The 115,343-nt window shown below is 44.6% G+C and carries 86 protein-coding genes and 3 tRNA genes (1 of these 89 only partly in view); 23 read left to right on the top strand and 66 right to left on the bottom strand.

The window, feature by feature from the left end; translation table 11 throughout:
• Window positions 1-290: 290 nt before the first annotated feature.
• Window positions 291-1,523 (bottom strand): lipocalin family protein, encoded by a 1,233-nt coding sequence (locus IP485_RS02765; protein ID WP_198325879.1) that lies wholly within the window; start codon window positions 1,521-1,523, stop codon window positions 291-293.
• Window positions 1,524-2,072: 549 nt separating this feature from the next.
• Window positions 2,073-3,224, bottom strand: a complete 1,152-nt coding sequence (locus IP485_RS02770; RefSeq protein ID WP_198325880.1) for an NUDIX domain-containing protein — start codon at window positions 3,222-3,224, stop codon at window positions 2,073-2,075.
• A 362-nt stretch (window positions 3,225-3,586) separates the two neighbouring features.
• On the opposite strand from IP485_RS02770, the gene hemP reads away from it, so the two are divergent.
• A complete protein-coding gene (gene hemP, locus IP485_RS02775) occupies window positions 3,587-3,745 on the top strand; it encodes a hemin uptake protein HemP (protein WP_227672156.1) in 159 nt (52 codons plus the stop codon).
• 238 nt (window positions 3,746-3,983) lie between these two features.
• Here hemP and IP485_RS02780 read toward each other — a convergent pair whose 3' ends face one another.
• Window positions 3,984-8,978: a translocation/assembly module TamB domain-containing protein gene (locus IP485_RS02780; RefSeq protein WP_198325881.1), complete on the bottom strand. Its 4,995-nt coding sequence runs from the start codon at window positions 8,976-8,978 to the stop codon at window positions 3,984-3,986.
• A gap of 216 nt (window positions 8,979-9,194) precedes the next feature.
• Window positions 9,195-12,794: an autotransporter assembly complex protein TamA gene (locus IP485_RS02785; protein ID WP_198325882.1), complete on the bottom strand. Its 3,600-nt coding sequence runs from the start codon at window positions 12,792-12,794 to the stop codon at window positions 9,195-9,197.
• A 469-nt stretch (window positions 12,795-13,263) separates the two neighbouring features.
• Here IP485_RS02785 and IP485_RS02790 point away from each other — a divergent pair, with 469 nt between their 5' ends.
• From IP485_RS02790 to cydB, 6 genes are all read left to right on the top strand, one after another.
• On the top strand, window positions 13,264-14,595 hold the full coding sequence (locus tag IP485_RS02790; protein ID WP_198325883.1) for an MFS transporter: 1,332 nt from the start codon (window positions 13,264-13,266) through the stop codon (window positions 14,593-14,595).
• Window positions 14,596-14,773: 178 nt separating this feature from the next.
• Window positions 14,774-15,412: a 2-polyprenyl-3-methyl-6-methoxy-1,4-benzoquinone monooxygenase gene (gene coq7 / locus IP485_RS02795; RefSeq protein WP_198326003.1), complete on the top strand. Its 639-nt coding sequence runs from the start codon at window positions 14,774-14,776 to the stop codon at window positions 15,410-15,412.
• A 209-nt stretch (window positions 15,413-15,621) separates the two neighbouring features.
• Window positions 15,622-16,725, top strand: coding sequence for a tetratricopeptide repeat protein (locus IP485_RS02800; protein WP_198325884.1), 1,104 nt, complete (start codon window positions 15,622-15,624; stop codon window positions 16,723-16,725).
• Window positions 16,726-17,076: 351 nt separating this feature from the next.
• The gene (locus IP485_RS02805; protein ID WP_227686374.1) at window positions 17,077-19,578 is read left to right on the top strand and encodes an esterase/lipase family protein; all 2,502 of its coding nucleotides are present in this window, start codon (window positions 17,077-17,079) and stop codon (window positions 19,576-19,578) included.
• Between the two features lie 451 nt (window positions 19,579-20,029).
• Window positions 20,030-21,526 carry a cytochrome ubiquinol oxidase subunit I gene (locus IP485_RS02810; protein WP_227686375.1) on the top strand — a complete coding sequence of 499 codons (1,497 nt, stop codon included), beginning with the start codon at window positions 20,030-20,032 and terminating at the stop codon, window positions 21,524-21,526.
• On the top strand, window positions 21,526-22,542 hold the full coding sequence (cydB, locus tag IP485_RS02815) for a cytochrome d ubiquinol oxidase subunit II (RefSeq protein ID WP_198325885.1): 1,017 nt from the start codon (window positions 21,526-21,528) through the stop codon (window positions 22,540-22,542). The genes IP485_RS02810 and cydB overlap by 1 nt, the downstream gene beginning before the upstream one ends.
• A 346-nt stretch (window positions 22,543-22,888) precedes the next feature.
• Here the strand turns inward: cydB and murU are convergent, their stop codons facing one another.
• Together murU and IP485_RS02830 are read right to left on the bottom strand one after the other, a co-directional pair.
• The gene (gene murU / locus IP485_RS02825; RefSeq protein WP_227686376.1) at window positions 22,889-23,641 is read right to left on the bottom strand and encodes an N-acetylmuramate alpha-1-phosphate uridylyltransferase MurU; all 753 of its coding nucleotides are present in this window, start codon (window positions 23,639-23,641) and stop codon (window positions 22,889-22,891) included.
• Between the two features lie 48 nt (window positions 23,642-23,689).
• Window positions 23,690-24,799: an aminoglycoside phosphotransferase family protein gene (locus tag IP485_RS02830; protein WP_198325886.1), complete on the bottom strand. Its 1,110-nt coding sequence runs from the start codon at window positions 24,797-24,799 to the stop codon at window positions 23,690-23,692.
• Window positions 24,800-25,258: 459 nt separating this feature from the next.
• Between IP485_RS02830 and IP485_RS02835 the strand changes: the two genes are divergently transcribed.
• Window positions 25,259-28,309 (top strand): LPS assembly protein LptD, encoded by a 3,051-nt coding sequence (locus tag IP485_RS02835; RefSeq protein WP_198325887.1) that lies wholly within the window; start codon window positions 25,259-25,261, stop codon window positions 28,307-28,309.
• 164 nt (window positions 28,310-28,473) lie between these two features.
• Window positions 28,474-29,868, top strand: a complete 1,395-nt coding sequence (locus tag IP485_RS02840; protein WP_198325888.1) for a peptidylprolyl isomerase — start codon at window positions 28,474-28,476, stop codon at window positions 29,866-29,868.
• 438 nt (window positions 29,869-30,306) lie between these two features.
• Here IP485_RS02840 and IP485_RS02845 read toward each other — a convergent pair whose 3' ends face one another.
• Complete coding sequence (locus IP485_RS02845; RefSeq protein ID WP_198325889.1) at window positions 30,307-31,437, bottom strand: endonuclease/exonuclease/phosphatase family protein; 1,131 nt, start codon at window positions 31,435-31,437, stop codon at window positions 30,307-30,309.
• 413 nt (window positions 31,438-31,850) lie between these two features.
• Here IP485_RS02845 and asd point away from each other — a divergent pair, with 413 nt between their 5' ends.
• Window positions 31,851-32,984, top strand: a complete 1,134-nt coding sequence (gene asd, locus IP485_RS02850) for an aspartate-semialdehyde dehydrogenase (RefSeq protein WP_198325890.1) — start codon at window positions 31,851-31,853, stop codon at window positions 32,982-32,984.
• 139 nt (window positions 32,985-33,123) lie between these two features.
• Here asd and IP485_RS02855 read toward each other — a convergent pair whose 3' ends face one another.
• Window positions 33,124-33,783 carry an SOUL family heme-binding protein gene (locus IP485_RS02855; protein WP_198325891.1) on the bottom strand — a complete coding sequence of 220 codons (660 nt, stop codon included), beginning with the start codon at window positions 33,781-33,783 and terminating at the stop codon, window positions 33,124-33,126.
• Between the two features lie 371 nt (window positions 33,784-34,154).
• Here IP485_RS02855 and tgt point away from each other — a divergent pair, with 371 nt between their 5' ends.
• Window positions 34,155-35,306 carry a tRNA guanosine(34) transglycosylase Tgt gene (gene tgt, locus IP485_RS02860; protein ID WP_198325892.1) on the top strand — a complete coding sequence of 384 codons (1,152 nt, stop codon included), beginning with the start codon at window positions 34,155-34,157 and terminating at the stop codon, window positions 35,304-35,306.
• A gap of 101 nt (window positions 35,307-35,407) precedes the next feature.
• Here the strand turns inward: tgt and IP485_RS02865 are convergent, their stop codons facing one another.
• The 13 genes from IP485_RS02865 to rimO form a co-directional block, all read right to left on the bottom strand.
• Entirely contained in the window at window positions 35,408-35,542 is a 135-nt protein-coding gene (locus IP485_RS02865; protein WP_194362890.1) for a methionine/alanine import family NSS transporter small subunit, read from the bottom strand.
• A 29-nt stretch (window positions 35,543-35,571) separates the two neighbouring features.
• The gene (locus IP485_RS02870; RefSeq protein ID WP_194362889.1) at window positions 35,572-37,089 is read right to left on the bottom strand and encodes a sodium-dependent transporter; all 1,518 of its coding nucleotides are present in this window, start codon (window positions 37,087-37,089) and stop codon (window positions 35,572-35,574) included.
• Window positions 37,090-37,391: 302 nt separating this feature from the next.
• The gene (gene lpxA / locus IP485_RS02875; RefSeq protein WP_197175334.1) at window positions 37,392-38,171 is read right to left on the bottom strand and encodes an acyl-ACP--UDP-N-acetylglucosamine O-acyltransferase; all 780 of its coding nucleotides are present in this window, start codon (window positions 38,169-38,171) and stop codon (window positions 37,392-37,394) included.
• Between the two features lie 167 nt (window positions 38,172-38,338).
• Window positions 38,339-38,875 carry a 3-hydroxyacyl-ACP dehydratase FabZ gene (gene fabZ / locus IP485_RS02880; RefSeq protein WP_194362887.1) on the bottom strand — a complete coding sequence of 179 codons (537 nt, stop codon included), beginning with the start codon at window positions 38,873-38,875 and terminating at the stop codon, window positions 38,339-38,341.
• A 51-nt stretch (window positions 38,876-38,926) separates the two neighbouring features.
• Window positions 38,927-39,943: a UDP-3-O-(3-hydroxymyristoyl)glucosamine N-acyltransferase gene (gene lpxD / locus IP485_RS02885; RefSeq protein WP_198325893.1), complete on the bottom strand. Its 1,017-nt coding sequence runs from the start codon at window positions 39,941-39,943 to the stop codon at window positions 38,927-38,929.
• A 140-nt stretch (window positions 39,944-40,083) separates the two neighbouring features.
• Window positions 40,084-42,483 (bottom strand): outer membrane protein assembly factor BamA, encoded by a 2,400-nt coding sequence (bamA, locus tag IP485_RS02890; RefSeq protein ID WP_198325894.1) that lies wholly within the window; start codon window positions 42,481-42,483, stop codon window positions 40,084-40,086.
• 261 nt (window positions 42,484-42,744) lie between these two features.
• On the bottom strand, window positions 42,745-44,121 hold the full coding sequence (gene rseP / locus IP485_RS02895) for an RIP metalloprotease RseP (RefSeq protein ID WP_198325895.1): 1,377 nt from the start codon (window positions 44,119-44,121) through the stop codon (window positions 42,745-42,747).
• A 222-nt stretch (window positions 44,122-44,343) separates the two neighbouring features.
• A complete protein-coding gene (gene ispC / locus IP485_RS02900; RefSeq protein WP_198325896.1) occupies window positions 44,344-45,549 on the bottom strand; it encodes a 1-deoxy-D-xylulose-5-phosphate reductoisomerase in 1,206 nt (401 codons plus the stop codon).
• Window positions 45,550-45,678: 129 nt separating this feature from the next.
• Entirely contained in the window at window positions 45,679-46,488 is an 810-nt protein-coding gene (locus IP485_RS02905; protein WP_198325897.1) for a phosphatidate cytidylyltransferase, read from the bottom strand.
• 177 nt (window positions 46,489-46,665) lie between these two features.
• Window positions 46,666-47,421, bottom strand: a complete 756-nt coding sequence (gene uppS, locus IP485_RS02910; RefSeq protein ID WP_198325898.1) for a polyprenyl diphosphate synthase — start codon at window positions 47,419-47,421, stop codon at window positions 46,666-46,668.
• Between the two features lie 234 nt (window positions 47,422-47,655).
• Window positions 47,656-48,210, bottom strand: coding sequence for a ribosome recycling factor (gene frr, locus IP485_RS02915; RefSeq protein WP_197175324.1), 555 nt, complete (start codon window positions 48,208-48,210; stop codon window positions 47,656-47,658).
• A gap of 120 nt (window positions 48,211-48,330) precedes the next feature.
• Entirely contained in the window at window positions 48,331-49,056 is a 726-nt protein-coding gene (pyrH, locus tag IP485_RS02920) for a UMP kinase (RefSeq protein ID WP_194362879.1), read from the bottom strand.
• Window positions 49,057-49,227: 171 nt separating this feature from the next.
• Window positions 49,228-50,811: a 30S ribosomal protein S12 methylthiotransferase RimO gene (gene rimO, locus IP485_RS02925; protein WP_198325899.1), complete on the bottom strand. Its 1,584-nt coding sequence runs from the start codon at window positions 50,809-50,811 to the stop codon at window positions 49,228-49,230.
• Between the two features lie 136 nt (window positions 50,812-50,947).
• On the opposite strand from rimO, the gene IP485_RS02930 reads away from it, so the two are divergent.
• The 3 genes from IP485_RS02930 (at window position 50,948) to IP485_RS02940 (ending at window position 54,610) form a co-directional block, all read left to right on the top strand.
• Window positions 50,948-52,399 (top strand): two-component system sensor histidine kinase NtrB, encoded by a 1,452-nt coding sequence (locus tag IP485_RS02930; RefSeq protein ID WP_198325900.1) that lies wholly within the window; start codon window positions 50,948-50,950, stop codon window positions 52,397-52,399.
• 83 nt (window positions 52,400-52,482) lie between these two features.
• Window positions 52,483-54,315, top strand: coding sequence for a sigma 54-interacting transcriptional regulator (locus tag IP485_RS02935; protein ID WP_198325901.1), 1,833 nt, complete (start codon window positions 52,483-52,485; stop codon window positions 54,313-54,315).
• 210 nt (window positions 54,316-54,525) lie between these two features.
• A tRNA-Leu gene (locus tag IP485_RS02940) sits at window positions 54,526-54,610 on the top strand.
• 202 nt (window positions 54,611-54,812) lie between these two features.
• On the opposite strand, the gene IP485_RS02945 is transcribed toward IP485_RS02940, so the two are convergent.
• From IP485_RS02945 to IP485_RS02955, 3 genes are all read right to left on the bottom strand, one after another.
• Window positions 54,813-55,211, bottom strand: a complete 399-nt coding sequence (locus IP485_RS02945; protein ID WP_198325902.1) for a ribbon-helix-helix domain-containing protein — start codon at window positions 55,209-55,211, stop codon at window positions 54,813-54,815.
• Window positions 55,212-55,241: 30 nt separating this feature from the next.
• A complete protein-coding gene (locus IP485_RS02950) occupies window positions 55,242-55,802 on the bottom strand; it encodes a DJ-1/PfpI family protein (protein WP_320159110.1) in 561 nt (186 codons plus the stop codon).
• A gap of 168 nt (window positions 55,803-55,970) precedes the next feature.
• On the bottom strand, window positions 55,971-57,020 hold the full coding sequence (locus IP485_RS02955) for a protein kinase domain-containing protein (RefSeq protein WP_198325904.1): 1,050 nt from the start codon (window positions 57,018-57,020) through the stop codon (window positions 55,971-55,973).
• A gap of 334 nt (window positions 57,021-57,354) precedes the next feature.
• On the opposite strand from IP485_RS02955, the gene IP485_RS02960 reads away from it, so the two are divergent.
• Window positions 57,355-58,326 carry an ATP-binding protein gene (locus IP485_RS02960; protein WP_198325905.1) on the top strand — a complete coding sequence of 324 codons (972 nt, stop codon included), beginning with the start codon at window positions 57,355-57,357 and terminating at the stop codon, window positions 58,324-58,326.
• A gap of 41 nt (window positions 58,327-58,367) precedes the next feature.
• Here IP485_RS02960 and IP485_RS02965 read toward each other — a convergent pair whose 3' ends face one another.
• From IP485_RS02965 to IP485_RS02995, 7 genes are all read right to left on the bottom strand, one after another.
• The gene (locus tag IP485_RS02965; protein WP_198325906.1) at window positions 58,368-59,510 is read right to left on the bottom strand and encodes a ribonuclease Z; all 1,143 of its coding nucleotides are present in this window, start codon (window positions 59,508-59,510) and stop codon (window positions 58,368-58,370) included.
• Between the two features lie 32 nt (window positions 59,511-59,542).
• Window positions 59,543-59,815 carry a hypothetical protein gene (locus IP485_RS02970; RefSeq protein WP_198325907.1) on the bottom strand — a complete coding sequence of 91 codons (273 nt, stop codon included), beginning with the start codon at window positions 59,813-59,815 and terminating at the stop codon, window positions 59,543-59,545.
• A 94-nt stretch (window positions 59,816-59,909) separates the two neighbouring features.
• A complete protein-coding gene (locus IP485_RS02975) occupies window positions 59,910-60,578 on the bottom strand; it encodes a glutathione S-transferase (protein WP_194362869.1) in 669 nt (222 codons plus the stop codon).
• A 216-nt stretch (window positions 60,579-60,794) separates the two neighbouring features.
• Entirely contained in the window at window positions 60,795-61,865 is a 1,071-nt protein-coding gene (gene rarD, locus IP485_RS02980; RefSeq protein WP_198325908.1) for an EamA family transporter RarD, read from the bottom strand.
• Between the two features lie 240 nt (window positions 61,866-62,105).
• A complete protein-coding gene (gene rarD / locus IP485_RS02985; protein WP_198325909.1) occupies window positions 62,106-63,176 on the bottom strand; it encodes an EamA family transporter RarD in 1,071 nt (356 codons plus the stop codon).
• A 208-nt stretch (window positions 63,177-63,384) separates the two neighbouring features.
• The gene (gyrA, locus tag IP485_RS02990; protein ID WP_198325910.1) at window positions 63,385-66,186 is read right to left on the bottom strand and encodes a DNA gyrase subunit A; all 2,802 of its coding nucleotides are present in this window, start codon (window positions 66,184-66,186) and stop codon (window positions 63,385-63,387) included.
• Window positions 66,187-66,464: 278 nt separating this feature from the next.
• On the bottom strand, window positions 66,465-66,644 hold the full coding sequence (locus IP485_RS02995; protein WP_198325911.1) for a hypothetical protein: 180 nt from the start codon (window positions 66,642-66,644) through the stop codon (window positions 66,465-66,467).
• A gap of 231 nt (window positions 66,645-66,875) precedes the next feature.
• On the opposite strand from IP485_RS02995, the gene IP485_RS03000 reads away from it, so the two are divergent.
• Window positions 66,876-67,157 (top strand): hypothetical protein, encoded by a 282-nt coding sequence (locus tag IP485_RS03000; RefSeq protein ID WP_198325912.1) that lies wholly within the window; start codon window positions 66,876-66,878, stop codon window positions 67,155-67,157.
• A 301-nt stretch (window positions 67,158-67,458) separates the two neighbouring features.
• Window positions 67,459-68,349, top strand: a complete 891-nt coding sequence (locus tag IP485_RS03005; RefSeq protein WP_198325913.1) for a methyltransferase domain-containing protein — start codon at window positions 67,459-67,461, stop codon at window positions 68,347-68,349.
• Window positions 68,350-68,393: 44 nt separating this feature from the next.
• On the opposite strand, the gene IP485_RS03010 is transcribed toward IP485_RS03005, so the two are convergent.
• The 7 genes from IP485_RS03010 to IP485_RS03040 all read right to left on the bottom strand — a co-directional run bounded on the left by IP485_RS03010 (window position 68,394) and on the right by IP485_RS03040 (window position 78,939).
• Complete coding sequence (locus tag IP485_RS03010) at window positions 68,394-69,746, bottom strand: ABC transporter ATP-binding protein (RefSeq protein ID WP_198325914.1); 1,353 nt, start codon at window positions 69,744-69,746, stop codon at window positions 68,394-68,396.
• 121 nt (window positions 69,747-69,867) lie between these two features.
• Window positions 69,868-71,559, bottom strand: coding sequence for an ABC transporter permease (locus tag IP485_RS03015; protein WP_198325915.1), 1,692 nt, complete (start codon window positions 71,557-71,559; stop codon window positions 69,868-69,870).
• Window positions 71,560-71,750: 191 nt separating this feature from the next.
• Entirely contained in the window at window positions 71,751-72,875 is a 1,125-nt protein-coding gene (locus IP485_RS03020) for an extracellular solute-binding protein (protein WP_198325916.1), read from the bottom strand.
• 245 nt (window positions 72,876-73,120) lie between these two features.
• On the bottom strand, window positions 73,121-73,843 hold the full coding sequence (locus tag IP485_RS03025) for a 16S rRNA (uracil(1498)-N(3))-methyltransferase (RefSeq protein ID WP_198325917.1): 723 nt from the start codon (window positions 73,841-73,843) through the stop codon (window positions 73,121-73,123).
• Complete coding sequence (locus IP485_RS03030) at window positions 73,840-75,414, bottom strand: 3-deoxy-D-manno-octulosonic acid transferase (protein ID WP_198325918.1); 1,575 nt, start codon at window positions 75,412-75,414, stop codon at window positions 73,840-73,842. Before IP485_RS03030 ends, IP485_RS03025 begins: the two co-directional genes overlap by 4 nt.
• Before the next feature lie 262 nt (window positions 75,415-75,676).
• The gene (locus IP485_RS03035; RefSeq protein ID WP_198325919.1) at window positions 75,677-77,197 is read right to left on the bottom strand and encodes a tetratricopeptide repeat protein; all 1,521 of its coding nucleotides are present in this window, start codon (window positions 77,195-77,197) and stop codon (window positions 75,677-75,679) included.
• A gap of 104 nt (window positions 77,198-77,301) precedes the next feature.
• Window positions 77,302-78,939: a cardiolipin synthase gene (locus tag IP485_RS03040; RefSeq protein WP_198325920.1), complete on the bottom strand. Its 1,638-nt coding sequence runs from the start codon at window positions 78,937-78,939 to the stop codon at window positions 77,302-77,304.
• A 313-nt stretch (window positions 78,940-79,252) separates the two neighbouring features.
• On the opposite strand from IP485_RS03040, the gene IP485_RS03045 reads away from it, so the two are divergent.
• Both IP485_RS03045 and IP485_RS03050 read left to right on the top strand, forming a co-directional pair.
• Window positions 79,253-79,328, top strand: a tRNA-Val gene (locus IP485_RS03045).
• 50 nt (window positions 79,329-79,378) lie between these two features.
• Window positions 79,379-79,455 (top strand) — tRNA-Asp (locus IP485_RS03050).
• Between the two features lie 156 nt (window positions 79,456-79,611).
• On the opposite strand, the gene modB is transcribed toward IP485_RS03050, so the two are convergent.
• The 12 genes from modB to surE form a co-directional block, all read right to left on the bottom strand.
• A complete protein-coding gene (gene modB, locus IP485_RS03055) occupies window positions 79,612-80,313 on the bottom strand; it encodes a molybdate ABC transporter permease subunit (RefSeq protein WP_198325921.1) in 702 nt (233 codons plus the stop codon).
• Between the two features lie 46 nt (window positions 80,314-80,359).
• Window positions 80,360-81,193 (bottom strand): molybdate ABC transporter substrate-binding protein, encoded by an 834-nt coding sequence (gene modA, locus IP485_RS03060; RefSeq protein WP_198325922.1) that lies wholly within the window; start codon window positions 81,191-81,193, stop codon window positions 80,360-80,362.
• Window positions 81,186-81,677 carry a molybdenum cofactor biosynthesis protein MoaE gene (locus tag IP485_RS03065; protein WP_198325923.1) on the bottom strand — a complete coding sequence of 164 codons (492 nt, stop codon included), beginning with the start codon at window positions 81,675-81,677 and terminating at the stop codon, window positions 81,186-81,188. Before IP485_RS03065 ends, modA begins: the two co-directional genes overlap by 8 nt.
• 50 nt (window positions 81,678-81,727) lie before the next feature.
• Window positions 81,728-82,027: a MoaD/ThiS family protein gene (locus IP485_RS03070; RefSeq protein ID WP_227686377.1), complete on the bottom strand. Its 300-nt coding sequence runs from the start codon at window positions 82,025-82,027 to the stop codon at window positions 81,728-81,730.
• A 76-nt stretch (window positions 82,028-82,103) separates the two neighbouring features.
• Complete coding sequence (gene moaC, locus IP485_RS03075) at window positions 82,104-82,610, bottom strand: cyclic pyranopterin monophosphate synthase MoaC (protein WP_198325924.1); 507 nt, start codon at window positions 82,608-82,610, stop codon at window positions 82,104-82,106.
• Window positions 82,611-82,633: 23 nt separating this feature from the next.
• Complete coding sequence (locus tag IP485_RS03080) at window positions 82,634-83,356, bottom strand: molybdenum cofactor guanylyltransferase (protein WP_198325925.1); 723 nt, start codon at window positions 83,354-83,356, stop codon at window positions 82,634-82,636.
• Between the two features lie 8 nt (window positions 83,357-83,364).
• A complete protein-coding gene (gene moaB / locus IP485_RS03085) occupies window positions 83,365-83,895 on the bottom strand; it encodes a molybdenum cofactor biosynthesis protein B (RefSeq protein ID WP_198325926.1) in 531 nt (176 codons plus the stop codon).
• A 98-nt stretch (window positions 83,896-83,993) separates the two neighbouring features.
• Window positions 83,994-85,028 (bottom strand): GTP 3',8-cyclase MoaA, encoded by a 1,035-nt coding sequence (gene moaA, locus IP485_RS03090; RefSeq protein ID WP_198325927.1) that lies wholly within the window; start codon window positions 85,026-85,028, stop codon window positions 83,994-83,996.
• Between the two features lie 127 nt (window positions 85,029-85,155).
• Window positions 85,156-86,451 carry a gephyrin-like molybdotransferase Glp gene (gene glp / locus IP485_RS03095; RefSeq protein WP_198325928.1) on the bottom strand — a complete coding sequence of 432 codons (1,296 nt, stop codon included), beginning with the start codon at window positions 86,449-86,451 and terminating at the stop codon, window positions 85,156-85,158.
• 661 nt (window positions 86,452-87,112) lie between these two features.
• Entirely contained in the window at window positions 87,113-88,411 is a 1,299-nt protein-coding gene (locus IP485_RS03100; protein ID WP_198325929.1) for a lytic murein transglycosylase, read from the bottom strand.
• Between the two features lie 69 nt (window positions 88,412-88,480).
• Window positions 88,481-89,269, bottom strand: coding sequence for a M23 family metallopeptidase (locus IP485_RS03105; protein ID WP_198325930.1), 789 nt, complete (start codon window positions 89,267-89,269; stop codon window positions 88,481-88,483).
• 217 nt (window positions 89,270-89,486) lie between these two features.
• Window positions 89,487-90,356, bottom strand: coding sequence for a 5'/3'-nucleotidase SurE (surE, locus tag IP485_RS03110; protein ID WP_198325931.1), 870 nt, complete (start codon window positions 90,354-90,356; stop codon window positions 89,487-89,489).
• Between the two features lie 357 nt (window positions 90,357-90,713).
• On the opposite strand from surE, the gene IP485_RS03115 reads away from it, so the two are divergent.
• Both IP485_RS03115 and IP485_RS03120 read left to right on the top strand, forming a co-directional pair.
• Window positions 90,714-91,058, top strand: a complete 345-nt coding sequence (locus tag IP485_RS03115) for an MCR_0457 family protein (protein ID WP_227680515.1) — start codon at window positions 90,714-90,716, stop codon at window positions 91,056-91,058.
• A gap of 663 nt (window positions 91,059-91,721) precedes the next feature.
• Entirely contained in the window at window positions 91,722-92,888 is a 1,167-nt protein-coding gene (locus IP485_RS03120) for a D-alanyl-D-alanine carboxypeptidase family protein (RefSeq protein ID WP_194362844.1), read from the top strand.
• A gap of 180 nt (window positions 92,889-93,068) precedes the next feature.
• On the opposite strand, the gene IP485_RS03125 is transcribed toward IP485_RS03120, so the two are convergent.
• The 12 genes from IP485_RS03125 to IP485_RS03180 all read right to left on the bottom strand — a co-directional run bounded on the left by IP485_RS03125 (window position 93,069) and on the right by IP485_RS03180 (window position 108,950).
• Window positions 93,069-95,024 (bottom strand): sensor histidine kinase, encoded by a 1,956-nt coding sequence (locus tag IP485_RS03125; RefSeq protein WP_198325932.1) that lies wholly within the window; start codon window positions 95,022-95,024, stop codon window positions 93,069-93,071.
• 203 nt (window positions 95,025-95,227) lie between these two features.
• Window positions 95,228-96,649 carry a ribosome biogenesis GTPase Der gene (gene der, locus IP485_RS03130; RefSeq protein ID WP_194362842.1) on the bottom strand — a complete coding sequence of 474 codons (1,422 nt, stop codon included), beginning with the start codon at window positions 96,647-96,649 and terminating at the stop codon, window positions 95,228-95,230.
• 369 nt (window positions 96,650-97,018) lie between these two features.
• Window positions 97,019-98,227 carry an outer membrane protein assembly factor BamB gene (gene bamB / locus IP485_RS03135; protein ID WP_198325933.1) on the bottom strand — a complete coding sequence of 403 codons (1,209 nt, stop codon included), beginning with the start codon at window positions 98,225-98,227 and terminating at the stop codon, window positions 97,019-97,021.
• Window positions 98,228-98,351: 124 nt separating this feature from the next.
• Window positions 98,352-99,146: a YfgM family protein gene (locus IP485_RS03140; protein WP_198325934.1), complete on the bottom strand. Its 795-nt coding sequence runs from the start codon at window positions 99,144-99,146 to the stop codon at window positions 98,352-98,354.
• A 54-nt stretch (window positions 99,147-99,200) separates the two neighbouring features.
• Window positions 99,201-100,502: a histidine--tRNA ligase gene (gene hisS / locus IP485_RS03145; RefSeq protein WP_198325935.1), complete on the bottom strand. Its 1,302-nt coding sequence runs from the start codon at window positions 100,500-100,502 to the stop codon at window positions 99,201-99,203.
• Window positions 100,503-100,573: 71 nt separating this feature from the next.
• Window positions 100,574-101,689 carry a flavodoxin-dependent (E)-4-hydroxy-3-methylbut-2-enyl-diphosphate synthase gene (gene ispG / locus IP485_RS03150; protein WP_198325936.1) on the bottom strand — a complete coding sequence of 372 codons (1,116 nt, stop codon included), beginning with the start codon at window positions 101,687-101,689 and terminating at the stop codon, window positions 100,574-100,576.
• A 152-nt stretch (window positions 101,690-101,841) separates the two neighbouring features.
• Window positions 101,842-102,663 (bottom strand): helix-turn-helix domain-containing protein, encoded by an 822-nt coding sequence (locus IP485_RS03155; protein WP_227686378.1) that lies wholly within the window; start codon window positions 102,661-102,663, stop codon window positions 101,842-101,844.
• Entirely contained in the window at window positions 102,654-103,589 is a 936-nt protein-coding gene (gene pilW, locus IP485_RS03160; RefSeq protein ID WP_227686379.1) for a type IV pilus biogenesis/stability protein PilW, read from the bottom strand. The genes IP485_RS03155 and pilW overlap by 10 nt, the downstream gene beginning before the upstream one ends.
• Window positions 103,590-103,802: 213 nt before the next feature.
• Window positions 103,803-105,032, bottom strand: coding sequence for a 23S rRNA (adenine(2503)-C(2))-methyltransferase RlmN (rlmN, locus tag IP485_RS03165; protein ID WP_194362837.1), 1,230 nt, complete (start codon window positions 105,030-105,032; stop codon window positions 103,803-103,805).
• A 385-nt stretch (window positions 105,033-105,417) separates the two neighbouring features.
• Window positions 105,418-105,849 (bottom strand): nucleoside-diphosphate kinase, encoded by a 432-nt coding sequence (gene ndk, locus IP485_RS03170; protein ID WP_194362836.1) that lies wholly within the window; start codon window positions 105,847-105,849, stop codon window positions 105,418-105,420.
• A 342-nt stretch (window positions 105,850-106,191) separates the two neighbouring features.
• The gene (locus IP485_RS03175; protein WP_110922316.1) at window positions 106,192-107,481 is read right to left on the bottom strand and encodes an adenylosuccinate synthase; all 1,290 of its coding nucleotides are present in this window, start codon (window positions 107,479-107,481) and stop codon (window positions 106,192-106,194) included.
• Window positions 107,482-107,651: 170 nt separating this feature from the next.
• Complete coding sequence (locus IP485_RS03180) at window positions 107,652-108,950, bottom strand: ATP phosphoribosyltransferase regulatory subunit (protein ID WP_198325937.1); 1,299 nt, start codon at window positions 108,948-108,950, stop codon at window positions 107,652-107,654.
• A 488-nt stretch (window positions 108,951-109,438) separates the two neighbouring features.
• On the opposite strand from IP485_RS03180, the gene IP485_RS03185 reads away from it, so the two are divergent.
• Window positions 109,439-109,828 carry a DUF2237 family protein gene (locus tag IP485_RS03185; RefSeq protein ID WP_194362833.1) on the top strand — a complete coding sequence of 130 codons (390 nt, stop codon included), beginning with the start codon at window positions 109,439-109,441 and terminating at the stop codon, window positions 109,826-109,828.
• A gap of 153 nt (window positions 109,829-109,981) precedes the next feature.
• Window positions 109,982-111,136 (top strand): magnesium/cobalt transporter CorA, encoded by a 1,155-nt coding sequence (gene corA, locus IP485_RS03190; protein WP_413786984.1) that lies wholly within the window; start codon window positions 109,982-109,984, stop codon window positions 111,134-111,136.
• Between the two features lie 59 nt (window positions 111,137-111,195).
• Here corA and IP485_RS03195 read toward each other — a convergent pair whose 3' ends face one another.
• From IP485_RS03195 to IP485_RS03210, 4 genes are all read right to left on the bottom strand, one after another.
• A complete protein-coding gene (locus IP485_RS03195) occupies window positions 111,196-111,714 on the bottom strand; it encodes a phosphate-starvation-inducible protein PsiE (protein WP_198325938.1) in 519 nt (172 codons plus the stop codon).
• A 108-nt stretch (window positions 111,715-111,822) separates the two neighbouring features.
• Window positions 111,823-112,710 carry a bifunctional methylenetetrahydrofolate dehydrogenase/methenyltetrahydrofolate cyclohydrolase FolD gene (gene folD, locus IP485_RS03200; RefSeq protein ID WP_198325939.1) on the bottom strand — a complete coding sequence of 296 codons (888 nt, stop codon included), beginning with the start codon at window positions 112,708-112,710 and terminating at the stop codon, window positions 111,823-111,825.
• 296 nt (window positions 112,711-113,006) lie between these two features.
• On the bottom strand, window positions 113,007-114,476 hold the full coding sequence (locus tag IP485_RS03205) for a capsule assembly Wzi family protein (protein ID WP_198325940.1): 1,470 nt from the start codon (window positions 114,474-114,476) through the stop codon (window positions 113,007-113,009).
• 102 nt (window positions 114,477-114,578) lie between these two features.
• Window positions 114,579-115,343, bottom strand: partial view of a DegT/DnrJ/EryC1/StrS family aminotransferase gene (locus tag IP485_RS03210; RefSeq protein ID WP_198325941.1) — the 3' portion only. It continues 447 nt past the right edge of the window; only the last 765 of its 1,212 coding nucleotides appear in the window; its start codon lies beyond the right edge, outside the window — the gene reads right to left on this strand; it ends in the stop codon at window positions 114,579-114,581.

A 115,343-nucleotide genomic window follows, 5' to 3' on the forward strand; every position in this document is an offset into this window, starting at 1 on the left:
GGTTATTAACACTAGAGTATTTGAATCGCATAGATTTTAGCCTAAAATGCCGCATTTTGCCAGTAGTAACCGATTAGCTAGTATGCATAATAGGTTTCATTCTCATATACAGACTCATATTATAGACAGAGATAAAAATAAAGGCAGCCATATATGCTGCCTTATTAGGTTTTTTGAGTAAGAGTTGCTATGAAATTTTATTCATTGAAATAACCTGATAATAACCAGCGCTCAATCAGATATACAAACTCATTCTGCAATTAGAATTTAACGTTTTATATTTACATCAACTATGGCGTTAAGTTTACCGTCTGATTGGTTTGCGGCGTTAGTTTAAATTCTTTTAGATCATAGCCTTGCTGTTGTGCAATCTGACGATATTTAGAATAGGTCTCCTGACTGACATTAGGCGAGCGTGCTAGCAGCCACAGATAATCTTTGTCAGGTGTGCCGACCAATGCCGTCTTATAATCAGCATCACGTGCTAGCACCCAATAGTCGGCTCGTCCGACTGGTAACCAACGAATCCATGAGGGCAAGAAAGTTATTTTTAGCTTGCTGCCAGTATCATCTGCTGGCTTAGCAAGACCTTCGGCAACAATCTCCGAGCCATCTTCGGCCATACACTTGTTAGTGACAGTTATACCTTTTCCATCAGCTTTTTGAGCATAATTGGCCGTAACATCACCTGCGCATTTACGTTGGAAATACATCGGTAAACGCCCTATCTCGTACCAAGTGCCTGCATACTGCTTTAAATCAACACTATCTACAGTGGTTGGTGTATTTGCAGATTTGTGAATAATAGCACTTGATTCTATAGACAATGTCTCTGTCGTGGTTTTATCCATCGTTGCATTATTAGCCATAGACGCTGCATTGACTGGTGGCGTAGCAGCATAAGCTGAGAACGCCGCCAATGGTATAATAATCGCTAAGGCAATACCCGTATGCTTAATCAGTCCATTCATAAATACGCGCTCTGTTATGTCTTTGTTTGATACGTTTTTGCTGTCCAACTGACCCAACAGGGTATCGCTATTATTGAGCTTATCTGTCTTAACTTGATTGCTCTTAGCTTTATTTTTTCCCTTAACACTGTTGCTTGTGTCATTACTAATATTGTTCTTTTTGTCGTCAAAACATGCTGCCATCATTGGCTCATCTTGATTTAGCCTTGGTGACTCTTCATGACTATTGGCTTTATGAGTATCAATCATGCTGGAATTTTTTTGATCACAACTCTTTTTACTACTACTGCTCTTGTCACTTTTATATCCAAGATAGCAGTCTTGCTTTGCAGTTTGTTTTGCTAAATGCTGAAGGCTATCATGACTCAAGTGATCGCGATGGTAGCTGGCATCATTACTAGCATGACTGACATGGTCATGTTGTTGCATGCCAACACTGTGCTCGTCATAGCCACGTTCGTTGTAGCTCGACGACTGCTTTAGCTGCTGAGACTGAGAACCAGATGCCTGTGAACCAGACCAAGCTGATTTAGGTAACTTATCGGCTTTCATAGGAGTACCACTATTTATGATGACTGTTTAGGTGCTATCTATCTCGCTGATCTACTTTTATGTTTTGACAGTGTCTCTTTTGTGAGAGACCCTTGATATAAACCGCTTTTACAAAAATTTGTTTTTTTATTGTTTTAACAGACCTTTGATTGAGGGTATGGTTGTCAAAGTAGTTGTCAAAGTAGTTGTCAAATAAAAATAGAATCAATGCGCTATAGATATGCAATACATACTAAAGCCAACGGTGTCATTAAAATAGGAGTCCAATGTAGGGAAACGCAACGGTTTGTAAGTAACCATATGATTGTGAGGTGTTTATGCTGTGCTATGAACACATCGTAATCAGATGGTTACTTACTGGATAAACATCTTAAAATTCCGTTGCATCTACTTACGAATTTTTATCAATACGCACACTCATATGAGCGACATTAGCATCCATATAAATGCGCCCAATATAGGGTTCAGATTTCGCGGCTAATATTTTACTGTTGGTTGGTGGCGCTATCTGACGGCTATAATGGATCACTAACGTACAAAAATGGATCACTAACGTACAAATTCACGAATACCTGCAACACTGACGCCGCCATTTTCTAAAGCTTTATCCAGCATCAATGGTGTCACACCGCCCAAACCAATGACTGGCATATCAGCCAGCTGTGCCAACGTAGACCATGACTCCCAGCCAAGTGGCGTTGTATCAGGATGAGTTTGGGTGGCAAGGACAGGAGATAAAAAAGCCCCTATCACTGGAGGCAGTCGCTGCTGTAATCTAGCATCAGCGAGCTTATTAGCAGCTGTAATGCTAGCAATATCATGACAGCTAACAATCAATGGATAAGCGCTTGGCAAATAATCATTTGATAAATAGCCATCTAACACCTTCTCAGTATCCGATGAGGTCTCAAACCCTAATCCACCAAGAATGTTACTAACCCATATCAACAGCTCCGTATGTGTCAAGTGTATAGCACAGACTTGATGTTCTGTGTCTATGTCATGGGCGACTGGCTCGATATGTTTGGTCAGAGACTCTTTATCGTCACAATGCGATAATATCACTTGAATGTCTGGTCGTGCTGCCATGAGCTGCTTGGCCATATGTGCTGAGCCAGATTGCTTCAAACGGATATAAACCCAAGCCGCCATTGGCAGTTTTTGCTGATGATATTGCAGCCACGCTGTCGCTGAATCTTCGCATTCGCTAAAATGTCCTAACGGATAAGTAATCGTTATCTGAGTTGGCAGTTTCAACCACTCTAGAATCGTTTTATTTGCAGCTGGCAAGTGATACTCCCCTGCTAATAGCCCAGCCTTGTCTACCCATGTCAGAGCTTGTCCTTCTAGGCCGTATTGACGATGTTTGTGTTGCTCATACTGCTGTATGGTCAGCTCAACCTTGTATACCTGCAAACTGACTTTTTTATCGCCATAATCGTGATGCAGGCGGCCGAGCTTAACAATGACATTGTCACCAATAGCAATGCCAGCTTCTTCAGCCACCTCTCGAATCAACGCCTGTGTGGCTGACTCACCGGTCTCTATCTTGCCACCGACAAACTCATAGCGATTGCCTTGGTGCTGAGTGGCGTCCCGAAATCCGAGTAAGTACTGATTTTTATAGTGAATAACACCGACTGCGACATTAACGATGGTTTTTGTAGTGTCTGGTGTTGGGTTATTTTTTTGATGTGGCATAGCAGTATTCTCTATTTTTATAGACAGGTCGAAACAGTTAAGTTGAAATGGCTGAATTAGAATAGTTAAGTTAAAACGATATCGATGTATGACACCGCATGGTACAGAGCGGTATTTGCATACATAAAACGCAAGTAACTTTATAGATGACACCTGTTCACAAATACGTTTATTAAGACAGATAAAGCATGAGATTGACGCTTTATGACAGCAGGCTTAGATAAGTTTACACAATAACTGCATTTTATTTTATCAATTAGCTTGCAAATTATACGAATCTAAATGATAATTATTATCGTTAAAGCCAAATACTCTATGGCCAGTATGAGCCACTATTTTATCAAAAGGAATTTACCATGAGCATGGTCATCTCTCGTTATTTGAATTGCCGCGAAAACCGTCTCCCTACATTACAGTCACAGCATCTGTTTGCTTTGACCAAAGAAGTGCGTATCGAACATGAAGGTGAAGAATATCGTCTGCGCTTAACTCGTAATAACCGTCTAATTCTAACCAAATAGAATGAACATCACTCGATGTCTACTGATAAAAAAACGCCTTAGATACTAAGGCGTTTTTTATTGGCTAAAAATTACTATGATCATCATTAGTTGAGATAGCTGTTAGCTATCGACAGTCATTTAGAGTCAAAGAAGTCTAAAATTGCCACAAGGCAGTCGACTGCAGATGGTACAAGTAGTACATTTAGGGAGACCAACATCGTAGCAGTTTAGTCGTTCTCTGACTATAGCATGACGTTTAGAACTGCCAACTATAAACCACATCAACTGCGTTTTCTGCTGCTGAACTGGCTTCAACGTAAATGCGTCGTGTGAGCTGATAACGAACTGAAAGACTGTTCTGAGCATTAAAAACACCCACGCCATAGCGGATATATAAGTCAGGCGTCACGTAACCGGTGACATTGACATTGGTGTCCTCGCTACTGCCTGAGGCATCAACCGTAAGACTCTGCAACCCAAACGCTTGACCAATTTGATTAGTCAAAGTGCGTGTGCCGCTAAGGCCAAAACTCAATCCAGCGGCGGCTAAGTTATTGGTCACCTGCGACTTGAACCCTTGCTCACTGATCTGGGTGGCGCTCTTATTATCGATACGACCGGTGACCAACGCATTCATCGCTTGCTGCTGAGTCAATCCGGCATTATTAAAGACAACGATATTGGGGCTTTCAGTAGAGCCTTTGACTCTTAAGCCAACGGTTTTACCACTGATGGTTTTGGCAGCTTCAATACTGAGGCTAGGCTTCATCACATCGCCATTGAAACGCACTTGCCCGTAGTTCAGCTCTAAGCTCTGGCCAAAGGCATTGATATTGGTACGACGTGAGACTTGAACGACCCCCTTGGCTCGCATAATACCTGTGCCATTTTGGGTGATGTTAATGGCACCTGCTAAAGGAATAACGGCACCAAAGCCTCGAAAATTAATATCATCACCCAAGTCGACACCAATATCCGCATTGATCGACCAAGGCTTGGAGATAGCCAATACTTCATCGATATTACCAATCAAACGACGATCTAGCACCACCGCATCTTCAGTCTGCGTGATGATATCTTCACTAGCTTCTGGCGGACGAATCGTCGCCGTTGGGACACTAATGGCACCTTTGATATCTACATAGCGGTCGCCTGGGCGTACGATGATGTCGATATCAGGGTCAATCTCAGCCACCAGTAGCGGTGGCTGCGTAATCAACAAGCGCTCACCAACGATACTCAGCTTGGCCTGCAGCTTCTGCTGCCAATTGACCGTACCGTCTAGAGTGCCCTTTCCTTCACCACTGTTAAAGGTACCAGCGATGGTCGCCTGTGTGCCACGAATTTTGGCTTCTGTATTCACATTGGTCAGATTCACGGGCAGATCCAGCATCGCGATACGACCATTAGAAAGTTTGACATCACCATAGAACTGCGGTTTTTTTAGTGTGCCGCCTAGTCCGCCTGCCATTGTCACGTTACCTTTTAGGACACGCATACCAGGGAAGAACGGCTTAAATATCGCCAGATCAAGCTCATTGAGCACCAGCGCGCCAGAAATGGGCTTGGGTGTGCTATAAGGGTCCACGATAGCCTCGGCATAGCCTCGAGCACCGCGACCGGTATTGATATCCGTACGCAGTTTGATGCCTTCAGGTACTGACAAGGCAATGAGTGAGACACGCTTATAAGACAACGTCACGGGAGTACTATCGCCATCTTGCAGCAGACCGATTTTGCCATTGTCTGAATATAGCGTGGTGTTGATGGTTGGTGGACGACCACGTTTCCAACCGACAATCGCTTTACCATTGATTTTGGCATTCCAGTCGATATCTTTTGGTAAGAAGACCGAAAATAATGACGTATCTAGGTTCTGTAGCGCAATATTAACCTCTCCGCTGTCTGGCGAGGCCACCAAATTTTCACGCAAACATAACTTACCTGTTTGGTCAGTCGCTTGCCAACAATGGGCGGCAAGCTGTACTTTTAGATCACTGTTTTTACCATTTTGGTCATTCGGTAGGTTCACAATCAATTGTGCTGGCTGTAACTGATTTAAGGTCGCATACTTTGATTTGATACGGCCTTTGCCGATTACCCCTGACCAGCTCAGTTTGTCTCGATCAAAGCCGCCTTTGATTCTCGCACCCACATCCAATCGCTTGTTGGCAACATTCAGATCAATGACATGAGATTTTTCGGTGCCATTGAGCGACAGTTTGATGTTATCAAAACTTTGCCCAGCAGCATCTAAGCCTTCAGCTGTAATGATAAGCTGACTTGGACTGTTGGCTAAATTGACCAGCTTGCCGCGCACACGACCTTGACGCAGTACAAAACCTGGCAAGGCAAGGCGTTCTCCGACCAAATCAATATAAATGGTGGGTAACGCCTGACCTGCTGGCTGTGATAACGTCGCACCGCCAGTGACTTTACCCGCCAGCTGACTTGATAGCTGGTCTAAGCTAGTGATGTTTATTTTGGTTTGTAGTTGCTTGGCATTGCCATTAGCAGTGACGTAATTGTCACCCCAACGCAGCACCAAGTTATTGGCATTTAAGCTATCTATTAAGGCGTTGACTTGCTTGTACTGTGCTTGGGCATCTTGTGTTTGTAGTCGTTTAAGATAGCTTGCCAAATCTTTTGGTAAACGCATCTTCGCTGATAGGCTGCCTTTCGCACTGAGCGGTTGACCTTTTAGCATACCACTTAGGTTTACTTGCTTAATATTGATAATTTGCTGCGTGTCACCCCAACTACCATCAGTATCGATTGTGCCAGTAATTCGGCTTGGCGTATCCTTTAGAAAATACCCAATGTTAAAGCGATCCATCACCGCGTTGACATCCCAAGCAATACCTTTTCGGACATCGACAGTACCACTAGCATTGATACTGCCCGCAGCGCCCACGTGACGGAAGCGCTTGATTCGAATCAACTGGCTATCGCCACTGGCCTCGATGGATAGCTTGCCTGCGGGCAATTGCTCAGCATCCAATACACCATCAAAATTAATCGCGAAACGTTGTAACTTTCCGGCCGTATTTGCGCTATTTTTGGGCGCATTTTGCCACTCACCACTGGTTTTTAGATCCCCTGTAATGATGGCTGGATTGTTAGGCAAAAAGTAACCCACATTGAACTGATCAAAGCGGCCATCAATCGTCCAACCAATGTTTTTACGTAAATCTATGACACCATTGGCTTTGACTGCACCCGCTTCACCATTGTAATTGAGTTTTCGAACACGAATCAGTTTTGGTGTGCCCGCAGCATCGATAGAGAGACGGCCCGCTGGTACGTCTGCCGTATCGACCTGACCATCAAAACGTACATCGAAGACAGACAGCTCACCGCCGACGATATCGACGCTCGCATCACCACTACCTTTGATACCGATGGTACGACTGTTTTGCGTGGCATCAAGCTGTGCCTGCATATCGGTATTGTTTAGCGTAATGACATGGCGCTGACCACTGACACCACTTTTTGTGATATTCAGCAATCGACCACGCGCACTGATACGTCCTGTTAGACGCTCAAGCGGCAAGTCGCTGCGGTATTTTTTGGGTAGTAACCCTTTAGTACTGGCATCGATTTGCCAGGTCAGTGGACGCTTCCTATTGGCCAGTTGAATCTGCCCAGTCCCTGATAGGTCGCCGACAATACCATTATAGTTGAGACGATTGATATCAATGATGTCTCCTGCTTTACGTAAGCGCACATCATAGTTACCCTTGGGCGCGGCATTGAGCTCATTGATGACCGCATTGGCATCGACTGAGAGTCGTGAACCGCGAAGAATGACGTCTGCTTGACCGCTAGGACTGTCAATATTACCAATATTAGGCACATCACGGCGTATGAGGTTTTCCCATTTCGCATCGATATACAAAGGAGCTACTTGTGTAGACTTGACTGATGTTTTACCGAAGATCATATTGGCATTGATATGCTCACCATCACGCTGACGCAAGTCAGCATCAATCTGTGTGTTGCCCGTGCTGTTTTTCTGTAGATAACGTACGGACACTCTGCCATCAAGGGTTTTTGGGGCGTAGGCTTTAAAGTCCGCATATTCATCAGGAATGGCACGGCGAATATCAAAATTGCGACCAGACGCACGTATGGTCGCCTCAAAACCCTCTTTCCAGTCCAAGATACCCTGCAACGCCAAACGACCCGCTGGCACGTCCGCTTCTAGGCGATCAATACGTAGCTGACTGTTGGCAATAACCGCACGGCCTTGATAGTGGCCAGAGGGAATGTCTTTGGCCGTCAGGTCAGTATTGATACGAAGTCGTATGTCAGATATGACACCCGATGCTGTCGCGATACCGCTCTTGAGACGGATGTCTTGACCCTCTGCATAAGGGATAAGAATATCGTCCCATTGGAGTTTTGCATCAAACGGCGATCCTGCATCCAATCCTTGCACCACGAAATCACCGCGAACGTCGTTATCGTTATAACGGCTGCGCACTTTACCTACAGTACGTTTTAGCGTCCCTGTTGCCGTGATATTCAATGGGTCGATATAGGCTTTTTCGAGGGCGCTGACTTCTGCAATCGCACTCAGATCTAATGGATAGTCGCCTTGCAGGTCAATTTCACCTTGTAAGGCACTGACTTTGACAATATCAGCATACTGTAAATCACCGCGACCGACCGTGACGGTGCTACCCACCCATGTCAGATCACGCGCTTTGATGTTATTGATGATGATGGGATCTTTGGTGACTTGTTTATAAATGACTTTTTTGATAGTGGCTTGATCAAAACGCAGATTGACTGGCAGTTTTAGAGTCTTATAATCAAACGGCTCACCCGTAGGAGGCTTCTTATTGATGATTTCAATGGTTTGTATCGTAGCGTCACTCAGATGCACCTCTTTTGCAAATACGGCGCGCCAGCCTATCTTGACATAAGCTTTGTCTACCAATATCTCAAGGTCTTCTGTGGCCTCGATATCGATATCTGTCACCCAGATACCATCACGCAAGTTGCCTTGTCCATACTGAAAGTCGATACCTGTTTCGGCACTGACTTTTTCTAAAATAAACTTTGTACCTGCATCGGTGCCTGCGGCATAGAAAAATATCGCAAACATGATCGCAAGGATAACGAGCATCAGCCCCAGTAGTTTGAGCAAAAACGAGAGCGGATAAAACCGCCTGACCGCACGCGCATCACGCTGTGCTGGATCTTCATCTGGTGCAGGATTAGGCGGGGTATTTTTTGTCAGCATGACACTCAACTACGTTAAAGAATGATGACCAGCAATCGGTACGATGGATAATATATAAAGCGGTTTAATGGCTAGACTATAGTCATTCCACTATAAAATTATTACTGCGTTAACCTCGCTTGAAGTATTTAATATACATCTACACTCGGTTGCCTTGTACTATTTTTAAATTGAATCGACTATATAATACTATGACAAAACTAGGCCGCTATACCATTATAAAGGGGAACCAATAAAGAAGTGTAGTCGCACAGGAATACTCTCCTCTGTCACACCAGCGGCCACATCAACACGTACCATACCTACTGGAGATGCCCAGCGGATACCGACACCGACACCGACTTTTGTCTCTGTTTCAAAGTCTTTGTCATACGCATTACCAACATCGGTAAAGAACGCGCCGCGAAATCCGGGTTTAAATTCGTAATTGTACTCAGCACTACCGACCGCCAGTATTTGACCACCTGTCAAATAACCTTTGTCCAATGGTGATAAGCTCTCATAGTCATAACCACGGATACTTTGATCACCGCCCGCAAAAAAGCGCAGTTTATAAGGCACATCATAAAAATCATCGGCCCAGATATAGCCTGTATTAACACTACCCAGCACTTGGTGCTTTTTGTCTTCACCAAAGCTATAGATACCGCTGACACCAGCTCGTACAATCGCCAAATCTGTATCGCTCAACGCGGCGTCGCTGCCTGCTTCAATCGAATAATACTGACGGATACCTTGCGTTGGATTGGTCGCGTTATCGACTTCGGTTTTATTCATGCCATAACCAAACAACAGCGCTCTTTGTTTCGGACTTGATGAGGTGAAGCGGATTGGCAAGTCATCAAGTGCCGCTCCATCAACGCCCGTTTCAAGCTCATCTAAACGATAGCGCACAGAGTAGCTTCGGTTCCAGCCATTATCACGGCGAATATTGCGTGCCAAGGCAGCTTTGAGCGTTTTGGTCGATAGATCAAAGTTGCCTTCACCTTGATCAATGACTTCTTCTTCATAGGTGAGGCGCGCATCTAGCTTGTCATTCAGCGGATGGTTCCATGGCCTGCTCGCATAGACTGCGACGTTTTTGCTAATTCTTGATACCTCAGTCTCCGCGCCTGCTTGATAGCCCTGACGGTTAAGGAGGTTATAGTCTATTTTTGCTGTCGCTCGAACGCCTGTATCGGTACCATAACCCAGTCCAACTTGCGCATCGCGCGGTTTGTTGGCAGCGACAAACACATAGAGCGGTATTTTTTTACTCTCTGCTACTTCTTGCGGGGTTTTGCGCCCTGCTAAGGTTGGCGGTACAAAGTTCTCATCAGCGAGTATACTGACTTCATCAGGGAATATTTTTTGTGCGACATTGGTGATTGAATCACTGATTTTACCCAATATACTATCTGTTTCTTGTTGCTTCTCATCAAGTACGCGGTCATTTGGCAAACGGCTGAGACGATCTGCTTTTTGTTGAATGGCTTTTAGCTTATCGAGGGTGGCTTCATCCGCTTCAAACTCGATAGCCGCTATGTCCGCAGGATTGACCGTCTCGCCGCTACTGCTACCTGATATACTGTTACCCGCTGCACCAATGTCACTATTGTCATTACTGGTGTTTTCTGCACTGGCCTGACCGTTTTTAAATGCTGTTAGCACCTCGTTATCGCTATTATTAATAGCTTCTGAACCATCACCGCTATCCACATCATCATCTAACGTGTTGCTGCTATTATTTGGCGCGTTATCGAACGCCAAAGTACTGGTTCTACTGCTATCATCTGGTGGCAATATCGATTCGACATTGACGGTATTAAAATAGCGCGTCGCCGATAAATCATTACTAAACTTGGTCACATCAGGACGATAAAAAGGCTGTCCTGGCGTAAAGCCATATAACTGCTGCAATAATGACAACTCAACTGGCAACTTGTCAGGATCTTGTGTCAGGGTATTGGTTTTTGCGTCATAAGTAAAAAACACAACGTCATCAAATTCATAGCGATCCCCAGTGTTATAGACCAAAGACACATCGGCTTTGTTATCTGGCAAGATGATATCAACTGATTTGTTTAACCAGTATTGATCAAAATACCCATAGGTGTTGCTCAGCGCTTCGAGCGCAGCCTTGCTGCTTTTATAGACACGGTGATTAAAGACATCACCTTCTTGCGGCGGCAAGTCTTCTTGGAGCGCGATAAACTCTTCTTGTTCACTACCTTCACCGCGAATCTCGACAATGCGGCTATCCACGAGTACCGGCTCACCTAAATCTTCGATGATAACCTCGATCGTATCTCGATTGGGCTGACGCAGCCGTAAGTTAACCTCGTAGTAACCAACTGCTTTAGCAGCATCCATCGCAGTCTGGCGCAAGCGTGGCAGAGCCGCTGTAAAATCAACAAGTGATTGTACGGTCGTTTCATCGAGTGCTGCTTTGATGTTTTTCATTGGCTGCACATCAGTATCCGCTTCAATGAGCTTTACCTTATCACTCGTAGCGTCAAGATTGGTTGAGCGAGTACCCATTAAACCACTGTCGGCACTGTTTTTAATGTCATCGTCTTTAATGTCACTATTTTTATCGGCTGCTTGCTGTAGATAAATAGTGGTTTCTACATTTGGCAGCGCTATGACGCCATCACCGAAGAAACGATTATAGAGACGTTTTACGATATTGCCTCTGTTACGCGCGCGTGGCTTTTTCTGTTCAGTGGCATTAATACTTTGATCGACTACTTGAGTGTCGGTTTGATAATCCGGTAAGTAGTCATCAGGATTGATAATATCAGCTGTGGTCCCCGATTCACTGCCTGTATTGTCACTAGCCGCTACATCATCACTAACAGTCATGGCTTCATCGTTAGTGATAGCGTTTTCTACAGTGATATTGTCTGTGTTACTGGTACCGTTCTCTTGATTGGCACGCCCATTACTTACAGAGTCAGTCACCGTGGTTGGGCGCGACAGCGTGGTAGCAGCCGCCTGTTCTATATTTGAATCACTCTGACCCAAGGTCTCAAGATTACTCGGCGTGGGTACACTGGTCGCATCCAGATCGATATCTAGTCCAATCGGCGGTGACGTATCAGCAAGCATTGCAACGGGTACATCAAAGTCACTGTCGTTGTTACTGCTATTGTTTTGATTGTTTATGCCGTTAATGTCTTGTGCATTTTCTAGATCCAGCGCAGCCATCTCACGATCAATCTGTTCAGGCGTCATCATCTGATAGCCCTGTTGCTGTAAGACAGCCGCCTGCAGTGCTGCGTCTTCATCGAACACGTCTTCATCTTGAGCACTACTGCTATTTTGAGTGCTGCTACTTTTTAAACTGTTAGGTTGGGTGCTACTATTTTGAGAAGAGACACTATTCGCGTTAGACTTTTTGATACCGAGGGTTTGTTCTCTATAATCGTCTAATACCGATTGCTCGATGATACCTTGCTCGACCGCTTTTTTTAGGCGCAGTGCATCTAGAGCAGCATCGAGTTGGCTATCACTTTCTGTATCATCTGCTGGTTGATTGTTTTCTGGTAGATTGTCATCTGCTGACAGCGTGGTTGCTTCATCGTCAGCTACTTGATTGGTCGTGGGCTGATTGGCATCATTACTGTAGTTGCTATAATTTGTGGTATCTGCCAATGCCGCAGGGGCAATGCCTATCAGACTGGTAGCAAGCGCTGTAAAAAGCGCTGAACGCGAAAAATGCACACGCGGCGCAGTATTGCGAGCACAGTGAACGCCGCTATCATTTTGAATAATAACGGTATGATGCGGTGTCAGTGTTGCATAAGGTGCTCGACTTAAAGGCTGCTGGGTCATATTTACGTCCTATCATCTCACGCGGCACAGCTGTGTCAGCGATAAACCATCGCTCAGTCTGACCGGTGAATAAACTTATAGCAGTTGGCTGCAATTAATGGTTTACTACCTTGCTCTTAATTTTGACCGCTCAGATTGCCATCTTGTGCTGTGCGCTATCACCGTACGATGGGTCATGATACAAATGATTTTAGCGACCTTAGCAAATAGCAATGCACAGAGGTATGGGCACCACACCTTATAAAGCAATCATGCAAAATTTACAAATCATAACTTAGATAATTATGAAATCATAGCGCCCGTCACATGTATTTTTTATGAAGCCTTGCTATTATACGGCTTAATATCGATAAAACCTACGCTATATTTCGATAAGTTTTTGATAATATTAACGATTATGACTATATAAATAACCAGAGTTAGCACTGCTCTTTACTCTATCAGCCGCGATTTATCTGTAGGAATATCCATGTCCAGTCAGTTCCAGTTATTTAAGCACCGCCGTTTTAGTGCCATGTTTTTTACCCAATTTTTGGGGGCATTTAACGACAATATTTTTAAGCAAGCTCTCATTCTGGTACTGACTTATACCGCAGCTAGCCAGCTGGGAATGGAAGTCAGTATTTTAAACAATCTAGCAGCGATGTTATTCATACTGCCCTATTTCCTATTCTCGGCGTTGGCAGGGCAAATTGCTGATAAGTACGAAAAATCAAAGCTTACCCAGTTTATTAAACTGCTTGAACTGGTCATTATGGCCATTGCTGCGATTGGTTTTGTGTTTGAGTGGTATGCGTTATTGTTTGTGGCGTTGTTTTTGATGGGTACGCATTCGACCTTTTTTGGCCCGATTAAATACGCGTATCTACCGCAAGCCATGAATAAAGACGAATTGGTCGGTGCTAATGGTCTGTTTCAGATGGGCACCTCACTGGCTATTCTCGTTGGTATGATTGTCGCAGGTGTCCTCACCCAACTGTCTCAATCACTGTATTGGATCAGTGCCACAGTCTTGGTCGTCGCAGTCTTTGGTTATCTGGCTGCACGTTACATTCCTAACATGCCAGCGATGCAGCCGACGCTGAAGATTAACTGGAATATCATTACCACCAGTTTGTCTACGGTACGCTACTTATACTCACTACCTTTTTTGTTTTTTGTCGTGCTGGGTAATAGCTGGTTTTGGTTTTATGGGGCAACTTTTTTGACCCAAGTGCCAGAATTTAGTAAGGTGATTTTGAACGGTGATGAGTCAGTGGTCATTTTCCTATTGACCTTGTTTTCTGTCGGCGTCTCAATCGGCTCGCTGCTGTGCAAGTCCTTTACCAAAAACCAAGTCAGTTTACGTTTACTGCCTTTCGGTATTGCTGGTTTGAGTATCTTTGCTGTTGATTTGTACTTTTCGCTTTCCGCACTCGATATAAATGTGAATAATGGAACTTTATTGGGTGTCAGTGATTTGTTTGGTATCAGTGGCAGCTTGCGCGTCTTTATTGATTTATTCTTTTTAGGATTCAGCGGTGGTTTGTATATCGTCCCTTTATATGCGTCGATGCAAGCATATGCACCCAAGAGTCACCGTGCACGTGTGGTTGGTGCCAACAATATCTTTAATGCGATATTTATGGTCACCTCAGCGATTTTTGCGATTGTGATCTTAAATACCTTAGGCCTGAGCCTACCACAGCTATTTATGGTGACAGGACTACTCAATATTGCCTTTGGTGCTTTTTTATATATTAAGCTCAATAAGCACATTAAACACGCGGTGATTCAGACCGAAGATGAGCACGCTGTATAGTTAAACATTGCCCCACTAGAATTTGTATTATTAAAAAGTTAAATGTATAGCTACCAGAGCCATTTAACCCAGAACAGTTCTGCTAGAAACGCGCTTTGGTTGCTAATATTGAAAACTGTAGCACTATATATCTAACGTTATCGATAATGCTCAACGCCATCAGGAGTGAACCATGGCCCTGCGCCCTTTATCTAAAATCGACCAATTATTACTTGGCGTCGACAAGGCCTTACGAGCTGTCGTGCCGCATTCAAACCCCAGTACTCGTCCACTACCTGTTAGTAGTGATGAGATTCCTGAGCTGACCATCACAGAGGCAAGACATGTCTCAGGCCTCATGCGTATCAACCATACTGGCGAAGTATGCGCGCAAGGTCTGTACCATGGGCAAGCATTCGCTGCCAAAGATAGCGGCGTCAAACAGGCCATGCAACACTCTGCTGAAGAAGAAGTCGATCACCTCGTGTGGTGTGAGACTCGCTTGAGTGAGCTTGGTAGCCATGCCAGTATTTTTACCCCGCTTTGGTACGGCATGTCATTCGGGCTAGGTGCTGTCGCAGGCGCAATCTCTAATGAGTTTAGCTTAGGGTTTGTCGCAGAAACAGAGGCACAGGTCAGCGAACATCTGCAAGAGCATATCGGACAACTGCCCGCGCATGATACACGTTCAAAAGAAATACTGGCACAGATGGATATCGAAGAGTTGCATCATCGTGAGCTGGCATTGGCCAGTGGCGGCGCAGCATTATCACCACCGATACGCCATACCATGCGCTGGATGGCCAATCGTATGAAAGCCACTGCATATCATTTGTAATAGTGGATATGGTATCTTTCATCAATAGCGTGACTAATGTCATTAGATATGATGCACATTGATGATTAACAGTCCTACCACAGATAGCCTGACGCTCAATTTGCTAGGGTATTTGTAATGGTCTTATTTTAGCGTACAGACATATCCAAAGAATCTACCAATCAATGCATAAATAACCGTCAAATAAATCAAATAAGGTAACATTTTTTATGAAAGCGACTCTCTCTAACAGCCAGTCACCAAAGATTGCCACACTCACTGCATTGGCCGCTGCCTGCGCGATGATGCTATCTGCGCCAGTCAATGCAGCAACTGATACCGCAGCGACGTCTATGGCCGTACCAAGTGCGATGGACTCAAGCAAACGTGTGATCCGATTGGCTCGTCCTAACGCGACCACTATCCCAGCTCAGCCAAGCACAGCATCACTACCTGCGAGTAATGCCCCATCAACAGCCAACATGCAGTTCAATAATGCACCGCAAAACAATGCGGCTGTCAGTGTTGCACAGCCACAGATGACTCCACCAGCATCGCAAATGATGATGCCAAATGATGCGCCTGTGATGAGCGGCACCACTCGTGTTTATGAGCCAGGTCCAATGACAGCCCCAGGTATCGACTTACGTAGTGGTCAGCTGCCTAATATACCAACGCCGCAAGTACAACTCTCAGACATGAGCTTTGTTACCACCGTATTGGTTCCTCAGCAAAAAGGCCTTGGCACAAACAAGCTTGATGTCAGCTTGCTCGATGATTTCATCGCAGATGTATCGCCTAATGCTCGTCATTATCCGCCAAACTTCCCTAACCGTACGCAGCGTCATTACACGCGTGAAAAAATCAAAGTATTGGCTGATTGGATTGAGCCGTATGCCAAGTCACCAGAAGCCTCTTATGAGGTGTTGCTACGCGCAGCTAAGCTCAATGGGATGGGACGTAATCTTGACTTAGGGTCAGACTATACTGTGCGCGGGGGTCAATATGTTGACCGCGCTATCAAGCTGCAACCGAGTAGCGCCGAAGCGAACTTTTTGTATGGCATGATGCTGTCAGAGGGTGGCGGATTCAAAGAAGGTCAGAAATATCTAGATCGTGCTGTGTCTTTGGGCTACACCGAAGCGGAGCAAAGCTTGGCACAGTCAGATCTATTGAGTGATCGTAGAGCCAATGCATTAGAGCGTCTACGTCGCCTTGAAGGGCAAAATCCTGATAACAAAGTCATTCCTGAGCAGATTAAGATGATTGAAGACGGCAAATTCTATATTTGGGATATTGCAGCACCTAACATCAACGTAAAACCAGGTGCCTAATCCATTTTTTGAACACTAATGGTTTATAAGTAATGTCGTTGTCAGATACCAAGCGCGTTTGTTTTATGGACAAAGCAAACGCGCTTTTTTGTGCCTACCGATATAGTCAGAGAACTATAGGGTGTTCGCAAAGATATTTAGTCTTAGTTATTCTTCCCAAATACAAATGCGCTTTAAAATCTAAGTATGCTTAGCATCAATAACACTAATTTGACCACATTATCCGATACATAGATCTTCGTTATAGCACCTGAAATAAAATCCTCTAATAGCAAAAGTTGCGCTACACTCATTCATATCGCTATTACGCTCATTGTTCGCACTCATGACCACGGTTTATTGGACTGACCTATGATTTTTGCTAGCCTTGGCAAACAGGTAGTAACACACGCTACCAAACCCCCTTTGCCCATCACCGCAGTTCTCTTATTAGTAGCGACAACGCTACTACCTGCTTGTAGCGTCGTCTCAGTGGAAAAACAAGCCACCGCCAAAACCATCACTGCACAGCGCGGCAATATCGTCACTGACGACAAACTGAGTAGCGATACCGCATCCGCCCTACTATCAGCAGGTCTTAATGAGCAAGCCTGTCTGCAGCAGTTTGACTTATGTTTGACTCAGCTGACCGACAGTATTTTAAACAAACATTATCGTCCGGCATTAGCGATTTTTGCAGAGTTACACTATGCAAAAGCCCGTCAATTGGCTGACTCACAGAGCTGCCGCAGTGCCCTAGATCGCCCACCACTTGACCCTTACTATGCCAATGCGCCTTTAAGCGATGAAGACGCCAAAGCGAAGCAAGAAGACACCAATCTGTGTCTAACCGCTTATCAAGAGCGGTTGTTTGATGCCGTCAAATCGAGTTATACCTACTTATTTTATGACAGCTTAAATCATGATTTTGAGGGGGCAGAACAGAGTGATAGCCGCACACCTAGTCAGACTCGTATTCCAACTGATAGCGATATCCAAACCCAAGACATCTATAATGCCGCCAGTAATGATGTGATTACGCAGCTCTATCGATCGACTGAGAATTCAGATAATTTGCTTGGCAATACAAAAATAGAGCATCTGCCCATCGCATCTACTGACCGTGATAGCAATCATCAAGCCTCTATTGCCAATCGTGCACCGCTAAAAGGTAAAGCGATTGATCAAGTCAAAGTCATGAAGGTACACATAGATGACTATAACCTTGATATCTATCTGCCTAATGAAAATAACTATCTACAAAACGCCAATAAACAATCTTCGGCACTCGCAGATTTGGTCTCAACTTACGAGTTGCGCCTCTCTGGACTGAACTCCATTAGCAAGCGTCCAGGCTTAGGTATCAGCTTGGTTGCCTCATTAGATGATCGTTATACCACCACTATTCGTCAGCTGTTGGTTTCTACGCTGTCAGACAGATTGGCAAGTGAAGATGAGCGCACCAATAGCAATGCTGAGGGCAGCGATAATGACAGCGAGACCAGCTCGCGCATTTACCCTACTGGGCATCTATTGCTGACTGGGCTAATAAAACCAAGTGGTGACAGCGTGCTAGACGTGCTGAACAGTCGTCAATTGGACATTCATTTGTACAATCCCTACCAGACCGAAACCGTCAATATTCTCAATGATGACTACCCACTGGCGGCCAATTTTTCTGCCGGTTATGGTTTATGGCTAGCAGAGAACCAGTTAGATAGCGTGGGTTATCTCAATCTCATCACGCGCCAGCCAGAAGAGCGGCTCCCCAAGCTATTTATGCTCGAGCCTTATGACCCTGACAAGCGCGTCTTAATTATGTTGCATGGTCTGGCATCTAGTCCTGCCACTTGGGTCAATCTGACCAACGATATTTTGAATGATGACAAACTGCGGGACAACTATCAGGTGTGGCAGATATTTTATCCAACCAACTTGCCTATCTTAGAAAACCGCTATCAAATTCAACGCCTAATCAATAGCACGTATGACAAGACAGACCCAGAGGGGCAAAATCGTGCAAGTCGCAATAGCGTCATCGTCAGTCACAGTATGGGCGCTATCATCGCTCGTATGATGCTATCTGATGACAATTTGGTCAACGACCTAGATAAGCTCAATGATCAAGACACACTTTCTAATAATGAAAAACAGAAAATCCGTGATGCGCTAAAAGCGTCCTTTGGCGAAGAAGAGCTAAAGAAACGGTTTGAGCTACAAACCTTACCGCAAGTAGACACGGCAGTGTTTTTGTCAGCACCTTTTCGCGGCACTGATTACGCAGATCGCTGGTTCACCCGTGCGCTGCGCCGGATTGTTTATTTGCCAGTGGGATTGGTAAAAACATTTACGGATAATTTGGCGACCATCGCCACACAAGGCGATTTGGCGGAAAATCCATTGGGTGCGCTTTATCTACAGAACGGTGCCAGCCAGCTTAGTGACAAATCCTCTTTTATCGCGTTAACCAAAGACATTGCCATTAATGATCGTATTACTTATCACTCCATTATTGCCAATAATGATGCTGACATTACCAAAGGACTGGCACAAGCACAGCCAGAGGGCGCCAAGATTGACCTATCACAAGCGGCCACAGAAAAAGAGAGCATCGACGACAGTACTGCTATTACTGATACTTCAAGCGATGAACCAAAGCTGCCGCCTGAACCCTTAGTCGCTGCTGTCACCGTCGACGAGGATATCAGTCAAGCACTGACCGAGCGTCTGTCAGATGGTATTGTTCCTTATACCAGTGCACATTTAGATGGCGCCGCTTCTGAGACGATTATCAATGGTGGACACAGTATTCAAACCAACCCGCAAACTATTTTGACGTTGCGAAGAATCCTGCATAAGCAGCTACAAGAATGATGTAGATTTTTGTTATTGATGAGGGTTTTTGAGGTACGAATAGCCCTCTTTAAACACAGAGTTTTATTTTTAAATAACGCAGCCCTTGCTACATAATGCTTTGTTTTTAATAAAATTAATTTTATTTTTCAACATTGATGGTGCTTTTTTTCGATGACTGCTAGGTATGCAACTGACCTTTTAGGTTGCTTGCGTGTATATCTAGGTAAGCGCATAATATATCTATAGCACATGACTGTAATATATGAATTTATAGGGACATAAATTATTCAATTCAGCTAAACAGTGAACCACAAGCCTAGCCGCAATTTATGTCGAATGTCGCTAAGCCCACGTCACTGAGCCATTGCCCGTAATGCTTGCCCCTTTGATCGATGGACAGTTACGGACAGTTACTTGAGCGTTGTACGGATGGCAGCGCTATTCAGCTAACAGATGAGAGTAACCGTTTATGTTCGCTACATTTATGATTGACCAGCTCGATGCGCTGACACTCGCTCGCATCCAATTCGCTTTTGTTATCTCGTTTCATATTGTCTTTCCTGCATTCTCTATCGGTCTTGCCAGCTGGCTTGCTGTACTCGAGTTTCGTTGGTTAAGAACTGGCAAACCTATCTACGCTGAGGTCTATAAGCACTGGGTAAAAATATTTGCCGTGGTCTTTGGTCTAGGTGTAGTATCAGGTGTGGTAATGTCTTACCAGTTCGGTACCAACTGGGCTGTCTTCTCTGACAAAGCCGGTAACGTTTTAGGCCCACTACTTGCCTATGAAGTATTGACCGCATTTTTCTTAGAAGCCTCCTTTTTAGGTATTATGCTATTTGGCTGGGGCCGTGTCAGCAAACGCATGCATTTTGCCGCCACTGCCATTGTTGCTATCGGTACACTGATTTCAGGCTTTTGGATCTTGGCTGCTAACAGCTTTATGCAAACCCCTCAAGGTTTTATGATGGGTGCAGACGGCCTGCTTTATCCGACCAATTGGCTTGAAATTATCTTCAACCCCTCATTCCCTTATCGTTACGCACATATGATGACGGCGGCCTTTTTAACCACTGCCTTTGTCATTGGTGGTATCGGTGCCTACTATATCCAATCTAAGAAACACGTTGAGCACCGTGAACATGGTCGTGTGATGCTAGGTATGGCAATGATTATGGCCATCTTTGTGGCACCAGCACAGGTGTTGATTGGTGATGAGCATGGTCTGAATACGCTTGAGCATCAGCCAGCCAAAGTGGCTGCGATGGAAGGTATTTGGGAGGATGAGCGCGGTGCCGCATTGCGTCTCTTTGCGATTCCTGACCAAGAAAATCAAACCAATAAATACGAAGTAAAAATCCCTTATGTCACAGGTTTGATTCTCACCCATTCATTAGATGGTGAAGTGAAGGGTCTCAAAAACTGGGCTCCAGAAGACCAACCACATGTCATTATTGTATTCTGGGCATTTCGTATCATGGTTGGTATTGGCATGTTGATGGTGCTGGTCGGTTTATTTAGCGTCTATAAATACTTCAAAAAACAACAATTCAATCCCGAAAGTGTTTGGTTCCACCGTGCGTGGATGATGATGACACCGCTTGGGTTTATTGCATTGTTGGCAGGGTGGTTTGTGACCGAAACGGGTCGTCAGCCATGGACGGTCTATGGCGTTATACGTACCGCTGAGAGTATGTCACCAGTCGCTGCACAGCAAGTCGCTACGACATTAATTGGATTCATCGTGCTGTACATCTTTGTCTTTGGTGCAGGTAGCTTTTATATCCTACGCTTGATTGCTCAGGGGCCAAAACCTTACACAGATCCTGCTGAAGATAATTTCTATGAGCACTCAGTAACAGAGAGTCAAGGTCGTGCGTTAAGTGGTGATATCAACCATGAAAAAAGTACAAAAGAGGGCCTAGATGCTCCAGCAAATGATGTCGAAGATGGAGGATTACGCTAATGTTTAACTTCGGTGATGTATTAGATTTACCTCTTATCTGGGGCGGATTGATTGCTTTGGCGGTCTTTGTCTATGTACTGCTTGACGGGTTTGACTTGGGCTGCGGGATTTTATTTCCGTTTGCCGGCTCAGACAAAAACCGTAGCCGTATCATGAATTCTATCGCCCCTTTTTGGGATGGTAATGAGACGTGGCTCGTATTAGGCGGCGGCGGGCTGTTTGCAGCGTTTCCTGTTGCTTATGGCATCATAATGACCGGTCTCTATTTGCCTGTGACGGCGATGCTATTTGGTCTTATTCTACGCGGCGTGGCATTTGAGTTTCGGTTTAAATCCTCGACACGTCGCCATGTTTGGGACACTTGCTTTTTTGTCGGCTCAGTGGTCGCGACCTTCTCTCAAGGTATTATGCTTGGGGCGCTGGTGCAAGGATTAGAGGCAAGCAATCGCTTGTACACGGGCGGGCCATTTGACTGGTTAACGCCTTTCTCTATCGTTTGCGGCTTTGCCATGATTATCGGCTACGCATTACTGGGCTCGACGTGGCTTATCATAAAAACAGAGCACACCCTACAAGTATGGGCACGCCGCGTATCTGGTTGGATGCTGACTGCCTTGGTCATTGCGATGATTGTGGTGACGACATTCATGTATTTTTCTGATATCGATGCGCTTGAAGGATGGTTTGGTTTTCCAGAGCTACTCTACCTTGCCCCTATGCCTATCATCGTCATGCTGTTGTTCTTTATCATGCGTAAAGATTTAAAGACTGAGCGTGAATATCGTCCATTTTTATTGACAGTGATGTTATTTTTGATGGGATATATTGGTGTTTGTTTTGCCATGTTCCCTTATATTGTCCCGTATCAAATGACGATTTATGAGGCCGCTGCAGCGGATACGTCTTTATCCTTTATGTTGATTGGCGCTGTTATTATGCTGCCGATTATCTTAAGTTATACCGCCTTTGCCTACTATACGTTTAAAGGTAAATCTGATCATAATCCGATGTACTAATACAAACGGCGGTACCTCGCAGATCAGCTAGAAACTGTGGTTGTCATTATTCACTTGTGGTGACCACATCTCAGAAGCTAATCAGGAGATCTATATGAAAAAACTCAGTAAAAAACAGTCCCAATGGGCGTGGTTTTTTGGCTTGTATTTAACTGGATTTTTGGTGGTATTTACGATTGCACAGTTAATCAAACTGGCCATGGGTGTTTAAGTGTTGGTCTAATACTCAAAAACAATGTTTAATAGTGACACTTGATAACAATAAAAAAGCAGCGCCGATTGATTGGCGCTGCTTTTTTATGACTGGGGTTCTATGACTGCAGTTTTACGAAGGGTTCTGTGCGTGTTAGCGTGGTCGACCTTGATGATTATCAATATTGTTTTGTTCAATAAATTCATTTACTTGGGCTAAGCGCTCAAGGGTACCCACATCTATCCAATTGTCGGTAATGACTTCAGCGGTAACCTGAAACTTAAGCATGGCTTGTTTGAGCAGTGGTGCCAACGCGGCAGGCTGACCTGATACTAGCCCTTCTACCAATTTCGGCGACATGACGCTGATACCCGCAAAGGTATGCTTGTCTGCATCACCAACAGGCTGCTCACTAGCAAGACCGTTATTGATAGCAAAATCACCGCCATCATTGTGTTCTGGGTTGTCAATCAGTAGTAAATGTGCGCGCTGATCAGCACCTAATTCGTAGTCTCGCAACTGAGCAAGATCATAGGTCGTCCAAACATCAGAGTTGACAAGAATAAATGGCTCGTCTCGTAACTTACCTGATTGTAATGCCTGAAAAATACCGCCCGCTGTTTCAAGCGGTTCATCATCTTCCACGGACCAATGCAGTGTGACCCCATATTGAGAGCCATCACCCAGCGTGTCCATGAGCTTGTCTGCAAGCCATGATACATTGATGGTAATATCGGTAATACCTGCCGCTTGTAGCGCTTTGATGTGCCAAACAATGAGTGCCTGTCCGCCAACTTCAACCAACGGCTTAGGGGTCTCAAGTGTCAGTGGACGCAGGCGGGTACCCTTACCAGCAGCCAAAATCATGGCTTGCGTAATGTTAGGCGTAGACATAGCATTCGACATATGCGCTCCTTGTTGTATTGTCTTAATGTTCAGTTTTTCTGATACAGCTTATAGCGAGGCAATCTCAAATTTATTTTGATACGCAGGTAGAACAGTATCTTGCAACCATTGATTAAACGGTAGCACTGCCTGTTTTATCTCATCGCTACCCTGCTCGGCCAGCCAGTTTAACTCGGTAATCAAATCACGCATCACTTTAGGGATGTCAGCCAAATAGCGGTCTTTGCCATCTCGCTCAGATAGTCGAATAAATATGCCTAGCACCTTAAGGTGACGCTGTACGCCCATCACATTCATATCGTTTTCGAGCTGGGCTACTGTGTCAGTGGTGGCGATGGCTCTTTGCTGTTGCAACTGCCAAAAATCATCAACCCATCCAGATATTTGACTCTCTGACCAGTCAACATACGCGTCGCGTACTAATGAGACCAAATCATACGTATAAGACCCGATCACAGCGTCCTGAAAGTCAATCACACCCAATCGTGAAGTATCTGCTTGGTCTTGCATCAAGTTGCGACTGTGATAATCGCGATGAACAATGACCTGTGGCTGTTGTAAAATGTCCGTCATTAACACTGACTTCAGGTTGCCCCACACTGCTGTCTCTGGCTCTACGCCAACATAAGGCATGAACCACTCACTAAATAGGTTCATTTCGCGATCCAATAACTCAGCATCATAATCTGGTAGCTGGTACTGAGATTTTGCGGTCTCAACTGGCACCGTTTGTAGGTCAGCCAATGTCTGCATGGCCAATTGATAATGTTCATTAATCTGAGCAGGTGCCGCACCGGTGAGCAAATGAGCAAACTCTACTGTGCCAAAATCCTGTAGCACCAAAAACCCTTTATCCAAGTCTTGGGCGACAAAGCTCGGCACATTGATGGCAGGTGACATCAGCTCTGCAACATTAATAAACTGGCGCATGGCATCCTGCTCATCAGCAGAATCCATCACAATATAACGCACATCTGCTGTTTCCTGATTGTCTGAAAACTGAATGCGATGATATCGACGTGCACTTGCATCACCAGGTAGACTGTCTAAGACAAAAGGTTTGTCTGCAAATACTTGCTGCAGCCAATATTTTAATTGCTGATTACGCTCATGATTGTTATCAGTCATGTCAGTTTCTAAAGAGATTTTATCAGTCATAATGGGCATCGCCAGTTAAATATAAGTCATAAATAATTAAAGTAGTGATAAGTCAGGCAAATACTTGCTAAAATAGTGACATCTTACGCTGTCATAGCAACGGTGACAGTCATGTTAAGAGGTGATTCAAGCGCTAGCGCTAAGCCAAAACTTTATACTCAGAAAAAAACAGTTCAGCTATATTACAAATTTTGGTAAATAGTGTAGCTGATTTGGTTTTTTTTGACTATGATTAGTCGTCATTATATGTAAAACGCCCATATTCTTGAGATAGCATGCTCAGTGAGCAATGGTTGCTTTCTCATTCTCAGCGATACACGGTCAGACACTCTTTATCGGTATTGTTATTATTAGACAATACAGCGACTCATTTATTAACGTAATCTGCAGTAACACAGTTTGTCGTAATACAATGCTCAGTAACGCAATCCAATAGGCTCTGCAATCATAGGTGTGCCCTTGTTATATTCTCCGCTTTACCAAAGCATTCGCTTGATTTTATTCGGTGCACTAGGCTTATCCAGTCTAGCTGTGAGTGCTGCCATCAGCGATGCTGACACGCAAAATACCGAGCCATTGATTACTGATAGTACCAACAGCTATTCTGATGTCTCAGCTGACACCAGTATCAGTCAAGATAGCTTTTTAACAGACGATACTGCCTCAGATGACAATCTAGGCAATGACGATACATTAGAGATAACTCGTATAAATAATGATGCAGATGCGCTAGCTGCTACTGATATGGTAGAGCCTGCTGCACAGCTCAACGATCAAACGCAAGGCAATCGAATAACCAGTACTCAAGCAAACAATGATATCCGTATGGATGACGTTGTCATACCTACTGCTGTAGAGACCACTAAGCGTACGCGCAAAAATGGTAAGCTTGACTTTAATGATGAGAGTATTCAAGCCAGCCTGATGCGCTTGGCAGAATTTTATGAGTTGACGCCAGACACCGATGCCTCAACATTAAATAACATCGACAACACTGCGGTGTCTGACAGAGATCGTAATTCAAATACGTCAGTATCTCATTCATTGACCCCTACTGCACAGACCACGCCAAAGGTAGGTCGGGACTTGCAGCTATTGCCGCACTCAGTCGACAGTGCACAGCGCTGTGAAGGTCAATGGGTCTACCCAACCAGCAACCCTAACTATCAGCGGGCAGTGAACGAAACAGGTGGCGCAAACGGACAGCCTGTGCCTAATGTCAGCGATGTCCCTAACAATCAAGCGCCTTTATTTGCAGAGTCAGATTATAGTTACTACAACAATATTAACTATGCTGAGCTGTCGGGCAATGTCATTGTCAATCAGGGCAAACAGCATATCGAAGCAGAAAAAGTCATGCTCGATTTGAGCAATGGCATTGCGGCGGCACAAGGCAATGTCATGTTTACTGACAAAGCCATCGGAAAAACCGCGCAGCGTAGTAACGCTCAAAACCAGCGTAATGCTAAAGGCAATGCGTCAAGAAGCCTGAACGATAAAGCCTCACAAGGTGGCTTAATTGGGGTTGCAGACAGCCTAAATTACAATACTGAAACGGGGCAATCCACCGCAAACGATGTGGCTTTTGCTAGCGTTGATTTGCAAGCACACGGCTATGCCAAACACTTGAACAAGCCTAGCGACAGTGAGTATGAGCTGGATCAAGTCATGTTTAGTACGTGTCCACCAACCAACCGTAAATGGCAGTTTGAAGCTAAGAGTATCGATTTAAATACAGATACCGGTCGCGGCGAAGCCTATAACACGACTTTTCGAGTGGCTGACATACCCGTTTTTTATCTTCCCTACTTTAACTTTCCGATAGACAGTCGTCGCAGTAGCGGATTTTTATTGCCGAGTGCCAGTGTCAGTAGCGAAAGCGGTCTTGAGTTAGATGTTCCTTACTACTTCAATCTAGCGCCCAACTATGATGCGACGCTCAACACGCATATTTATACTGATCGTAACCCTATGGTCTCAGGTGAATTCCGCTATCTGACAGAGAACTACGGTGAAGGTATTTTTAACGGCTCGTATCTGCCAAATGACAAAGAATATAACGACGAAGACCGTAAGAGCCTTTTTTATGATCATTCTTGGTCATCAAAAAGCATTCCTCGGTTAAGCGGTGATGCCGAATACAACTATGTATCAGATGCCGACTATGTGAATGACTTTGACACTCTAGGTCTATCTGACAGCACCATAAACTTGCCACGCCGTGCTCGAGTTAATTATTACAATGACTATGTCGATGGCGAACTAAAGGTAGAAACATTTCAGACGCTAGACGCCTTTACTGATAATGGTGAAGCACTAGAAGACAAAGACAAACCGTACTCACGACTGCCGCAGCTCAAACTTGATTACCGACTACCGTGGGCAAAGAATTTTGATATTACGGGTGTACATGACTCTGCCTATTTCAAAAAATCTATCGACGATGGCTCTGAAAACGAAAAAAGTGGCGTGCGCATTTATAATAAGCTAAGTGCCGTCTATCCGATGCAGACCTCTTGGGGTTATGTTAAGCCCAAATTAAGCTTGCAGCATCTTTACACCTCTTATGATGAGGATAGCTTAGCAGACAATGATCTGAGTGAAGAAGATGGTAACCAGTCTGTATTTGTCCCGCAAGCCAGTATCGATGCCGGTCTGAACTTCTATCAAGCAGGGTCGCCTTTTGGGGTATTTGACGATACCATGGGTGGGTATCGCCTGCTGAGTCCACGAGTAAAATATACCTATTCACCTTATAAAAACCAAAACGACATCCCTAACTTTAATACTCGTATTGCTTCTATCAACTACGAACAGCTGTTTTCAGACAGTTGGTTCTTAGGCCATGATCGTTTGCAGGATTTGCACTCTATCACGCCTGGTGTCAACTATCGTTACATCGATGCAACGGGTGTGACACGTTTTGATGGTAGCATTGCTGAGCAGTTCTATATGGATGATGGACGTGTAACACTAGATGATGATCAGCCTGTCTTTACCTCTTCTTCTGGAATGGTATGGGATACTAGCACTCAACCTTATAATAATTTTTGGATTGATGTCAGTGGCGCGCTGACCAACAGCTATGATTTGAATTATGTGACAACTGAACTGCGCTATCAGCCATCAGACAACAGCTTGTTCAATGTGGGCTTTGTCAAACGCCAGCGCGATGAAAACACAGATCAGTTGCCGCTATCGGCATTTACTGCATCCGCTGTTTTCCCCATCAATAACAGCTGGCGGATATTGGCTCAAGGTCAATACGATTACAATCGTAATAAGATGCTTGATTCACTGTTCGGTGTTGATTATGAAGACTGCTGCTTTGGTTTTGCCGTGTATGGTCGCCGTTACTACAATGACCTAAATGTCAAAGACGAGCCCACACAAGCCATCATGGCAGAAATCAGATTGAATGGTCTGGGTAGCGGTAGTAGTCGCTTGACAAGACTACTTTCTGACAAGATTTTAGGGTTTGAACCCGTACAAACAGCTTGGAAAGACTAAGCTTGAAAAGACTAAGACAGCATTACTTATAACGGTATTTGTAAGACATTATTTCTATCCCTATTATGTATGATGGGCAACGCTGCCAAATATTTTACTATTTAAGCGTATTGGATCGAGTTGATTGACTACTATCCGATACAATGATATTGATGAGGAACTTCATGAGATTTTTTTCTTTAGGTCAGATCAGCCAAGCAGTATTGTTATCTATGAGTGCCAGTCTTGCACTGACACTAAGCGCTCACGCGGCCACGGTAAAGCCTGCTGTCGCTAAAGCATCGGCCACTACTGAACAAAGCTCTGTCAACCGTTTGACACCTGCCAACAGTACCGATGGTATCATTGCTTTGGTCAATGAAAACGCTATCTTAAAGAGCGAATTGATCGATGCAGTGGCACAAACCCAAGCTCGCGCCCAAGCCGCAGGAGAGCCGATTGCAAACTCAGCACAACTGCAAACTGAGGTGCTAAATGCCCTTATTTTGCGTGAACTACAGCTGTCGCTGGTCAAACGTAACGGCTTATCACCTGACGATGCTGACATCAATCAGCGACTTAGTCAGATTGCTAAAGCTGAAGGCCTAAATAGCATCTCAGAATTGCAGCAACGTCTAGATGCCACTCAGCCTGGCAGTTATGCTGGTCTACGTGCCAAGCTAATTGAAGATACTGCTATTCAGGAATTACAACAGCGTCAAATCACACGTCGAGTACGTATCAGTGAACAAGACATCGATGCCTTTTTGGCCTCGCCTGAAGCAAAACGCTTAAACCAAAGCGAATATCAAACTGTGCATGTGCGCGTTCCTTATATGGACGACTATAGCCGCCTATCAGAAGCTCAGCGTGAAGAAGCACTCAAAGTCGCACAAGCATTGCGTACTCGCCTGCTTGAACCCAATGTCGATGTCGCCGCAGCCGTTACAGCGAGCCAAGGCAGCTATCCTATCCCGCTACAAGGCGGCGATATGGGCTTTCACAAAGCCGCTTCTTTACCAACAGAGCTATCAACTCAAATCACCAAACTGGATGTGGGCACGGTCAGCGAACCCATATTGACCCCAGAAGGTATCGACATCATCAAGCTTGCAGACAAAAAAGCCAGCGATAAAATGCTGATACCGCAGTGGCATACTCGTCATATCTTGGTCAAAGTAGATGAGCTACAGACGGATGCACTGGCTGAGCAAAAAATCAATGATTTGTATGAGCAACTGCGTAATGGTGCTGAATTTTCTGCTCTAGCATCGACCTATTCAGATGATCCAGGGTCAGCGGGTCGCGGTGGGGATCTTGATTGGGTAAGCCAAGAAGATATGGTCGGCCCATTTGAAACCGTGATGAAAAACACAACGGTTGGCGACTACTCTGCACCCTTCAAAACCCAGTTTGGCTGGCATATTTTGAAAGTAGACGAGACACGTCAACAAGATGTTAGCGAGCAGTACCGTCGCAATATGGCCCGTCAAGCGTTGTATCAACGTCTAGCGCCGCAAGCCAAAGAAGACTGGCTACAAGAGTTACGTGCCGGTGCATACGTACAAGTAGTTGGCTAAGAAACAATGAATCGCTGAAATAATGAAAGGGTATATGCAAATGCATGTATCCTTTTTTGCAAAGTATATAACGCGATAAACACACATAACACCAGCATGCATAAACCAGCCATTTATAAGTTAAAACTTACGCACAAAGAAAAGCTCCGAACCTAGGGCGATTGGTTCGGAGCTTTTACACTTCACGTTATTATTATTATCTTTCTTCCTTGTCGACTCATCCTAAGTCGCGAACAGTAATATAAGACAGTGGGCTGACCTGCGCTTTATTAGTACCATCTCAACACTGTATCCTTACGTATCCTTGTGTTGATGGTTGCTATTATAGGTCAATCAATTTGGTAGGAATAGAAGCTAAAGACCTTATTTAGCGTAAGCATATGCTTACGTGACAGTGGTAAGTTTTATGTTTTTTCAACGTACGAGCCATAGCCTATTTTAAACAAAACGGCGCTGCTCTTGCCGATGCTCTTCTGAAACCTTTTTACCTTCTTTTTTACCCTCGTGTATTTTGTGATCTGTCTCTTTTATATCATTGGCTTCTGCAGTAGGGGCATTCCCCTCTTGCTGGCTGGCCTCTTCTGGCTCGTACTGCAAAGTTGTCATCACAGGAAAATGATCGGAACCTATCGACGGCATACGCTTGATATCTACCACCGTAAAACAAGCACTATGGAAAATATGATCCAATGCCCAGCGCAAAAACGGGTATTTGACATGAAAGGTATTGATAAAGTGTCGACCAATACGAGGATCTAGCAATCCAGAAATGCGCTGAAAACGGCGAGTGGTTTTTGACCATGCCACATCGTTTAAATCACCTGCCAATATCGCCGTTTGATCGTTTTCTTTTATATGCTTACCAACCATCAGTAGCTCAGCATCACGCGTGGTTGATTTGTCCGCTTCTGTTGGACTCGGCGGCATAGGATGCAAGCAATACAACCAAATCACTCGACCACTTTGCAGACGCATTTGCGTATGAATGGAGGGTATGTCATCAATGATCAAATACTTAATGTCAGGATCTATCAGCTCAAGCTTAGAATAGAGGTGCATGCCGTACAGATTATCAAGCGGCACTTTTACCGTATAAGGATAGTCAGACTCGATTTGATGTAAAGCTGCCTCCCACTTTTTATCAGTTTCTAAAGTAATCAAAATATCAGGCTGTTTTTGCTCAACCAACGCCACCAGTTTTTGTGTGTCATCATTAGGGGTAAGGACGTTTGATACCATGATTTTTATATGATGTGCTTGCTTGTCCGATTTGTCCTTTGCTTTTTGAACCTCTTTTTTCCATAATTTGGTATAAGGCAGTATCATTCTCAATTGAAACGCCAAAGTAATACTAAGCACAATAAACAGCGCCCACTGCCCGGTCTGCCACTCTGACCAAAACCCTAGCATACCAATCCACGCAACGATGCCAAGCACCATGATCTGAATACGTGGAAACTCAACGCCACGTACCCACCAGTTATCAAGTGGTATCCAGCCCCAAATCGTGACAAATGCGATGAATCCTGCCAACCACTGTATACCGTAATAGAAGAGTGAGAGATCCATAGTAGTTACTAACCGTTTGTTAAAGTGATAATAATGCCAATAACGACAGACATCATGAGCTAAAAGATAAACAACAGCGGAGCAAAGCATGTCAAAAAATGAGACTCAGTCTCGTGCTGTCATCTATATATTTTGTCTAAGATTGGCTATTGATTGTAGATAGTGAAGGTTACTGTAGCATTTCATAGAATTTTCGCCTACTGGTGAATAACGATACTATGGCAATGACAATAAATAATTACAATGCTAGTGCTATCTCAATTGACAGTAATAACTTAAAGTTATAGTGAACATAGTTAATTGTGCATGAAAAACGACCAAATAATGGCCAAAACGTCTTGCTTTTTTAGGCTATTCACGGCATTGTTACTGGTTGACGATGCAACAAATAACTGTAAATAGGATTGGATTTCATGAGTAATTTGACAGTAGGCTTGGTAGGCTGGCGCGGTATGGTCGGGTCAGTATTAATACAACGTATGCAAGAAGAAAACGACTTCAACGGCATCACACCTGTATTTTTTTCAACCAGTAATGCTGGCGGCAATGCGCCCACATTCGAGGGTATTGAAACCAGTCAACTAAAGGATGCTCATGATATTGAAGCACTTGCTGCTTGTGATGTGATTATCACCTGCCAAGGTGGCGACTACACCTCAAAAGTGCATCAGCCTCTACGTGATGGTGGTTGGAGTGGTTATTGGATTGACGCGGCAAGCACACTACGTATGAAAGACGACAGCATCATCATTCTTGACCCTGTCAATCGTACTGTCATCGATAACGCTTTAGCCAGTGGCACAAAAGACTTCATCGGTGGTAACTGTACCGTGTCATTAATGCTGATGGCTATCGGGGAGTTGTTTAATAGAGGCTGGGTCGAATGGGTCAGCGCCATGACGTACCAAGCCGCTAGTGGCTCTGGTGCCAACAACATGCGCGAGCTCATCAGCGGCATGGGCCTATTACATGATGCGGTCAAAGACGAGTTAGCTGATCCTGCTAGCGCCATTCTTGAAATCGACAAAAAAATCGCTCAGACTCAGCGTTCAGCGGACTTTCCTACTCAGTATTTCGGTGTGCCACTAGCAGGTAGCTTAATCCCATATATTGATGTTCAGTTAGAAAACAAACAGTCAAAAGAAGAATGGAAAGGTGGTGTTGAGACCAACAAAATCCTTGGTAATTCTGAAGCTGATAAGATTGCTATCGACGGTATGTGTGTGCGCGTCGGTGCGATGCGCTGCCATGCACAAGGCTTAACCATCAAGCTCAAAAAAGACATTCCATTAGAAGAAATCGAAGCGGCGCTGAAAAATAGCGGCAATGAATGGTTGGACTTGGTAGAAGATGACAAAGAAGCCACGATGAACCGCTTAACGCCAGTGGCTGTCACTGGTACTTTGACTGTTGCGTTAGGCCGTTTGCGTAAGCTCAATATGGGTCCTGAGTATCTAGGTGCATTTACGGTTGGCGACCAACTGCTATGGGGCGCAGCTGAACCCTTACGCCGTATGCTTAATATCATCCGCGAGCAAAAAAACTAGACAAGCTACCCAAAACCTTGAATAAAAAAAAGACAGCGATTGCTGTCTTTTTTTATGGGGCTAATTTTTATAAACCTATGAATCGTTAAAGCAGATAAATAACATACTTATTAAAAATAATATCTTTGAGCTGCAGCTACTATTTCGGCTCGTAGGCAATCATTACCTCATTGCGGCGCAAAAATGGTAACGTCCAAGGTGGGTTATAACGTGCCAATTCAGGCCCGCCTGTAGGCGTTAGATTCTGGTCTTGCATCCATGTCTGCAACGCTTCGGTTTTTTCCGCTACTTTGTCCTCTCCTGCGAGCCAAGAGAACTTAATCACACCATAAGTCTGTGCAGGCACTTCAATAATCTCAACATTTGGATTATTAGGCTTTGGTAACGTTTGCATCGTGTATTGACTAGGCATAGTGAACTGCACGCGCCACTTCCCATCTTCCTGCTGCATACTCACTGGTGCTGTCATCGCGATTTTCTGTGAGTCGGTCTCACTTTTTTTATTATTAGGCTGCATGGTCACAGGCGCTGTCATGCTAATTTTACTACTGCCACCCGTTGGTGCTGTATTATTACCAAAAATATAGTCCGCTAATACTTTAAACCCTTCTCGACTGGCGGAATCTTGGTCACCACTCACCCACGTTTGAGCCACGAGCTGCTCGTCATAACGACGCAGCTCAAAGTCGCCTGTTTGCGACAATAACGTGTACTCTGGCTCTTCTGTCTCAGCGGCCATCGCTCCTTTTGATATCAATAATAATCCGCCCATTAATAATAAATAACCTGTCTTTTTCATATTATTTCCCTAATTTCTTAAAATGTCGTCTAATGATGGTCTGATGACTCTGACTGCGCCACCTGTATGATTGGTACTTTATCAATGACGACACTTGCTGTCTGTGTCTTTTGGGATGCTATCTGTGTTTTTTGGTTATGACGAAGCGATATTGACCAAAGTGCGTATCGAGCGTATACCGATGACACCTAATATCTAGAGTCAAATAACGCTAAAACGGGTACAAGGTAGCCGAATGATAATGGTACAAGTAGTACATTTAGGGAGGGTAACGCCGTAGCAGTTCAGTGATTCTCTGACTATATGTCCAAAAAAACCGCTAACAATGCTATAATTATCGCCATTTTCATAGCGTAAATAGTGATAATCATATGCAATTTGTCTTACACAAAACGGCCATCGGTGACACACGTGCACGCCGTGGTACCGTTCATCTCAATCATGGCGACGTGCAAACGCCTGCTTTTATGCCTGTTGGTACTTATGGGACGGTCAAGGGTATGCTGCCACGCGATATCGAGGCCATCGGTGCGGATATTATTTTGGGCAATACCTTTCATCTATGGTTACGTCCAGGTACCGAGGTGATTGATAAGTTTGGCGGCTTGCATAAGTTCATGCATTGGGACAAGCCTATCCTGACTGATTCAGGTGGTTTCCAAGTATTCAGTCTGGGTGCCATGCGTAAAATCACCGAAGAAGGCGTAGATTTTAAATCCCCTATCGACGGTGCTAAGGTATTTCTGTCTCCAGAAAAATCGATGCAAATTCAGTATAGCTTAAACTCAGACATCGTCATGCAGTTTGATGAGTGTACGCCATATCCTGCCACTCATGACGAAGCCAAAAAATCGTTAGAGTTGTCGCTACGTTGGGGACAACGCTGCGTGGATGAGCACAACAGACTGGGCAGCACCAATGCCTTATTTGGTATCGTACAAGGCAGCATGTATCCTGATTTGCGTCAGCAATCACTTGAAGGTCTGCTAAATATTGGCTTTGATGGTTATGCTATTGGTGGTCTATCTGTTGGTGAGCCCAAAGATGAGATGATGGATGTCCTAGACTATCTCCCTGATGATATGCCAGCAGATAAGCCGCGCTATCTGATGGGCGTTGGTAAGCCTGAGGATTTAGTTGAGGGCGTACGTCGCGGTGTCGATATGTTCGACTGTGTGATGCCAACGCGTAACGCACGTAATGGTCATTACTTTGTCACAGGCGATACAGACAACGCAGGCGTAGTACGTATCCGTAATAGCCAGTATCGCAACGACGAAGGCCCACTCGATCCTGAATGCGACTGCTACACCTGTCAGAACTTCAGCCGAGCTTATCTCTATCATCTTAATAAATGCAAGGAGATGCTGGGTGCACAGTTGGCTACTATTCATAACTTACGTTACTACCAGCGTTTGATGCAAGGCATGAGAGATTCCATTGAACAAGATAAGTTTGATGAGTTTGTCGTCGAGTTCTATACTAAGCGTGGTCAAACGGTACCTGAGCTGAACTTGCGCTAACGATGGCTCCATGTATATTTTTTAAGATATAAAATCAAAAATGCCAGTCAGGAAAACCTGACTGGCATTTTTTTATTCACACGTTCATTAGCTATTAGCGACTAATAAATATGATCATCTGGCAATTCACTCATAGGAATGTCAGGATGCTTTCTTAGATGCAAAATTGCAGCAATCAAACCGCCCCAGATAAGCAGCATTGAAATAATCATAAAAATAATGGCTGAAGTACTCATAATAAGTTCCTATTAAAATTTTAATCTGATTAGCGAGCATCATCAAGTAAGCGTGATTTGTCATCCTCATCATCGTATCGACCTTTGATACGAGTCATTATGAATGCACCCAATCCAAAGAATACCACAACGCCCCAACCAAAGAATAATAGGATAGAGGTTGAATATCCCTCATAAGGCTCTCGAACCAAATCGATCAGCTTTAGACCCAAAGCAATCGTAAGGACAGTCGGTGTAATAACCGTTAGCATAAATACCCAAGCACCGCCAAGTTTGACACTAGAAATACGGTTGATATGATCAAGTAGGCCTGGGATCTTTTGGCGATTAAACCAAGTGACGCTGACAATTGACAGCAGACCACCAGCGACAATACCGATATTGTTGGCGAAATGATCGATCACATCGACCAATACCAGCGAGCTGCCGGTAGAGAAGGCAACAATAGATATAGCAGCACAAACACCACCAATCACCGTAACGGCTTTTTTGCGTGACCAGTCAAATTTATCTTGGAAGGCAGAAATAGGCACTTCAAGAATACTAATCAAAGAGCTGATACCTGCAACCACTAACGATCCGAAGAATAAGAAACCAACGAAATCACCACTGGCACCCATCGTAGAGATGATTTTTGGGAATACAAAGAACGCCAGTCCAACACCACCACTGGCCACTTCTGCAACATCTTGGCCTGTTGATACTGCCATAAAACCAATGGCAGCAAAAATACCGATACCTGCGATAAGCTCAAAAGAAGAGTTGGCAAAACCGACAACCAAGCCTGCACCGGTGAGGTTTGTGTTCTTTTTAAGGTAAGAGGCATAGGTAACCATGATACCAAAACCTACTGACAGTGAGAAAAACACATGGCCATAAGCGGCAAGCCAAACGTTAGGATCTTTCATTTTTTCCCAATTTGGCTCAAAGAATGCGTTCAAACCAACGGCAGCGCCTGGTAAGCTCAGCGCTTTGAATACCATGATACCGAACAGTACAATAAGTAATGGTATACAGATTTTGTTGGCAAGCTCAACACCCTTACGGATACCGCCAAACATAATCAACATCGCCAATGCCCAAACAAGGATAAGACCTATAAACATCTGCGGTACAAATACCGCGTTTAGATCCCCTGTGTGTTTGATAAAGTCACTGACAAAGAAGGTTGTCGTATCCTCTCCCCATTTCTGGCCAAAAGAGAACACCATATAACTGCCTGCCCAAACGATGACGGCAGCATAGTAAATGGCAATGACAAAGGAGACGAGAGTCTGCCACCATCCGATAAACTGAGCAGACTTCACCATCTTTTTATAAGCGCGCGGCGGCGCTGAACGATATTTATGCCCAATAATATAATCTAAAAACAGTAGTGGAATACCTGCCGTGAATAAAGCGATCAGGTATGGCACCATAAATGCACCACCACCATTATCATAAGCCACATATGGAAAACGCCATATATTACCCAATCCTACAGCTGAACCGACAGCGGCGATAATAAACCCCGTCCTACTAGACCAATTTTCCCTTTGCTCTGCCATGCGACGCTCCTAAAATTCAATAGTAATTCCCTTTAAGCTATCAAACTCATTGAAAGTCTAAGACAGATACTTAAAGAGACTACAGATTAGCGGTTGGTTAAAATAAGTTACTAGAGTCTAACAATATATAACTAGGAAGTTTCTGCTAAGCGACTAAAAAAGTCAAGTGCTCATAAACATAAAAGGCCATAACAATTGGTTATGGCCTTTAGCAATATCATCTCTCACTGATAAAAGTTTGGTACATTAAAAGTGCGAAATACAATACCTTCGCTTACTTTTTATAGTGCCTCAATACGTGTTTAGCGTACTACACCGCGGCGACTCTTCTGTAAGGAGTCAATGAGCAACTGAATTTTTGGCTCTTTTGGCAGCATCTCATTACTCAAAACCTCAAGCGCTTTTACTGTCGTCAAGCCCGATCTGAAAATTGTACGGTAGGCTTCGCGTAAAAAATTGATGGTCTCTTTTGACCAGCCTTTACGGCGCATGCCTTCAATATTGAGTCCATGCGCTTTTGCCGGATTGCCAGATACCATCGTAAATGCAGCAACGTCTTTTAGAATTAAACTGGCACCGCCAATCAAACTATAGTCATCTACTGTACAAAACTGATGAATACCTGAATTACCACCGATAATCGTATGATCACCAATGGTCACATGTCCTGCTACACCGACATTATTGGCCAGTACATTGTGATCGCCAATCAAACAATCATGTGCCACATGCGTATTGACCATCAGTAAGTTGTGACTGCCAATTTTGGTTAGCTCGCCATCTTGAGCAGTGCCACGATGTAAGCTGCACGCTTCACGAATTGTATTATGATCACCAATCTCAAGCCAAGTACGCTCACCCGCATACTTCAGATCCTGAGGATCTTCACCAATGCTGGCAAATTGATAAATTTGATTGTGCTCACCGATACGAGTCAGCTTAGTCACGACCACATGACGATGCAACACCGTATGTGCACCAATTGACACCTCGTCACCAACGATACAATAAGGACCAATAATAGCAGTCTCATCAATCTGCGCAGATGGGGAGATGAGTGCTGTGGGATGAATCTGACTCATAGTGTGGACCCTTGTATCATTTAATACGAGTAAATAGTAAGCAAAACACAACCCATCTAGCCTAACCATAAGGCTAATCATAAGCTGCGTTGTCAAATATAACTGCTAGTTCTAGTTGTTGTAGTCGATCTAATATAAGTTTGCATGCACTTTGGCTTACTAAAAAATTAAGCCTCTTTCGCGTCTTTGACCTTTTGCTGCTCTTGACGTGCAATCATAACTTGAGCGCTAGCGGCCAGCTCGTCCTCGACATGCACAGTACAATCAAATTTATAAATACCATGTCTCTGCATCACTGTTTTGGCACGAATAATCAGCTGATCACCCGGAATCACACGACGCTTGAAGCGAACTTTATCAACCCCTGCAAAAAGATACAAATAGCCATCTTCTGCGGTTAATCCAGCACTGATAAACCCAAGCACACCTGACACTTGTGCCATTGCCTCTACCATTAGTACGCCTGGCATGATTGGCTCGTCAGGAAAATGACCGTTGAAGAATTCTTCATTAATCGTCACGTTTTTGATACCAGTAATGCACTCACCAGGGGTGCAACACACAATTCTATCCACCAACATAAAAGGATAGCGATGCGGCAGGTAGTGCTTAATAGTGTGGTAAGTTAATGGCAGCGTCAGACCTTGCTCAGCCAAGCTTTTAATGTCTTCGTCAGTTGGGGTATCTATGTTATTGCTGTTCATAAGGATGCTTCCTTGCTGTATCTTAAGTTTTTTTATTGGGTTATAGGGCAATCAGTTATTGCCGAGCTGGCGAAAGCGTACAGCCGCACGTCGCCAATTGGCAGTGGGCATTGCAGCAGTGCCAGAGGAGTATGATCCAGCTGTTTTTATGGATTTGGTGGCCATGGTCATACCAGACAAAGTCACATCATCGGTGATATCGATGTGGCCCGTAATACCGACCGCACCGCCGATGATACAGCGTTTGCCAATAGTAGTACTACCTGCAATACCTGTTTGAGCAGCGATAGCAGTCCCATCACCGATACGTACGTTATGTGCCACTTGTACCAGATTATCAATAATAACATGGTTGCCGATGACCGTATCATCGATCGCGCCACGATCAATGCAGCTCTGACTACCGATGCGTACATGATCACCGATGATCACACGGCCTAATTGAGCAATACGCTCCCAGCCTGTGGTACTAGGATCTTTGGTAGGCGCAAACCCAAACCCTTCAGAGCCGATACTGACGCCCGCATGCAGCCTCACATGGCTTCCAATACTGCAGTCGTGCCCGATAACCACTTGCGACTTAATCACACAATCCGTACCAATATTGGAATTAGCCTCAATGACCACGTGAGCTGCGAGTGAACTACGAGCACCCACTTGCACATTGTCACCAATCACGCAAAAAGGCCCAATACTGACCTGCTCACCAATGATCGCGCTATCAGCGATCACAGCGCTAGGGTGAATGCCTTCAGACAGTGACTCACGGGCAAACAACTGACTGGCAGCAGCATATGCCAAATAAGGGCTGGCAACGACTAAGGCGATTGAATTATTAGGTACTTGGTCACGATATGCCTCGGTGACCAATACAGCACCTGCCTGACTACTGGCCAAACTAGTGATGTAGTGCGGGTCTGCCAAAAAGCTGAGTTGCTTTTGATCAGCAGTCGTCAGGCTACCGACGCTAGTGAATGGTTGACACAATTGCTCAGCATGTATTTCAGCCTTGTTAACCACAGGCTGACGCTGCTCAATTCGAGTGATAAGCTGCTCAATCGTTATCATAATTATTATTAATAAAGTAGGGTTATAAATGAAACGGTCGTCAAAATAACCATGTGTTTTGACGACCTACTAGACGTGATGATCTTTTGTTTGAGCCCTTAAACGAACCGGATCAAACAGCGTGAATCAGGGATGACTTCTTAGAATGTATTACCAATCTGGAATTGGACTTTTTCAGTCTCATCACCTTCTTTATCCCCGAAAGGTACGGCATAGCTAAGTGATATCGGCCCAATTGGCGTATACCAAGTAATACCAGCACCCGCACTATAGCGGAAGTCATTGTCTTGAGTCAGTAATGGCACATCTGAGTCATTGAAAGTTCGATCTTCTTTGTCAGACGTATCAAATACCTGACCACCTTCAGCAAACAACACAGGACGTACTTGATCTGCCCAATCACCTTTAAATGGCATTGGCAAAATCAGTTCAGCACCGAACGTTGCTAGAGCGTTACCACCGACCTCTTCTGCGGTAAAGGTTTGATTATCTGGATCAGTGACCGCGTCATAATAGACTTGTGACTTAGGGCCTAGGGTAGATGACTCGTAACCACGTACTGAGCCGTAGCCTCCAGCATAAAAGTTTTCGTAGAACGGCAAGTCGTTACCATAGCCAAGCTTGGTATAACCACGAGCGACGGTACCTTTATACAGTGGGTAATATACGTTACCACTATAGACGAGTTTTTGGTAATTGGCATCACCTAGACCGATGGTCGCGTCAACTGCGTGACTCATCCCTTTGGTCGGGAACACTGGACGGTCTAACGTGCTGTAGTCCCAGCCAAGTAACAAGTTATAAGTTTGGTAGTCGTTTTTAAAGGTCGAAACGCCATCAGTATCATCGTCAAATGTTTGTGTGCCACCATCATCTAGAATCTCTTGAACATTAGAGATTCCCAAGTATCGACCGCCACGCACTTTAGTATTATCAACATTGATACCCGCGCTCACACGCTTGGTTTCATCAACAGGATAACTGTAATTAAGCGTCGCACCATATGAGTCAGTCACATAATTACTGACGTTATCATCATCATATTTGGTTTTGCGATAGTATCCGCTCAGACCTTGCGAGACACCGTTTTCTGTAAAGTACGGGTCAGTATAGCCCAAGCTATAAGAATCACGCGTTTCTGAACGTGATAACGCCGCTTTGACACGATTACCGGTACCCATAAAGTTATTCTGGGTCAGATCCAACTGAAAGGTCACACCGCCACTCTGTGAGTAACCTGCCGCAATAGTTGAGCTACCAGATGGCTGCTCTTCTACCGTATAGCTCACATCAACTTGATCTGGCTGGTTAGGAACTGGCTTCACATCGACATTGACAGCTTTAAAGAAACCTGTACGCATCAGGCGCGTGCGTGACAATTGGATTTTTTCACTTGAGGCAAGTGATCCTTCTAACTGACGCATCTCACGGCGTAATACTTCGTCTTGAGTTTTGATATTGCCCGTAAAGTTAATACGGCGAACATAGATGGGACGCGCCGGATCAATATAGTAATCAATATCGACCATTTTGGTCTCGTCATTGATACGAGGTACTGGTCTTACTTGGGCTAGGTAATAACCCTCATTACCATAGCGACTTTTGAGCGCTGCTGTCGTGGCATCTAGTTTGGCTTGTGAGTATTTTTCATTAGGGTCAAACGTTACCAGCTCTTTTAGCTCATTGGTATCAAACGTTGGTTTACCCAAAAAGTTTACATCACCAAACTGATATTGCTCACCTTCAGTCAGACTGACTTCGACAAACACACTGCTTTTATCTTCACTGATATTTAGTACCGCATTATCGACTGAAAAGCGCACATAGCCATCATTTTGATATAGGGCTTTTAGGTTTTCTAGACTGGCCGCCAGCTTTTCTTGAGCGTAACGATCAGACTTTGATAACAGGCGTGTCCAAGACGATTCTTTTACGGCAAAGACGTCTTTAACCTCTTCATCACTAAAGTGCTTGTTACCAATAATATTGATATCGACCACTTTAGAAGGCTTGCCTTCGATAAAGCGCACGTCCAGCTTGACACGGTTGCCATCAAGCACGGTTTGGTCTACTTCAATATTACTGTTGTAATACCCTTGACTGATATACTGCTGCTGCAATTCGTTGGCCACGCCTTGTAGCGTAGACTGCTTTAGTACATCGCCAGCAGAAAGACCCGCATTCTTCAGTCCCTGCTCAAGTCCCTCTTTTGGAATGAGCTTATTGCCCTCAAAGGTAACCTCAGTAATGGTCGGACGTTCAACCACATCAAACCTTAGCTGACCGCCTTCGACACGGCTTTGAATATCGGCAAAATTCTCAGTAGCATATAGCGCCTTAATACTGGCGGCTAAGCGACTGTCATTTACCGTATCTCCTACCGTAATAGGTAAGACCGGATAGAGGCTATCAGGGGTTAAGCGTTGTAGGCCGTTGAAACCGATGTCAGTTACTACAAATTCTGCAGCATGAACTGGCATACTCATCATCGCTACAACTAACGGCAACCCAGCCGCGCTCATAAATAAAGGCGTACGCATAAACACTATCCGTCAATAAAAAATTGCTTAAGTTAAGGTAAAAAGTATATGTTGTCTAGCCCGTTTCGCACAAAGTCGTAACCAATGTGTGGGTGACTCAGAACACTTTATATAAAATGCATCACAAAATAAACTAAAAATTACGATTAGTACAGAGACCGCGACACAAAGTATTGCGTGTATCATAACAACAATTGAGGCCTAGCAGTCGTAAAACCATTAGTATATCGTGCTTTATCAAAGATACTATCGACAAATCGACTAAAACAGCCGGCTGATGTCATTACCAATTGCTAACACCATGAAACCTGCCAGTAAGACTAGCCCGATGTTAAGACCCACCATTTGCACTCCGTCCGAGAGTGGCTTACCTCGTATTAACTCAATCAGGTGATAAACGATATGACCACCGTCCAGTACTGGGATGGGCAACAGGTTTAGTACCGCCAGACTCAAACTGATTAAAGCCGCCGTAGACAAGACCATTTGCCAACTGATATCAAAGCTTTGTTTGGCCACTTTGGCAATAGTAATAGGACCTGACAAATTATCCAAACCGATCATACCTGACAGCATTTTTCCCATTGAGCTGACCGTCATAACGGCTAGCTGTTCTGTTTTTTCAAATGACTTAACCAGTGACTCACCAGGGCCATAAGCTACCGTGGTTTTATAGGCATCAGGAATGACGATCTCTGACTGCTCAACCATCGCACCGATTTGCCCATAATCATTGCCTAGATTGTCTTTTTTACCTTGTGGCATGATCGCTAACTGCACAACTTTGTCATCACGCAATACGGTAAAATTCAGTAACGTCTCAGGGCTATCACGAATGATACGTGTAGCACTGATCCAGTCTTTGATAGCTTCATCATTAATAGCCGTGATACGATCACCAACCTGTAGACCTTGGCGGCTAGCAGCACCATCAGGTGTTAAGTCGCCGACAATCGGGGCAATATCAGGTTGCCACGGCAGCATCCCAAAACTGCTCAAGGCATCTTTGCCCTGCGCATCGCCCTGCATAAAGTCGGTTATGGGTGCTTGATAGGTTTTAGTTGAGGGGTTGCTTTGAGCATCCGCCTGTAGCGTGATACTGACATTATCCGTTTCGCCCATACGCCCAGCGAGGCGATAGTTTATCCCTTCCCACGTCTGAACGTCATGCCCATCGATAGCGACGATTTTATCACCAGCCGGCAGTTGTGCGATTGCTGCAGGTGTGCCTGGTAATACACTGCCAATTTTGGTTGCTAATTGTTCAGATGGAGTCATAAACAATACCCAAAACAAAGTGATAGCAATGATGAAATTCATGATAGGACCAGCAGCGGTAATCGCAATCTTCTTGAGCGGATGCTGATGATTAAATGCCAGATGCTTCTCATCTTTGGCAACCTCACCTTCACGCTCATCGAGCATCTTGACATAGCCGCCAAGCGGTAGCGCAGAGATACGATAATCAATGCCACTCTTTTTGCTCGTCCAGCCAAATAATTTGGGGCCAAAACCGATAGAATATGTCAACACCTTGACACCGCAAAGCCGCGCTACGATGTAATGACCCCATTCATGTAGGGCAATGAGTGGCCCTAATACAAATATGGCCGCAAGAATCGTTAATAAAAACGTCATGATTGTTTCTCAGTATTGTCTCTTAGCATCTTTATTAATTGCTGTATTAAAGCATGCTGAACATCGTCTTTTGACTATAGTCAAGTCTATATAAATCCGCTACATCGTCATCCTCGCTAAGCATACTAATGTATAACTTGCACTCGGTTTCCTTGTATCGAAATTATATTGAACCTGACTATATTCGTTTTTCAACTAGAGGCTTGTATTATGCTTTGGCTATCATTGTGCTAACTTCATCACTAACTTGTCAGTAAGATGACGCGCTATCTTATCAATGGCTAATATGTCTTCTATATCAGCCGCCACGCTTAGTGGTGGCAGCTGTATATCCGTTAAGGCTTGCTCATTGATGTCTGCAATATCAGTTAAGCGAACTTGTCCATTTAAAAATGCAGCCACTGCGACCTCATTGGCTGCATTTAAGACAATAGTCGCCTGCGTCCCTGCTTGCATAGCTTGGCGAGCCAAACGCAGACAGGCAAATTTTTGCAGATCAGGTTCGATAAACTCCAAACCACTGAGTGCATACAAGTCTAACGGCTGCGAGCCACTGTCGATACGGTTTGGGTAGGCAAGCGCATGTGCAATGGGCGTTTTCATATCTGGACTGCCGAGCTGCGCTAAAAAGCTGCCATCGCTGTATTCTACCATTGAGTGAATGATGCTTTGCGGATGAATGACCACATTTATTTTGTCTTCGGGCAAATCAAATAAATGACAGGCTTCGATCAGCTCAAGCCCCTTATTCATCATCGTCGCCGAATCTACGGATATCTTTTGACCCATTGACCAGTTTGGATGTTTGACCGCCTCTGCCACACTTGCCTGCTGCATTTGAGCAAAAGACTGTTGTAAAAATGGACCACCTGACGCCGTTAACCACAGCTTTCGTACACCGTGTTCTGACTGGTGGATTTGGGTGTTGTCTTGCTGAATAGAGGATGGCAGACACTGAAAAATAGCATTGTGCTCAGAGTCGAGTGGCAGCAAAGTAGCATCATGCGTTTTGACTGCATCAATCATGACCTTGCCTGCCATCACCAAGGCTTCTTTATTGGCGAGCAGAATACGCTTGCCTGCACGTGCAGCTGCTAAGGTAGAAGGCAAGCCTGCTGCTCCTACGATAGCCGCAATCACTGTATCGGTTTGTGAGTCGGTCGCAATCTCTATCAGCCCTTGCTCACCGCCTACCACGTCGATATCCAGACCTGCGCTACTGAGACGCTTAGCAAAATCATCGACCGCTGCTGTCGGCACGCTTACGCGCTTGGGCAAAAACTGCTGACAAAGCGCAAATAATTTGTCCAAACGGTGATGGCCTGATAAAGCATATACTTCATACTGGTGCGACTGTGCCGCTAAGATAGCTAACGTGCTATCACCAATCGAGCCTGTCGCGCCTAGTACGGCGATGCGTTGCGTCATAACCAGTGTTGCCTATGATACTTATAAATAAAAGAAGAAAATAAATACGGTGTGATAAACATCAAAAAATGTAGCGATACAGAGTGAGAGGCAACTTATAAAATGGCAAGCGGCCTATACCCTATCACTCTATACCACGATTAGGCCAAACTGTTGTATCGCCCAAAAACCCAGTGCAAATATCGGTGTTGCTGACAATAGCGAATCAATACGATCCAGTATGCCCCCATGGCCTGGCAAAATCGTACCGGAGTCCTTTACATCAGCGCGGCGTTTGAGCATCGACTCAAACAAATCACCCAGTACAGAAGCCAAAATCGTTATCGCTGATAGTGTGACAAACGCAATCAGCGGCATACCTGTCAGTTGCAGCTTAAAGACACTGATCGCAATCACGACTAGCAGACCTGTGACCAGACCACCTGCCAATCCTTCCATGCTCTTATTAGGTGAGACATTGGGTGCCATCTTTCGGCGACCAAGCTTACGACCGACAAAATAAGCGCCGCTGTCTGCACACCAGACTAATAAGAATACATAGAGTAGCCACCATGCCGATAGCTGCCAGAGATAAAACATTGCGGTGATTGACGCGGTCAAGATAACCACACCCATCAGAGCCAGCTGCTTACCATACCATCTCGTCTGTGTCGGGAAGACCCTGACCCAAGACAATGCCATCAGCCATATAACGAGTGAAGCCACCCACCAAAACAGCCATGTCACCTTAAATATCAGCGATATGAGGGTTATCACTAAAACCATTAGCACGAATACTACAGGCTGACGCCATTTGGGCATTAATTTAGCCCACTCATGCGCGGCGATAATCACGCCAACGGCCAAAAGTGGCGCAAATAAAATAGGCGTTTGGCTCGCAAACATTGCAATACCAACGATAATAACGAGAACAATAGCCGTCTTAATTCGTTGCCACATACTTATCGAGCCTTATAATAATGAATAACATCGGGTCAAAAATGCAGTATAACAGCCAATCAACCATAGCCTACTGATAGCGATTGACACCAATTAAAACGGTTTATCACATCACAAGCAAGCAGTATTCATCACCGCCCGCATATAAATGATATCGTCTTGAGGACGAATATTTTACTATTGCTGTTGTTCGATGACTATCTGCTCACTGGTTTTTCCAAAGCGGCGTTGACGCTGGGCAAACTCTGTCACCATCGTCGCCAGCTCTTCTGCTGCAAAGTTTGGCCATAGTGTCGGAGTAAAAAAGAGTTCAGCGTAAGCAGACTGCCACAATAAAAAATTGGACAAACGGTACTCACCGCCAGTCCGTATCAGCATATCTACCGCTGGCGTGTCTGCCAGTTGCACGTACTCACCCAGCATCTCTTTATCAATATCTTCGGCGTTTAGCGTCCCCGCTTGCACTTGCTGCGCCAACTGCTTGGCAGCATGCGCAATATCCCACTGTCCGCCATAGCTGATCGCAATCACCATGGTCATGGCCTCAAACGCTGCGGTCTTTTCTTCAGCATCTGCCATCAAAACTTGTAAGTCATGACTGAGTTGACTGCGGTCCCCAATAAAACGCAGGCGAATGCGATGCTCATTCATCCGAGGCATTTGATCATGGATGGTTGAGGCCAATAGCTGCATGAGTAACGCCACCTCACTGGGTGGACGTTGCCAGTTTTCACTAGAAAACGCAAATACGGTCAGCACCTCTATGCCTTTATCAACACAGTACTCAACGATGGGATCTAGCGCGTCTTTGCCAGCCACATGTCCTTGGCCTTTACCCAAATCATTGGCTTTACCATAGCGATTGTTACCATCCATAATGATGGCGATATGACGAGGAAGAGTAGCAGGAGCCAAAGCGGCTGAGGTAGACATAGGCGAGAGTACTTATTGTTAAGGTAGAATAATAATAACGTGCATAGCAACGATTAAAAAGTGCGATATAGGCAATTCACAAACTTACCATAATAAAAATCTGAAAATCGAAATATTATGGCAGGTAAAATATAGTGCATATAATAGTAAAAAGCCAATAGCAATGAAGTATTGGCTGTCTACTATTAAGGGTGACGCGTAACCAGTTATTGTGATAAACCACAATAAACAGTCTTAAACAGCCATTAAGTCAGTTTCTTTTTTGCTCAAACGGCTATCGATGGTTTCGATATATTTGTCAGTGATTTTTTGGATATCATCACTCGCGCGGCGCTCGTCATCTTCTGATATCTCTTTCTCTTTTGCCAAATCTTTGATGTCGTTCATCATGTCGCGGCGAATATTACGGATAGAGACTCGGCTACTCTCTGCTTCACTGCGCGCAAGTTTTTGCATATCGCGGCGTGTTTCTTCTGTCAATGCTGGCATTGGCACACGAATCACATCTGCGGTCATTGGGTTTAGACCCAAATCTGCTTCGCGAATTGCTTTATCAATGGCTTGTACCATCGTACGGTCAAATGGCTGAACCAATAATGTGCGTGAATCTTCAACGTTGACACTGGCTACTTGGTTAAGTGCCGTATCAGAACCGTAGTAGCTGACCATCACACCTGACAGCATACCTGGATGGGCACGACCTGTACGAACTTTGCTAAAAGTGCTTTCAAGCGCTTCTAGTGTTTTTTGCATGCGTGATTCGCCGTCTTGCTTAATCTCTTTGATCATTGTGTGTCCTTATTTATCGCTATCGATAAATTCTTTATTGTTAACTATGTAAGGTTTTAATTGTCTAAGCAACTGGCTATTGACCAATGATTGCTATTTATCTACCTGAATGCTGTCTGATTAATGAAAAACACGGGTGCCTTCATTTTCGCCCATGATGACATTTAATAGGGCATTGGGTTTGGTCATATCAAACACTTGTAGCGGTACGTTATGCTCACGGCATAAAGCAATGGCTGTCAAATCCATCACGCCAAGTTTTTGCTCTAACACTTCATCAAAGGTCAGGCCATCATACTTAACCGCATCAGAATGCAGACTTGGGTCTTTGTCATAAACGCCATCTACTTTGGTGGCTTTTAGGATCAAGCCCGCTTCGATCTCAATACCGCGCAAGCAAGCAGCCGTATCAGTGGTAAAGAATGGATTGCCCGTGCCTGCGACAAAGATACAAACCTCACCGTTTTTGAGATAACGAATCGCATTACGACTGCTATAGCTTTCGGTCACTTCACCGATTGGCAAGGCTGACATCAGGCGTGTTTTGATATTGCGGCGCTCAAGCGCATCACGCATGGCAAGACCGTTCATCACAGTCGCAAGCATACCCATTTGATCGCCCGTCACACGGCCGACCAGACCTTCTTTTTGTAATTGGGCACCGCGATATAGATTGCCACCGCCGACCACGATACCCACTTGGACACCCAATCCACGTAAATGAGCGATAGACAAGCTCATTTTGTCGAGCACTTCGGTATCGATACCCATGTCTTTGCTACCAGCCAAGGCTTCGCCTGAGAGTTTTAGCAAGATACGAGCGTAACGCGGGTTTTTGTCAGACATGAGGTCACCTTTTATCATTGAATTATAAAGAACATTATCGGTAAAATACAAATCGAGTTTGCCCACAACGCCGCCTATACAGGCACACGTATTAAAAAGGCTAAATTGCGCTAATTGTAGCAAAAACTGCCCACCATTGGGCAATTTTTGCGTGTATATCACACGGGTATTCTACCCCTGATAACTACCGAACAAATCATATTCGCTAGCATCATCGATTGTGACCGTTAAGAACTGACCCACTTTAACCTGATCCGTAATGTCATCGACATAGACATGACCGTCGATTTCAGGCGCATCCGCATAGCTACGGCAAATGGCGATACCTTCTTCTCTATCAATCTCATCGACCAATACCATGAGGGTTTTGCCGACTTTTTCTTGCAGTTTTTGTGCGGAGATGTCTTGCTGCAAGGTCATCAGCCGCTCATAGCGAGACTGCTTAACGTCTTCAGGCACATGGTTGGGCAAAGCATTGGCAACAGCGCCTTCGACTTCTGAATAGGTAAAGGCACCCACGCGATCAAGGCGAGCCTCAGTCAGCCAATCAAGCAAGCACTGAAAATCTTCTTCGGTCTCACCAGGGAAGCCGACCACAAAGGTCGAACGAATCACGATATCAGGGCAGATAGCACGCCATGCTTTGATACGCTCTAAGGTGTTTTCACTGTGTGCAGGGCGTTTCATCGCTTTTAAGATACGATGGCTGGCATGCTGAAACGGAATGTCTAAATAAGGCAAGAGTTTCTTCTCACCCATCAGCTCAACGACTTTGTCTACGTGTGGATACGGATAGACATAATGCAGACGCACCCAAATACCCAGACCGTTCAAGGCTTGGCATAAGTCATAAAATTTTGACTTGAGTGGCATCCCATTCCAAAAGCTGGTTTTATATTTCAGATCCAGCCCGTAAGCTGAGGTATCTTGCGAGATGATGAGCAGCTCTTTCACGCCAGCGTTTTTAAGTGCCAACGCTTCATTCATCACATTATCAATCGGACGCGAGTCTAAATCACCACGTAAGCTTGGAATAATGCAGAAGGTACAACGGTGATTACAGCCTTCTGATATTTTTAGATAGGCATAATGACTGGGCGTAAGCTTAATACCCGCCTCATTGATCAAATCTATCTTTGGGTCGTAATTGGCATCTTTACTTCGATTTGGTTTGGGCACATGCTGCGCGACGGCCGTAATGACCTCGTCATAGGCATGCGCGCCAGTCACGGCGAGCACGGCTGGATGCATTGCACGGATTTTGTCCGCTTCTTTGCCCAAACAACCTGTGACAATCACTTTACCGTTTTTGCTGATGGCCTCGCCGATGGCATCGAGCGACTCTTGTACTGCTGACTCGATAAAGCCGCACGTATTGACCACGACCAAATCAGCGCCTTCATAATCACTGGCGACTTGATAACCATCGCGGCTTAGCTCAGTGATGATACGCTCACTATCCACCAGTGCTTTTGGGCAACCCAATGACACAAAACCAATCTTTGGCGCCGCACTGACTGGCATAGTGGCAGTCGCATTGGCAGTCGTAACATCACTACTTTGTGCGATACTACGGTTTTGGTTGTGGTTGGCTTTATGGTGATAAGGTTGGCTGGTATCTGTCTGGCTCTGCTCTTGTACTACGATAGGCGCGGCAGGATTAAAGATAGTGACGGTTTCTGTCGCAGCGTCTTGTATGGCTGATAGAGCGGCTGTCGTTGTCGTGTTCACTGACTCGGTAGAAGTTTTGGACATGGCTGACCTTGCTAGAGATAAATTGGCTGAGCGCATTGTACGTTTTTTTTGCAAAAATCACCAGTTTTGCCGCTCTATAGTCTTGATTTATGGTTAAATATTATATTAAGCATCCTCACTTTTTTGGGCACTATCCATGACGGCTGATTTTATTACCACCAAAACAACCCCTGATTTAGCATTTATATCACAGCATTTATTTACCGCTATATTGTGGGTGAATGATGAGCTATCGATCACTCGCTTAAACGCCCAAGCTGAGCAACTGCTGGCCATTAGCAGCGGCCGACTGATTAATCAGTCTATTTTGACATTATTGGCACCTGATGAATTGGTACCAAAAGCCAGTACATTACTTGAGAATGAGCATGAGCATGCGCCGTTGGAGGAGCGCACCTATTCGTTGACAGAACGATTTGCACAAGCGCAAAACTACCAGCAGCCTTTTATTGATCACGATCACATCATTACGACGCCATTAAATAGCAATTTGTCGCTATCGGTAGACTATAGCGTAACGCCTGTTGTATATGAGCAGCAGCCCTATTTCATCATTGAGATGTGGGGCAAAGATCGTCAAAGCCGTATATCAGATGAGCAACGTCAACAGCAGCAGTATACTGTTGCTCGCCATATGCTACGCTCAGTGGCACACGAAATAAAAAACCCACTGGCTGGTATTCGCGGGGCGGCGCAGTTATTGCAGCGTCAATTTATTAAATTCAGTGATGCCTCTGCTGTCAATCAATCACCTACTGTTAATCAGTACGCGACCACCGTCAGTACCTCCTCGTCAACCCCTAGCGCTGACACCAGTGATGGTTTGCAAAAGATGAATCAAAAGCTGCGTAACTATACCGATATCATCATCTCAGAGACGGATCGCTTGACGCATCTTATCGGACAGCTGCTTGGCTCCAATCAATTGCCAAACTGGCAGACGCTAAACGTTCATGAGCCGCTAGAACACGTATTGACACTGGTCATGAATCAATATCCGCAAGTAGTGCTACAGCGAGATTATGATTTGTCGTTGCCAGAACTGTCCGCTGACAAAGACCAGCTGATTCAAGTTTTTTTAAACTTAATCAATAATGCCTGTGAGTCCATGAGTGAGTTTGAACAAACGCTACAGCGAAACCAGCAATCAGAATCAAGCCTCTCTCAGTCAAAGCCCTCTCAGTCACAACCATCTGAGTTAAAACCTGCTAACGCAGCCGATTCTAAATCTAAAACACCCGCATCAATCAATACACAAACCGATCTTAAGCCCAACTACCAGCCAACCCTACACATTCAGACTCGCGTTGCCTTTCAGCATACAATTGTAGGACAGCAGCACAAGCAAGTGATGCAAATCACCATCACGGATAATGGTTCAGGGATTGATCCGGCGCTCATTGGACAGATATTTTTTCCGATGGTGACCAGCCGTGCAGCGGGCACGGGTCTTGGGTTGTCTATCGTCCAAGATATCATCAGCCATCATCATGGTATGATCGATGTCAGCTCGACAGGATCATCACAGGATAAGCAGACTCGATTTACGTTATATCTGCCTTTTAATCAACCTTTAGCCGAAACATAAACGACATCTGTGCATAAAGCTGCTAAATTATAAGACAACTCATCCCAAACTTATCATAAATAATTGCTCATTAGGCCCGATACATGACTCAATACAGCGACAACCAACCACCTAAAAGCAATGCTCAACCTTCGATGGTAACTGTAAATAACCTGCCAAGTGACCAACCTGCAACGTTATGGTTGATCGATGACGATTCCGCCCTACGTATGGTATTGGCTGATACCTTTGAGGATGCCGGACTGACCGTTATCAGCTTTACCCAAGCACAAGCGGCGTGGACCCGTCTCAATGATGTCTTAAAGCAGCCAGAATCAGTTGCCCAGCTACCAGATGTGATATTGACCGATATTCGCATGCCAATGATGGATGGTTTGTCCTTTAGTGATTGGGTACATCAGCACTTCCCTGACATGCCCATCGTCATAATGACAGCGCATTCGGATCTTACCTCTGCGATTAATAGCTATCAGACTGGTGCTTTTGAGTACTTGCCCAAGCCGTTTGATTTGGATGATGCAGTCGCAACGATTTATAAAGCGATCAACTATCAGCCGAACATCGAATCATCAAATATTGACAGCAGCCATTATCCAAATGGAACCAATATCCAAGAAAGTGCCAATGCGCCTGCCGCTATTCAGGCAATGCCTCATAAAACCACACAAGCAAAACCTAAGACGGCAGTTGATGTCAATTCTGATAAAAAACCTGCTAACAACTTCAAAAATAATACTGGCACGCCCACCGATGCCAAAAGCAATAAAAACCCTAGTGGCATCATCGGTCAATCACCTGCCATGCAAACGGTGTTTCGCGCCATTGGTAGACTGGCACAATCGCCTATTTCGGTGTTGATTACGGGAGAGTCTGGTACAGGTAAAGAGCTGGTTGCCAGTGCCCTGCACCAGCACTCTCCCCGTAAGCAGCAACCTTTTATCGCTCTTAATATGGCAGCGATACCCCACGATCTGATTGAGTCCGAGCTATTTGGTCACGAAAAAGGCGCGTTCACTGGTGCAACCACCACTCGCCAGGGCCGCTTTGAACAGGCTGACGGCGGCACGTTATTTTTGGATGAGATTGGCGATATGCCGTTCAGCACGCAAACACGCCTGCTTCGGGTATTGGCCAATGGCGAGTTTTATCGCGTCGGTGGTCAGCAGCCCATTAAAGTAGACGTCCGCATCATTGCGGCCACACATCAAAACCTAGAGGAGTTGGTGAAGCAGAATCGTTTCCGTGAGGATTTATTTTATCGCCTTAACGTCATACGTCTGCCACTACCACCGCTACGCACGCGCCCTGAAGACATTCCTGCGTTAGCCACCTATTTCATGCAATGCGCGGCTGAGCAGATGAACACGACGCCCAAATACTTACATCCTGCGGCATTACAACTGATGCAAACGTTTGGCTGGCGCGGTAATGTCCGTCAACTTGAAAACGTCTGCTTGTGGCTGACGGTTATGGCGACTGGCGATACCGTCATGGCCACCGATTTACCACCTGAACTGCTTGAGAATGTTCCGTCCGATGCAGCAGGGCATCAACCAGACCACAGCTTGTCACCTCAAGCCTCGACGCAAAGTCCTCAATGGCCAAACAGTGATAGTATAAATCCTGATAATATAAACACCGATGCTAAGACGACTCAGCTTGCTATCGGTCAAAATTGGCAACAAGCATTGGCTGATTGGGCACAGCAGTCTTTAGACAGCGGCAAAACGGACATTTTACAGACAGCAATGCCTGAATTTGAACGTGTCTTATTAACGGCAGCACTCAATCATAGCGGCGGCAAAAAGATAGAAGCCGCCAGCTTACTTGGCTGGGGACGCAATACGCTCACCCGTAAGTTGCAGCAGTTAGACCTATCTTCCCAAACGATACTATCTAAAGAGCAAATAGAGTAGCAATCCTCTAAATTAAATATTTATTAATATCAATTACTTATAATATATAGACAAAAAAAACGTGAAATAATTAAAAATAATTGCAAATAGGGGTTGCCAAACTATTTAAACTCTATATAATAGCCAACCACTGAGACGCACTACCGAATCAGTTAACTGTCTATATTGTGTTTGAGTTTAAACGCTAATAATGATAGAGTAACGGAAAATGGGGCTGTGGCGGAATTGGTAGACGCACCAGATTTAGGTTCTGGCGCCGCAAGGTGTGAGAGTTCGAGTCTCTCCAGCCCCACCATTTTCGGATAGTAAATCTTAGACCAAATATCAAAACCTGCTTTTAGCAGGTTTTTTTGTGTCCGCAATTTGGCATTAAAACTATAAAATATCTTATCAAGAGCATTAATCTACTTTTCTACCCTTTATAAATCCTTTAACACCTCTTCCATACTCGATAGCACCTACTTACCCGCTGCTTCATGCATTTGCCATAGGCATACTTAATTAATAGAAAGGTTTCCCTCACTGTCATTAAATAATGCACTACGTTGATTTTTGCGGAGGGTTTCACGTTGAATTATATTTTTTGCATCAACTTTTTCTAAAGGTAATCTTGTTTCGCGAGAAAGATCGCCATCGGCTATTAAGGATAAATAGCGAGAACAACAAACCCTTAAAAAAGAAGTGAAATTGCCAATATCATGATCGGCATCGAGAGATTCTAGGTATAGCTTAGTGATCAGCTGATTAACCGTCATTTGATCCCGAAATGACAACTCTTCTAATATATCCCAAAAAAACACCTCTAAACGAATTGAGGTGACTACTCCCTGAATTCGAAGTGATTTGGTTTTAGAGCGCCACAAGCTGTCGTCAGCACTAATAAAAAGTTGACACATATAATATCCTCTCTCGACACTCATTAAAACTTATAATAAGGCAACAAATTGCTTTAGCATAGCTGGGTGGGCAGGCCACGCAGGAGCCGTTACCAGTTGGCCATCTGTAATAGCGCCATCCATAGGTAACTTGACATATTCGGCGCCAGCCATTTCTATTTCTGGCTGACACGCAGGATAAGCAGATACTTTTTTACCCTTCAATACGCCAGCAGCCGTCAGCATTTGTGGTCCATGGCAAACCGATGCAATTGGTTTATCAGTATTTGCGAAATGCTGAATCATTGCAATGACTTTAGCATTCAAACGCAAGTATTCAGGCGCACGTCCACCTGGTAAATACAAAGCATCGTAATCTGCGACATTGATATCGGCAAAAGATGCATTAAGGACAAAATTATGACCGCGTTTTTCGGTATAAGTTTGGTCACCTTCAAAATCGTGTATTGAGGTAGTGATGCTATCACCTGCCACTTTATCTGGGCAGACCGCATCAACTTCATGTCCCATCGCTAGCAGCGCTTGGAACGGCACCATGTTTTCATAGTCTTCAACAAAATCACCGGTTATGATAAGTACTTTAGCCATGATATTCTCACTGTATGGTAATAAAACATTGTAATGAAATACGGAAACCCAAATTAGCTTATAGTGACTGAGCTTAAAATGAGCCTGAATATCCATTCAAACATAAAAAACAACGACTGGGTAACATGTGAATACTACAAACAATCACTTTTTAAAAATAAAATCATAAACTTAGCGATTGTCTAATGATGTTAAATCCTTCAAAACATCCTCCATACTCCGATACCGTCTCTCTATCCGCTTCGCCAATGCCTTATCGACCATACATTGATAGTGACTATATTCTGATGGTAACTTTGGAATCGGCTTTTGGCAATGCTTGATCGCCCACGCTTTTAATTTATCATTGCTATTGCTACTTATATGAAAGGGTCGCTTGCCTGTTAATATCTCAACCATCATGATGCCAAACGCGTAGATATCACTTTGCACCGTTGCATTCTGTCCTTGCCAGCGCTCAGGTGCGAGATAGGCAGGCGTACCAGCAGGGCTTCCCTCTTTTGGCTCGTTAAACCTCTCTGACAAGGCAAAATCTGTCAATAATAAATTTGGCATTAAGCTGCTGGCACCTGCATTATTTAGCAAGGAGCTATCGAAAGAGTCATGCAGCAAAATATTGCTAGGTTTAATATCATTATGCAACCAGCCAGCTTGATGCACATTGGCTATTAAACAGGCAGACTGCATGATGAAATGATGTTTTTGTGGTGCTGTCAATAAATGCTGATTTCGATCACTCAACTGTCCTGCCAAGCTACCGTTAGAGTAATAAGGCAATACTACTATTACGAGCTGTTGAGACGACTCTAGTATCTGAACGTTTATGCAATGATGCGCCAATAGTGGCGGTGCGATAGCATTATCTTTGATTCTTGATAAAGCCTTTACAGTAGCTAAAACGTCTGCTTCATGAGTTAAATCAGGAGAGGTAGGATAAGCGTCAGCACTCAACTGCCATTTAATCATGACCTGACCAAACTGTGGATGTTGGGCGCGTGTTAGACCTTGGTAGGACGTATTTTCAATATTTTGCGTTTTGATATCTTGTGTTTTGATACTTTTCTCATGATTTTGCTGAGCAATACGCTGGTGTACTATCTTACTAAAGTGTTGTGCGACTAATTCTTGCGTAATAATGGGCAATAGTTGCTTAGATTGTCTCTGCAACGCTTGTATAGTAAATAAATTACTGGCACTATTTCCCATGGTATTGTTTCTCATAATATGGTGAGATCACTGCCTTCCCATTCGTATCATTTCCAAAAATAATAATAGCGCAAATAATTTTGACTAGGGCGTGTCATCAATTAGATTGTGAGACTTAAAATGAGAAAAATTGTAGATAAACAAGGAAGAAATTGCCGTTAATATGAACATATTGACAAAAATTCTGACGATGTTTAGCAAAATTTAGCCATTTTAAGGCAACTAAATGTATCCATGTGCTAATTGATGACGCACCCTAGTACTACACTCAGTAGGCACCAAAATTTTAGCTGCGTTAATGATATTTTTGGGTATGGTATTAAAGACAACCTTAACTGCTAGAGCCACTATGTCACAATCAACCATCACAACCTCGCCCTCTAATCAGCCTACTTATGCCCTACCTCAACCTTTACTAGACTTACTCAGTCAGTACTTAAAAGAGCAGGTTACACCGACTATTGAAATCGATCCGAACCAACTTGCTTATCGATGGGTTGGTGGACGCACTGGCAATTTAGAGCCTTTGTCGGTCAACCTGTTTTTGAGCTTAGATGACTTACATGGTATCGATACGCAAAAGTCTAAACTGGTACAAAACACCCGTCAGTTTATTAAGGGTTATCCTGCCAATCACGTATTAATGTCGGGGACACGCGGTGCCGGTAAATCATCATTGATTCGCGCCTTGCTTCAAGCCCATCATAGTGAAGGCTTGCGTATTATCGAAGTTGCTCGCGATGATCTGCAAATATTAGATAAGATTCGCGCTGCCATTAACGCCCTATCAGCAGACTGTAACTGCCGCTACATCGTATACTGTGATGATCTCGCATTTGACGGTCAAGATGAAAGCTATCGTACGCTAAAGAGCGTGCTTGATGGCTCGCTAGACTCTGAGCAAGACAAGCTACTGGTCTATGCCACCAGTAATCGCCGTCGTCTGCTACCACAAATGATGAAAGACAATATTAATATCTACAATGGTCAGACGGATGAGGTCAATCCTTATGAGGCCATTGATGAGACCGTGTCATTGTCAGATAGATTCGGTTTATCACTCACTTTCCATCCTATGGATCAGCAGACTTATCTGCATATCGTTCAGCATTATCTGAATTTAGAGCAGCAGAAAATCTCAGCTGATATGGATAGTGATGCTAAGAATACTTTGGAAAGTCAGACCATGCCTGACAAGATCAAAAAGGATGCGCTACGTTGGGCCTCTGAACGTGGTGGTCGCTCAGGACGAGTTGCTTACCAGTTCAGTCGATACTGGAGCGGTATAACGCAATTGGAAATTGCAGACGGTAAGCGCTAAGCCATATTTAACGCTAAGCTATATCTAATGCTAAACCATATCTAATCACTGCGTGCAGAGCCTATATACTGCACGCGGTTGTCTTCTTGACTACCCTTTTGATTACCTGCCAAGTCAACTGCGCCATCGACCATATATTGGTCAAAATCTGCGGCTAACCATAGATTATCTTTGTAAACGCTCTCAGCATCTAAACGAATGTATGCCATATTTGGCGTCTTGCTATTAGGATTATCAAAACCTTGATAACGGGCGCTAAAGTGCGTCAAAATTAAATTATTTACGCCACTGTTTTCTACAAAATCCGCCACCAATTGCGCACTGCTATGCATCGGATCAAACTCTGGATTTTTGGCTTGAATCTTAGTCAACACCTCATGCGTATACGTCGCTTCATGCACCAATAAATCCGTATCGATCAGCGGATCCGTGAGACACGCTGGCGTATCGTTATCACCAGCCACCACCACTCGTGTTCGTGATACCTCATCATTGACATAATCATCTGCACATAATTGCTGACCGTCTTCAGTGATGACGTCGTGACCTTGTTGCAATTTGCCCCATAGTGCGCTGGCAGGAATACCTTGCGACAGCAGTTTATCTGTATCAAGCGTGCGATGATGGATAGTCTGCGTGATACCAAATGCGTGAGATGCAACCCGATGTGATAGCGGCGTGATATCGATATCAAGCTGATGCTGATCGCTCAAGCGGATATTTACCTTATTTGTATCACTTTGCTCAGATAACACCTCTTCAATCGCTACAAAATTGAGAGCAAAGGGTAAATACAATTCCGTGGTTAAGGTAATGGCTTCGAGCAGTGTCGCGATTGCTTTTGGGGCAATGAGGGTCAATGGCTCACGGCGGCCTGACATGGCTGCGCTCGCTAATAGACCTGGCAGGCCATAGCAGTGATCGCCATGCACATGGGTGATACAGATGGCAGCTAGTTGATGCAAGGAGAGCTTGGTATGTAACAGTTGCTGCTGCGTGCCTTCACCGCAATCTATCAGCAGCCATGGACGCGACTTTTTATTCTGATTATTGTGATTGGCAGCCCGTGATTGACCATTCGGCTGAGCACCATGCGTATTTAGACATTCAATCGCTAGTGCGGTGACATTTCGCTGTTTGGTCGGCACCCCTGCTGATGTGCCTAAGAAGGTTAATTTAAGCATAGATTACCTCTCTTACAGATGAGACTTATTCGCTATGATAATTGGCATATCATGGTTCTTTGACCATCTACCATCTGCCCACCATTGGCCGTACACTCATTGACCATATTGGATTCATAAGACTTCCAACCACCATAAAAACTGGCCACACATAGTATAACCACGAGTAATTTTTGAGACCAAGACTTGATAGACACCTGCTGGCTATCGATTTTTTGTCTGTCATCCATGCTATGGACGGCAATGCGATTTGCATCATTGTCTGTCTCTGATGTTTCATTATGCGATTTTTTTAAGTCTGTCATTGTTCTATCCTAAAAAAGGCTTTGTTTATGGATAAACAAAGCCTTTGGTTTATATGGCTGCTTGAGCATTGGTCAGTAATTATACCAGTATTGGCTAAAAATTTAGACGACCGCCCTTTTTTTCTGCAAGTTTAAAGGCATCTCGCTCTTCACAGCGTTTGAGCCAGTTTAGGATATTGGCATACTTATTCTTGTCTAACCCTGCACCAGCATTGGCCCCGATCACGGCAAGATGCATCTGAATATCTGCGGCACTGAACTCACTGCCTGCAAACCAATGGTTCTTATTCAAATGCGCCTCCATCATGCCCAGCATTTTTTCTAAACCACTGCCAATCATATTTTTCTCGACTTGGCCTTGGATTTTTTTACTAATGGGTCTGATGAGCATCGGTGATTGGGATACGACTTTGGTAAACACCAGACGCATGACCAATAGTGGCATCAACGAGGCTTCTGCAAAATGTAGCCAAAAAGTATAGGCTTCCCATGCCGATTCATTACTATCATCAGGTTTGAACTGCTTTTCTTTATCATAGTGCTTAATCAGATACTCGATGATAAAACCTGATTCAATCAGTACGCGATCATCCACTTCTAGCATCGGAGCATGACCAATCGGATGCACTTTTTTTAGGCTATCAGGCGCACGATATGCTTTGTTGCGCTCATAACAGGTCAGTTTATAATCGGCGTTCAATTCTTCTAACAGCCAAATGATACGAAACGAGCGTGAGTTTGCTAAATGATGAAGATGTAACATAAACCGTCCTAGTCATATATTATTTTAAATCAGCCCTAATTTTTTAGAGATAGCCTCTTAGAGAGGATGCCTCGCTTTCAATAAAGCGTGATAGCACTGCCCTCGATAATAGCCTAATTTATATCCCTTTGACACAGCAAGTTTGTAGAACTGCGACGAAAAATATTGCCTATCAAGTAATCTCCATCAACGACTATGACACTAATCTCATCAGCATTATTCTATATGCAATGCTTCAATCTTACGCGTCATCTTGTCTATCTTTTGCTGATATTTTTTAATTTGGCGGAATCTATGTGCGATCAGTACGCCTTTGATACGGCGATTTTTAAGACGACGACGCGGTGGAAAACTGCCCACCTGTGGTTCATTGTAACCATGTAAGCGGTCTTCACGTTTGCGCGCCATATAACCAAGCGCGCTATCAGCAATCATAATCAACAGCGCGACAAAAATCATGCCATACATCAGCATAGAACCACCGTCATGTAGGCTGCGATCTAAGATTGCGATCGAAAATACAAACAAGAATATCGGCTCAAGGTAGCACAACGTTCCAAACAATGAGACTGGTAATTTCTGACTCGCTATCATCGTCAATGACATCGCAGCGGTACTAATAATGCCTAACAATGGCAACAGATACCACAGCTTATGATTGGTTATCGCGACTTCAAAGCCACCATTCATATACAGCGCGACTAATACGACTGGCAATAACAATACTAGGTCAGATATAAGACCCGTGATAGGCGGCACTGCTAGATAGCGACGCAGTAGGTAATACGGCGGGTAACCCAAGCAAACAAACAACGTCGCCCAAGAGATAGCACCATATTGAAAGATATCATAAGCGATACCGAAACCTGCACATGCAATGGCAGCCCACTGAAGTAAGCTCATGGCTTCGTTGTAAAAGAACCTGCCGACAACAATCATAATCATCGGATATAGGAAGTAACCCAACGTCACCTCAAGCCCTAAGCCATTGACGGGCGCCCACATGAAGATCCAAATTTGCGCACCTAAAATCGGTGTGGGTAATATAAATAAAAACCACTCTTTTGCGTTTTTCAGTGTTTTTAGATAGTCAAAAATATGCTGCCACTGCTTTAGGACAGTGACCAGCAGCACTAGACTATAAAACATCGTCAGCACGCGCCACGAAGCAACTTGTGTCCCTGACAATGGTTGTAGCAGCAAACCAAATAGAAACAACAATGAGTATAGAAAATTGGCAGCCACCGCAGTGATCGTGCCTTGCGAGGTTTGGTTAGTAGTCAGCATCACAACAGCCTTTAAAGATTGGGGCACATCCTTGGCAATTTTTAAAAAAAACAAAAGCCTCAGACGAGAACGTCTGAGGCTTTTGCAAATAAGGTCGTCGCGCAATCTAAGATAAACGCTTTGAATGTATCGTACTTACATCATGGCGGGCATTATGTCAAAGTCAAAACAGATAAGCAATGCCAGTGTTCATCTACTGACTTAACTTCTGCCATGAGTCAATTTAATACACATAAGTGCTTATTTTATATCAAGTTGTGCGATTTTTTGTTTTATCTTTACCAGCTTTTTTTGATAGCGGCGTTTCTTGCGAAAACGGTGGGCTGTTAGCGCACCATCGATACGCTGATTGATAAAGTGACGACGTGGCGGAAAGCCGCCAATCTGAAGCTCCCTATAGCCATGCAAGCGGTCGTTACGCTGACGAATGAGGTAGCCTTTCACACTATCAGCCAGCATGACCAGCAGCGCAAATGTGATCATGCCATACATAAAGAGCGAGCCGCCTTCTTCAGGGCTCTGGCTCAGAACTGTGATAGACAGCACAAATAGCAACATTGGCTCTATGTAGCTTAATGCCCCAAACAATGAAACAGGCAGCTTGCTACTGGCAATCATCGTCAATGACATCGCAAGCGCACTAAAGGCACCCAGTAATGGCAATAGATACCAAAACTTCATATCCTGTATTGCCACACTAAAACCACCACTAAAATATAACATGGTGAGTACCACTGGCGTCAGCAGTGTCAAATCAAACAGTAGCCCTGTCACTGGTGGGACAGAAAGCGTGCGACGAAGCAGATAATATGGTGGGTAACCCAAGCACACAAACATCGTCACCCAAGAGACCGATCCATACTGAATGATATCGTAACCGATGCCAAGTGCTGCAAATATCGCGGCAACCCACTGTAATACACTCATATACTCATGATAGAAAAATCGACCAAGGACTATCATCACGAGCGGCAGCAAAAAATAACCCAATGTCACATCTAGCCCGAATCCATTGACGGGCGCCCACATAAATAGCCAAATCTGTCCGCCTAGGATTGGCGCTGGCAATATAAATATTGACCATTCCTTGATTGTTTTTAGCGTCTTTATATAATTAAACACATGTTGCCACTGCTTGGTCAAACTGACCAATATCACCAAACTGAGTAGCATCATCAATACGCGCCATGATGCGACTTGAGTACCCGTTAAAGGCAACATAAACAGCCCAAACAAAAACATCATCGAGAATAAAAAGCTCGATGATACCGAAGCGATGGTTCCTTGAAAAGTTTGATTGGTCGTGAGCATAGCAACAGCCTTAAAAAATTAAATCCTATGTGTAATGTATGAGCGATGACAGTTATTGATGGTAAAAGTTATTAACGATAAAGTTAAATAACGATAAAAGTTGGGAAAATTTTGAATCAAAAAATAAAAGCCTCCGACGACAACGTCAGAGGCTTTTTCTAGAACAATCATATAAGAAATCAGACCAAAAAGCTAACGGCTGAGACAGTTATTCGCCATCTAATTCATTATCATTAGCAATATCGATAGCATCATCAACGTCAGTGGTCGCTGTATTGCCAGTCGCTGCATCAATATCTATCTGCTCTTGACCTTCTACATCGAATGTACCGTCTTCTCTCATGGCATCGATAAGCTCATCGTCACCTTCTTGATGCTCAACACGTGCCATAGCGACCAGCTTTTCATCTTTTGACAAACGAATCAAGGTAACACCTTGCGTATTACGACCAGAACTGGCCACATGCTCAACTGGTGTACGAACTAACGTGCCTTTGTCAGAGATTAAGATGATGTCATCTTCTGGATCAACCTTAGTGGCACGAACGAGTGCGCCGTTACGCTCACTGGTTTTGATAGCGATAACACCGCCACCGCCACGATTTTGGGTGTTGAACTCATTGATAAAGGTACGCTTACCAAAGCCATTTTCACAAGCAATTAGGATTTCACGTACATCATCTTCGATTACTACCAACGACTTAATAAATTCATCATTGGCTAGACGCATACCACGGACACCTTTCGCAGTACGGCCCATCGCACGCGCATCGTTTTCATCAAAACGAATGGCTTTACCACTTGAGGCAAATAGCATCACTTCTTGGCTACCGCTGGTGATACGAGCGCTGACCAATTTATCGCCGTCTTCTAGACCAACTGCAATGAGACCGTTCGAGCGGATGTTGGCAAACTGCTTAAGCTCAACACGCTTGACGGTACCATTAGCCGTTGCAAAGAAAACAAAAGGCGCTTCTGCTTGGTTGCTGTCTTCTACTGAATCGTCATCACTATCTATTAATATGTCTGCGTCTGACATCTCACCTGTGACCGATGTATCCCCTACGATTTTCGGAATCGGTAATATCGTCGTAACGGTTTCATCACCATTTAAGCCGATTAGATTAACCAACGGACGACCACGAGCACCGCGACTGGCAATCGGCACTTCAAAACCACGTAAGCTAAAGACGCGCCCACTATCCGTGAAGCACAATACAGTAGAATGTGTGGATGTCACGACTAAATGATCAATCATATCATCTTCTTTCATCGCTGTTGCAGACTTACCTTTACCGCCACGTTTTTGCGCGACATAATCGTCAATTGGCTGAGTCTTGGCATAGCCAGTACGCGATACCGTCATAACAACCGTTTGCTCTGGAATAAGGTCTTCACGGCTAAAGTCAGTACGTGAGTCAATAATGTCCGTGCGGCGCTCGTCACCAAAGTTATCACGAATCTCAATCATCTCATTCGAGATAATGGTCATTAACTTATCAAAGTCACCTAAGATAGACTCTAAATGCGTAATTTCACGCAATAGGACTTGGTATTCTTCGGTTAATTTGTCTTGCTCAAGACCAGTCAAGCGATGCAGCTGCATGTCCAAAATCGCATTGACCTGCTCAAGAGACAAGCGATAGCGCGCTTCGCCTTCGATTAGACCAAACGGTGCTTTAAGATCTTCGCCTTCGATATAGTCAGGACGCACTGATTGACTGCCAGCAGCGGTAAGCATCGCAACGACGCTGCCTGAGCCCCATGTATTATTTAATAAGCTTTCACGTGCCAATCCACGGTTTGCAGAGGCTTTAATCGTCGCAATAATCTCATCAATATTGGCCAGTGCAACGGTTAAGCCTTCAAGCAGGTGACCACGAACACGCGCTTTGTTCAATTCATAAATGGTACGACGTGTCACTACTTCTTGACGATGACGGACAAAAGCAGCAATGAGCTGACGCAAGGTCAATATCTTTGGCTGACCATTATCAAGCGCGACCATATTGATACTAAAGCTAGATTCAAGTGGCGTTTGTAAGAACAAGTTATTAACAATAACTTCAGCCGTTTCACCGCGGCGCAAGTCAATAGCGATACGCATACCGTCTTTATCAGACTCATCACGAATCTCGCTAATGCCTTCGATTTTTTTATCACGTACGAGTTCTGCGATACGCTCAATCAATTTGGCTTTATTGGCTTGATACGGTACTTCTGTGAATACAATGCGCTCGCGATCACGGTTGACGCCAGCATTACTCATCGGCTCAATATGATAGCGACCACGAATATGCAAGCGGCCTTTACCTGTGCGATAAGCATCTAAAATACCCGCGCGGCCATAGATGATACCGCCTGTAGGAAAGTCAGGACCCGAGATATGTGACATCAGCTCTTCAGCTGAAACTTGTGGGTTTTCGGCATATGCCAAACACGCATTAATCACTTCAGTCAAGTTATGCGGCGCCATGTTGGTCGCCATACCGACAGCGATACCGGTTGCACCATTGACCAACAGGTTAGGAATACGCGCTGGCATGACGCTTGGCATGCGCTCAGAGCCATCGTAGTTGTCTTCCCAATCGACTGTGTCTTTGTCCAAATCAGCAAGCATCTGATGGGTCAGTTTGGTCATACGTACTTCGGTATAGCGCATGGCTGCCGGAGGATCATCATCGATCGAGCCAAAATTACCTTGACCATCAACCATCGGATAACGCAAGCTGAAATCCTGCGCCATACGGACAATCGCATCATATACAGCGCTGTCACCATGCGGATGGTACTTACCGATGACATCACCGACCACACGTGCTGACTTCTTGTATGGCTTATTGTAGTCATTAGATAGCACATGCATGGCATACATCACGCGGCGATGCACAGGTTTGAACCCATCACGTACATCAGGTAGCGCACGCGAGACAATCACGCTCATCGCATAGTCTAAATAGGACTGCTTCAGTTCATCTACGATGCCAATAGGACTGACCGACTCGCTCATATACACTCCTTCATTCATATCCCCGTTATTCATTTTGCAGGCTTTATAGATAGATTATTGCTCCCCATAAATACTGATAAAAATCAATTTATATGGTGAGCAAAGCAGCACGATAAAGCGTGAAAAATACTAGGAAAATGATGATATTTTTGATAGTAAATAAAAGAAACTATTTTAGCACAAATTTGATGATTTAGGGGGCTTTGACTGCCATTAAAATCAAGCAATACAGCTTCTTAGTTGTCATATTTGCCACAATAAATTCATGCCAAAAAACACTACTGGCACGTTTTTTTTGATTGGCTAATTTTGCCATTTTTGCAGACAAACTTACCATCTGCTGAACAATGTGATACGCCGCCCATTTTTCCTGAACAGGGTGTATTACGTGCTTGCACTTGACCAGAAAATGACAGGGACAAAATAACGGTTAGCAGTACTGTGCTGATTGATTTCATATCATATCCTTTGATGTATAACAACGTAAAACCTCAAAAAATAGTATCCAGTGAGTACCATTTTTTGAGAGGGTGTGTAAATAAATGACTGACTTTTTTCGTGATTATATTATGATTTAAACCACGTCGATGATGCTATTTTTTTGGTGATACTAGACAAAAAATTTCTAACCGCTACACTAACTCATCTTTTACGATACGTACATCACTACCTAACAGGCTACTCTTATTATGGATATCATTCTTGCGATTGTTTGGATTTTAGCGATGGTGCTATACAGCTTTTCGAGCGATTATGTTACTAGCTTTCCTAACCATAACAATCGCGCTGTCCCTTATGTCCGTTGGGGAGCACTTTTAGTCGCTATGGCTTTATCAGCTTATTTGGCACAAGCCTATCAAGAAAATCTGCAAGGCAGTGGTATGTGGGTGTTTGTTATCGTCGTATTTGTCGTTATTGTTTTAGCAAAAATTATTTTCAAATGGGTCATTAACAGACGTTTGAAACGTTAGGGCGTGTCCTCATTATAAAAATGAGATAAATTGCAGTCAAACAAGGAAAATAGCGTAGATAATATCGAGCTATTTGGCAAGATTTAGCCATTTTTAACCCATTTAGATAACTATCGATTGAATTGAGGACACGCCCTAGGTTGTACTAAATATTTTTCTTATAGTCAAAGCAATCTAAAACAGCTACAAGGCAGCCGACCGCAGATTGTACATATAGTACCTCTAGGGAAGATAACACCGTAGCGGTTTAGTAGCTCGCTGACTATACTCTAACCCTTTTAATTATTGATCTGAATACCTTATGCCAACTAAACCTCAAGACAGCCAACCTGACTCAAACCACTCCATACCAGCAGAAGTTGAACAAGCAGAAGTATTATCAGCAGACACACGTACTGACCGCAGCTTTGATGCCATTGCTGATCATTTCGAGAAGAAAGTGTATGGTGGTTTAAAAGGCGACATCCGATTGGCAGTACTGCGTCGTGATATTTTTGAGTATTGTACACAGATGAGTCAAGACCTTGGTCGGCCTTTGCGTATCTTAGATGTGGGTGCAGGATTGGCTCAGATTTCGGTTGAACTGGCCACTTTTGGTCATACGATGATTATCAATGATATCTCTGAGAATATGCTAGAAAAAGCAAAAGCCAGTGCAAAAAAGAGTGATCAAGCATTAGATATCACATGGCATGTTTGCCCGTATCAAGACCTTGTGGGAAAACTGGCTCAAGCAGGAACAGAAAAATTTGATTTGATACTCTGTCATGCCCTACTAGAGTGGCTGGCTGAGCCTGTGGCTGTCATGGATTTTTTTGATCAGCATCTTACTGATAATGGCGCGTTATCGTTGTGCTTTTATAATCCTGCGAGTTTCGATTATCGTAACCTGATAATGGGGAATTTTAACTTACTAGATAATACTGGCTATAAAGCTGACAATAAAAAAAGCCTAACGCCTAATTACCCTGTCGCTAAAGAAGAAGTCGAGTCTTGGCTCATTGCCCATCAATACCGAACCCTACGCACCAGCGGTCTTCGCGTCTTTCATGATTATACCCCACTCAAGCGCGGTGGTAATAACGACCCAGAGGCAGTGATAAGGATGGAGCTACGCTATTCACAATTAGAGCCATACAAGTGGTTAGGACGCTATTTGCATATATTAGCCACTCGCTCAGCATACGAGTAGAGCAGCCCGCTAGACTTATAGTTATAGACTAGGAATAAGCGCCATTAGCCATGTTCGTCTATTCTTTCAGATCTGTCGTATTCTGACCACGTGGTGGCATTGATGTCTTTTTCATCGAAGACCACAACGTGCTCTAGCAGCGGCAAGATACCAATATGCGAGCCAATCTCATGATTATGATGGCTTGCAACCAAGGATAAGACGGTCTGCCCATCATCTAACTGCAACCGATATAAGTAGTTGGCGCCCCGAAACACACGTCCAACGACCAACGCTGTCTGTGTGCTGTCATCGTCGTGAATGATATCATCAGGACGTACCAGTACTTTGATTGGTGTGCCGTTTGGATAATCGTATTCGCAGTACTTTGGTTCGCCTGACTCGCCGTAAACTTCCATACGCCGATAAATATTGCCCAGCGCCGTCTCGACATGACCTTCTTTGATGGTGCCATCTATCATAGCACCTTCGCCGACGAACTCTGCGACAAATGGACTGACAGGCTCGTGATACAGCTCGCTTGGTGTTGCCCACTGGACTAACCTGCCCTGATCCATCACTCCCACTTTATCTGCTAATGCAAACGCTTCATTTTGATCATGAGTGACCAAAATCGCAGTGGTATTGGTGCGCTTGAGAATATCACGCACGCTCATGGCCAATGACTCACGCAGCACCACATCTAAGTTAGAAAATGGCTCATCGAGCAACAGCAGCTCGGGCTTTGGGGCCAATGCTCTTGCCAACGCCACACGCTGCTGCTGACCACCGGATAACTCATTTGGACGTTTGTCAGCATGCTCGGTCAGCTCGACAAGGCTCAACATCTCAGCCACACGGGCTTTTTTGTCAGCAGACGACCATTTGTTTAGGCCAAAGGCGATGTTTTTTGCCACGCTCAAATGACCAAACAATGCATAATCTTGGAACACCATACCCATACCGCGTTTGGCAGGTGCTACGGTAAATGAGCTGTTTTTTGTCTGTTCAGTGAGGCGCTGATTGTTTAGGTAAATGCTACCACCGCGACTCTGTTCTAGACCTGCAATGGCGCGTAATGCAGTGGTCTTTCCGCAGCCGCTATAGCCCAAAAAGCAACCAATCTCGCCTTGCTCCAATACCAACGATAGACCATTGACGACGACAGTATCGTCATAGCCTACGATTAAATTTTGTACACTAAAATATGGATGGGTAGCGATAGGTTTCTCAGTCTGTTTGTGAGTGTGTTTCTTATTATCTTGATTGCTGCCTTGATATGAGGCATCGATTTGACTTAAGGCGTTTTTGGACGGGCTTTGCGGTCTCTTAATTGGCGACTTTGTTACAGGATTGAGAGGCACTTGTGATTGTGTCGACTTGGCATCTGATGGAGGATTTATTAAATCAGTATACATGGACGGTACCCGTTCGCTATTGATGAATGCACCATACATAAAACAGTGCAAAATACAGTAATGAAAAAAGAGACAGACTCGCTAATGATAGACAAACAAGCTAGATACGCAAAGGTTTTGCTTAGACATGCTTCTCACTTTGACGCAGCAATATCCAAACAGGAAGCAGACCAACCAACACAATCAGAAGACTTGGCAATGCCGCTCGCCCCCACATGCCTTCACTGGTCATCTCAAATACTCGAACTGCCAGCGTGTCCCAGCCTTGACGTCTGGTCATTAAGGTAATGGGCATCTCTTTCATGACTTCAACAAAACCCATGAGCAATGCCGTTAAAACTCCAGGACTGAGCACAGGCAGCATCACATGACGCCAGCGCTGATAAGGGCTGTCACTGAGTAACTTTGCGGCGGCCTCCTGATTGACTGTTAGTCGCTGTAGCTGACGATCCACTGGTTGAAAGCTGACGGTCATAAAACGTGTCGATAAGGCAAGTAACATGACGACCACACTGCCTGATAGTATCTGATGCGAGGTAAGACCGAACGCAATCATTTGATTGTCGATCCATGCAATAGGAATAAATATGCCTACAGCCAATACTGTCCCCGGCACGACATAACCTAAGTTGGCCAAAGTGGTCATCAGCTTGGTCGATTTATCAGGATACTGCCGCTTAATCCACGCAATAATAATCGCCAAAAAGGCAATAAACAGCGTGGTCATACCAGCAATCATCAGGCTGTTGGTCACAAAATCAATATAACGGGCATCAAAATCTTGCCTGAAATTCAACGCTGTCCAATAAATCAGTTGTAAAAACGGTATCAAAAAAGCAATCGCAAAGATGAACGTACACAGTAGTGTCATGGCAATCTTTGCAGGTTTACTGACCTCAAAACGCTGGTTGCTGCCTTGGGTGATAGAGCTGCCACGCTTGGCCTGCCAATACTGCTCAAATAATACCACAATAAAAACCACACCAATCAACAGTGCGGCAAGCTGTGCGGCTGTGGTTAAGCTAAAAAAACCAAACCATGCCTTGTAGATAGCAGTAGTAAAGGTGTCAACATTGAATACCGATACCGCACCGAAATCAGCTAAGGTTTCCATGCTGGCGAGTAACAATCCGCCGATAATCCAAGGCAGTGCTTGTGGTAATGCCAATCGAAAAAACACACGGCGGCGGCTCAAACCCAGCATCTGTCCTGCTTCAATCGCTCGCCTGCCTTGTGATAAGAACGCTTGACGCGCCAGTAGATAAACATAAGGATAAAAGGCCAGCGACAATACTAGCCCTGCGCCCCATACATTGCGTACGGAGGGAATCGCAGTAGTGATGCCAAAATCACGTAACCCTGTCTGTAATGGCCCACTGAAATCAACAATACCGACCGTGACAAATGCCAGCACATAAGCTGGTATCGCGAGCGGCAGCATCAGCGCCCACGAAAAAAACCGCTGCCCAGGGAACCGGTACATACTGGTTACCCAAGCAAATCCGGTACCAACCGTGCCTGCAATAATGGTTACCATAAATAATAGTATCGCCGTATTTTTGAGCACTTGTGGCAGTACATACTCTGCCATGTGTCCCCAAATATCCGCGACAGGCTGTGTCCACGATAGCAGCACGATTAAAATTGGCACCAGCATAAACAACGAAATCAGCCCTAAGACTGATTTTGAAAAGATACGTTTACGCACGGCATGGTCTTGATTGACTGTCTGATGCTTATTACTACGGGTAGTATTAATAGCAGCATCGACTGTATCGCTTTGATGTACAGACGCGTCTGGCGTTATGCTCATAAATTATTACCGTGTCATACGTATAGCAACCTTACGTCATACCAACCTCAAAAACACGATGAGCCATGTCAAACTTAGTCCGTCAACTTATCAACTTACTGTTCCAGTATCTAAGCTAATATCTAGACTAGTATCTAAGCTCACCTCTCAATTACTATCGTTTTTGAGATTGGTATTATTGGTAGTGACGCTTATTTATAGCCTGCTTTGTCCATCAATTGAATCGCTTGGGTTTGCAACTCACCGAACTTCTGCACGCTGATGTCATCTTTGTTAAATGGGCCCCACGATCTGAGCATTTCTGACTCATCAATACCTTCTTTCACTGGGAACTCTTTGTCTGAGCTGGCATACAGACCTTGAGCTTCATCAGATGACAACCATTCGATCAGTTTCAATGTACCGTCTGGATTGTCTGACCCTGCGACCACACCAGCGCCCGAAATATTTACGTGCGTGCCAGTCGTGCCTTGGTTTGCCCAAAATATACTGACTGGGAAATCTGGTTTTTCATCAAGCAAGCGACCATAGTAATAGCTGTTGGCAATACCGACTTCACATTGACCAGCAGCAATTGCCTCTAGCATCGCCACGTCATCACTAAACACGTCAGTGGCCAGATTATCGACCCAACCACGAACGATCTCTCCAGTTTTTTCTTCGCCCAAATGTTCCATCATACTGGCCACAAGTGACTGGTTGTAGACCTTTTTAGACGTACGTAGGCATAACTTACCTTTCCACTTTGGATCGGCCAAATCTGCGTACGTAGATAACTGGTCGGCACTGACTTTGCTTGGGTCATAAAAGATAGTACGGGCGCGCAATGACAAGCCTGTCCACTGACCTTTTGGATCACGGTACTTTGCAGGCACGTTAGCTTCTAATATAGTAGAAGACACAGGCTGCAATAGACCCTGCTCTGCTGCTTGCCATAAGTTACCAGCATCAACGGTCAACAGCATATCGGCTGGCGTGTTCTGACCTTCAGCCTTTAGACGTGCCATCAATGGACCAGTTTGGTCTGTGACCAACTCAATCTTGACACCAGTCTGTTCGGTATAGCGATCAAGTAATGGCTTAATTAGCTGCTCGTTACGTGATGAATAAATCGTGATGGTTTGACCATCTGCACTAGTAGCACCATCATCAATAGCAGGTTGTTCAGTGCCAGCCGCTGTGGTGTCTGTCTCTGCGCTTTCTTCTGTGGTAGATGAATTGCTACAACCCGCCAAACCCAACATCATGCCAAATACGGCAACAGGTAAGATAAGCTTAGTAGACGTTAGCGTCGCGCTCATAGCGTTCAATGACATGGTTTTCCCCATAATGGTGCTATAAAAAAAAGTAAGATAGATGGTGACACAAAACAGCTCCCAAAACACCAATGATCAGCGCTAGTAAGACCGTAACATATCAAAGCCACATACTAATGGAAATGAGATTAATTATCAATCCATTTATTTAACCCACAAATCGACGCATCATTTTGATTAATCAACGCTTTCTTTGGGCTGAGCCTTTGCCATTACTCAATAAGATTTGCTTTGGATACTTCAGTCTATAGTAGCCACTGTCCCAAGATAGCATTGACCGCCGCTTCTGTGCGTAATATGCGAGGCCCTATGTGTACGGCATCACAGTGCTGTGCGGCTAGCAGCGCTATCTCATAATCAATCCAGCCGCCTTCAGCACCGATACAGACCAAACTGGGCAGTCCTAGTGAAGGCTGCTGCTGTAAAAACTGCGAAAACGATTGTGAACCATAAGGATGCGCGGCGATAGCGCTACCCTTTATCCAGCTTGCCAGCTTGTCCTCGACAAAGGGTTTAAAGCGTTTTTCTAACGTGATAGTAGGCGCAATGGTATCAATCCCTTGTTGCAGTCCCTCTAACACAAACTCATTAAGACGCTCGAGCATGGGGCTTTGCCAATAGCTTTTTTGAGTTCGGTAGCTGTTAATCAAAATAATATCCCGCACACCAAGCGCGGTCATATCCATGATTAAGCGCCGCAGCACCTTAGGGCGTGGCAGTGCCAAGACCACCGTCAAATCCAGTTTGGCTGGTGGGCACATGTCTAGCTTCACATCAATCAGCTGAATACATTCAGCCGTCATACTATCGATGACAGCCGTACCCAGATGACCACCCAGTTGCCCAATCTTAAGTGTGTCACCAACCGCGGCGTTCAGTACTGTCTGCACATGATTGATCTGCGTCACCGCCGTGATATGGGCAACGCCTGATGAGAAATTTTCAACTGGCAATAAGATACAGTTCATAGTCGCTCTTGGCTTAGGTGCCGTTCTTGGCTTGGTTTCTGGGTTAAACGCTGCTCAATCGTATCTTCGATCATCGTGAACTGCCGAACCAATACAGCTTGCTGCTGCATGGTCATTTGCGCACCCGCCTGCCCTGCTCGAATCGACAATGGCAAATCACTCAGCCAGTTATGCAATTGCTGATAGAGGCGTGCATTATCATCAGCTGAGCGTTTGCGAGAAGATTTTTTATGAGGCATAGCGTTAGGCTGCTCAATTGACTGCTGATTCTTGCTATTGTCTGTCGTAATTGGACGATACCAGTCATTGTTTGGCTGATACAGAGCTCCGACCTCAGACAATGTATCCACCACGTTTTGACAAGACTGGGTATACGTCCCCATGACAACAGGTGTCGCAACACTCGCAGGCTCAACGGGGTTATGACCACCGACATCGACCAATGAGCCGCCTACGAATGCCACGTTTGCTAGAGCGTACCACGTCATCATCTCGCCCATACTGTCCGCCAGATAGACGTTTGTATCTGCACTGATAGCGTCTGTATCACTGCGCCTTGCCATGTTTAATCCTGTCTTTTCGATCAGCGCTGCAACTGCGTCAAAACGCTCAGGATGTCGCGGCACGATAATCAATAATGCCTCTGCTAGCGCCGGACTAGATAATATCTGCTGTTGCCATGACAGTGCTATCGCCTCTTCCCCATCATGAGTGCTTGCCGCTACCCATACTGGTCGAGATGCTGTACCAAACTCCTCTGTCAGCTTGGATTTTTGCAGTGCTACAGGCGTTTTTCTATCTGTTACTTCATCATCAGCTTTTGGGGTGTTGATCACCCATTTTAGCGAACCTGCCACACGGATTTGTGCGCTATGAGCACCCAGTTGCCTGAAGCGTTTGGCCGAGTCACTGTCTTGCGCAATAACCAGCGTCAAGTTTTTCATCATGCTGGCACTCACCGCACCAATCTTCTGATAACTTTGAAAAGAAGACAGCGACAGTCGCCCATTGACGAGTATGCTTGGAATACGGTGCTGGGACAATTTGGTCAGAATATTTGCCCATAGTTCTGTTTCTACAAACAAAGCGGCAATAGGCTGTACATGCGACAAGAACGTCTCAATCACTGCGGGACTATCGACTGGCACGTAACTGTGACTCATCTGTCCTGTGGCAATCTCACTGGCGAAACGACTGGCACCACGGGCAAAACCGGTCTGCGTGGTATTGGTCAGCCATATCTGATAACCGTGCGCCAATAACATGTCTAGCAAAGGCGCGACTGTATTGGTCTCACCCAAAGAGACGGCATGACACCAAATAACGCCTTTATGACTGCTGCCATGCATCACTGGTCGCGGTGGATACTGCTTACCAAAACGCTGATCGATTTCTTGCTGATAGTTCTCGCGCTTATGCGATCGACGCCATACTTGCAGGCGATATAGTGGCTTTATTATGCTGATTAAACCCTGATAATACAGCGGAGTATCGTGCACGGTTTGACCAGTATCTAACGATGGGTCGGTCAATTTTGAAGAAACATCAGATGGCACATGAGATGATGGCATGAAGCAGCCCAATTTAGTAATGGATCAAGCAATAAGAGAGTAAGTATAAAAACGCACCAATTTTACCTGAATTTAACGCGTAACAATAAGCTTTTAAAAAGTTAATGGCCCAAAATAACCGAACTAAGGTATGTCATTAATCTAGTAGCCTCATTTGTATCACATCAGTTGGATTAGATTAGTTACATCGCATCAGTTGAGTTGCCCTATTTAAACCCGACAGTCATCTGAATGCATTGAATAGAACACGCCTTTAAAATCATCAGACAATAATTATGATCAATAATGCGACCACAATCACCGCAGCAAATAACCATAGATAACGCTTGGTACTGTGCTGCTCTTGTTTTCGTGTCGTCATGAGGGCCTCTGCTTGTTGCCACTGCTGCACCAGACTCGCCGCGGCTGTGTGACCATTGTCTGCCGCTTGCTCTAACCAATGTTTGCCATTGTCAGTATCTTGCGCCACCCCTATCCCTTGATAGTACATCTTACTGAGCAAACGCTGTGCACGACTGTCATTTTTGCTCGCTGCTTGCTTAACCAACGCTGTCCCTGACTCTATCGCAGTATTTTTGTCCGTGACCAATCCTTCATTAAGCAATTCATACATCGCAAGGCGCAGCATAGCCGCGGTATGCCCAGATTCGGCAGACGCTTGTAGTTTTTGCAGTGCTTGGGTTTTTGCCGCTATATGTTTATCTGAAAATACAATCTGGTCACGTGGCTTGTCTTGCTTACCAATATACTGCTCGAAATGCTCTAGCACGTTACAGGCTTGCTGATAGTTATCCTGACCAACTGTTTGTGGCACCTCAATTTCATTCAGCTCTACGAGTAGCTGCGCGAACATGTCTAGTATGGGTGATGGCTTCGTTGGTAGTGGCTCTATTGGCGACGACTTTATATTGATAGGAGGCTGAGTATCAGCGACTGTATATTTTGGCTCTGGTTCGGACAGTTCAGGCTGAACGAGGGGTTTTGTGTCCATAGCCGTTTGGCTGGCTAGTACCTCATAGGCATTAGGAGCAATCGAGGGGATTTCTACATCAATGGGTTCTTGAGACTCCTTGCTATTAGAATTGATCAGTATCTGTTGGGTTGGCTGATGCGTATGAGTCGATTGGCTGGTGCTTATATGCGTATTCAGGTGTACATCTGCATTATTATCTTCAGCAGTATTTTGTGCAGCTACATTGACAGCTGTACCATTAGAGTGACTGGATAGGTTTGGCAGCCTTTCAATCACTGCTTGATATAGGCCGCTCGCTACCTGAGCGCCTTGTACTGAGTCAAACTGACGATCGATATGACCAAATAGGCGCAGACCAATGGGTTCTAACGCGAAAAACAATGATTTTGCCGCGGTATCATGATGGCTATCACCATAGGCCACTGCCATATGCTGATAAAAATCATCGTTAATCAATGATAAATCAGGATAGCGTTTACGCAGCTCAAACTGACCGTACCACTTCGGCTCGTGCTGCCATTGAGATGCAAGCACACGGCCCGCATAAATACCCAAAAACACGATAAAGTTACGATAATACTCATCAGCCAACAGTGTCGCCTCGTCCCATAATCCCCCTCTGATCAGATCACGGCGTACCTGAGACAACAAGGTATCTACACGCTGCAAGCTCTCAAGCGACTCGTCCAACACGCAAGCATGTAGCTCTTTTTCATACGCGATACCGCCTGCGATGGCGCGCCCAGCTAAAAAGTCTTGCCAGTAGCCTGCTGCAATATAATCAAGGGGTGTTAGGGGCGATGCAGACATAAATGGGCCTGTCCTTTTTGCAAATGAGTTGACCATAAAAACGATGCGTCCATCACGATAATAGAGCACTGCTGACCAATTACCTTAACTCAAAATCTCAGGCGCTACAATAAAGGACTGAACAATCGCACGACATTATCGAACAATCGTTTTGACCCTGGGCGCTGCTGCCAATCCTCTAAACTCAAGATACGGCAGTTTTGTAAGTAGATATCTTGGCAATAGGCCACTTGAGCTACCATCTCTGGCGTATAAATGGCCAAACTGACCTCCATATTTAAATAAAAGCTACGCATATCGATGTTGACCGTGCCAAACAAACAATAATCATCATCGATGACCACGGTTTTGGCATGCAACAAACCGCCTTTGAACAAAGCAATGGTCACGCCAGCATCTAACAGCTCTTGATAGTAGGCCTGTGAGGCGTGCTGCACCAGAAATGAATCCACCTTTTCGGGCACAATCAACGTTACTTCCACCCCGCGCTTAGCCGCTATCATTAGTGCCCCTGATAGCGATTCATCAGGGACAAAATAAGGCGTGGTAATACGAATGCGTTTATTGGCACGATGAATCACCGTTACCAGCGTGTTATAAATGACATGAGCGGTCAACTGCGGTGCCGAAGGAATCAGCTGCGCGAGTACCTTATCCACGACTGGCATTGTTGGTATCACAATCGAGGTCGCGCCGATATCTGGCTGATCGTGATGCTCCATACCATCGCTCAGCACTTTTACTCGGCTGTTCAAATCATTAATGGTGGGGTTCATCACATAGAGTTTACGGGTGTAATTGTTGACGCGCTGATGCAGCTCAGCAAGATTGTTATTATTTTCAGCGCCGATATCAGTGACAATCACCTTAGCCATCGCGGTATTGATACTAATAGGGTGTTGACTGGTCGTTCTTATTGCCACATCAATCCATTGACCGACGTTTTTATTTTGTTTAAAAAACCTCGGATCAACCAGATTGAAGCTACCGATATAGCCGATATGTTCATCAATGACCACCATTTTGCGATGATTGCGCAAATCAGAACGTTTAAACAAGGTTTTAAACAGTCCTACTGGCAACGACTGATGAACAAACACGCCTACCTTTTCTAAGGTACGGTATGCCTTACTATTGATGAAACTGAGACTGCCCACGCTATCGGCTAATATGTGACATTCGACCCCACGCTGCGCGGCCACAGCCAATGCTTCTATCACCTCCCATACCTGACCTTTGGGATATACGATATAAAACTCCATCAACACAATGCTCTGTGCTGCATGAATATCATCAATCAAATGCTGAAAAATCGAAGCAGGCGTCGTCAATAGCTGCATTTGATGATTGGGAAATACGCCAAACCCCGTCCAGCGTGTGCCTATTTGACTAACACCCCGATAATGAGTGGCCAATAGCTCTTGCCCTTTATCAAAAACCAAATGCTCGCGCCGTGCCATGTCATTCATCATGGTGCTTACTTGATCCACTCGTTCGCGATAGCGACGCCCAATCATAGGCTCGCCTAACAGTATATAAGCGACAAACCCAAACACAGGAACGGTATAAAGCACCGCAATCCAAGCTATCGACACGCCAATATTACGCTGCACCGAAACAATACGTAGCGTCATTACTATCATCAGTACAATATGCAGTCCCAAACCCAGACCAGCGAAGTCTCCCCACGACCAGCTGGTAAAGGTCTCTCTAATAGCAAAAGTATTTATATTGGCCTCCATCAGCCCTATCAATGAACAAAGTATGCATAGTATAGTAGCTTTTCGCTATCAAACAACAGATAACAATAATTATCAGATCCTTGGCAAAACCTTGTCACTATTGACTTAACAGATTAATATTGACGATATCAAAAAGGAATTTCTAATTATTTTAGAAAAAACTTAAAATAGTGTTTGACAGCCATCTGTAAATCTATATAATACACACCCACAGCAAGGGGACTTAAACAGCTTCTTACTGAATAAAATACTTAACTAAAGGGTGACAACTTTAGAGACAGTAAAGAATAAATTATATATATAATTTATTTCAGGGTGATTAGCTCAGTTGGTAGAGCGTCTGCCTTACACGCAGAATGTCGGCGGTTCGAATCCGTCATCACCCACCACTCTTTTAGCAAAGTGGGCCTTTTATAAAGGTAAAATGCTAAAGCGACTAGCAGCGGTAGTTCAGTTGGTTAGAATACCGGCCTGTCACGCCGGGGGTCGCGGGTTCGAGTCCCGTCCGCTGCGCCATATTTAAAACTTAGTTTTAATACAAAAGTTTCAACCTCAAGTATTATTTTACTTGAGGTTTTTTTGTGCCTATAGATTTTGTCTAATAGTTATCTGCATACATCATCTTTATATAGAGACTTTACAATACACCTCAAAGAGACACTTCAACGTATACTATGTGCGCTGGTTCAGTCGACTCACACTGGCAATCAACGCTACCATGACCACACCTACAATAACCAAGATCCCAGACATCATGTGCGCTGCCTCATAGTTAAGCGCTTCGACTTGCTCATATATCGCAATCGATACCACCTTAGTCTCACCAGAGATACTCCCCCCTATCATCAGCACGACACCAAACTCACCAATCGTATGGGCAAAGCTCACCAAAGCCCCAAGGATGATACCTACCCGCGCTTGCGGCAAGGCCACGCTCATAAAGCGTCTGATACGACTGGGTTCTAATAGCTGAGACACTTCTACGACGCTTTTAGGAATACGCAAAAACTGGGCATACACTGGCTGTATATAAAAAGGTAATGAGTAGATAATAGAACCCACCACCAGACCTTCAAAAGTAAAAATCAGCGGGCTAATATTATGCTCGCTTAACCATTTACCGATACCCATACTAGGGCTAAGCAGCAACAAGAGATAAAAACCTATTACGGTGGGTGGTAATACTAAGGGCATAGCAATGATACCCATAAGTATGATTTTGAGCCGTCCGATGGATCGTCTACGACTTGGCTTAGCTAGCCAATAGGCTATAGGCGTAGCAAATAACAATAAGCATAAGGTAGTGACACTAGCAAGCTTGATACTGACCCAAAGTGGGCTGAGCATATCTGACATGAGCGATGGGTCTATCATATAATGTCACGGCTCGTTCTATAGGTATAAGAGGCAATCTAGCGAATTACTCAATGGACAGATAGCCTGCTTGTAATAAATGCTGTTGCCCTGCTGGTGAGCGCAAATAGTCAGTAAAAGCTAGCGCTGAGGGGTTATTATTCAAAACGATACCATCTTGTAAGATAGCTGGATAAGACTCTGGTGGCAAGGTAATAAACTGCTCAGACTTAGCCTTTATCGCGATGAGCTGAGACTGCGCCACAAATCCATAATCCACGCTACCAGTATGCGCATATTGAAAGGCTTGACCGATATTTTCTGACTGTATCAAGCGCTTTTCGGCATTTAATTTATCATATATCTTTTGTGACTGCAGATAGGCTTTTGCAGATGCTCCATAAGGAGCCAGCTCAGGATTGGCGATGGTTATTTTAGCATTTGCATCATTCGTAATAACATCAGCCAGTGATTCTATATTAAAATCACTTAATGATTTAGTAACACTGTATAGCGCCAATTGACCTTGTGCATAAGTAAACGGAGGGTGTGTTATCTCGTTTGAATGACTACCCTCTTTCTCTTTCGCAAGCTTGGCAGGAAATTCTTGGTTGGCTGATAAAAATACATCATAAGGCGCGCCAGCTTGGATTTGAGCATACAGCTTACCAGATGAGGCATATGTGACATCGATATCTTGAGTAGAGACAGTATTATTGGCTTGATAACTGCCAATAATACTAGGCAGTACATCAGACAAATTGGCAGCAGCAGCGATACGTAGCGTCTGGGTAGCCTCAGACGAGCTGGCAGCAGACTCTATATTAGTGCTACTCTCCTGCGTACAGGCGCTTAATAATACTAGCAGACCAGTAGATGCGGCCAGTATTAACCTACCCATTATTGCTCAACCATTTAGAAGAATCATCCTCGTAATACTCTTGTTTCCATACAGGAATATCTGCCTTTACCGTGTCTAGTATCCAGCGGCATGCATCAAAAGCAGGGTAACGATGGGCAGAAACAACGCCCACCCATATGGCCACATCACCCACTTCTAGCGCGCCAATACGATGTATCGCAATGGCGTGCGTAATCTCAAAACGTTTTTTGGCTTCTTCTATAATGGCACGGCCTTGATTAATCGCCAAATCCTCATAGCCATAATAGGTCAAACGATCAACGCTAGTGGCATTATTATGATTGCGTACTCGACCTTCAAAGCATACAAATGCGCCGCAGCTATCGTCATCGAGCGTTTTTTTGAGTCTGTCCTCATCAATCGCTACATCTAATAAAGCAAAACCATCACGTTCAGCGACTGCATATACTTCATCCACACTACGCTTGATCGTCATCGAATGGCTATGAACATTATCTGTCATGTATTTTCTCTGTTTATTCTACGGTCTGTTGAATAGTTATGCACGTCTCTCTAGCCACCCGCAACTGGCGTGATAAACACCACACTGTCGCCATCAGAAATAGGGTCTGTCCACTTAGCGAAATAATCATTCACCGCCACTCGCAGCTCTGATTGTGGACGACTGAAGCGATGTGTTTGACTCAATTGTGTATATAAATCAATAAGTGACATTGATGAGTCAACACTTACCTTTTCCTCATGACAGCCCGCTTCATCAGCTAAACTGGCGAAGTATAGAATATTAATAGTCATCAAGGATTCACTGTTTTTTTCTATGTCAGTATTATCTATAACATCAGTAGTATTCATAAAACCTTCCATTTATTACAGGCTGTCGAGTTCATATTTATTATACGGCTAAGTGTTCAAACAAAATCTGATGATGTTATTTATGCTGATAATCGGATTTACCACCTATCTTTTTGACCAAATGAACACCATCAATAACAATGTCATGTGACAGTGCTTTGGTCATATCATAAATGGTCAAGCAAGCCACACTGACTGCTGTTAGCGCTTCCATCTCAACCCCTGTTTTGTGTGTGACTTTGACAGTCGCGCTCACACTAATACTGTGGCTGGCATCGTCATACTCAAAGCTCAAGCCGATTTTATCTAACGGTAATGGATGACACAGTGGAATGAGGTCATGCGTACGCTTGGCCGCCATGATACCTGCGATATGTGCCGTCTGGGTGATACTGCCCTTTTTGGTCATGCCATCAGCGGCTTTAATTTGGGTATAAATCTCGCTTGGAAAACGCACTTGCCCGACAGCGTGAGCCTCGCGTGTCGTGGCAGTCTTGCTACTGACATCAACCATAGTAATATCACCGTCACTATCTAGATGAGATAAGGTAGACTGGTTGTTTTCTTGGCTACTGATATTCATTTATGATTTCTCTCGATAGACTTTTATAAATTATTTAAAGCCGTACATGCCTGTTCAAAATCTTCAGGCGTATTAAAATTGGTCAAGTGCTGCCAGCTCTTTGCAAAGGGTACGGACTGCACCATAGACTTGATAAACGGCATCACTCGGCGCTGTCCACTATCAATATAGGCTTTTAAGTCAGGCTCAATACTCAACTGATAAAGTCCTAATAGTGGGTATAAGTGACTGTCATCTGTTAAGCAAATTATTCTTTTATCAGTGGCTTGAGCACTCACCTGTTGCAATTCGTGCCACAAGTCAGTCGCCGGTATCAAACTATCACAGCTAATGACCATCAGCCATGATGGCTCGCTGTTATCTATGGTCGCTGAACCAGCCGCTGAACCATTTACCTTCAACAATGTTTGCATAGCAGACTCAATAGCGGCCAATGCACCAGCCGTATCGATCTGCTCATCACTCTCATTAGCACTATAATCAGAAATACGAAAAACTGCTGAGTGCGGTCGGTTTTGCATCAAATCTGCATCAATATCAAACCCGCGCTCATTGTCTGCAATCATAATAGGCAGATTGGTATCAGCCACAGTTAGCTCAAGCGCATGACGGACATGGTAATCTAACAGGCGCTCGCCTGACGGCAGCGTAAGCGCCGCTTTAGGCGTACCCATGCGTTTAGAAGCACCACCAGCCAAAATAACAATACCTGCCAAGCAAGCAATATGATTTGAGGTAGTCATCATTGATAATATCAGTCGTGACTTGGGTTCTGTGCCAAAAAATGCGGCACAAAGTTACAGGGACGTGTACGGCTATCAAACTGGTCTTTTAAGATATTTTCCCAACCAGTACGGCACGCACCTGATGAGCCAGGCAAGCAGAATATGCCCGTGCCATTTGCCATGCCAGCCACTGCTCTCGACTGTACTGTTGACATACCAATCTCATCTTTTGAGATGAGACGGAACATCTCACCAAAGCCATCGATAGACTTATCGAACAAGACTTTTACCGCTTCTGGCATACTGTCTCTAATGAAAAAACCTGTGCCGCCAGTCGTGACCACTGCATGAACTTTTGGATCCGCAATCCAACCACTAATAACAGCTCTTATTTGATAAATGTCATCGGTAATCAGCTGACGGTCTGCCAGATGGTGGCCTGCTTCTTCTAGACTATCGGCCAAGTACTGTCCTGAGGTGTCTTGTGCTAGCGTACGGCTGTCCGATACGGTCAAGATAGCAATATTGAGGGGGATAAATTCCGCAGCGGGCTTGCTCATAAAAACTCCTTTATACATATGATTTTATAGTATGTTTCAAAATGTCGTTGGCATTCTATCTATTTAATGTCGTGTGTCATGCTTAATGGTTATATACCTTAACCACCGATGATTGATAGATTGTGCATGATGCCACTGTTAGAATCGTGCAGATGATGGTGCTCAGGCTTGATCGGCATAAACTCATGTAAGGTATTTACCAGTCCTTGCACATCGCTTTGCTGCAGATGCGGGCGAATATCATAATTGCCTTGATCGAACAAACATAAATGCACTTTACCCTGACTGCTGACTCGCAGACGGTTGCAAGTATCACAAAAATGCGCAGCATAAGGCGCGATCATACCGATACGGCCTACATATTCAGGATGACTGTACTCTACCGCTGGGCCATCGCTACTCCCGCGCTCATGTGGTTGCCAGCCGTGATCCAATAGATAGTCAGTGATGATATCAGACTGCGCATGCTGGGCAAAAAACAAGTCACTATTATCACTGGTCTGCATAAACTCGATAAAACGATACGTGACTTTTCTGTCTTTTACATAGTCGATGGCATCCATTAGGTTTTCAAAAGCCGTCTCTGCCATCAAAACACCGTTTATTTTGAGTTTAATATCTGTCGTTTCTAGTAGCGTATCCATATCGATGAGCAGCTGCGGCAAACTATTAAAGCCCGTCATCTTATGAAAGGTCGCGGCATCAAAGCTATCCATACTGATATTAAGCTGATCCAGTCCTGCGGCTTGCCAACTGGCTAAATGCTTGCCGAGCTTATAACCATTACTGGTCATCGCCACTGTCTCGATGCCATCAGTTTGCTTAATCGTTTTTATAATCTCAACAACATCGCGGCGGATAGAAGGCTCACCACCAGTAATCCTGACTTTTTTAGTCCCTACTTGGGCAAAGCCGCGTATTAATGTGGCAATCTCAGGCACACTCAATTCGTCATCAGGTCGTTTGCCTTGATAGCCATTTGGTAGACAGTATTCACAGCTAAAATTACAAAAATCAGTGATAGATAGACGCAGATAAGTCAGACGACGTGAAAACCCATCCGTCAGGGGTTCATAGTTTTCCAGTGGCGAGTACTGTTGAGCACTGCCTATGTTGCCGTTATTATCACTCATATTTTACTACCGTCAGCATTGCTTACTATCTATAAGCACTACTTTATTATTTGCGTTTAGCATACCATTGTAGAAGTCATTATCAGTGGTTTGATACTCACCTTATAGTAAGTTAACACGTTGTGAATTAATTATATAACCAAGGAAAAGGTTGTACCGTGACCGTACTATTTGCGGAGACATTGCCGCTGTCTTTATCGAGTACAATAAAACAATTGGCACGGCTAAGCTGCTTTATTCTGTGAGATTGCTGACTGGTGAAGCTCTCGACTTCATAACTGCCTACTGCATTCTGTGACAGCACACCGCGCTGGAAATCTTTACGACCTACTGATTTTCTGATGTCATTGGTGAGTGTGGCTTGAATACTCAGTTGCATAGGTTGCTCTAACGGGTCCGCGCCTGACATCTGCCACAGCGCTGGTATCACAAACTGTAGCGCGCCAACGACTGTGGATAAGGGATTACCCGGTAGACCAAAGTACAGCACTGGCTTATCAATGTCTTTGTTTAATTCCCCAAACACAAAAGGCTTGCCTGGCTTCATCGCCACTTTATAGTGATTGATTTGACCTAACTGCTCAATCACAGTGGTCAAAAAGTCATAATCACCAACAGACACGCCCGCTGTCGAGATAATAACATCACACTCTTGCATGGCATCACGAACAGCAGCGGTCGTCTGCTCTAAGTTATCAGGAACAATCCCGTAATCACGAATGGTAACAGGTAAATCGGATAGGAGGCTTTTAAGCGTTGGGGTATTAGAGTTATATATTTGTGCTAGGCTGGTCAGCTCATTGCCAATCGCCACAAGCTCATCGCCAGTGGCTAGAACGCCTACCATCAGCGGCTCAAATATACGGACTTGGCTAATACCTAAATTTGCTAGCAAGCTGATATCGGCAGGGTTAATACGCTTGCCTATCTTTAGGACAACTTCGCCAGACTCAATTTCTTCGCCTTGCGAGCGGATATTGCTATCAACCTGAGCTGCTTGTGATAGCGTTATGGCATAAGGTTGTGATTTATCTAGCGTATCTTTTATGTCCGAAAAATTGGTGTTTTCTTGCATAATGACAGTATCACAGCTGTTTGGCACTACTGCACCAGTAAAGATACGGACACCTTGTCCTGCTACCAACTCACCTATATAGGCACAGCCAGCCTGAGACTCTCCGATAATGTCGATAGTGCTGTCTTTCAATAGCTCGCTACCTTGAGCAATCGCATAGCCATCCATCGCAGATAGATTTTGTCTGGGTACATCAAATGTCGAGGTGATTTCTTTCGCTAAGACATGGTTGCGACTGTCTAATAAGTCACACGTCTGTAGCTCTCTATTTTGTAGTGGAAAGTCGGTATCGTTGTAGTTATTTATACGCTGCTTTATCGCCGCTTGTAGTTCTTCCATGGTAATCATATCGCACACTCTTTGGATCGTTCTATTTATTTATTATTTGAAAACGGTTATTCGAAAACTTTTATTTAAAAATCATCATTTAAAAACTGCTGTTAAAAAACGTGGTTTAAAAAATCCATTTTTTAGGGCGTGTCCTCATTTTAAAAATGGTGATAAAAATGAGATAAATTGCAGTCAACCAAGGAAAATAGCGCAGATAATATCGAGATATTAGTCAGCTATTTGACGCCGTTTGGCAAGATTTAGCCATTTTTAACCCATTTAGATATTTAGATATAGTTGATCCGATTTGGAAGTGGTACAAGGCAACCGAGTGCAGATGTATGTGTAATACTTCAAGCGAGGTTAACGCTGTAACTCTTTTATAGTGGATTGACTATAGCTATCGATTGAACTGAGGGTACGCCTTAGAGTCTAGCACTCACAGTCGTAATTTTCTTGTACGAACCTTGTCCTGATAAGTTTTGACAAAAGTGCAGTAGATTCAGCTTAAGTACTTCCTACTCATCGTCTCAATAGATAACAGCAAAATTACCCATAGACTGAGGCAAAAAAAGCACCTTGGCAAGGTGCTTTTTGTAGAACAAAGTAACGTAATCATGAAATATCAGCGGTCAAAAACAACGGCGCTTACACCACGTATTAACAGCAACAGCTTCTCTCACCATGAGGCCAATGAAGAAGCACTGCTTTGAGTGATAAAGCCATCTGGCGTCTGATTATTGTCTCCCTGCCAGCGTTGAAATGCCATGCGAGTATTGGTACCGACGATGCCATCAGCGCCTTTGGTATCATAACCCATACTGGTCAAACGACGTTGCAAATTGGCGACTTGGGTGGTCGATAATGGACGCTCATAACGAGGCCATGACTTTCTTAGGCCACTTTGTCCATCAATGGTCTTGCCCAGCAGACTCACGCCTAGCGCATAGCTCGATGAATTATTATAAACCTTGATGACATCAAAGTTTGGACTGAGCAGTAGTACCGGACCGTCTTTACCAGCTGGCAGCCATAACTCCATTTGCGTATTGGCATCTAGATACACATCGTCTATGGTATCAACGCCCATCGCAGCCCATCTAGCCGCTGGCTGCTTACTACCGACTGTCGAATAGTCAAACGAGGCAGGTACGGTTGCCTCATAAAAAGGCGCAAGACCACGAACCCACCCTGAGTTACTCAGGTAGTTGGCCGTAGAGGCGAGTGCATCGCCAGTGGCCCATGGGTTACGATGTCCATTACCATCACCATCAACGCCTTGCTTGAGCCATGTCTCAGGGATAAACTGTGTCTCTCCCATACCGCCTGCCCAAGACCCCTCAAGCTGTGACCATGACACATCACCGCGTTGTAGTAGGGTTGCAAGTGCCAATAGCTGAGCTTCAGCAAATTCTTGACGACGACCATCATAGGCGAGACTGGCAAGCGAACTTGGCAGATCACTATTGCCGGTTACCACGCCATATGATGACTCCATGCCCCAAATAGCTGCAATGGTTTCTGCATCGACGCCATATTGTGACTCTAGCTGAGACAACAATGCACGCTGCTCTGCAAACTTACGCTTACCTGTGCTCACCCGCCCACTCGATACAGCAGAATCAACATATTCCCATGGCATCTTAGAAAACTCGGGCTGTCCTGAATCTAGCGAGATAACCTGCTGATTCAGATAGGCTGAATCAAGCAATCGGCGAATAATTTGAGTATCATAACCTGATGAGATCGCACGCATGGAAAAGTCGGACTTCCAATCAGAAAAACTGTTATAGCTTGGCTTGGGTGCTGGTTGCGGTTTCACAACCGGCGCTGGCGTTGGTTTGACCTGAATGGTTTGGGTCTGAGTAATCTCGACGCTGCCTTGACGAATAGGCTTACTCTGCATCGCCTGCTGGCTTGTACACCCAACCATGACTAATGCTGGCATAAAGGTGAGGTATTGTTTTTTAAGTTTCATAAAAAGTCTCAAACATGAGTAAATAAAATGGCTTAAGGTCGCCAAGCCATCAGCGACCCTACCTCAACATTAACGTCCAAGTACCGCACGTGGGTCAATTGGATTGCCATTTAAGCGAACTTGAAACTCTAGGCCCACTTGATTGGTCTGACCACTGCTGCCCATATTGGCAATACGCTGGCCACGCTGTACCGCGTCGCCCTCTTTGACCAGTAGCTGACTGTTGTGCGCGTAGGCTGTGATGTAGTTATCACTGTGGCGAATCATGATCAAATTGCCGTATTCTGTGAGGCCATTGCCTGAATAAAGCACCGTTCCTGATTGGCTGGCCAGTACTGGGTCACCCATGTTCCCAGCAAACCATATGCCCATATTGCCAGCAGCGGCATCGAAGTTGCGAGTCACTTGGTTGCTACTAGGATACTCATAACCTGAGGTTGCATTGGCCGTCACTTCATATACTGGCGTTGGCGTCTGTGTCACAGGCGGTGTATAAGTCGTTTGCGACTGTGCTGGTGCACTGTAGCTGTTATTATTCGAGGCTGGTACAGCGTTGCCCTGCCACAGTTTGAGCCATTGACCACTATAGATCGTATATTTACTATCTAGGCCATTCATCGCACCGATTTGGCGATAGTTAAGACGATAGCGTGCCGCAATCTGACTGACCGTATCGCCGCGCTGAACACGGTGGTAGTTAGGAACGCCTTGCGCGTTGGTGATGATTTTAGGACCTGCTTGGTTGGCTGATTGATAAGTTGGTTTGGTTGCACAGCCAACCACTGTCAACGTCGCCACTGCCATAGTGCCGATCAACGCCGCTTTTGCAAAACGTGATCCAGTCATGATGTTTTTCATACAAGGTTCCTATTCTTTGTGTCGCTTATCTATTGTGGTATTACTAGGATATTTCTTCCATTCAATCAATGGTCACTTAAAAGCTTTTCGACATCTTCAATGCGCGATATCTTCATGATGCTTTACACTCTGGTTGAGCTGATTGATAAATCATACAGTAAAAACCGTATTTTTCATTGGCATCGTTCATATTTTTGTTGATTGTCTCGTGCTGAGCCTACCATTCTAACTCTGAGAGCTTGGACAATGCGTCGGCTGGGGTATGATGCAGTCGCACTGGGGAGAGACTGATATAACCCAAAGCCACTGCCTGATCATCCGTCATCTCTTGCGCTGATGACAAACATTCATGTTCGAGCATTCCTTTATTTGCCCCAGATACTTCATGTGCTCCAGACGCCTCAGCTAGCTCGCGTAATGGAGCGTCACTTTTGCCTTTACGCAGAGACAGCCAGTATGCATCGCGTCCGCGGGGGTCAATCATATGACGGACAGGCTGTGCGATCTGCTTATGCCCCAATGAGGTGATTTTTTGACCTTTGATATCACTGCTACTGTTCACATCAGGAATATTAACGTTTAATACATGATAGGGCAAATTTTTGAGAATATTCAATATTGGCGTATTGCTCAATAGTTTCACGATCTCATGTGCCGCTATTTGATAATCACTCGCTGACTCCTGCCCACCGCTTTTGACACCGCCACCAACTAACGAGGTGGCAATGGCAGGTATGCCAAAGAGCTGCGCGGTCAATGCTGCACCAAAAGTACCCGAAAACATCACATCCTGACCCAAATTAGCCCCTGAGTTGATACCAGTAATCACACAATCAAAGTGCGTGTCACGGTACAGCTCATGCAGCGCCAAATGCACACAATCTGCTGGCGAGCCATTCACCGCTATAAAACCAGAAGGCAATCGATGGGTGTGCAAGGGCCTAGCGACACTTAACGCACTTGCATAGCCACTTTGCTCATCATTTGGGGCCACGACCACAACCTCTCCGATGGCAGATAGCGCCTGCGACAGTGCCATCAGCCCTGGTGCATACACCCCATCGTCATTGCTAATTAAGAATTTCATGTTGGCTCAATATGTTATATCAGATGAACATTTTTTTGTTATGGTACTGATGCTAGGGCATCAGATTACAATAAGCAACCGCGAAGCACAATACAAACCGATGCGCTTATATTGGCGTAACTTCCTTGGTATATGCTACTGATATGTTTCTAAAAAATGCCCTTGGCTCACAAGATATCTACACATAAATCAATATTTTATGTGACTTTTGTTTTTTTACCCATTAACATATGACCATCAAATAATGATAAGCGAGTGTCATCCTGAATGAAGAATCAATCGATATTATCTATAGCTTCTGTGATAGCAAATACTGCCTCGAAAATTGGGATTGCAGGACTGATAACGTCTGTTGCCATGTTGGCTCAAGCATCTCATGCTGCAAATAATCCTGCGACCACTATTCCGCTGGATATGTCTGGTATCAATATTACCAAACATGAAATTGCCGTCATGCAGGTATTATCAGAGATATGCCCACCGATGCTTAATGGTAAGCAAAAACAGCGGTTTTATAAGTCGTACACGGTACAACTGCATGAGCTAATGCCTTCTTTAGAAGACCCTAAAGCAGCTATTCAATACCTGTCTACACAGCAAGATTACCGCCAAATACTACAAGGTATTCGTAGCTGGACTATGGGCTTCTCAAAGCAAGACAATAAGGCACTATGTGAAGATTTGGCGAACGCTGATTACTAGTAACCTTTTCTGAATAGTAATAAGTTCTGAGTGACCTCTATATTTGTGGTTTCGCTCATTAAAATGTTTTAGTTCTATTTTTTACTATTAACTCTAACTTGTGCCCTTTTTTTCCTCTTTTCTTGGTTGATTGGTCAACACTATGACTGTAGTCGCAAGAGTATGATCCATAAACGCGTTTGTCGGAACCTTTGGCCGAATACATGTTGTCCAAATCCACGATAATAAACAAATAATCGTATTGGCTAGAGCGGTTAAATAAGTGTTCATCAGAATAATAAGAGGCGCTTGTTATTTTGATTGATACAAGAAAAAAGCTTGCTGTAATTCTGTTTGTCATTGATAAACATTACAGCAGGCTTTTTTGTGTGTGTAGTATTCGTTCTTATCAGAGCTCATATATTTAGATGAGAGCAAACACTTGATAGATCGTCACTTTTCTTTTTTATCCTGCCTTATTTTTGCATTTATCGATTCCCCATCGGTTGGCATTTTGCTAAGATAAGGCGTTAATTTTATGTCTATCGTACAGTCATCCCTGTTTTCATTAATACATTATTTTAGACATGATGTTTAAGACATGCTGCTTAAAATAATGTATGAAGATTGGTATTGAGCACAAGCGATAGATACATTTGGTTCCATGATGCGGTGTAATGATATATGACAGTAAAGCGTGTAAAAAATCAGCTAGTACAGCTGGTAGTTGGTGTAAGTATCTCGATGAGTGCAGTGATGGCAAACGCAGCCATACAGCCACCTGAGATGGATAATACTGCCTATGTATTGATGGACTATAATACTGGTGAGATTTTGGCACAGAAAAACGCCAACGAGTCGCTACCGCCAGCGTCCCTAACCAAAATGATGACCAGTTATATCATTGAGCAGCGCCTAGCATCAGGTGATCTCAAAGAAGATGAGCAAGTACTGATGAGTGCCAACGCTTGGTGTCGTGGCAGTAGCAGCCAGTCTTGTATGTATGTGCCAGTCAATAAAACTGCCAGCGTGATTGATATGTTACGCGGTATTATCATTCAATCAGGTAATGACGCGTCAAAAGCGATGGCTGAGCATATCGCTGGTAGCGAAGCATCATTTGCTATCTTGATGAATGAACAAGCAGAAAAGATTGGCATGGAGAACTCTCATTTTGTCAATGCGACCGGTATGCCTGATGAAGGTCATTTGGCTTCTGCTTTGGATTTGGCCAAACTGGCACGCTCTATTATCAAAAATAGCGGCGACTATTACAGTATCTATTCAGAAAAAGAGTTTACCTATAACGGTATTACTCAAGGTAACCGTAACGCCTTGCTCATTACTGATCCAACTGTCGATGGCCTAAAAACTGGCCATACCGATGCGGCAGGTTATTGCTTGGTCGCCTCTAGTAACCGCGAAGGCATGCGCCTGATTTCTGTGATCATGGGTACCAAGAGTCAGCAAGCACGCGCTGATCAATCACGTGAATTATTGAACTGGGGCTTTGGCCACTTCACTACCGTTACTAAAGCACCTGCTGGACAATTTGTTAGCAAAATCCCAGTATGGTTCGGGGAAGCGGATGAAGTTGAGCTGGCTATTGGTGACAATTTACAGATTTTGACCAGCAAAACGCAAAAGAATAAAATCACGACAGTGGTTGATATTCCTGAAAGCTTAGAAGCACCCATCAAAAAAGGCCAAGAAATTGGCAAAATGATGGCCGTTATCGATGGTAAAGCAGTTGCCTCTGTTCCTATCGTGGCAACTAGCGACGTTGAAGAGTCTGGATTTATGAGCCGTACTTGGCAACGCGTCGTACGCTGGGCAAAAAACCTGTTCTAAAAGGTCGTTTATCTGTCCATGATGCTTATCATAAAGCCAAAAAGACGCCTCATTTGAGGCGTCTTTTTTATTGATAATCAAGCGTTAAACAGCGTCTAAGATAAAAGTCCCTATAAAGATATCTAACGCGTACAGACGATACAAGAACGCCTCATTTAATGAGATTTTTTGAACCAGATATTATGTCCATACCAGCCAGCGCTTGAGTAAATCACCTAAGGCTTTGCCTTTATAAGCAGCGCTATGGCAGTAATCAATACCAGCCGCTTTTAAGCCGTATTCAAAGCTGTCCATATAACGCACTCGATGCTGCGGATACCAATATATCAGTAAGGCACGTTTGTCACTTTCGGTACGTTCATATTCACGAATACGCTTGGCTAATAATTCCGCTTTATCTGGAAAAATATCCTCAGCGAACATCACCATCTCAATTTTGCTATTACTCATCTCATCGATGACCCGTTGAGGATTCTGATGACAGATAACAGTCGCCCCCAAAGATTCTAACTCGCTTGCCAGCGATCCTATTTCTTGATGATAAAAACAAATAATGTTCAAACCTGTCAGTAGACGCTGCTGCCTAGACTGCTGTTGGTTCGGCATGGCGATGGTCAACGTAAACTGAGTGCCTATGCCCAACATACTCTCGACCTCAATACTAGCGCCCATAAGCTGTGTCATTTGCTTGACGATAGGCAGCCCAACACCCGACCCTTCATACTGCCGAGTTTGTGATGAATCTACCTGAAAGAACGGATTGAAGATATCATCTATATGCTCACTATCAATACCAATGCCTGTATCTTTGACACTGATCTGCCAACGATTGCTCTTACTAAAATGGGTCAGTTGCGAGGTAATCGTGACGTCCCCCGCTGGCGTAAACTTAATGGCATTACTGAGTAATAGAGACAAAACTTGTTCGATTTTTCCTGAGTCGCCATACAGACTGTAGTCTATATGATGAATGTTACTGACCAGTCGCAGTCCTTTTTGATTGGCAATGGGTTCAAATATCGCCAAAAGATCTGCAATCAGTTGTAGTGGATTGAACTCGTTTGTATGCAGTCTTATTTGACCTTTTTGAATTTGGTTCAGTTGGATAATATGATCCAGTGATAGCACCAGTTTGTCACTGCCATTGCTGATGATTTCAACCGCGTCTTTTTGCTCGTTGCTTAAGGTATCATCATCTAATAACTGCAAACCACCCACAATTGCATTTAATGATGTTTTTAATTCATGAGATATCATGCTTTGAAAGTTGTGCAGCTGTACATCAAGCGACACATCCTTATTGTGCAATTGCTGCTCAAAGGCAGCAAGGGCTTCATAGCCTTGCTTGGTGTCTTGTAGTCGATTGAATAGCACTACCAACGCTTGTTTTATTTGTACCATTTCTTGAAAGTTGAAACGCTGCGGAATAACGGGTAATTGTTCCAATTCTGGATTTTTTGTTACCGTATTACAGACAGCGACCAATGCTTCGATGTCTCTGATAGGCCAGTTAAGTTTTCTGAAGATATATAGTGCAAAGAGCACTGTCAAAGTAACGGTTATCAGCCATAACCCTAGGATGCTACGAAACCAGTGCATCCGTAGTATTTTTACATCTATCGTGATGTTGATATAACCAATCAATGTACTGTTTTCAGTGCTATCAGTGATTGATGCAGTCTTTTCGGTACTCTCACTCTTGTGTTCTAATAAAGCCGTCTCTAGTCGTTGATGAGAGCCTGAACGTTTAGACTCTGCGTTGCCGATATACTTACTGACCACTGGGTAGTTAAAGCTGACAGTGTCAGCAAACAATGCATTTTTCCAGTCATCGAGTAAGGGACTGACCTCATTGATAGGCTGAGCGGTTGAATAAAAAGCGATACTTTGAATCGTTGGCTCATTCTCTAACAAAATATTTACTTGTTCAGCCACCACATTTGCACCATCGACAGTTGAGGCACTGGTTGTCAGTAGCGCCGCTAATTGCTGGATATGTCGCTGCTCATCTTGATAGTGATGTACCAAGCCATAAACAAAAGACAGTAAGACACCTGCCAACACAGCCACAACTAAAGCTTGTACGACAGAGCGCCAAATAAGCACGGGCATGGTTTGAGACGAACGGCTGTTCATATCACTCTACTGGTTTGAGGTAATTTTCACTTATAGTACAGGTATTTTGAAGGCGTGATAAGAAAAACATTTAGGCGTTTTGCGACTGATTTTTGATTTCAGTGACAGCATGAGAATTGCAGCGTTACTTAGCCCTATTTTGGGTATGTCTTACCGTACTCAATAGCACGGTAAAACAGATTATCCATCAGTCAATTGTACAATTAACGAGGCTTTTTGTCTTTCGTTGTGAATTTTTGCGTACGGTTACGTTCACGCTGACGCAGTTGCTGTGCCTTCGCTTTGGTTGGTGTGTCGCTCTTGTTGGCATATGGATTGTCATTCTGCTTGAGAATCACGTTAAGCGGTGTGCCTTCAAGCTTAAACACTTGGCGGAATTGGTTTTCTAGATAACGCTGATAGCTCTTAGGAAGCGAGCTGGTTTGGTTACCATGAATCACGATCACCGGTGGGTTGTGACCACCAATATGGGCGTAACGCAGTTTGATACGGCGACCAGCCACTGTTGGCGGTGGATTCGCTGTGACAGCATCTTGCAATATCTGAGTCAAACGATTGGTCGATACTTCAAACATTGAAGACTTGTAAGCACGTAAGATAGACGGATATAGATTGCCCACACCAGTGCCATGCAGCGCCGATATCAGATGAATTTTTACATAAGGAATAAAGTTAAAACGGCGATCCATTTCGATCTTAATATAGTCTCTTTGATCTTGAGTGAGACCATCCCACTTATTAATGGCAACGACTAGAGCACGGCCTGCATCGAGGGCATAACCAATCATGTGCAAATCTTGATCGACAATCCCTTCATGAGCATCGATAACAATAACGGTGACGTTAGAATCTTCAATCGCCTGCAAGGTTTTAATAACTGAGAACTTTTCTACTTTTTCGTCAATCTTACCGCGGCGACGTACACCAGCGGTATCAATCAACACGTAGTCTTTGCCTTCACGTTTATAAGGAATATAAATACTGTCACGTGTCGTACCAGGCATATCGAATACCACGACTCGATCTTCACCCAACAGACGGTTGACGAGCGTCGATTTACCCACGTTTGGACGACCGATAATGGCAAGTTTCAAGCCTGCTGGCTCTACCACGTTCAGTTGCTCAGGCATGTCAGCGGTCAACACTTCAAGCAGATTGCCCACACCGCGACCATGGCTGGCAGCCATAGGATACGGTTCGCCCAATCCTAATGCATAGAACTCTGCAGGCGCAGAGTCATGGACGCCATCGACTTTATTGGCAACCACATAAACAGGCTTACCTAAGGTATGCAAGAATTTGCCAATCTCGGCATCTGCGCCGATCATACCAGCACGTGCATCAACCACAAATACAATGATATCTGCTTCATGAATGGCGGTATGTGATTGCTCAGACATATAATCATCAATATTACCCTGGCCATCATCGGCTTCGCCAATACCACCAGTATCTACCACAATAAAAGATTTATCTTCATAGGTAGCATCACCGTATTGACGGTCACGAGTCAATCCTGAAAGATCAGCAACCAATGCCTGCCGACTTTTTGTGAACTGATTAAATAGGGTAGATTTACCGACGTTTGGACGACCAATTAGGGCGACGACAGGCTTGATACTCATGGGTTACTCTCAGTGAAAGGCATAATGACGGACAATACAGCAATTCTTATACCAGTTGTTCAACAATAGTATGGATGCGTTATATTTGGCCGAAAATTAAAAAATGATGAAACAATAGCCAGCTATTGTACAATTAAAAAACCGGCTGAATTTAGTATATATGGATAACGCCTATGGCGTATCGGTCGCATAGAGTACGCGAAAGCCTGTCGTTAAACAAGCAGTTTACACAAGGCACTAAACGCTGACTAAGCAGCGTTTGTGTCACAAAAAGCGATAAGAAGTATCAGCACTTAATAATTTTATCAAAATAACCCATCAGTGGTCATATTTTGATTGTATCTATTCAAGGTCTTACTTGCTCATTTATTAGCGCGTCAGTTGCCAGATAGCGACTTGCCCTGATGTACTCTGAGTCATCAAACGGCTACCTTGTACTTGCAAGCTGGTCAACGCCCCTTTTGTCTCGACACGGCTAACGATGTTACCAGTGGCAGGATCAAATAAATGTATCACACCATCTAGATCGCCAACGGCAATGTAGTTGCCAATCATAACAGGGTTGGTCAGATCACGATAAGCCAGTGCTTCGCTTTCCCATAAGGTCTCGCCACTAGTACGATCATAAGCAATGACTTTACCCTCTAAGCTCGTAGCAATCACTTGCTTTGGGTTCACTGCCAAGGCGTTTAGGCTAGCCAATTCATTAACGAACATCACTTGACGCGATGCTAGATCTATTCCTAGCAACTGGCCGCTGTAGCTGATTGCAAACAGCTGGTTCTTGTCAACGATAGGCATACCATCCACATCGCTCATGCGCTCAACTTCACTGCTACCAGTACCAATGCCAACACGTCTTGACCACTGCGGCAGACCATTATCAATGGTAATTGCATGCAATCGGCCATCAGCCGTCGCCAATAAAGCCGTTTGGTTGTCTAGTAAAGTGGGAGCAGCACTGCCGCGCACACTGATGGTAGGGAGCTGGGTCGCAAACTGCCATACCGACTGCCCTGTTTGCAGTGATAGACCATGTAAAAAACCATCATTTGCAGACAGTACCACACGGTTATTGGCGATCAGTGCAGGTGTTAATACAGAACCTGATAACTGGTGCTGCCAGCGTTTTACACCAGTGGCACTATCAAATGCCAGTATTTTACCACTGCGAGTACTGACCACTGCCGTTTGACTGAGTGCATCCACAGCGACACCGCCTGTGATTTGCTCGTCAACATTGATAGACCATACACGCTCGCCTGTGGCATTAAATCCTGTTAGCTTACCGCCACGCGATGCTGTCACGATTTGACCATTGGCATAACCCACTTGCAAGTTCAATGGGTCTTTTTTACTGGCTTTTTTATTGCCAACATCAGTGCTAAAAACTGGCTGTAACACGCTGATCGGTTGAGCGATTTGTACCAATTTGACCGGATCGTTGACCACTGGCTTAATGCCTCGGGTACACCCAATGACTGCCGTACTCATGACAGCCAGTACCGCGACATGCATAGCAGTGGTTTTAATGGTTTTCATATTGAGCATGTTGTTAGAGCGAATAGATTGAGTCATTATATGTTCTCACTACAAATAAATTATTATTAATTGATGAATGGGCCGATAGCAAATCAGTCATCATTGGGTCATAGGCAAAAAACGTTAAATGATTACCAATGCTCAATACTATTCTACTGACTTACTGAGCGCCTTCGTTAGTAGTGCTTTCTGAGCTGTCTACCACTAGTGGCTGTTCAATAGCAGCGGACTCTTGAATAAGGGCGGTTTGCTCAGCAATGGGTTCAGGAGACAGACCCAAACTTTCCATCTTCAATGCCAGTACTGCACGCGTTTCTTGACGGCTGCTTAGTAGCTTCCACGCATTGTTATAAGATTTGATGGCTGAGTCTTTATTGTCTTGTACTAGGTAAATATCACCTAGTAGCTCTTGTTGACTGGCTTCAAATGAGCTTGGCATATCATTTTTAGCTTCTGCTAATGCCGCATCTGCATCACCTGTGGCCAATAGCGTTTTGGCATAACGTAAACGGGTAATCGCTTCTAATCCGGCATCACCCAAATCAATGGCCAAGGCTTTCTTGAATGTCTCAGTAGCAGCAGTAAAATCATCACTGTCTACTTGCTGACGGGCTTTAATCATCAGTGCTTGCCAGGCATAGATTGACTCACCATGGGTACTGACCAAAGCGTCGATATCTTTGTCCAATTGGCCACGGCTTTGTTTTAAAGACGCTTGGGCTTCTGCTTCTAAATCTGGGTTTTGTGAAGCCAAATTGACCTCTTCATTCAATCGCTGAATGTCTGCATACTGATCGGCGGCAACCGTATCTACTCTTGCATGATTGTTTTGCCAGTAAGTCCAACCAAAATAGGCGGCCAGTGCCACCAAAATAGCAGTAAGAATATAACTGCCATACTGTTTTAACGCTTGCATGGAGTTGTCTGCATTCGGCGAATTAGGGGTCAAAGCCATATGTGTTTACCTGATAAATTTACATTGAGGTGCGGATGCGAAAGCCTAAACCGATTACTGACCTAAAAAGTTGTCTTTATTAGACAGCCAGTCTTGTGCAACCGTTTTTTGCTCACCTGTTTGCATGTCTTTAATGCTGATCGTATTATCATCAATCTCTTGCTGAGCGATGATGATGGTCAATGCAGCACCGGATTTATCCGCTTTTTTCATTTGTGCTTTTAAACTGGTGGCGCTCGCCATTTTTACTCGCACATCTGGGCGACTATAGCGTAAATTTTGCGCGTAACCAACACCTGCACTGTATACCTCTGGATGAGCGACAACAAACACATCACAAGCAGGGACATCATCAATCGGTGCCACCACTTCCATCAATAGTAATAAACGCTCAAGACCCATCGCAAAGCCAACAGCAGGCTCAGATTTTACAGGCTTTTTGTCTGACTGATCGTCATTTTTGCCAATAGACTTTAGTTGTCCGATCAAGCCGTCATAGCGACCACCCGCACAAACGGTCGCTTGGCTACCAAGCTTATCAGTCACCCACTCAAAAACCGTTTTATTATAATAGTCTAGACCACGTACCAAATGCGGGTTGATCTCAAAAGTAATACCAAGCGCTGTTAGATAGGACTGTACTTGCTCAAAGTGCGCCACGCTCTCTTCACCCAAAAATTCAGCCAGTTTTGGCGCGTCAACTAATAAGGCTTGGGTGCTTGCTTCTTTACTGTCTAAGATACGTAGCGGATTGGTGGTCAGACGGCGTTGACTGTCTTCATCCAACTGGTCTTTTTTATCTGTCAAATACTCAACCAAGGCTTGGCGATATGCATGGCGCTCATCCAGCTCACCCAAGCTATTTAATTGCAGATGCATCTCATCGCTCAAGCCTAACTCTTGCCACATGAGGTGCGTCATCGCAATCAGCTCAGCATCAGCGTCTGGTAGCGCACTACCAAAGCTCTCCACACCCAACTGATGAAACTGACGATAGCGGCCTTTTTGCGGACGCTCGTAACGGAACATAGGACCGATGTACCATAATTTTGGCGTATCGCCACGTAGCAAATTATGCTCGATGACCGCACGTACCGCCCCTGCCGTCCCTTCAGGACGTAATGCCAATGGCGTTGGTGGATCTGATTTGTCAGTAAAGCTATACATCTCTTTTTCGACGATATCAGTTGCACCGCCAATCGCACGTGCAAATAAATCCGTCTGCTCAACGATAGGCAAACGAATATGCTCATAACCGTATCTACCCAGTACATCAGCCAATATTGCTTCTAGATGCAGCCATTTTGCTGATTGGTTAGGCAAAATATCATTGAACCCTTTAATAGCTTTGATCATGGTACGGTTATGTCCTTAAAATTTAACAGATATTTTTATCTTTATTGTCTATATATGAGTGAGCATCTGGCTTATCTAACGCGAATGATCTCATTCTCTCGCTTTTTAGCCAGGTCTTCTGCATGGGCGCGTACCATACTTTCTATCTCGTCGACCAAATTGTCGGTATCGATTAGGTGGCTTTTTTGGCCCATATGGTATACCAATGAACGCGGAGCCGCGCCAACGATACCGATATCTGCCTCTTTTGCCTCTCCTGGGCCATTTACCTTGCAACCAATCACAGACAGATTCATCGGTTCACGAATGTCTTCTAAACGTGACTCTAATGCTGTCATAACTCTAATGACGTCAAACTCTTGACGTGAGCAGCTTGGACAAGCAATGAAGTTTACGCCATTAGAGCGAATATTCAGCGATTTTAAAATATCAAAACCAATCTTAATCTCTTCTTCAGGCTCTGCTGCCAGTGAGATACGAATGGTATCGCCAATACCATCAAGCAAAAGACCACCAAGGGCAATGGCAGATTTGACCGCACCAGTACGGTATACACCCGCTTCGGTCACACCCAAATGTAATGGGTTGTCAATTTGCGCAGAGATCAGACGATACGCATCCAATGTCAAGAACACATTACTGGCTTTAACAGACACTTTGTACTGATCAAAATTGAGACGTTCTAAAATGTCAATGTGACGCATCGCTGATTCAAGCATTGCCTCGCCGGTCGGCTCGGTATACTTACGCTGAATGTCTTTTTCTAGAGAGCCTGCGTTGACGCCAATACGAATGGGAATATTGTGATATTTGGCACAAGCGACCACTTCACGTACTTTGGCATCGCTACCGATGTTACCCGGGTTGATGCGCAGACAGTCGGCACCGGCTTCGGCAACGGCCAATGCAATTTTATGATCGAAATGCACATCTGCAATCAGAGGTACGCTCACAAGCTTGCGAATCTCACCGAAGGCCTTGACCGTATCCATCGTCGGTGTAGAGACCCGCATCAGATCAGCACCAGCTTCAACGCAGCGCTCAATCTGAGCCACCGTCGCTGCCACGTCGCAAGTATCTGTGTTGGTCATACTTTGGACGCTGATTGGCGCATCACCACCAACCGCGACATCACCGACATATATTTTTTTGGTCAAACGACGATTAATAGGCGATGGCATTGACATACATAAATCCTTCAAACAAAAATAAAAAAACACAGGGTAATGCACGAAAATCAGCGTATCAACAGTGTATAAATAGCATCGCTGTACTAAAAACCACATAGGTTAGCGACTGAAACTTGCCATTAAAATTGGCAACTCACGTCAGGCTAACATTATGGGGTTAACTCAAAAGTCGCTTGCTTATCTGTGGCGTAAGTCTCTAACGCGACGGCTTGCTGATTAAGCATCAAACTGACGTTGTCGATATTGTCAATTTGCACATTGAACGGCGGCGTCCCTGATAAATCGTAATCACCAGCGGTCTGAGCACCACTTATCAAACTGTTACCAGACGCATCAGTGATACTAACCACTGCATCGGCTGTCAGCTTCATATTCAAGAACGCAGTACCAGCATCTCCTAGGTTCAATGCAGAGCCAGAGGCACCAACGCCATTGGTATCGTTATCGATATTAATGGCCGCCCCTTGAGCTTGCTCGATAGCGGATATGTCCTCAACCGTAGACACTGGCTCCGCGTTATTTTCTTGACTGGCATTACTCACCATACGGAATAAAAATACGGCCAAGATAATAAGCCCGATAACCCCTAAAATCAGTAGCGGGTTAAAACGAATGCGATTGTGCGTGTCACGCTGCAAAGTGCCCATTGGACGCAGTGGCGTATTGGTATTATTAATCGATTTAGCCTTGAGCTCTTTGGGATAAGCGGTATCAAAACTGCTAGCGATTTTTGCAGAATCAAGACCCAAGTATTTGGCGTAGTTAATCGCAAAACCGCGAGCAAAGGCAGCTTGCGGCAACTCAGTAAAGTTTTCGGTCTCTAAGGCTTCTAGATGACGCTTGAGGATAAACAGCTCGGCTGCTACCTCCTCTAAGCTCACTTTCTTATGTTTACGGGCTTGCTGCAACACGGCACCAAATGATCCCTGAGCGTTAGATTGAGTATTCGATGATGGGGTGGTCATTTCCATGGTGCCTCTGGATTATTCAGCCAAGTCTTAAGTTGTTTCGCTTCATCACTGAGTGGATAAGCGGATAAAAGGTTGTGTGCCAATTGCTGGCGTGTTGTTATGTTGTTTTGCGCTGCAGCAAGCTTGATACCTTGTAACAGCAAACGCGGGCTTATACCCTGCCCTTGCACTAGCATCAACGTCTCATCATATAGCCGCTGGGCTTGCGGCACACGCTGCTGCTCTAGCAACAAATCGACCAATTCGATATGGGCGATAATGCTACTGCGATTGCCATCGAGTGCCCGCAAAAATGCTTTGGCAGCGGCGCTATTGTCCTTTAGCTGAAGATAAGTACGCCCGAGATTCTCTAACGCACCGATACGGCCTTCATAGCCAAGCGACGCCCCTGCAATCTCGAACTGCTCTGCCGCCTCACGATAACGTTTTGTCTGTGATAAATAAACACCATAATTATTGTGTGCTTGCACAAACTCTTTATCGAGTGCGATGGCTTTTTTAAAGTACTCATCGGCCTTTGCAAGATTGATGCGGCTGCCTTCTTGTTGCAGCAAAACACCCATCATATCATAGGCTGGCGCGTAACGGCTATCGGCAGCAAAGGCTTTTTCAAGCTGACGCTGCGCCGTATCAAGCTCATTTTTGCGGATATATTGAGCCGCAAGTGACGTACGTACACGAGCAATCTCTTGCTGATCCAAGTTGCGATCATCACTGGGCCGAGTCGATGTCTGATAAGGCGTGCTGCTAGTCAAATCATTAGACGTTGTGGTTTGACAACCGCTCAGCAGCAGTCCAGCAATTGTTGCCACTAAGATAACCGGCTTTGACATCATGGCTCGGTCAGTCGATGCATCTGCTCGCTTGTGACGATTAAAAAATGTTTTTTGATATTTGAACTGACAAGAATTTTTAGAAGTCATCATAGCCGCCATCATAAAACTGTGATTCAATGCGTTCGATCCTCGAGGCATCAGTTTAATAGATTTAACCCCTATAAGTACAATTTAGTTGTGACTAATTGCGCCCTTATTCCACCTTGACCGTTATTGATACATTTTCATTACCGTTGCGACAGATAAAAGAGAGTTAAAAATCCATACCAAATCAGATATTAAGGCTATCTTCTGATGAATCCCCTAAACGTTTTCACGGTCTTTGATGCTTTGCTGCCATGCGGCTGAGCGTCTAGTACGATCCGCCACTTGCCCAACCAATTGGCCACAGGCCGCATCAATGTCATCACCGCGGGTTTGACGAATGGTACAAACAAAACCTGCTTCGCTCAATATGTTGCTAAACGCATGAATACGATTGTTGCTTGATTTGTCATAGTTTGCATGCGGGAACGGATTGAACGGAATAAGGTTAATCTTACTTGGTAGCCCTTCCAATAACGCAACCAACTGGTGAGCATGCTCATTGCTGTCATTGACGCCATCAAGCATCACATACTCAATCGTGACATGTTTTTTGTGACGCGGATTAACGTCAAACACATAGTTTTTTGCCGCAGCGATCAGCTCTTCTAACGGATATTTTTTATTAATCGGCACCAACTCATTACGTAGCTCATCGTTGGGTGCATGTAATGAAATGGCCAATGCCACGTCGATATCTTGCGCCAGCTGATACATCTTAGGTACGACGCCTGAGGTCGATAATGTGACGCGACGCTTTGACAAACCGTAAGCATGATCGCTGAGCATCAGCTCCATTGAGCCAACCACTGGTTTATAATTCAATAGCGGTTCGCCCATACCCATCATCACAACGTTGGTGACGTTATTTTCCCATAGGCTATGATCGACGTTTTCTAAGCTGTCATTTTCGTCAGTCATATAAGACGCATTGGCCACCCACAACTGACCGATAATCTCAGCAGCAGTTAAGTCACGCTCAAACCCTTGCTTGCCGGTACTACAAAAACTACAGTCCAGCGCACAGCCGACTTGTGAAGACACACATAATGTCTTACGACCGTTCAATTTGCTGTCATCTGCAGGAATAAGAACGGTCTCAACCAATGAGCCACCAGTAACTTCAAACACCCACTTACGTGTACCATCATCGCTATATTGACGATGAATCACTTTTGGCGGCACCACACAAGCATTGAGCGACAATTTATCACGCAATGATTTGCTCAAGTTAGTCATTTGCTCAAAATCCGTCACGCCTTGCTGATATATCCATCTCACCACCTGCGTGGCACGGAACGGTTTTTCGCCGATACTTTTGAAGTAGTCAGCCAGTTGCGCTTGCGTCATGCCAAGTAGATTGGTCTTTGCGTGCGCTTCGTCTACCAGCTTAATGCTATCAGTAAGTTTGGCAGGTACGTGTTGAGTAGGAGCTTGAACAGTGGACATAATAGGTAACCTTTTTGCATGAGCTTAGATAAGCGGTGCAATTATTGATATGAGCTTTGCCGTACATAGATATGGCATGAATGCATGAGCAATCCTTTGTGAGCGTATATTTTTGGACAATCAGTTTTACCAAATGGCTGGCAAAAATCCAGTAAAACAATGCTGACAAAGGATTGATAATGCTGACTAATATAAGATAATGAGGCAAATCATGACTGATTTCAATTCAGCTTGCTCTATTATAGTCGAAGTTGGAGATATAGTCGAAGCTGCACATGAGCAATTAATTAAAACGGCCTATACCCATAAGATATAAGCCGTCTTGCAAAAACAATTATTAACAATCAATATGCTAAATATTAGCTGACATTAATAATCGCTGCTATTAGCGCGTACGTGCACATACTTCATCATCGCTGAAGAAGTAGCTGATTTCACGTGCTGCTGATTCTGCAGAATCTGAACCATGTACTGCGTTTTCATCGATGCTGCTAGCGAAGTCTGCACGGATAGTGCCTTCAGCAGCGTCTTTTGGGTTAGTAGCGCCCATGATTTCGCGATGTTGAGCGATAGCGTTTTCGCCTTCTAGTACTGATACTAGTACTGGACCTGACATCATGAACGATTTTAGATCATTGTAAAATGGACGCTCAGCGTGCTCAGCGTAGAAACCGCCTGCTTTTTCATCATCAAGTTGCATCATTTTAGCTGCAACGATTTTTAGACCCGCTTGCTCAAAACGACTGTAGATAGCACCAATGTGGTTGCCAGCAACTGCGTCAGGTTTGATGATAGATAAAGTACGTTCGTTAGCCATGAAAAGCTCCTAATAAATGATAAATTCGGTAAAAAATGAAGGGGTTAATGCTTTGTTTTATCTTTAGCCACAATGTTGACTTGGGCGGACTTCACTAACTCATTGTTAGTTAAATCTAAAACCTGAGCGCCAACATAGGATTGCTGCCTATTATAATGATTAAGACCATAAATGATAGGGCTAATTTATGACCATACCTTGCATAAAAGTAAATTTATTATGCATTAATGGTTGATAATGCTATGAATTCTGAAAAAAGCAAAAACCCCAGTGCTGAGCACTAGGGTCTTATCAATCAATCTAGCTATTAATAGTGAAACAAATATAAAGATATTACTGCAATTATGCGTCGTATGGGTCACGCAATACGATAGTCTCTTCACGATCAGGACCAGTTGAGATGATATCAACAGGGCAACCAATCAATGCTTCGATACGTTTGATGTATTTTTTAGCGTTCTCTGGTAGGTCGTCATAGTTGGTTACACCAACGGTTGACTCACTCCAGCCTTGCATGGTTTCGTACTTAGGCGTAACTGACTCATAGAACTCAGCATCATGTGCGCCTGCACACTCAGTCTCAGGTAGGTTGTAACCCACACCGATTAGCAGCTCTTCAAGACCATCTAGTACGTCAAGCTTAGTCAAGCAAATACCTGACATAGAGTTCAGTACCACAGCACGGCGTAATGCTTCAGCATCGAACCAACCACAGCGACGCGCACGACCAGTGGTCGCACCAAATTCATGACCAACTTTGGCCAAATGAGCACCAACATCATCAAACAATTCAGTTGGGAACGGGCCACTACCAACACGTGTGGTGTAAGCTTTGGTGATACCCAGTACGTAATCTAAATATAATGGACCGATACCCGTACCAGTAGACACGCCACCAGCGGTTACACTTGAGCTGGTCACAAACGGATAAGTACCATGATCGATATCAAGTAGCGTACCTTGAGCACCTTCAAACATTAGGTTTTCACCAGCAAGACGCAATTGATTTAGGTCTTCAGTTACATCAGTAACCATACCCTTAATCTCTTCTTTCCATTCTTTACAAAGCTTAAGTGTTTCATCAAAATCAATCGCTTCAACTTTATAATACTGAGTCAGTTGGAAGTTATGATATTCGATTAGGTTACGTAGTTTTTCTTCTAAATCTTCACGGAACAAGTCAGCAAGCTTGATGGCACGGCGTGCGACTTTGTCTTCGTACGCAGGACCGATACCACGACCTGTCGTACCGATTTTGCCGCTGCCACGTTTGGCTTCGCGAGCTTGGTCAAGCGCTACGTGATATGGCATGATTAGTGGGCAGTTAGGAGAGATGCGCAGACGCTCACGTACTGGTACGTTGTTGTCTTCTAGCTCTTTCATCTCTTTTAGCAGTGCGTCAGGGGCTAATACGACGCCGTTACCGATGAAGCACGTCACGCCTTCACGCAAGATACCTGATGGGATTAAATGCAGGACGGTGGTTTTGCCATCGACAACTAACGTGTGACCAGCGTTATGGCCACCTTGAAAGCGCGCGACTGCTGAGGCTTTTTCGGTTAGTAAATCAACGATTTTACCTTTACCTTCATCGCCCCATTGGCTACCCAAAACTACGACATTCTTACCCATGATCAATCCTTACCTTTATGTATTGAGGTGTGTGCAATAACCATTAAAAACCAACATAACTCTGTCGATGATACCTGTACTTATACCTATGTATCTAACGACTCGTTTAGCGTTTTAACAGCTTATAGTGAATAACTGGTACTTAGTGAGTGTGCTTAATAAATTGGTCATTAAACCGCTTGCAAATGCCATTGACTGTTGTCAGCTATGCTCAAACGATGCGTCATGCCAACGGGACAATCTGCGATATCTAATGGCATGGTGACGCGGTAACCCTGCTGACGTAGACTCTCAACTTGTTGTAGTAGTGTCTGTATCTCATCTGTATTTGCATTAGTCAAAGCGGCAAAATCCACCAAGACAACGGTAGGTGCAGCTAACTGTGTATGAGCCAGCAATCGGCTGACATCCATACTAAAGCCGGTGGCCGCGCGCAACGCCTGCGTCTGACTTTGCATACCGTCGAAACGTCCACCACGTACGAGTGGCTGCGTTTCGCTATTGATATAGCCATTGAACACGATGCCCGTGTGATAATGATAGCCTGATAGCTCGGTCACATCGATACTGACAGGGCACTGCCACTGCTCTTGTAGATGTAATTTTAGGCGTTGTAGCTCATCCACAGCCGTTGCGATTTGGCTATCTTTTTGCGCGTTGTCTGACAGTTTTGCCAACAGATTGGCAATATCGTGACCGAAACGTGCTAGTACATAAAAATCATCGCCCATCGATAGCGTGCGACAAACACTTTTGAGCTCTGGCAAGTTTTTATTGGCATATAAGTACATCAATTGCTCAGTATCACTGTCTGACAATTCAGCCAGTTCAGCCAAGCGCTTAAATATCGCTACGTGACCCAAATCAATATGGAGTGCGGCACTCATATTGAGTTTATTGACCATCGTAAACAGTACATCTATCAGCTCGATATCTGCGGCAAGTGACGCGCAACCAAATATCTCAGCGCCTAACTGTAATGGCGTACGTGAGCCGAACAGACCTGATGGCAAGGTATGAATCACATCACCAACATAGCAATAACGTGCAATACCAGTACCGCCATGATGCGCATCTATACGCAAAATTTGCGGGGTAATGTCAGCACGCACACCCATTAGACGGCCTGTCAGCTGATCAATAATCTTAAAGGTTTGACGCTTAAGGTCTTCTGATGCATCGCTTAGCAAAGATTCGGTGAATTCAATCATCGGTGGACAAACCAGCTGATAACCATGCGTAATAAGCTGCTCAATCAATTGGTGCCTCAGCACTTCTTGCTTATGAGCATCTTCAAACAACACATCAACCACACCGTCTGGCAGCAGCCAACTATTGGCCACGTCGCTGGCAAAGGTACTTAAGAATGGCTTGTGATTGGAGACAGCGCTGTTTTCAGCAGACTGAGTCACTGTTTCGTTTGTAGCACTTGGCTGGGCAGTTTTTGCAGAATCAGAACTAACAGACACAATAAATCCTTGTTTGGCGTATCGCTTACCAAAAACGCGGTACTGATGCGGTACTTAAAAGATGATTTGCCGGGTATTGACGCTGTGTGTTTTTATTTTTAACGCGCAACATCATTGACCCAATTATTTATAAACAAACCAGGTAACCGCAAAAGGGTGAATAATAAGTATAATTTAGAATGATAAGACGAGTATCTTTATGCGCTAAAAAACGGCGACAAATAATCAAGGCACTTTATGCTTTAGTTTAGCATAGCACTCAAGGTTCGCCTAGTGACAATTAGGCACAATCGCTATCTAATTACTGTCCAACTGTAGGCTAGGGTCGTAGCGGACGCAGCCGTTATCGTTGATGTATTAGGCTTAATATTGGGCGCATAACCAAGAGGTTTATTTTTTGTTAACCATCAGATAATGAGCATGATTACGGCAGCATCATCGGTACAGACTCATGATACACTAACACATATTTTTATCTCGGAAGCCTTATGTCATCTGATTACCACCCAAACCCTGCCATCAACCAAACCAATGTCTTAGGCACGGCGCTTGCCAGCTGTTGCTTCGATCCTATTACTGGCTATTATCGTAATGGGTTTTGTCATACGGGCAACCATGATGTCGGTCAGCATACCGTCTGTGCCAAGATGACCAGCGAGTTTTTAAACTTCTCTGCCAGTCGCGGTAATGACCTTATAACGCCCCTACCTGAATACAACTTTGCGGGTCTCAAACCTGGTGACTACTGGTGTATCTGTGCCCTACGTTGGGTTGAGGCGTTAGATTTTGATATTGCCCCGCAAATTAAGCTAGAAGCCTGTCATGAGAGCCTACTGGCATTGGTAGATATTGAGACGCTAAAAAGCTATGCACTCTAGGAATCAACTTACTGTGAGCAAACGCTAAAACTGTAGCCCTGCTCACGGTAAACTTCGATTATTGACGTTTTTGCTTATATGACAGGAGGGTGTATGGAAAACGACAATAATCAATTGATTAAAAAGACGGCTCGCATTGCACCTGATTCCAATATGGATCATATATATGCCCATATGAACGACCAGCATCTTTATCTAGACAGCGATGACAGTTATATTTATGGTGATGTCGCTGCGACGAGTGAGGATACCATTGAGACCATGACGGTCTATGATCCCGACTCTGAGCGCTACGAGGATATTGACCTATCGAGCGCAGATGAAGTCGTCAACTGCTACGCTTACTCACGTAAAACGGGTGAAAACCTTTATAAGGTGGCACTCAATGATGTCAGTCGTGCGCTGAATAATAGCGGTCAATTTATCTGGCTCGGTCTTTATGACCCCAGTCTAGAAACCATGGTCAAGGTCAAAGAAGCCTTTGATCTACATGAGCTGGCGATTGAGGATGCTTTCGCGGATCATCAACGGGCCAAAGTTGAGAACTACGACAATGATATGGTCTTTGTGGTGCTGCGTACAGCCAAGTTAGAGGACAACGTCATTCGCTACGGCACGACCGCGATATTCATGGGCAAAAACTACCTGATTACCATCCGTAATGGGCCGTCAAACTCTTATGCGCCTGTGCGTGAGCATTGTCATCGTCGTCCCGAAAAGCTGCGCATGGGCCCTATCTTTGTGCTACATGCAATACTCGATTTTATCGTCGATAACTATATGCCGATCACCGACCGACTGGGTCGATACTTGCGTGAGCAAGAACGCTATGTGTTTACCTACGAGTTTGATAAGAGTACCTTAAAAAACCTCTACGAGCTCAAATCACAGCTGGTACATATGCGTGCTATTATCCTGCCTGTCCAAGACATCTGTAGCTTTTTTATCAATCATAAAAAAAGCGAGATTGTCTCTGGATTTTCTCAAGCCGCCAAGCCCTATTTCCGCGATGTTAATGACCATCTTTTGCACTCTTTAGATGCCATCAATGGTCTCAATGAGATGCTGAGCGTAGTCATGAATACCTATATGGCGATGGTCAATATGGGTCAGAATGAGGTCGTACGTAAGCTGGCAGCGTGGGCAGGTATCTTAGCCGTACCGACGGCCATTGCTGGGATCTATGGTATGAACTTTGATTTTATGCCTGAGCTACATTGGAAGTATGCTTACCTTGTCATCATGGTCGTTATCATCGCACTATGTAGTTACTTGTACTATAATTTTAAAAGACTGAAATGGCTGTAATATCAGATATAAAAAAAGGACTACCAGTGGTAGTCCTTTTTTGTGCTGGTCATTATATATCATTCACGGCGATGCTTGGTATGGCTATCAGGTGCTTGCGCATTGTCAGGCAACAGTGCTTTAACCGTTAAGTTTGCATGCTGTTTATCAAGATTGTCCTCTGGGCGGCCAAAGGTTTTTGCTGTCCATGTCAGTATTACGATAGAAGCACTTAACAGCATAATAGCCACAGAAATTGTCGCCAGCAGCCACAAATGAAAATAATCTGAGACGGCCTGTACATCGACCACCAAATGCCGTGACAACGCCGTTATCGCAATGAATATCAAAAACTGTACGGGCAAACGGTGGGTTTTAAAATAAATCCCTATCATCGCTAGTAGCTCAAGATAAATAAATAACATCAAGATATCTTTTAAGTCCGCTGAGCCTTTTTGGACGATCTCAATAAACTCCTTGCCTGCCGTCCACACCACCACCACACTGATTAGAAATAAGATAACGTAGTGGCAAATATCGACGAACTCTCTACCAATACCCTGTAATCGCTCATGAATACCTACGTTTTTTTTAGCCATGTTTAGGTCCTATCAACTGAAATGTGGTTGATTTAGCCTGAGTTATTCTTTCCTCAGGCCCCTTATATATCGGCAATCAGTATTCCTATCACTCGCTTGTTAATCGAACTACAAACCCGCTGATTTTTCAGCCGCATCGACTGTCTGGCGGATAAGCGTATTGATGGTCATTGGTCCGACACCGCCCGGCACTGGCGTATAAGCACTGGCGATATTCTCTACACCTTGTAGCTCGATATCACCCACGCCGCCATTATCAGTAGGATGGAAACCTGCATCGATGACGACGGCGCCCGCTTTAATCCACTCTGCTTTAATCAATTCAGGCACGCCTACTGCACCAACCACGATATCAGCACGCTTAATATGCGATGCCAAATCCTGAGTTCTAGAATGACAAATGGTCACGGTACAGTTGGCATTTAATAGCATCATCGCCATCGGTTTACCCAAGATGGCACTACGACCTACAACGACGGCTTCTTTGCCTGAGAGCTCAATATTGTGATGCTCTAGCAAATGCATGATGCCCTGCGGCGTACACGAACCATAGGCTGACTGCTGCATACCCATGCGACCAAAGCCAAGGCAAGTCACACCATCCACGTCTTTTGCCAAATCGATCTGCTCAAAACAAGCACGTTCATCGATATGTGCAGGGACAGGATGCTGTAGCAAAATACCATGTACGTCTGGATTGTTATTTAGCTCCTCTACCTTTGCCATGAGCTGCTTAGTGGTGGTCTCAGTTGGCATCTCAACCCGTATAGAGTCCATACCTACACGCTTACAGGCATTGCCTTTCATACGTACATAAGTCGCAGAAGCGGGATCTGCACCAACCAATATGGTCGCTAAGCTCGGCGTACGTCCTGTCTTATCCTTGATAGCATCTACGCGCGTGCGCAGTTGCTCTTCTATTTGTTTGGCAAGTGACTTGCCGTCTAAAACAGTAGCGGACCCTTGGGCAGTTGACGGCTCTTTAGCAGTTGACATAGTGACTCCAATAGAGAAAGCGGAAAAAAATAAGGACAGCGCGCGTAAGTATCCTTACATGCCTGTCCTTTGCTTAATAAGCGTTTGGTTGATTATGGTATTGTACCTGCCTACGTCTAAAAATCCTAGCCTGTATTGGGGCATGTCCTCAATTCAGTCGACAGTCATCTAAATGCGCTGTAATGTAAAAGAAAAAAGCACTAAACTTATGACTATCATTAAAAAAACGGTCTACTATAATTTAGTAGACCGTTTTTTAGTTTCCCAAAATTCTAAACCATTCATTACTCTGTCACTTAATAGGTCTGAAACTCAACCCCTACACCTGCTCCAATGTCGCTTGATTGAGTATCTGAATCTACTGCCCAGAGTCTAGTGGTTAGTTTAGTCAGCGGCTGTAGCTGATGCTCCCAAGAAACGTCGATAGCGGTGAGCTTGTCGGTCACTGGAAACGCTTGGTTATCAGATTCCCCAGTGCGAGAATCTAACTCTCCTGATTGATTGACCTTGGCATGTTGCAACTTGGCATGAATGAAGTTACGGTTATCTAGCCATAATCGACCGCCGACCGCGACACTCTCAGCATCACCGCCAAGCGCATAGCCGAGTGGATAGCCTTGCTGATAGTAGCCATCAGTATAAGTACCATGGTCATAAGAGACGCCTCGAATTTCGCCACTAGTGCGAGTATCTGTGTACTCCGCATAAAGCTGATAAGGTTTGCCGTAGGCGGCAGAGGCGTAATCTACGCCAGCTAAATACATGTTTTTGGCTGGTAGACCACCTGCCTCATCTTCGCCAACATACTGTCCGTAGACACTCGCTGGTACATTAAGCAAAGGCGCTAACTGTACTTTAGCATCGAAGCCGCCCAGCTGATTGGCTGGATCACCGCCATCATTACCACCATTGTCTTTAGTTCCCAATATTGCATCGCCAAATGAGCGAATGCTATCCGGACGACCTTCTCCGCCCCACATAAAGCTACGTGACGCACCGACCTCTAACCAAGGTAAGGGACTAGCGGCCAGTCGTGCCCCAAAAAGTTTAGCATCAGGAATGGCATCATAATCATCCAGTTGACCAGCAAATAGCTGATACTGCCAAGGCCCGACCCAGTTTAAATATTTGTAATTCGGGGCAGTTTGCGTATCACGCTGCATCGTAAAGCCGGTGACTGGAAGACTGGCATCACCGCGAATCAGACTACCATCATGCCCAGGTCCCCACCATACCGGAATTTTACCCGCTATTAACCATTGATTTGCTGCTTTACCGGCGATATATGATCCTTCAAAACTGACATCACTATCATCATCGATGAGCTCATCATTCTTTAAATTGGCCTGTAAATTAAATTCCCAATCCGCTTCACTCAGCGACACCCCGACGCTTGCTTGCTGACCAGCGATCTGGTCATCTGCGAACGTTTCTGGGAGCAGATCTCGATCGGTTTGTATATGAAGTGCTGCCGACCCTTTTACCACTGAGTCACGGTTCTGATTCAATCGCGTTTGTACCGACTGCAGGATCTGCTGCTGTGCTGGCGTCTGGGCATTAGCTGTATTTAAAGCGCGTTTGATCTCATTGGCAGTCAGCGGCCAAGTACTGGTGCTAATCTGCGCAACTCCTTGAGTATTTAGCCAGTCAAGATCTGCCTTAAGCTTTAAATCATTCATATATAAGTTTTGTGCGGACGCCCACATCGACATCACCCCAAGACCCATTAACAAACTAAATTGCTTATACTTTGGTTGCTTATACATGGTTACCACCTTTTTATACATGGGACTTATCTATGCCAGATAAGCAATAAATAATAAACATACTTTTAAAGCATAAATATCAATGCACACGTTATAAGCAAATTAGGCTTGACTGGCCACATCAATATTTGCCAACACATTATCCAATGCCTGAACAGTTTGCTCAATCTCAGCAGTGGTCAATGTAGGATGGACTAAGAACATCAGGCTAGTTTCGCCCAATTGCTTGGCTATCGGTAACGGTGACTCAGGACGTAGACCAGTACCATCAAAGGCCTTTTCTAAATAAACTTCAGAAGCTGATCCTGAAAAACACGGTACATTCAGCGCATTAATCTCAGCGATAATCCGGTCGCGTGACCATCCTTGTGGCAAATGCTCTGGCTGCACATAAACATAGAGCTTGTAATATCCATGGGTACAGTCGGCAAATTCAGGTGTCTGCTCTAGTCTAGGCACAGACAGATAGCCTTTATCGCTCCATTTATCACAAGCATCAAGGATAGCATGAGCATGAGCGGTACGTTTGGCTGTCCAATCGCTCATACGCTGTAACTGAATACGTCCGATCACTGCTTGCATCTCAGTCATGCGCCAATTGGTGCCGAAGCTCTCATGTAACCAGCGATAGCCCGGCGCATGCTCAGTCTCGTACACCGCCGCATAACTCTTACCGTGATCCTTGTACGCCCACATCTTACGCCATAGCTGCTCGTCATTGGTGGTAACCATACCGCCCTCACCGCCCGTGGTCATGATTTTGTCCTGACAAAAGCTCCAAGCGCCAATATGACCAATACTACCAACGCTACGACCTTTATATCGCGTGCCATGCGCTTGCGCACAGTCCTCTATCACGTATAGGTC

This window comes from Psychrobacter sp. NG27 (genome assembly GCF_016106655.1).
In the GTDB taxonomy this organism is placed as follows: Bacteria; Pseudomonadota; Gammaproteobacteria; order Pseudomonadales; family Moraxellaceae; genus Psychrobacter.

What these genes read in the sequence shown, in the direction of transcription:
- IP485_RS02765 (WP_198325879.1), bottom strand. Translation starts at nt 1,523, where the DNA reads ATGAAAGCCGATAAGTTACCTAAATCAGCTTGGTCTGGTTCACAGGCA.
- IP485_RS02770 (WP_198325880.1), bottom strand. Translation starts at nt 3,224, where the DNA reads ATGCCACATCAAAAAAATAACCCAACACCAGACACTACAAAAACCATC.
- hemP (WP_227672156.1), top strand. Translation starts at nt 3,587, where the DNA reads ATGGTCATCTCTCGTTATTTGAATTGCCGCGAAAACCGTCTCCCTACA.
- IP485_RS02780 (WP_198325881.1), bottom strand. Translation starts at nt 8,978, where the DNA reads ATGCTGACAAAAAATACCCCGCCTAATCCTGCACCAGATGAAGATCCA.
- IP485_RS02785 (WP_198325882.1), bottom strand. Translation starts at nt 12,794, where the DNA reads ATGACCCAGCAGCCTTTAAGTCGAGCACCTTATGCAACACTGACACCG.
- IP485_RS02790 (WP_198325883.1), top strand. Translation starts at nt 13,264, where the DNA reads ATGTCCAGTCAGTTCCAGTTATTTAAGCACCGCCGTTTTAGTGCCATG.
- IP485_RS02800 (WP_198325884.1), top strand. Translation starts at nt 15,622, where the DNA reads ATGAAAGCGACTCTCTCTAACAGCCAGTCACCAAAGATTGCCACACTC.
- IP485_RS02805 (WP_227686374.1), top strand. Translation starts at nt 17,077, where the DNA reads ATGATTTTTGCTAGCCTTGGCAAACAGGTAGTAACACACGCTACCAAA.
- IP485_RS02810 (WP_227686375.1), top strand. Translation starts at nt 20,030, where the DNA reads ATGTTCGCTACATTTATGATTGACCAGCTCGATGCGCTGACACTCGCT.
- cydB (WP_198325885.1), top strand. Translation starts at nt 21,526, where the DNA reads ATGTTTAACTTCGGTGATGTATTAGATTTACCTCTTATCTGGGGCGGA.
- murU (WP_227686376.1), bottom strand. Translation starts at nt 23,641, where the DNA reads ATGTCGAATGCTATGTCTACGCCTAACATTACGCAAGCCATGATTTTG.
- IP485_RS02830 (WP_198325886.1), bottom strand. Translation starts at nt 24,799, where the DNA reads ATGACTGATAAAATCTCTTTAGAAACTGACATGACTGATAACAATCAT.
- IP485_RS02840 (WP_198325888.1), top strand. Translation starts at nt 28,474, where the DNA reads ATGAGATTTTTTTCTTTAGGTCAGATCAGCCAAGCAGTATTGTTATCT.
- IP485_RS02845 (WP_198325889.1), bottom strand. Translation starts at nt 31,437, where the DNA reads ATGGATCTCTCACTCTTCTATTACGGTATACAGTGGTTGGCAGGATTC.
- asd (WP_198325890.1), top strand. Translation starts at nt 31,851, where the DNA reads ATGAGTAATTTGACAGTAGGCTTGGTAGGCTGGCGCGGTATGGTCGGG.
- IP485_RS02855 (WP_198325891.1), bottom strand. Translation starts at nt 33,783, where the DNA reads ATGAAAAAGACAGGTTATTTATTATTAATGGGCGGATTATTATTGATA.
- tgt (WP_198325892.1), top strand. Translation starts at nt 34,155, where the DNA reads ATGCAATTTGTCTTACACAAAACGGCCATCGGTGACACACGTGCACGC.
- IP485_RS02865 (WP_194362890.1), bottom strand. Translation starts at nt 35,542, where the DNA reads ATGAGTACTTCAGCCATTATTTTTATGATTATTTCAATGCTGCTTATC.
- IP485_RS02870 (WP_194362889.1), bottom strand. Translation starts at nt 37,089, where the DNA reads ATGGCAGAGCAAAGGGAAAATTGGTCTAGTAGGACGGGGTTTATTATC.
- lpxA (WP_197175334.1), bottom strand. Translation starts at nt 38,171, where the DNA reads ATGAGTCAGATTCATCCCACAGCACTCATCTCCCCATCTGCGCAGATT.
- fabZ (WP_194362887.1), bottom strand. Translation starts at nt 38,875, where the DNA reads ATGAACAGCAATAACATAGATACCCCAACTGACGAAGACATTAAAAGC.
- lpxD (WP_198325893.1), bottom strand. Translation starts at nt 39,943, where the DNA reads ATGATAACGATTGAGCAGCTTATCACTCGAATTGAGCAGCGTCAGCCT.
- bamA (WP_198325894.1), bottom strand. Translation starts at nt 42,483, where the DNA reads ATGCGTACGCCTTTATTTATGAGCGCGGCTGGGTTGCCGTTAGTTGTA.
- rseP (WP_198325895.1), bottom strand. Translation starts at nt 44,121, where the DNA reads ATGACGTTTTTATTAACGATTCTTGCGGCCATATTTGTATTAGGGCCA.
- ispC (WP_198325896.1), bottom strand. Translation starts at nt 45,549, where the DNA reads ATGACGCAACGCATCGCCGTACTAGGCGCGACAGGCTCGATTGGTGAT.
- IP485_RS02905 (WP_198325897.1), bottom strand. Translation starts at nt 46,488, where the DNA reads ATGTGGCAACGAATTAAGACGGCTATTGTTCTCGTTATTATCGTTGGT.
- uppS (WP_198325898.1), bottom strand. Translation starts at nt 47,421, where the DNA reads ATGTCTACCTCAGCCGCTTTGGCTCCTGCTACTCTTCCTCGTCATATC.
- frr (WP_197175324.1), bottom strand. Translation starts at nt 48,210, where the DNA reads ATGATCAAAGAGATTAAGCAAGACGGCGAATCACGCATGCAAAAAACA.
- pyrH (WP_194362879.1), bottom strand. Translation starts at nt 49,056, where the DNA reads ATGTCTGACAAAAACCCGCGTTACGCTCGTATCTTGCTAAAACTCTCA.
- rimO (WP_198325899.1), bottom strand. Translation starts at nt 50,811, where the DNA reads ATGTCCAAAACTTCTACCGAGTCAGTGAACACGACAACGACAGCCGCT.
- IP485_RS02930 (WP_198325900.1), top strand. Translation starts at nt 50,948, where the DNA reads ATGACGGCTGATTTTATTACCACCAAAACAACCCCTGATTTAGCATTT.
- IP485_RS02935 (WP_198325901.1), top strand. Translation starts at nt 52,483, where the DNA reads ATGACTCAATACAGCGACAACCAACCACCTAAAAGCAATGCTCAACCT.
- IP485_RS02945 (WP_198325902.1), bottom strand. Translation starts at nt 55,211, where the DNA reads ATGTGTCAACTTTTTATTAGTGCTGACGACAGCTTGTGGCGCTCTAAA.
- IP485_RS02955 (WP_198325904.1), bottom strand. Translation starts at nt 57,020, where the DNA reads ATGAGAAACAATACCATGGGAAATAGTGCCAGTAATTTATTTACTATA.
- IP485_RS02960 (WP_198325905.1), top strand. Translation starts at nt 57,355, where the DNA reads ATGTCACAATCAACCATCACAACCTCGCCCTCTAATCAGCCTACTTAT.
- IP485_RS02965 (WP_198325906.1), bottom strand. Translation starts at nt 59,510, where the DNA reads ATGCTTAAATTAACCTTCTTAGGCACATCAGCAGGGGTGCCGACCAAA.
- IP485_RS02970 (WP_198325907.1), bottom strand. Translation starts at nt 59,815, where the DNA reads ATGACAGACTTAAAAAAATCGCATAATGAAACATCAGAGACAGACAAT.
- IP485_RS02975 (WP_194362869.1), bottom strand. Translation starts at nt 60,578, where the DNA reads ATGTTACATCTTCATCATTTAGCAAACTCACGCTCGTTTCGTATCATT.
- rarD (WP_198325908.1), bottom strand. Translation starts at nt 61,865, where the DNA reads ATGCTGACTACTAACCAAACCTCGCAAGGCACGATCACTGCGGTGGCT.
- rarD (WP_198325909.1), bottom strand. Translation starts at nt 63,176, where the DNA reads ATGCTCACGACCAATCAAACTTTTCAAGGAACCATCGCTTCGGTATCA.
- gyrA (WP_198325910.1), bottom strand. Translation starts at nt 66,186, where the DNA reads ATGAGCGAGTCGGTCAGTCCTATTGGCATCGTAGATGAACTGAAGCAG.
- IP485_RS02995 (WP_198325911.1), bottom strand. Translation starts at nt 66,644, where the DNA reads ATGAAATCAATCAGCACAGTACTGCTAACCGTTATTTTGTCCCTGTCA.
- IP485_RS03000 (WP_198325912.1), top strand. Translation starts at nt 66,876, where the DNA reads ATGGATATCATTCTTGCGATTGTTTGGATTTTAGCGATGGTGCTATAC.
- IP485_RS03005 (WP_198325913.1), top strand. Translation starts at nt 67,459, where the DNA reads ATGCCAACTAAACCTCAAGACAGCCAACCTGACTCAAACCACTCCATA.
- IP485_RS03010 (WP_198325914.1), bottom strand. Translation starts at nt 69,746, where the DNA reads ATGTATACTGATTTAATAAATCCTCCATCAGATGCCAAGTCGACACAA.
- IP485_RS03015 (WP_198325915.1), bottom strand. Translation starts at nt 71,559, where the DNA reads ATGAGCATAACGCCAGACGCGTCTGTACATCAAAGCGATACAGTCGAT.
- IP485_RS03020 (WP_198325916.1), bottom strand. Translation starts at nt 72,875, where the DNA reads ATGTCATTGAACGCTATGAGCGCGACGCTAACGTCTACTAAGCTTATC.
- IP485_RS03025 (WP_198325917.1), bottom strand. Translation starts at nt 73,843, where the DNA reads ATGAACTGTATCTTATTGCCAGTTGAAAATTTCTCATCAGGCGTTGCC.
- IP485_RS03030 (WP_198325918.1), bottom strand. Translation starts at nt 75,414, where the DNA reads ATGCCATCATCTCATGTGCCATCTGATGTTTCTTCAAAATTGACCGAC.
- IP485_RS03035 (WP_198325919.1), bottom strand. Translation starts at nt 77,197, where the DNA reads ATGTCTGCATCGCCCCTAACACCCCTTGATTATATTGCAGCAGGCTAC.
- IP485_RS03040 (WP_198325920.1), bottom strand. Translation starts at nt 78,939, where the DNA reads ATGGAGGCCAATATAAATACTTTTGCTATTAGAGAGACCTTTACCAGC.
- modB (WP_198325921.1), bottom strand. Translation starts at nt 80,313, where the DNA reads ATGATAGACCCATCGCTCATGTCAGATATGCTCAGCCCACTTTGGGTC.
- modA (WP_198325922.1), bottom strand. Translation starts at nt 81,193, where the DNA reads ATGGGTAGGTTAATACTGGCCGCATCTACTGGTCTGCTAGTATTATTA.
- IP485_RS03065 (WP_198325923.1), bottom strand. Translation starts at nt 81,677, where the DNA reads ATGACAGATAATGTTCATAGCCATTCGATGACGATCAAGCGTAGTGTG.
- IP485_RS03070 (WP_227686377.1), bottom strand. Translation starts at nt 82,027, where the DNA reads ATGAATACTACTGATGTTATAGATAATACTGACATAGAAAAAAACAGT.
- moaC (WP_198325924.1), bottom strand. Translation starts at nt 82,610, where the DNA reads ATGAATATCAGTAGCCAAGAAAACAACCAGTCTACCTTATCTCATCTA.
- IP485_RS03080 (WP_198325925.1), bottom strand. Translation starts at nt 83,356, where the DNA reads ATGATGACTACCTCAAATCATATTGCTTGCTTGGCAGGTATTGTTATT.
- moaB (WP_198325926.1), bottom strand. Translation starts at nt 83,895, where the DNA reads ATGAGCAAGCCCGCTGCGGAATTTATCCCCCTCAATATTGCTATCTTG.
- moaA (WP_198325927.1), bottom strand. Translation starts at nt 85,028, where the DNA reads ATGAGTGATAATAACGGCAACATAGGCAGTGCTCAACAGTACTCGCCA.
- glp (WP_198325928.1), bottom strand. Translation starts at nt 86,451, where the DNA reads ATGATTACCATGGAAGAACTACAAGCGGCGATAAAGCAGCGTATAAAT.
- IP485_RS03100 (WP_198325929.1), bottom strand. Translation starts at nt 88,411, where the DNA reads ATGAAACTTAAAAAACAATACCTCACCTTTATGCCAGCATTAGTCATG.
- IP485_RS03105 (WP_198325930.1), bottom strand. Translation starts at nt 89,269, where the DNA reads ATGAAAAACATCATGACTGGATCACGTTTTGCAAAAGCGGCGTTGATC.
- surE (WP_198325931.1), bottom strand. Translation starts at nt 90,356, where the DNA reads ATGAAATTCTTAATTAGCAATGACGATGGGGTGTATGCACCAGGGCTG.
- IP485_RS03115 (WP_227680515.1), top strand. Translation starts at nt 90,714, where the DNA reads ATGTTGGCTCAAGCATCTCATGCTGCAAATAATCCTGCGACCACTATT.
- IP485_RS03120 (WP_194362844.1), top strand. Translation starts at nt 91,722, where the DNA reads ATGACAGTAAAGCGTGTAAAAAATCAGCTAGTACAGCTGGTAGTTGGT.
- IP485_RS03125 (WP_198325932.1), bottom strand. Translation starts at nt 95,024, where the DNA reads ATGAACAGCCGTTCGTCTCAAACCATGCCCGTGCTTATTTGGCGCTCT.
- der (WP_194362842.1), bottom strand. Translation starts at nt 96,649, where the DNA reads ATGAGTATCAAGCCTGTCGTCGCCCTAATTGGTCGTCCAAACGTCGGT.
- bamB (WP_198325933.1), bottom strand. Translation starts at nt 98,227, where the DNA reads ATGACTCAATCTATTCGCTCTAACAACATGCTCAATATGAAAACCATT.
- IP485_RS03140 (WP_198325934.1), bottom strand. Translation starts at nt 99,146, where the DNA reads ATGGCTTTGACCCCTAATTCGCCGAATGCAGACAACTCCATGCAAGCG.
- hisS (WP_198325935.1), bottom strand. Translation starts at nt 100,502, where the DNA reads ATGATCAAAGCTATTAAAGGGTTCAATGATATTTTGCCTAACCAATCA.
- ispG (WP_198325936.1), bottom strand. Translation starts at nt 101,689, where the DNA reads ATGTCAATGCCATCGCCTATTAATCGTCGTTTGACCAAAAAAATATAT.
- IP485_RS03155 (WP_227686378.1), bottom strand. Translation starts at nt 102,663, where the DNA reads ATGGAAATGACCACCCCATCATCGAATACTCAATCTAACGCTCAGGGA.
- pilW (WP_227686379.1), bottom strand. Translation starts at nt 103,589, where the DNA reads ATGATGACTTCTAAAAATTCTTGTCAGTTCAAATATCAAAAAACATTT.
- rlmN (WP_194362837.1), bottom strand. Translation starts at nt 105,032, where the DNA reads ATGTCCACTGTTCAAGCTCCTACTCAACACGTACCTGCCAAACTTACT.
- ndk (WP_194362836.1), bottom strand. Translation starts at nt 105,849, where the DNA reads ATGGCTAACGAACGTACTTTATCTATCATCAAACCTGACGCAGTTGCT.
- IP485_RS03175 (WP_110922316.1), bottom strand. Translation starts at nt 107,481, where the DNA reads ATGGGTAAGAATGTCGTAGTTTTGGGTAGCCAATGGGGCGATGAAGGT.
- IP485_RS03185 (WP_194362833.1), top strand. Translation starts at nt 109,439, where the DNA reads ATGTCATCTGATTACCACCCAAACCCTGCCATCAACCAAACCAATGTC.
- corA (WP_413786984.1), top strand. Translation starts at nt 109,982, where the DNA reads ATGGATCATATATATGCCCATATGAACGACCAGCATCTTTATCTAGAC.
- IP485_RS03195 (WP_198325938.1), bottom strand. Translation starts at nt 111,714, where the DNA reads ATGGCTAAAAAAAACGTAGGTATTCATGAGCGATTACAGGGTATTGGT.
- folD (WP_198325939.1), bottom strand. Translation starts at nt 112,710, where the DNA reads ATGTCAACTGCTAAAGAGCCGTCAACTGCCCAAGGGTCCGCTACTGTT.
- IP485_RS03205 (WP_198325940.1), bottom strand. Translation starts at nt 114,476, where the DNA reads ATGTATAAGCAACCAAAGTATAAGCAATTTAGTTTGTTAATGGGTCTT.